General features: G+C 74.5%; 99 protein-coding genes and 2 pseudogenes (2 of these 101 running past the window's edge). 56 read left to right on the top strand and 45 right to left on the bottom strand.

Translation table 11 applies throughout. The annotated features are described in order from the left end of the window. The 4 genes from ACN268_RS16725 to ACN268_RS16710 all read left to right on the top strand — a co-directional run. Window positions 1-498, top strand: partial view of a hypothetical protein gene (locus ACN268_RS16725; protein WP_421483978.1) — the 3' portion only. 165 nt of this gene lie to the left of the window's left edge; only the last 498 of its 663 coding nucleotides appear in the window; its start codon lies beyond the left edge, outside the window; it ends in the stop codon at window positions 496-498. A 106-nt stretch (window positions 499-604) separates the two neighbouring features. Beyond that, window positions 605-835: a hypothetical protein gene (locus ACN268_RS16720; protein ID WP_357929746.1), complete on the top strand. Its 231-nt coding sequence runs from the start codon at window positions 605-607 to the stop codon at window positions 833-835. Continuing rightward, the gene (locus ACN268_RS16715; protein WP_421483977.1) at window positions 832-1392 is read left to right on the top strand and encodes a hypothetical protein; all 561 of its coding nucleotides are present in this window, start codon (window positions 832-834) and stop codon (window positions 1390-1392) included. The genes ACN268_RS16720 and ACN268_RS16715 overlap by 4 nt, the downstream gene beginning before the upstream one ends. Then, window positions 1389-1937, top strand: a complete 549-nt coding sequence (locus tag ACN268_RS16710; RefSeq protein ID WP_421483976.1) for a hypothetical protein — start codon at window positions 1389-1391, stop codon at window positions 1935-1937. Before ACN268_RS16715 ends, ACN268_RS16710 begins: the two co-directional genes overlap by 4 nt. An 18-nt stretch (window positions 1938-1955) precedes the next feature. On the opposite strand, the gene ACN268_RS16705 is transcribed toward ACN268_RS16710, so the two are convergent. Beyond that, window positions 1956-2426, bottom strand: coding sequence for a hypothetical protein (locus tag ACN268_RS16705; RefSeq protein WP_421483975.1), 471 nt, complete (start codon window positions 2424-2426; stop codon window positions 1956-1958). A 128-nt stretch (window positions 2427-2554) separates the two neighbouring features. Between ACN268_RS16705 and ACN268_RS16700 the strand changes: the two genes are divergently transcribed. From ACN268_RS16700 to ACN268_RS16690, 3 genes are read left to right on the top strand one after another with little or no spacing between them, the layout of a single operon-like run. Further along, a complete protein-coding gene (locus ACN268_RS16700) occupies window positions 2555-3574 on the top strand; it encodes an SseB family protein (RefSeq protein WP_421483974.1) in 1020 nt (339 codons plus the stop codon). Next, complete coding sequence (locus ACN268_RS16695) at window positions 3571-4551, top strand: SMI1/KNR4 family protein (protein WP_421483973.1); 981 nt, start codon at window positions 3571-3573, stop codon at window positions 4549-4551. Before ACN268_RS16700 ends, ACN268_RS16695 begins: the two co-directional genes overlap by 4 nt. Before the next feature lie 19 nt (window positions 4552-4570). After that, the gene (locus ACN268_RS16690) at window positions 4571-5950 is read left to right on the top strand and encodes a S8 family serine peptidase (RefSeq protein ID WP_421483972.1); all 1380 of its coding nucleotides are present in this window, start codon (window positions 4571-4573) and stop codon (window positions 5948-5950) included. A 22-nt stretch (window positions 5951-5972) separates the two neighbouring features. Here ACN268_RS16690 and eccB read toward each other — a convergent pair whose 3' ends face one another. Together eccB and eccD are read right to left on the bottom strand one after the other, a co-directional pair. After that, window positions 5973-7367 carry a type VII secretion protein EccB gene (gene eccB / locus ACN268_RS16685; protein WP_421483971.1) on the bottom strand — a complete coding sequence of 465 codons (1395 nt, stop codon included), beginning with the start codon at window positions 7365-7367 and terminating at the stop codon, window positions 5973-5975. A gap of 7 nt (window positions 7368-7374) precedes the next feature. Continuing rightward, window positions 7375-8784, bottom strand: a complete 1410-nt coding sequence (gene eccD / locus ACN268_RS16680) for a type VII secretion integral membrane protein EccD (protein WP_421483970.1) — start codon at window positions 8782-8784, stop codon at window positions 7375-7377. Between the two features lie 184 nt (window positions 8785-8968). On the opposite strand from eccD, the gene eccCa reads away from it, so the two are divergent. Next, window positions 8969-12922: a type VII secretion protein EccCa gene (gene eccCa, locus ACN268_RS16675; RefSeq protein WP_421483969.1), complete on the top strand. Its 3954-nt coding sequence runs from the start codon at window positions 8969-8971 to the stop codon at window positions 12920-12922. Window positions 12923-13085: 163 nt separating this feature from the next. Further along, the gene (locus ACN268_RS16670; RefSeq protein ID WP_421483968.1) at window positions 13086-13844 is read left to right on the top strand and encodes a hypothetical protein; all 759 of its coding nucleotides are present in this window, start codon (window positions 13086-13088) and stop codon (window positions 13842-13844) included. Here ACN268_RS16670 and ACN268_RS16665 read toward each other — a convergent pair. The 8 genes from ACN268_RS16665 to glpK all read right to left on the bottom strand — a co-directional run bounded on the left by ACN268_RS16665 (window position 13795) and on the right by glpK (window position 26057). Beyond that, window positions 13795-14970: a hypothetical protein gene (locus ACN268_RS16665; RefSeq protein ID WP_421483967.1), complete on the bottom strand. Its 1176-nt coding sequence runs from the start codon at window positions 14968-14970 to the stop codon at window positions 13795-13797. The two genes, ACN268_RS16670 and ACN268_RS16665, sit on opposite strands and share 50 nt — an antisense overlap. Next, window positions 14967-16202 carry a type VII secretion protein EccE gene (locus ACN268_RS16660; protein ID WP_421483966.1) on the bottom strand — a complete coding sequence of 412 codons (1236 nt, stop codon included), beginning with the start codon at window positions 16200-16202 and terminating at the stop codon, window positions 14967-14969. Before ACN268_RS16660 ends, ACN268_RS16665 begins: the two co-directional genes overlap by 4 nt. Before the next feature lie 109 nt (window positions 16203-16311). Next, window positions 16312-17310 (bottom strand): glycoside hydrolase family 26 protein, encoded by a 999-nt coding sequence (locus ACN268_RS16655; RefSeq protein ID WP_421483965.1) that lies wholly within the window; start codon window positions 17308-17310, stop codon window positions 16312-16314. Beyond that, the gene (locus ACN268_RS16650) at window positions 17307-18968 is read right to left on the bottom strand and encodes a glycosyltransferase family 2 protein (RefSeq protein WP_421483964.1); all 1662 of its coding nucleotides are present in this window, start codon (window positions 18966-18968) and stop codon (window positions 17307-17309) included. Before ACN268_RS16650 ends, ACN268_RS16655 begins: the two co-directional genes overlap by 4 nt. 374 nt (window positions 18969-19342) lie before the next feature. Next, window positions 19343-20908 (bottom strand): glycosyltransferase family 39 protein, encoded by a 1566-nt coding sequence (locus tag ACN268_RS16645; RefSeq protein ID WP_421483963.1) that lies wholly within the window; start codon window positions 20906-20908, stop codon window positions 19343-19345. Window positions 20909-20913: 5 nt separating this feature from the next. Beyond that, window positions 20914-22581 carry a right-handed parallel beta-helix repeat-containing protein gene (locus ACN268_RS16640; RefSeq protein ID WP_421483962.1) on the bottom strand — a complete coding sequence of 556 codons (1668 nt, stop codon included), beginning with the start codon at window positions 22579-22581 and terminating at the stop codon, window positions 20914-20916. Window positions 22582-22679: 98 nt separating this feature from the next. Continuing rightward, entirely contained in the window at window positions 22680-24500 is a 1821-nt protein-coding gene (locus ACN268_RS16635) for a hypothetical protein (protein WP_421483961.1), read from the bottom strand. A gap of 72 nt (window positions 24501-24572) precedes the next feature. Beyond that, window positions 24573-26057 carry a glycerol kinase GlpK gene (gene glpK, locus ACN268_RS16630; protein ID WP_421483960.1) on the bottom strand — a complete coding sequence of 495 codons (1485 nt, stop codon included), beginning with the start codon at window positions 26055-26057 and terminating at the stop codon, window positions 24573-24575. A 63-nt stretch (window positions 26058-26120) separates the two neighbouring features. Between glpK and ACN268_RS16625 the strand changes: the two genes are divergently transcribed. Continuing rightward, window positions 26121-27059 carry a ribose-phosphate diphosphokinase gene (locus ACN268_RS16625; RefSeq protein ID WP_421483959.1) on the top strand — a complete coding sequence of 313 codons (939 nt, stop codon included), beginning with the start codon at window positions 26121-26123 and terminating at the stop codon, window positions 27057-27059. A 68-nt stretch (window positions 27060-27127) separates the two neighbouring features. Here the strand turns inward: ACN268_RS16625 and ACN268_RS16620 are convergent, their stop codons facing one another. After that, window positions 27128-27562 (bottom strand): ATP-binding protein, encoded by a 435-nt coding sequence (locus tag ACN268_RS16620; RefSeq protein ID WP_421483958.1) that lies wholly within the window; start codon window positions 27560-27562, stop codon window positions 27128-27130. 121 nt (window positions 27563-27683) lie between these two features. Between ACN268_RS16620 and macS the strand changes: the two genes are divergently transcribed. After that, a complete protein-coding gene (gene macS, locus ACN268_RS16615; RefSeq protein WP_421483957.1) occupies window positions 27684-28814 on the top strand; it encodes a MacS family sensor histidine kinase in 1131 nt (376 codons plus the stop codon). After that, complete coding sequence (locus ACN268_RS16610; protein ID WP_421483956.1) at window positions 28811-29473, top strand: response regulator; 663 nt, start codon at window positions 28811-28813, stop codon at window positions 29471-29473. The genes macS and ACN268_RS16610 overlap by 4 nt, the downstream gene beginning before the upstream one ends. A 45-nt stretch (window positions 29474-29518) precedes the next feature. On the opposite strand, the gene ACN268_RS16605 is transcribed toward ACN268_RS16610, so the two are convergent. The 3 genes from ACN268_RS16605 to ACN268_RS16595 all read right to left on the bottom strand — a co-directional run bounded on the left by ACN268_RS16605 (window position 29519) and on the right by ACN268_RS16595 (window position 31087). Then, window positions 29519-30091: a DUF5709 domain-containing protein gene (locus tag ACN268_RS16605; RefSeq protein ID WP_357929788.1), complete on the bottom strand. Its 573-nt coding sequence runs from the start codon at window positions 30089-30091 to the stop codon at window positions 29519-29521. A gap of 73 nt (window positions 30092-30164) precedes the next feature. Further along, entirely contained in the window at window positions 30165-30944 is a 780-nt protein-coding gene (locus ACN268_RS16600; RefSeq protein WP_421483955.1) for an ATP-binding protein, read from the bottom strand. Continuing rightward, window positions 30941-31087, bottom strand: coding sequence for a hypothetical protein (locus ACN268_RS16595; protein WP_421483954.1), 147 nt, complete (start codon window positions 31085-31087; stop codon window positions 30941-30943). Before ACN268_RS16595 ends, ACN268_RS16600 begins: the two co-directional genes overlap by 4 nt. Window positions 31088-31341: 254 nt before the next feature. On the opposite strand from ACN268_RS16595, the gene ACN268_RS16590 reads away from it, so the two are divergent. Next, complete coding sequence (locus ACN268_RS16590; protein ID WP_421483953.1) at window positions 31342-32652, top strand: glycosyltransferase; 1311 nt, start codon at window positions 31342-31344, stop codon at window positions 32650-32652. Between the two features lie 24 nt (window positions 32653-32676). On the opposite strand, the gene ACN268_RS16585 is transcribed toward ACN268_RS16590, so the two are convergent. The 4 genes from ACN268_RS16585 to aroA form a co-directional block, all read right to left on the bottom strand. Then, complete coding sequence (locus ACN268_RS16585) at window positions 32677-33531, bottom strand: hypothetical protein (RefSeq protein WP_421486915.1); 855 nt, start codon at window positions 33529-33531, stop codon at window positions 32677-32679. Between the two features lie 59 nt (window positions 33532-33590). After that, window positions 33591-34409 carry a histidinol-phosphatase gene (hisN, locus tag ACN268_RS16580; protein ID WP_421483952.1) on the bottom strand — a complete coding sequence of 273 codons (819 nt, stop codon included), beginning with the start codon at window positions 34407-34409 and terminating at the stop codon, window positions 33591-33593. A 142-nt stretch (window positions 34410-34551) separates the two neighbouring features. Continuing rightward, window positions 34552-35484, bottom strand: a complete 933-nt coding sequence (gene rsgA / locus ACN268_RS16575) for a ribosome small subunit-dependent GTPase A (protein ID WP_421483951.1) — start codon at window positions 35482-35484, stop codon at window positions 34552-34554. Between the two features lie 165 nt (window positions 35485-35649). Beyond that, entirely contained in the window at window positions 35650-36951 is a 1302-nt protein-coding gene (gene aroA, locus ACN268_RS16570; protein WP_421483950.1) for a 3-phosphoshikimate 1-carboxyvinyltransferase, read from the bottom strand. A 102-nt stretch (window positions 36952-37053) separates the two neighbouring features. Between aroA and ACN268_RS16565 the strand changes: the two genes are divergently transcribed. The 5 genes from ACN268_RS16565 (at window position 37054) to rsrA (ending at window position 40356) form a co-directional block, all read left to right on the top strand. Next, window positions 37054-37752, top strand: a complete 699-nt coding sequence (locus tag ACN268_RS16565) for an SOS response-associated peptidase (protein WP_421483949.1) — start codon at window positions 37054-37056, stop codon at window positions 37750-37752. Between the two features lie 200 nt (window positions 37753-37952). Continuing rightward, window positions 37953-38345 (top strand): WhiB family transcriptional regulator, encoded by a 393-nt coding sequence (locus tag ACN268_RS16560; RefSeq protein ID WP_421483948.1) that lies wholly within the window; start codon window positions 37953-37955, stop codon window positions 38343-38345. Between the two features lie 32 nt (window positions 38346-38377). Beyond that, complete coding sequence (locus ACN268_RS16555) at window positions 38378-38989, top strand: alpha/beta family hydrolase (protein ID WP_421483947.1); 612 nt, start codon at window positions 38378-38380, stop codon at window positions 38987-38989. A 256-nt stretch (window positions 38990-39245) separates the two neighbouring features. Continuing rightward, entirely contained in the window at window positions 39246-40067 is an 822-nt protein-coding gene (locus tag ACN268_RS16550) for a sigma-70 family RNA polymerase sigma factor (RefSeq protein ID WP_421483946.1), read from the top strand. 1 nt (window position 40068) lies between these two features. Continuing rightward, window positions 40069-40356, top strand: a complete 288-nt coding sequence (gene rsrA, locus ACN268_RS16545; RefSeq protein WP_204926830.1) for a mycothiol system anti-sigma-R factor — start codon at window positions 40069-40071, stop codon at window positions 40354-40356. A 129-nt stretch (window positions 40357-40485) separates the two neighbouring features. On the opposite strand, the gene ACN268_RS16540 is transcribed toward rsrA, so the two are convergent. Further along, window positions 40486-40560 (bottom strand): 50S ribosomal protein bL37, encoded by a 75-nt coding sequence (locus tag ACN268_RS16540; protein WP_369700219.1) that lies wholly within the window; start codon window positions 40558-40560, stop codon window positions 40486-40488. Between the two features lie 233 nt (window positions 40561-40793). On the opposite strand from ACN268_RS16540, the gene ACN268_RS16535 reads away from it, so the two are divergent. Both ACN268_RS16535 and ACN268_RS16530 read left to right on the top strand, forming a co-directional pair. After that, a complete protein-coding gene (locus ACN268_RS16535) occupies window positions 40794-41009 on the top strand; it encodes a biotin/lipoyl-binding carrier protein (RefSeq protein WP_402896657.1) in 216 nt (71 codons plus the stop codon). Further along, on the top strand, window positions 41009-41554 hold the full coding sequence (locus tag ACN268_RS16530; RefSeq protein ID WP_421486914.1) for a GNAT family N-acetyltransferase: 546 nt from the start codon (window positions 41009-41011) through the stop codon (window positions 41552-41554). Before ACN268_RS16535 ends, ACN268_RS16530 begins: the two co-directional genes overlap by 1 nt. 6 nt (window positions 41555-41560) lie before the next feature. Here the strand turns inward: ACN268_RS16530 and ACN268_RS16525 are convergent, their stop codons facing one another. Continuing rightward, window positions 41561-42142 (bottom strand): TetR/AcrR family transcriptional regulator, encoded by a 582-nt coding sequence (locus ACN268_RS16525; protein WP_421483945.1) that lies wholly within the window; start codon window positions 42140-42142, stop codon window positions 41561-41563. Between the two features lie 116 nt (window positions 42143-42258). Between ACN268_RS16525 and ACN268_RS16520 the strand changes: the two genes are divergently transcribed. After that, window positions 42259-43848, top strand: coding sequence for an MDR family MFS transporter (locus tag ACN268_RS16520; protein WP_421483944.1), 1590 nt, complete (start codon window positions 42259-42261; stop codon window positions 43846-43848). Window positions 43849-43997: 149 nt separating this feature from the next. On the opposite strand, the gene ACN268_RS16515 is transcribed toward ACN268_RS16520, so the two are convergent. Then, window positions 43998-45845 carry a tetratricopeptide repeat protein gene (locus ACN268_RS16515; RefSeq protein ID WP_421483943.1) on the bottom strand — a complete coding sequence of 616 codons (1848 nt, stop codon included), beginning with the start codon at window positions 45843-45845 and terminating at the stop codon, window positions 43998-44000. Between the two features lie 188 nt (window positions 45846-46033). Here ACN268_RS16515 and ACN268_RS16510 point away from each other — a divergent pair, with 188 nt between their 5' ends. From ACN268_RS16510 to ACN268_RS16490, 5 genes are all read left to right on the top strand, one after another. Then, window positions 46034-47065, top strand: a complete 1032-nt coding sequence (locus ACN268_RS16510; RefSeq protein ID WP_363656306.1) for an SIS domain-containing protein — start codon at window positions 46034-46036, stop codon at window positions 47063-47065. A 52-nt stretch (window positions 47066-47117) separates the two neighbouring features. Next, the gene (locus tag ACN268_RS16505; protein ID WP_204926834.1) at window positions 47118-48641 is read left to right on the top strand and encodes a sensor histidine kinase; all 1524 of its coding nucleotides are present in this window, start codon (window positions 47118-47120) and stop codon (window positions 48639-48641) included. A 262-nt stretch (window positions 48642-48903) separates the two neighbouring features. Continuing rightward, complete coding sequence (locus ACN268_RS16500) at window positions 48904-50556, top strand: glycosyltransferase family 2 protein (protein WP_421483942.1); 1653 nt, start codon at window positions 48904-48906, stop codon at window positions 50554-50556. Then, on the top strand, window positions 50553-51551 hold the full coding sequence (locus ACN268_RS16495; RefSeq protein ID WP_421483941.1) for a glycoside hydrolase family 26 protein: 999 nt from the start codon (window positions 50553-50555) through the stop codon (window positions 51549-51551). Before ACN268_RS16500 ends, ACN268_RS16495 begins: the two co-directional genes overlap by 4 nt. Then, the gene (locus ACN268_RS16490; protein WP_421483940.1) at window positions 51548-53086 is read left to right on the top strand and encodes a glycosyltransferase family 39 protein; all 1539 of its coding nucleotides are present in this window, start codon (window positions 51548-51550) and stop codon (window positions 53084-53086) included. The genes ACN268_RS16495 and ACN268_RS16490 overlap by 4 nt, the downstream gene beginning before the upstream one ends. 50 nt (window positions 53087-53136) lie before the next feature. On the opposite strand, the gene ACN268_RS16485 is transcribed toward ACN268_RS16490, so the two are convergent. Beyond that, on the bottom strand, window positions 53137-54771 hold the full coding sequence (locus ACN268_RS16485) for a glycosyltransferase family 39 protein (RefSeq protein WP_421483939.1): 1635 nt from the start codon (window positions 54769-54771) through the stop codon (window positions 53137-53139). Between the two features lie 1151 nt (window positions 54772-55922). Between ACN268_RS16485 and ACN268_RS16480 the strand changes: the two genes are divergently transcribed. From ACN268_RS16480 to ACN268_RS16465, 4 genes are read left to right on the top strand one after another with little or no spacing between them, the layout of a single operon-like run. Then, window positions 55923-57644, top strand: a complete 1722-nt coding sequence (locus tag ACN268_RS16480; protein ID WP_204926839.1) for a nitrite/sulfite reductase — start codon at window positions 55923-55925, stop codon at window positions 57642-57644. Further along, on the top strand, window positions 57641-57799 hold the full coding sequence (locus ACN268_RS16475) for an IS1 family transposase (RefSeq protein ID WP_141723017.1): 159 nt from the start codon (window positions 57641-57643) through the stop codon (window positions 57797-57799). Before ACN268_RS16480 ends, ACN268_RS16475 begins: the two co-directional genes overlap by 4 nt. Next, the gene (locus tag ACN268_RS16470) at window positions 57796-58560 is read left to right on the top strand and encodes a phosphoadenylyl-sulfate reductase (RefSeq protein WP_421483938.1); all 765 of its coding nucleotides are present in this window, start codon (window positions 57796-57798) and stop codon (window positions 58558-58560) included. Before ACN268_RS16475 ends, ACN268_RS16470 begins: the two co-directional genes overlap by 4 nt. Then, the gene (locus tag ACN268_RS16465; RefSeq protein ID WP_421483937.1) at window positions 58542-59345 is read left to right on the top strand and encodes a sirohydrochlorin chelatase; all 804 of its coding nucleotides are present in this window, start codon (window positions 58542-58544) and stop codon (window positions 59343-59345) included. The genes ACN268_RS16470 and ACN268_RS16465 overlap by 19 nt, the downstream gene beginning before the upstream one ends. Window positions 59346-59487: 142 nt before the next feature. On the opposite strand, the gene ACN268_RS16460 is transcribed toward ACN268_RS16465, so the two are convergent. Further along, complete coding sequence (locus ACN268_RS16460) at window positions 59488-59745, bottom strand: WhiB family transcriptional regulator (protein WP_067311984.1); 258 nt, start codon at window positions 59743-59745, stop codon at window positions 59488-59490. A gap of 443 nt (window positions 59746-60188) precedes the next feature. Further along, a complete protein-coding gene (locus ACN268_RS16455) occupies window positions 60189-61139 on the bottom strand; it encodes a diacylglycerol/lipid kinase family protein (protein WP_204926841.1) in 951 nt (316 codons plus the stop codon). Window positions 61140-61181: 42 nt separating this feature from the next. Here ACN268_RS16455 and ACN268_RS16450 point away from each other — a divergent pair, with 42 nt between their 5' ends. Next, window positions 61182-61571, top strand: a complete 390-nt coding sequence (locus ACN268_RS16450; RefSeq protein WP_421483936.1) for a hypothetical protein — start codon at window positions 61182-61184, stop codon at window positions 61569-61571. Window positions 61572-61614: 43 nt separating this feature from the next. Here the strand turns inward: ACN268_RS16450 and ACN268_RS16445 are convergent, their stop codons facing one another. From ACN268_RS16445 to sodN, 3 genes and pseudogenes are all read right to left on the bottom strand, one after another. Then, window positions 61615-62022 carry an ATP-binding protein gene (locus ACN268_RS16445; protein ID WP_204926843.1) on the bottom strand — a complete coding sequence of 136 codons (408 nt, stop codon included), beginning with the start codon at window positions 62020-62022 and terminating at the stop codon, window positions 61615-61617. Next, window positions 62019-62511, bottom strand: a pseudogene (locus ACN268_RS16440) (GNAT family N-acetyltransferase). The gene ACN268_RS16445 and the pseudogene ACN268_RS16440 overlap by 4 nt, the downstream one beginning before the upstream one ends. Before the next feature lie 65 nt (window positions 62512-62576). Then, on the bottom strand, window positions 62577-62981 hold the full coding sequence (sodN, locus tag ACN268_RS16435; protein WP_088645999.1) for a superoxide dismutase, Ni: 405 nt from the start codon (window positions 62979-62981) through the stop codon (window positions 62577-62579). An 84-nt stretch (window positions 62982-63065) separates the two neighbouring features. On the opposite strand from sodN, the gene ACN268_RS16430 reads away from it, so the two are divergent. From ACN268_RS16430 to ACN268_RS16420, 3 genes are all read left to right on the top strand, one after another. Further along, window positions 63066-63416 (top strand): S24/S26 family peptidase, encoded by a 351-nt coding sequence (locus ACN268_RS16430; protein WP_421483935.1) that lies wholly within the window; start codon window positions 63066-63068, stop codon window positions 63414-63416. Window positions 63417-63556: 140 nt separating this feature from the next. Next, a complete protein-coding gene (locus ACN268_RS16425) occupies window positions 63557-64735 on the top strand; it encodes an NAD(P)-dependent malic enzyme (protein ID WP_421483934.1) in 1179 nt (392 codons plus the stop codon). A gap of 98 nt (window positions 64736-64833) precedes the next feature. Next, window positions 64834-65796: a zinc-binding dehydrogenase gene (locus ACN268_RS16420; protein ID WP_421483933.1), complete on the top strand. Its 963-nt coding sequence runs from the start codon at window positions 64834-64836 to the stop codon at window positions 65794-65796. 8 nt (window positions 65797-65804) lie between these two features. Here the strand turns inward: ACN268_RS16420 and ACN268_RS16415 are convergent, their stop codons facing one another. The 4 genes from ACN268_RS16415 to pta are packed head-to-tail and all read right to left on the bottom strand — an operon-like array spanning window position 65805 to window position 71005. Continuing rightward, window positions 65805-66782: an alpha/beta hydrolase family protein gene (locus ACN268_RS16415; RefSeq protein ID WP_421483932.1), complete on the bottom strand. Its 978-nt coding sequence runs from the start codon at window positions 66780-66782 to the stop codon at window positions 65805-65807. A gap of 39 nt (window positions 66783-66821) precedes the next feature. After that, window positions 66822-67724, bottom strand: a complete 903-nt coding sequence (locus ACN268_RS16410; protein ID WP_421483931.1) for an alpha/beta hydrolase family protein — start codon at window positions 67722-67724, stop codon at window positions 66822-66824. Between the two features lie 57 nt (window positions 67725-67781). Beyond that, window positions 67782-68933, bottom strand: coding sequence for an acetate/propionate family kinase (locus ACN268_RS16405; RefSeq protein ID WP_421483930.1), 1152 nt, complete (start codon window positions 68931-68933; stop codon window positions 67782-67784). Beyond that, window positions 68930-71005 carry a phosphate acetyltransferase gene (gene pta, locus ACN268_RS16400; protein WP_421483929.1) on the bottom strand — a complete coding sequence of 692 codons (2076 nt, stop codon included), beginning with the start codon at window positions 71003-71005 and terminating at the stop codon, window positions 68930-68932. The genes ACN268_RS16405 and pta overlap by 4 nt, the downstream gene beginning before the upstream one ends. Window positions 71006-71254: 249 nt before the next feature. Between pta and ACN268_RS16395 the strand changes: the two genes are divergently transcribed. Next, entirely contained in the window at window positions 71255-71860 is a 606-nt protein-coding gene (locus ACN268_RS16395; protein ID WP_421483928.1) for a hypothetical protein, read from the top strand. After that, a complete protein-coding gene (locus ACN268_RS16390) occupies window positions 71853-74063 on the top strand; it encodes a bifunctional polysaccharide deacetylase/glycosyltransferase family 2 protein (RefSeq protein ID WP_421483927.1) in 2211 nt (736 codons plus the stop codon). Before ACN268_RS16395 ends, ACN268_RS16390 begins: the two co-directional genes overlap by 8 nt. Before the next feature lie 72 nt (window positions 74064-74135). Here ACN268_RS16390 and ACN268_RS16385 read toward each other — a convergent pair whose 3' ends face one another. The 5 genes from ACN268_RS16385 to ACN268_RS16365 form a co-directional block, all read right to left on the bottom strand. Beyond that, window positions 74136-74315: a DUF6104 family protein gene (locus ACN268_RS16385; protein ID WP_088645992.1), complete on the bottom strand. Its 180-nt coding sequence runs from the start codon at window positions 74313-74315 to the stop codon at window positions 74136-74138. A 73-nt stretch (window positions 74316-74388) separates the two neighbouring features. After that, window positions 74389-78213, bottom strand: coding sequence for a multifunctional oxoglutarate decarboxylase/oxoglutarate dehydrogenase thiamine pyrophosphate-binding subunit/dihydrolipoyllysine-residue succinyltransferase subunit (locus tag ACN268_RS16380; RefSeq protein WP_421483926.1), 3825 nt, complete (start codon window positions 78211-78213; stop codon window positions 74389-74391). Window positions 78214-78514: 301 nt separating this feature from the next. Further along, window positions 78515-79339 (bottom strand): ABC transporter permease, encoded by an 825-nt coding sequence (locus tag ACN268_RS16375; RefSeq protein ID WP_204926853.1) that lies wholly within the window; start codon window positions 79337-79339, stop codon window positions 78515-78517. After that, the gene (locus ACN268_RS16370) at window positions 79336-80268 is read right to left on the bottom strand and encodes an ABC transporter ATP-binding protein (protein ID WP_421483925.1); all 933 of its coding nucleotides are present in this window, start codon (window positions 80266-80268) and stop codon (window positions 79336-79338) included. The genes ACN268_RS16375 and ACN268_RS16370 overlap by 4 nt, the downstream gene beginning before the upstream one ends. A gap of 151 nt (window positions 80269-80419) precedes the next feature. Continuing rightward, window positions 80420-81085: a hypothetical protein gene (locus ACN268_RS16365; protein ID WP_421483924.1), complete on the bottom strand. Its 666-nt coding sequence runs from the start codon at window positions 81083-81085 to the stop codon at window positions 80420-80422. 187 nt (window positions 81086-81272) lie between these two features. Between ACN268_RS16365 and ACN268_RS16360 the strand changes: the two genes are divergently transcribed. From ACN268_RS16360 to ACN268_RS16325, 8 genes and pseudogenes are all read left to right on the top strand, one after another. Then, a complete protein-coding gene (locus ACN268_RS16360) occupies window positions 81273-82052 on the top strand; it encodes a GNAT family N-acetyltransferase (protein ID WP_421483923.1) in 780 nt (259 codons plus the stop codon). Beyond that, window positions 82049-82935, top strand: a pseudogene (locus ACN268_RS16355) (lysophospholipid acyltransferase family protein); the annotation flags it as partial. The gene ACN268_RS16360 and the pseudogene ACN268_RS16355, both read left to right, overlap by 4 nt. Window positions 82936-83386: 451 nt before the next feature. Next, window positions 83387-84217 (top strand): DUF4097 family beta strand repeat-containing protein, encoded by an 831-nt coding sequence (locus ACN268_RS16350; RefSeq protein ID WP_421483922.1) that lies wholly within the window; start codon window positions 83387-83389, stop codon window positions 84215-84217. Next, window positions 84214-84831 carry a PadR family transcriptional regulator gene (locus tag ACN268_RS16345; RefSeq protein WP_421483921.1) on the top strand — a complete coding sequence of 206 codons (618 nt, stop codon included), beginning with the start codon at window positions 84214-84216 and terminating at the stop codon, window positions 84829-84831. Before ACN268_RS16350 ends, ACN268_RS16345 begins: the two co-directional genes overlap by 4 nt. A gap of 130 nt (window positions 84832-84961) precedes the next feature. Then, window positions 84962-85663, top strand: coding sequence for a response regulator transcription factor (locus ACN268_RS16340; RefSeq protein ID WP_088646020.1), 702 nt, complete (start codon window positions 84962-84964; stop codon window positions 85661-85663). Next, window positions 85660-87210 (top strand): sensor histidine kinase, encoded by a 1551-nt coding sequence (locus tag ACN268_RS16335; RefSeq protein ID WP_421483920.1) that lies wholly within the window; start codon window positions 85660-85662, stop codon window positions 87208-87210. Before ACN268_RS16340 ends, ACN268_RS16335 begins: the two co-directional genes overlap by 4 nt. Before the next feature lie 84 nt (window positions 87211-87294). Then, complete coding sequence (locus ACN268_RS16330) at window positions 87295-88911, top strand: trypsin-like peptidase domain-containing protein (protein WP_421483919.1); 1617 nt, start codon at window positions 87295-87297, stop codon at window positions 88909-88911. A 243-nt stretch (window positions 88912-89154) separates the two neighbouring features. Next, a complete protein-coding gene (locus ACN268_RS16325; RefSeq protein ID WP_421486913.1) occupies window positions 89155-90210 on the top strand; it encodes a glycosyltransferase family 4 protein in 1056 nt (351 codons plus the stop codon). Window positions 90211-90238: 28 nt separating this feature from the next. Here ACN268_RS16325 and ACN268_RS16320 read toward each other — a convergent pair whose 3' ends face one another. Further along, entirely contained in the window at window positions 90239-91912 is a 1674-nt protein-coding gene (locus tag ACN268_RS16320; RefSeq protein WP_421483918.1) for a serine/threonine-protein kinase, read from the bottom strand. 193 nt (window positions 91913-92105) lie between these two features. Between ACN268_RS16320 and ACN268_RS16315 the strand changes: the two genes are divergently transcribed. The 5 genes from ACN268_RS16315 to ACN268_RS16295 all read left to right on the top strand — a co-directional run bounded on the left by ACN268_RS16315 (window position 92106) and on the right by ACN268_RS16295 (window position 99545). After that, window positions 92106-92936 (top strand): patatin-like phospholipase family protein, encoded by an 831-nt coding sequence (locus ACN268_RS16315; RefSeq protein ID WP_421483917.1) that lies wholly within the window; start codon window positions 92106-92108, stop codon window positions 92934-92936. Further along, window positions 92936-93955: a 1-acyl-sn-glycerol-3-phosphate acyltransferase gene (locus tag ACN268_RS16310; protein WP_204926864.1), complete on the top strand. Its 1020-nt coding sequence runs from the start codon at window positions 92936-92938 to the stop codon at window positions 93953-93955. The genes ACN268_RS16315 and ACN268_RS16310 overlap by 1 nt, the downstream gene beginning before the upstream one ends. Window positions 93956-94007: 52 nt before the next feature. After that, window positions 94008-94328: a divalent-cation tolerance protein CutA gene (gene cutA / locus ACN268_RS16305; RefSeq protein WP_363656206.1), complete on the top strand. Its 321-nt coding sequence runs from the start codon at window positions 94008-94010 to the stop codon at window positions 94326-94328. Between the two features lie 48 nt (window positions 94329-94376). Further along, the gene (locus tag ACN268_RS16300; RefSeq protein ID WP_421483916.1) at window positions 94377-98279 is read left to right on the top strand and encodes an SCO7613 C-terminal domain-containing membrane protein; all 3903 of its coding nucleotides are present in this window, start codon (window positions 94377-94379) and stop codon (window positions 98277-98279) included. A gap of 114 nt (window positions 98280-98393) precedes the next feature. After that, the gene (locus tag ACN268_RS16295; RefSeq protein WP_420118815.1) at window positions 98394-99545 is read left to right on the top strand and encodes an FHA domain-containing protein; all 1152 of its coding nucleotides are present in this window, start codon (window positions 98394-98396) and stop codon (window positions 99543-99545) included. A 51-nt stretch (window positions 99546-99596) separates the two neighbouring features. Here the strand turns inward: ACN268_RS16295 and rocD are convergent, their stop codons facing one another. The 3 genes from rocD to ACN268_RS16280 all read right to left on the bottom strand — a co-directional run bounded on the left by rocD (window position 99597) and on the right by ACN268_RS16280 (window position 102795). Beyond that, entirely contained in the window at window positions 99597-100811 is a 1215-nt protein-coding gene (gene rocD / locus ACN268_RS16290) for an ornithine--oxo-acid transaminase (protein ID WP_421483915.1), read from the bottom strand. Next, window positions 100808-101623, bottom strand: coding sequence for a dimethylargininase (ddaH, locus tag ACN268_RS16285; protein WP_421486912.1), 816 nt, complete (start codon window positions 101621-101623; stop codon window positions 100808-100810). The genes rocD and ddaH overlap by 4 nt, the downstream gene beginning before the upstream one ends. Window positions 101624-101976: 353 nt before the next feature. Beyond that, entirely contained in the window at window positions 101977-102795 is an 819-nt protein-coding gene (locus ACN268_RS16280; RefSeq protein ID WP_421483914.1) for a thrombospondin, read from the bottom strand. Between the two features lie 160 nt (window positions 102796-102955). Between ACN268_RS16280 and ACN268_RS16275 the strand changes: the two genes are divergently transcribed. Next, window positions 102956-103762, top strand: a complete 807-nt coding sequence (locus tag ACN268_RS16275) for an Fpg/Nei family DNA glycosylase (protein WP_421483913.1) — start codon at window positions 102956-102958, stop codon at window positions 103760-103762. A 17-nt stretch (window positions 103763-103779) separates the two neighbouring features. On the opposite strand, the gene ACN268_RS16270 is transcribed toward ACN268_RS16275, so the two are convergent. The 4 genes from ACN268_RS16270 to ACN268_RS16255 all read right to left on the bottom strand — a co-directional run bounded on the left by ACN268_RS16270 (window position 103780) and on the right by ACN268_RS16255 (window position 108383). Continuing rightward, window positions 103780-104646 carry an aminoglycoside phosphotransferase family protein gene (locus ACN268_RS16270; protein WP_421483912.1) on the bottom strand — a complete coding sequence of 289 codons (867 nt, stop codon included), beginning with the start codon at window positions 104644-104646 and terminating at the stop codon, window positions 103780-103782. Between the two features lie 113 nt (window positions 104647-104759). After that, a complete protein-coding gene (locus ACN268_RS16265) occupies window positions 104760-105707 on the bottom strand; it encodes a hypothetical protein (RefSeq protein WP_421483911.1) in 948 nt (315 codons plus the stop codon). A gap of 126 nt (window positions 105708-105833) precedes the next feature. Then, on the bottom strand, window positions 105834-107204 hold the full coding sequence (locus tag ACN268_RS16260) for an FAD-dependent oxidoreductase (RefSeq protein ID WP_421483910.1): 1371 nt from the start codon (window positions 107202-107204) through the stop codon (window positions 105834-105836). Between the two features lie 39 nt (window positions 107205-107243). Beyond that, a complete protein-coding gene (locus ACN268_RS16255) occupies window positions 107244-108383 on the bottom strand; it encodes a carboxylate-amine ligase (protein WP_421483909.1) in 1140 nt (379 codons plus the stop codon). A gap of 204 nt (window positions 108384-108587) precedes the next feature. Here ACN268_RS16255 and lysX point away from each other — a divergent pair, with 204 nt between their 5' ends. The 6 genes from lysX to ACN268_RS16225 all read left to right on the top strand — a co-directional run. Next, complete coding sequence (gene lysX / locus ACN268_RS16250; RefSeq protein WP_421483908.1) at window positions 108588-111950, top strand: bifunctional lysylphosphatidylglycerol synthetase/lysine--tRNA ligase LysX; 3363 nt, start codon at window positions 108588-108590, stop codon at window positions 111948-111950. Then, on the top strand, window positions 111947-112651 hold the full coding sequence (locus ACN268_RS16245) for a DUF998 domain-containing protein (protein WP_421483907.1): 705 nt from the start codon (window positions 111947-111949) through the stop codon (window positions 112649-112651). Before lysX ends, ACN268_RS16245 begins: the two co-directional genes overlap by 4 nt. Further along, a complete protein-coding gene (locus ACN268_RS16240) occupies window positions 112648-113478 on the top strand; it encodes an alpha/beta hydrolase (RefSeq protein WP_421483906.1) in 831 nt (276 codons plus the stop codon). Before ACN268_RS16245 ends, ACN268_RS16240 begins: the two co-directional genes overlap by 4 nt. A 10-nt stretch (window positions 113479-113488) precedes the next feature. Continuing rightward, window positions 113489-113800 (top strand): DUF6412 domain-containing protein, encoded by a 312-nt coding sequence (locus tag ACN268_RS16235; RefSeq protein ID WP_421483905.1) that lies wholly within the window; start codon window positions 113489-113491, stop codon window positions 113798-113800. Window positions 113801-113926: 126 nt separating this feature from the next. Then, window positions 113927-114667 (top strand): YidC/Oxa1 family membrane protein insertase, encoded by a 741-nt coding sequence (locus ACN268_RS16230; RefSeq protein ID WP_421483904.1) that lies wholly within the window; start codon window positions 113927-113929, stop codon window positions 114665-114667. A 75-nt stretch (window positions 114668-114742) separates the two neighbouring features. Beyond that, window positions 114743-115343 carry the beginning of a carbohydrate-binding protein gene (locus ACN268_RS16225; RefSeq protein WP_421483903.1) on the top strand. 833 nt of this gene lie beyond the right edge of the window, so the window shows 601 of its 1434 coding nt (coding positions 1-601); its start codon is at window positions 114743-114745; the stop codon falls past the right edge of the window.

The raw sequence follows: 115343 nt of genomic DNA, 5'->3' as shown, positions 1-115343 counted from the left end.
GCCGACGCGGTCCGGGTGGTGGCCGCGCGGCAGCCGATATTCGTCACCCATGCCCTGCTCCTCACCGCGTCGGGCGGGACGCTGCATCTCAACCGGCCCGAGGTGATGGGTGAACTGGGTCGTCGGGTGGGAGCCGGGCTGGACCCGCTGGCCTACGCGGAGCTGTTCGGCGAGCTGTATTCGGCGTGGGAGATCGACGGCCCGGTGGTACGCCCCTTCTCGGTGACCGAGGGCACCCGCGCCGGTTGGCTGGTCCGCGACCCCGACCACTTCGCCCGGGTGCTGGCGGTGCCTGACGCTCCGGCGGTGACGCAACCGACGTTCGTGCCGGACCCGGACGGGGGCTGGACCTTGCGGTTCTTCTCGCACAACCATTACCTGTTGGAGATCCGCTCCGCGGTCGATGTGTACCGGTGGACGGTGACGGGCGGGCCGGACCGGGCGGCGACCTGGGCCCGGGAGACCGTCGCCGAGCGGGTGGAGCGTCCGCTGCCGTGACGGGTGGTGGTGCCGCGTGCGGCGTACCGGCCCGCAGAGACCAGCCACGGTCACTGGTCCGGGCGAGCGGTTCGCCCGCCGGCGGCCGGTGTCCGGAGGTGACCCGATGGCGATGAACGTCGATCCGGAGCGGCAACGCCGGCTGCGGGAGTTGGCCGAACTGCACGCCCGGTGGCAGGCCACACACCGGGTGGACGACGTCGACTTCACCCCCGAGGGTGCCGACTCGGCGCAGCGCCGGTCCCCGTCGGCGCAGGCGCAGCGCGAGTACATGCGCCAGGCCCGGGAGATCATGGGCCTCGACCCGGACACCGGTCACTACCGGGACGCCGAATGAGCCTGCTGCCCGCCGTCCGGAGCCGGGACGAGGCCGACCTCTACCTGGAGTTGCATCCGTGCACCCGGTGCGGGTCGATGGAGGCCGCCTGGACCGGGACGGCGACGACGCAGGGGAGCCGACCGGTCTACCGGTACTCCGGTCGGTGCGCCGAATGCCAGGAGCAGCGCGAGTTCCTCTTCGCCCTGCCCGAGGGGCGGACGACGCCCGCCGACGCCGGCCCGCACCCCACCACCCGGTTCGGCGGCCCGCAGCCGTCCGCCCTGCTCGACCCCGGTGAGTGGCTGCTCGTCGCCGACTGGTGCGGGGAGGCGGCGGCGGTGGCCGAGCGGCAGGGCGACGACGCCGAGGCGGCGGACCTGCGGTGGACCGCCGTGGCCGCCCTGGAGGAGGTCCACAAGTTCCTGCCCGACGGCGGCGATGCGGTGCCGGAGGCGGCGTTCTGGTCGGCCCGGGGACGGACGGTCTACGACCGGGAACCGGGACGGTTCCGTCGTCGCCGCATCGAGGTCGTCCGGGACTTCCACCTGGATCACATGCCGTGGAGCCCGTCGTGATCCCGTTGGCCGCGCGTTCCCTCCACGAGGCCCACCTCTACATGGACCTGCAACCGTGCGGCTGCGGGCAGGGGAGCTTCCCGCGCGCCTCCACCGTGCTCACCCTGCCCGACGGCGACCTGGCCCGCCGCTACACCGGCGGGTGCCAGGGGTGCGGCACGCCCCGGGAGTTCCTGTTCCGGCTGCCCGCCGGGCCCGTCGAGGTCGAGGAGGGCTTCCGGTACGGCGGCCCGGAGCCGTCCCGGCTGATCGACGCCGGGGAGTGGCTGTGGGTGGCCGAGAACCACGCCCGGGGGGTGCCGGCCGGGGCGCGGACCCTGCCGGAGGCGGACCGTCGGCGGTGCCGGGTCCGGCTCACCGCCGCCGTCGCCGCGCTCGACGAGGTGGTGAAGTTCGTGCCTCCCGGCGGGGCGCGGGTGCCGTTCACGGCGGTCTGGACGACGCTGGGCCGCACGGTCTACCAGCGGGAACCGGGCCGGTTCCGGGCAGGTCGGCTGGTCGCGGTGCGGTCGTCGTACGTGGGGGCGCTGCGCCGGCTGGGCTGAGCCGTCGGGGGTGGAGGATCAGTCGGCGGCACCGCCCGACCGCTGCGCGGGGGTGGGGGCCCTGCCGGCCGGTGCGGTGGCCGACAGGTTCGCCTCGCACGTGGGGGAGATGCTGCTCTGGTCCTGCACGAGCCGGTCGCCGAACAGGATCGTGCAGTGCAACGTCGGGGTCCCGCCGGCGTACGCCAACCGCTCGTCGACCCCCGGGCGGACCTGCGGCGTCGCCGACACCCACACCCGTTCGACATCCGGATAACGCAGCGTCACCGCGTGGGACCAGGCCCAGGTCAGGCTGGTGGCGGACTGTGTCTCCAACCTGCTGTGCCCCCAGGTGACCGCCATCCCGAACAGTCCACCCCCGCCGCCGACCACCTCGACGGTGAGCGTGACCACGTGCTCCACCGGGGCCGGTGCGGGGGCGGGCGACGGGGCGGCGGAACAACCGGCCACAGTGGCGGCCAGGGCGGCGACCGCGACGACACGTCGCATGGAACCTCCTGCGGAACGTGGGCGGACGGCGACCGGACCGTAGCCTAGCGTGCGCCCGCGGCGGGTCCCGCCCGACGGCGGGACATCGCTAGGCTCAGGTCGGCACCGGGCAGGGAGGGAGACCCGTCGTGGACGAGTCGTGGCAGCCGGCCAACGACACCGAACGGGCGTTGCTACGCGCGGCGCGCGACGACGACCGCTCCGGGTTCTTCCGGATCCTCACCCGGGCCGAGCTGTTCCTCCCGCAGGTGCGCGACGACGACCCGGCCGACGGCAGCCAACGGTTCGTCACGATGGACCTCTTCGGAGCGCCGTTCCTGCCCGTTTTCACCTCGCTGGAGGCGATGGTTCCGCAGGTCGCCGGGGTCGCCGACGCGTACACCGTGACCGGGTACGACGAGCTGTGCGAGCGGTGGCCGGTGGCCGGCTGGCGGCTGGCGGTCAACCCGGGCACCCCGCTGGACGCGTACCTGCCGGTGGAGGCGGTCCGGGCGGCGGCGGACGGGGAGCTGACCGTGCCCGCCGGGGCGGAGCTGCTCACCGAGCTGGCCGAGGCGGCGGCCGACGACGAGATCGCCGCCGCGACGGCCGACGGGCCGGACGATCCGGCGACCGCGCTCGCCCCACCGGTCCCCGCCCCCGGTCCGGCGGACGGGCCGGACACCGCCGCGCTGTTGCGGGACGCGGCCGAGCGGGGCGACTCCGTCGGCTACCTGGACGCGCTGCTCGACGCGCTGGTGGTGCTCCCCACCGCCGCCCCGGTGTCCGACCCGGCCCGGCTGGTCGACCCGGACTTCCCGTGGCGTGCGGTCGGCGCGGGGGAGACGCCGGTGATCGAGGTGTTCACCGCACCGGAACGTTTCGCGCGGGCCTACCCGGACGGCACGCCGAGCCTGCGGGCCACGATGGCGGCCCTGCTCACCGTCTGGCCGCCGGGGCACGCCCTGGCCGTCGACCCGGACTCCCCGGCCGGCGTCACCGTCCCCGCCGACCAGGTCCCGTTCCTCCTGCTCTGGCCCACCCCCGACGGGACGGACGCCCACGGGACGAACCGCGACGCGACAGCCCACGACGAGACAGCCCGCGACGAGGCGGACCCCGACGGGGCCGTCGCCGGGCGGTCGACCGACGCCGGGTGGGGCCGGTGAGCGGGGCCGGGCCGATCCCCGCAGCCCGGTACGCCTTCGGGGTGGCCCACCCGGTCGCGCCGATGCTGCGGGTCCGCTACCGGCAGGGGGTGCCGGTCGACCCGTACGGCTTTCCCGACTGGACGCCGTACGCGCGGGCGGTGGTCGAGCTGCCGCCGCTGCCGCCGGGCATCGGGGTGGACGAGGCCCGGGTGCTGGACGTGCTCACCGCCAACCTGGCGGTGCCGGACCCGGCCGATCCGCAGGCGTCGGGGCGTACCCCGGCGGGGTGGGTCTGGGCGCACCTGGCGCGTGGCCGGCGGCTCGCGCTGGTGCCGGCGGAACTGCACGCGGCACTGCGGCACTGCGGCGGGGTGAGCACCGGCGACGCCGACCACCGGCGGCGCGGCCTGCCGGTGGACGCCGCCACCCCGCCGCCGCTGCGGTTCGTGCAACGGCTCACCCCGCAGGCGGTGGCCCGCGTCGAGCAACGGCTCGGCGTCACCCTGCCGGCCGGCTACCGGGACTTCCTGGCCCGCACCAACGGCGGCTGGCCGGACTGGCCGGCCGTGCACCCCCGGTTCGGGTTCGTGGTCGACCAGCCGCTGTTCGGCGTGGTCCGGGCCGACTGGATGCAGGACCTGTGCCACGCCAACGCCTGGTTCACCGACCGGTTCACCGCCGACTTCCTGGCCGTCGGGCACGTGCAGGGCGGCCTGCTCGCCGTGCGGGTGGCCGGCGGCGACGAGGGGTCGGTCTGGTACTGGGACGACGACGACCCCCGGGCCCGTGACGACGACACCGCCGCCGACGTGGCCGACCGGCTGCTGCACCGCTGCGCCGACAACTTCGGCGTGTTCTGGCACACCCTGCGCGCGGTGCCCGGGTCGCTGCGTGGGCTGGCCGTCGACGCGGTGGCCGGGGGCCGGGTCGGCCGGGTCGACGACGCGCGCACCGGGCGGGCGCTGCCGCCCGCCCGCCGGCGGCCGGCGGCGTGAGGCCGGGACGGAGGAACACATGACGGGGTACCCGCCGGTCCGGCCGCAGCCGGACGACCAGGTCGGTGCGGGCGGTCGCCCGGACCACGCCGGCCCGGCCGCAGCGTCACCGACGACCGGGCCGGACCGGGGTCGGAGCACGGCTGGTGGCCCGGCCCGGGCGGGACGGCGTCCGGTGGCGGGTGCGCTCGTCGTCGGGCTGGTCGCCGCCGCCGCCCTGGTCGGCCCGGTGCGGCCCGCCACGGCGGCACCCGACTGCGCACCGGCCGGCGGGCAGGTCGGCACGCCGTCCTGGGCGCAGCAGGTGCTCGCCCCCGAGCAGGTGTGGCCGTTCAGCCAGGGGGCCGGGGTGACCGTCGCGGTGCTCGGCTCCGGGGTGGACGCCGAGCACCCGCAGTTGCGGGGGCGGGTCGGCAGCGGCTTCGACGCGGTCCGGGGCAGTGGCCCGGCCGACACCGACTGCACCGGGCAGGGCACCCGGGTGGCCGGGCTGATCGTCGCCCGGCAGGCCGGCGGCTCGCCGTTCGCGGGCCTCGCGCCGAGCGCCCGGGTGCTGCCGGTACGGGTGGTCGACGACCGGGCGTTCGGTGCCGCCCCGGTCGACCCGGCGGTGCTCGCCCGCGGCGTCGACTGGGCCGTCGACCGGGGTGCCCGGGTGGTCGCGGTGACCGTGGCCGCCGACCGGGACGCGGCGACCCTGCGGAACTCGGTGCGACGGGCCGTCGACCGGGGCGTCCTGGTGGTGGCCGCCAGCGGTGACCGGGGTGGGGACGGCAACCCGGTGTCCTATCCGGCCGGCTATCCGGAGGTGCTCGCCGTCGGGGCGATCGGCCCGGACGGGCGGCGCTGGCCGAAGTCGCAGTACGGGCCGTACCTGGACCTGGTCGCGCCGGGCGTGGCGGTGACCACCACCCAGCGCGGTGCCGGCCTGGTCGAGGCGGCCGACGGCACCGCACTGGCCTGCGGGTTCGTGGCCGGTACGGGGGCGCTGACCCTCGCCAAGCGGTCCGGAACGCCGCGCAGTGAACTGGTCCGGCTGCTGACCGTGACGGCGGTCCCCGGTGCCGACCACACCGAGTACGGCCACGGCACCGTCAACCCGTACGGGGCGGTCAACGACCAGTTGCTGCCGCAGGCCCGACCGGCCCCGCTGCCCCGGTTCCGGCCCGCCGACGACCGGCCCGACCCGGCGGTCCGGGAGAGCCGGCGGATCGCCCTGGCCGGCACGGCGCTCGCCCTCGCCACCGTCCTGGTGGTGTGCGCCGTCGCGCTGACGCTGCCCCGGGTCCGGCGTCGCCGGTGGCGGGCGGCCGTCGCGCCGGCACCCGCCCGGTCGACGCCGCCGGCCGAACCGGGCCCGCCGGTGCAGCTCTTCGACGATCCGACGCCAGGCCGCTGACCCACCACGGCCGACGGCCCGGTCAGCCGCCGGTGGTGATCGACGCGGGGCGGACCGCGGCCAGGGGGTCCAGGGTGGGGCCGGTCGGGACCAGCATGGTCAGGCTCGGCGGCACCGTCAGCGCCCCCTGGGCCGGGTAGCCGAGCAGGCGCAACGCCTCGGCGGACGGCACCGGGTACCGGATGCCCAGGTCGGTGACGATGCTGTACGCCCCGGGGCTGCCGAGTAGCCGCAGCACGGTGACCCGACCGGCGGGGGCGGCGATCCGGTCGGCCAGCGGGATGCCGTCGGGGGACACGGAACCGGTCGGCGCGGCCCGGTCCGCGTCGGGCAACGTGCCGCCCACGGTCAACTCCGGCGGGGTGCCGGCGTCGGTGGTGGCGGCGCAGATCTGCTGCCCCGGCTCGGGGCCGAGCAGCTTCGGCGGGGTGGCGGGCGGCTGGCCCCGGTCCGGCGGGCGGGGGACCTGCTGGCTCTTCGGCAGCGAGGTGACGTCGGAGACGGCGACCGGGACGGGTTGCCGCCCCGACTGTCCGGCCTGGATCGCCTGCTGCACCGGGGTGACCGGGGCGACCCCGTCGGCGAGCACCAGGTAGTGCTGCGGGCCGGAGGCGGTCTGGGTGACCAGCACGTCGCCGTTGCGTCGTCCGGACACCTCCCGGGAGGGTTTCCCCCGGTCGGCGACGGGCAGCGCGGCGAGATCGACCCCGGCGGGCAGCGCGTTCAACCAGGCGGTGCCGACGGGGGTCGGGGTGACCGCCCCGAACAGGGCGGGCACGACCACCCGGGAACCCTGCACCAGGTGCCGGCGGCCGTGCCAGACCAGGTAGTTCATGCCCAGCGTGGCGTCCTTGACGAGCAGCCCGTCGTCGCCGATGCCCCGCCCACCGGCCGGCCGGGCGGCCAACGCCAGGGTCACCGTGTCGGTGGTGCGGCCGGTGTCGTCGGTCGTCGGGGTGGAGCAGACCGTCCACGGCAGACCGGCCCGCCGGTTCGCGGCCGGCAGCGAGGCGGGGGCGTTCGGGATGCCCATCGTCACCCCGCGCGGGACCGTGCCGAGGGTGCTGGCGGAGACGCGTACCACCGGGGTGCCGGGGCGGCCGGCGGCCAGCAGCGCCGACGCGTAGTTGAGCGTCGGGTGCAGCCGTCCGTCCAGGTAGATGTAGGTCGCGCCGCTCTCCTTCTCGACCACCACCGCGCCGGGCTGCCGCCAACTGTTCCCACCGACCTTGGTGAGCAGCCCGTAGATGCCCACCCCGGCGGCGACCAGGACGGCGACCATCAGCCCACCGAAGAGCGCGCCGATGCCCCGACGCAGCGGCGACTGCTGCGGATCGGTCTCGCGCATCACGAACGCGGACATCACCCGCTGGGTCATGAACTGGTACGACTGGAGCTGGTCCCGTCGCGTCGTCATCGTCGTCTCACCCGCCGATCGAGGCGAACATCCCCCGGATCGCCCCGAACAGGCCGATGACCGCGCAGGCCAGCGGGATCAGCGCCATGATGGCGATCACGTCGGCGATGTCGGCGGCCCGGCCCAGGTAGGGCGACGGCCGGCGTCGACTGTAGACCAGACCGGCGACCAGCGTCAGCGCCGCCGCGGCGACCACACCGAGCCAGACGAGCACCCGGCCGCCACCCGGCGCGGTGCCCAGCAGCGCGGCGACGGCCAGCGACGACAGCCCCAGCAGGCCGCTGACCAGCAGCGGCACCCGCTGCGCGGCGGTGGGGAAGAGCCGCCCCCGCAACAGCAGCGCGCCGGCGCCGCAGAGCGCCAGCAGCGCGCCGGCCGGGGTACGGTCCCCGGTCAGCAGGAACGCGATGGCCAGCGCGCCGCAGACCGAGGCGGACAGCAGCATCCCGGTGAGTAGTTCGGTGGCCCGTGCCACGGTCACGAAGACCTTCGCCCGCTCGGGCACCGGCCGGTCCTTCAGGATCTCCTCCGGCCGGTCGGGCAGCTCCGGCACCGGCAGCCTGCCCAACCAGCCGGCGATCAGCGGATAACCGGGCAGCAGGCCGATCACCGTGGTCAGCGTCGCCGCCGCCGCACCGGCGGGGGAGACCCCGCCGTAGCAGAGCAGCGCGGCCAGCACGCCGGTGAGCCCGGCCGCCACCCCGGCCATGAACAGCCGCTGCACCCCGCCCACCGCCACGTAGCCGACGATGCCGAAGACCAGCAGCGCGGCGGAGCCGAGCAGCAGGCTCGGTGCCCCCAGGTCGACCAGCCGGGCACCGTCCGGTGCGCCGAGCAGCGCCCCGCCGAGCAGCGCGTACGGCAGGCCGGCGGCGGCCACCACGGCCCCGGCGGTGGCGTCGGGCACGGCCCGCGACAGCACCGGGCCGACGACCGCCAGCAGCGCCGCGACCCCCAGCGCCAGCAGCCCCGGGGTACGCCACGGCGCACCGACCGCGAGCAGCGCGACCAGCCCGAACCCGAGCAGGGCGGCGGTGACCGCCAGCCCGGCCCGCCGGGTGGCGTCGTCGCTCCACGATCGACCGGTGCGCCGCGCGCCGCTGGCGATCACCTCGACCACGTCGTCGTACGCCAGCTCGGGCCACTCGTCGCGGCCGGGCGTGAGGTGCAGCAGCTCGCCGTCGCGCACGCCCTGCACGGCGAGGTTGCGGGTGGCCTCCAGCAGGGTGCCGGTGGCCCGGCGCAACACCCACCCGCCCTGCTGTTCGCCGACGTCGCCGAGGCCCTCCCCGGCGTGCCGGAGCAGGTGCGGCAGGAGTTCTCCGACGAGCATGCCGTTGGGCAACGCCACGTCCATCCGCCGCTGGGGGGCGGCGATGGTCACCCTGGCCAGACTGAGACCGCCCGGGGCCGTCACGCTGGTCACCTCCCCGTGTGCCACGCGTTCGCGCGGCGTCTGCTGGGCCCGCCGCGGCGGTCAAAGTAGCACGGTCGCACCGCCCGCCGGGTGGCCGTCCGAGCGCGGACGGCGGTCCCTGCCAGGGGCGACCGGTCGATAGAGTGGGCCGCCGTAGACCTGAGTGGTGGGAGGTACGGGGGAGATGTCGTCGTTGGTGGTCGTCAAGCGTCCACCCCGCCGGCCGGCGCCCCCGCTGCCGACCGGTGAGGTGCTCCTCGACCCGCCGCCCGAGGTGCCGGCGGCCGGTGGCCGGGGCTGGACCCGGATGCTGATGATCCTGCCGATGGCAGCGGGTGCCGCGGCGATGGGCCTGATGATGGGCATGCAGCGCGGCGGGGTGATGACCTATGTGGTCGGCGGCATGTACGGGATCTCCATCCTCGGCATGATCGCCGTGATGGCGGTCAACCAGACCGGCCCCGGCAAACGCGAGATGATCGAGGCCCGCCGGCAGTACATGCGCCGCCTCGCCCAGCTGCGCGCCCAGGTCCGCGCGACCGTACGCCAGCAGCGGGAGGCCATCCACTACCGGCACCCCGACCCGGACTCGCTCTGGTCCACCGTGACCAGTGGCCGGCTCTGGGAACGTCGCCGGGGTGACGCCGACTTCAGCGTGGTCCGCATCGGCCTCGGCCCGCAGGAGGTCGCCACCCCGCTGATCCCGCCGCAGACCCGCCCGGTGGACGAGCTGGAGCCGCTGTGCGCGGTGGCGCTGCGCCGGTTCGTCGCCACCTACTCGGTGGTGCCCGACCTGCCGGTGGCGATCGCCCTGCGCGACTTCTCCCACGTCTACCTGCGCGGGGCCGACGACGCCGTCCGGGGGCTGGTCCGTGCGGTGGTGGCCCAGTTGACCACCTTCCACGCCCCCGACGACCTGCTGGTCGCGCTCTGCGTCGACCCGGACCGGCGGTCCGGGTGGGAGTGGGCGAAGTGGCTGCCGCACGCCCAGCACCCGACGAAGCTCGACGCGGTCGGCCCGATCCGGCTGTTCGCCCCGACCGTGGTGGCGCTGGAGGCGATGCTCGTCGACGTGCTGGCCAACCGGCCCCGCTTCGATCCGACGGCGACGGCGGCGGTCGCGCCGTACGTGCTGGTGGTGGTCGACGGCGGGCAGGTCGCCGGCTCCGACCACCTGATGACCGAGGGCGGCGTCGCCGGGGTGACCCTGCTGGACCTCACCGGCCGGCCGCCGCGCCTGCTCGACGAGACCTCGGTGGTGCTCGACGTCGCCGACGACGGCACCATCTCGGGCACCACGATGGACGGCACCACCCGGGTCGGCCGGGCCGACACGCTCGATCCGGCACGGGCCGAGGTGCTGGCCCGGGAGCTGTCGCCGCTGCGGCTGTCCGCCGCCTCGTACGCCGACCAGCCGGCCGTCGCCACCGACCTGGGCCTGGCGGACCTGCTCGGCCTCGGCGACCCCTACGAGCTGGACCTGACCGACGCCTGGGGCAGCCGCCCCAACCGCAGCCGGCTGCGGGTGCCGATCGGGGTCAACGAGAACGGCCGGCCGATCGAGCTGGATCTCAAGGAGTCCGCCCAGGAGGGGATGGGCCCGCACGGGCTGCTCGTCGGCGCGACCGGCTCCGGCAAGAGCGAGCTGCTGCGGACGCTGGTGCTGGCGCTGACCGTCACGCACAGCCCGGAGATCCTCAACCTGGTGCTCGTCGACTTCAAGGGCGGTGCGACGTTCGCCGCGCTGGACCGGCTGCCGCACACCAGCGCCGTGATCACCAACCTGGCCGACGAGCTGTTCCTGGTCGACCGGATGCTCGGCGCGATCCAGGGCGAGATCACCCGCCGCCAGGAGCTGCTGCGCCGGGCCGGCAACTACGCCTCGCAGCGCGACTACGAGCGGGCCCGCGCGGCCGGGGTGCCGCTCGCCCCGCTGCCCAGCCTGCTGATCGTGGTGGACGAGTTCAGCGAGCTGCTCAGCGCCCGACCGGACTTCATCGACATGTTCGTGCAGATCGGCCGGGTGGGCCGGTCGCTGGGCATGCACCTGCTGCTGGCCTCGCAGCGGCTGGAGGAGGGGCGGCTGCGCGGCCTGGAGACGCACCTGTCGTACCGGCTGGGGTTGCGCACGTTCTCCTCGATGGAGTCCCGGGCGGTGCTCGGGGTGGCCGACGCGTACGAGCTGCCCCGCTCACCGGGGCACGGCTACCTGAAGGCCGGCACCGAGGGGCTGATCCGGTTCAAGGCCGCGTACGTCTCGGGGGCGGTGCGGCAGCACGGCGGGGTGCCCACCGTCGGCGGCCGGCTGATCGACCCGGTCCGCGACTACACCACCGACTACGTCCCGCTCGCCACCGACGACGCGCCTGACGAGCCGACGCAGACCCCGGTCGACGAGCACGTCGGGGAGAGCCTGCTCGACGTGCTGGTGGCCCGGATGGAGGGGTACGGGCCGGCCGCCCACCAGGTCTGGTTGCCGCCGCTGGAGGAGCCCCCCACCCTCGACGCGCTGCTGCCACCGGTGCTGGTGTCCCCGGTGCGGGGCCTGACGATCGCCGCCGAGGACCGGCACGGCGCGCTGCACGGCGTGGCCGGCATCGTCGACAAGCCGCTGGAGCAGCGCCGCGACCCGCTCTGGCTGGACCTGGCCGGGGCGGCCGGCAACGTGATGGTGGTAGGTGCACCGCAGACCGGCAAGAGCAACCTGCTGCGTACCCTGGTCACCAGCCTGGCGTTGGGCAACACCCCGCGCGAGGCGCAGTTCTACTGCCTCGACTTCGGCGGCGGCACCCTGGCCGCGCTCGCCGGCCTGCCGCACGTCGGCGGGGTGGCGAGCCGGCGCGAGGTGGACAAGGTCCGCCGGACCATCGCCGAGCTGCACGGGCTGATGCAGGCCCGGGACGCGTTGTTCACCACGCACGCGGTGGAGGGCGCGGCGGCCTACCGGCGGGCCCGCCGCGAGGGCCGGTTCCCCGAGGACCCGTTCGGTGACGTGTTCCTGGTGGTGGACGGCTGGGCGGCGCTGCGGGCCGAGTTCGAGGACCTGGAGCCCCTGGTCACCGAGCTGGCGAACCGGGGTCTCGGCTACGGCATCCACCTCCTGGCCGCCACCAACCGGTGGATGGACGTCCGCCCGGCGGTGCGGGACATGTTCGGCGCGAAGGTCGAGCTGCGCCTCGGCGAGCCCGCCGACTCGGTGATCAACCGGCGGGCCGCGGTGAACGTGCCGGAGCAGCACGGCCACGGGCTGACCCCCGACGGCCTGCACTTCCTCGCCGGCCTGCCCCGCCTCGACGGCCGGCCGGTGGTCGACGACCTGCCGGACGCGCTGGCCGACCTGGTCAAGCGGGTGCAGCAGCACTGGACGTCGGCGGGTGCCCCGGCCGTCCGGCTGCTCCCCGCCGAGCTGCCCTACGAGGCGCTGCCCGCCGCACAGGGCGGGGTGATCCCGATCGGCATCGCCGAGACCGACCTCCAGCCGGTACGCCTCGACTTCACCGCCGAACCGCACCTGCTGCTCTTCGGCGACGTCGAGTGCGGCAAGAGCACGTTCCTGCGCGGGCTGGCCCGCAGCATCGTCGAGGGCAACGACCCGGCGGCGGCCCGGATCATCCTGGTCGACTTCCGGCGCAGCCTGCTCGGCGCGGTGGAGTCCGAGCACCTGATCGGCTACGGCACCTCCCCGCAGGTCACCGCCGACCTGGTCAAGCAGGTGGCCACGGTGATGGGGGAGCGGCTGCCGGGGCGGGACGTCACCGCCGAGCAGCTGCGCGACCGGAGCTGGTGGAAGGGCCCGGAACTCTACCTGCTGGTCGACGACTACGACCTGGTCGCCGGGGCGGCGCTCAACCCGCTCGCGCCGCTGCTGGAGTACCTGCCGCAGGCCCGCGACATCGGCCTGCACCTGGTGCTGACCCGGCGGATCGGCGGTGCCGGGCGGGCCATGTTCGACCCGGTGATCGGGCGGATCAGGGAACTGGCCTCCCCGGGCATCATGATGTCCGGTCCACGGGAGGAGGGCGCGCTGTTCGGCACGATCAAGCCGCAGCGGCTGCCCGCCGGCCGGGGCTGGTTGTTCACCCGCCGGCACGGTGCCCAACTCGTCCAGCTCCCCCTGGTGCCGCCCCAGGTCAGCTGACCCGTCCGGCCTACCCGTCCGGTGCGCGTCGGGTTCCATGATCGACTCAATGGGGCCGATATGGCGGTGTCTGCCCCGCTCCGATGCCGCTATATCGCCGCAATGGCCACCCGGCTCACCTGAGCGGGCGGTCCGCCCCGGTCGGGCGGGTTACGCTGCGCCGGTGAGCCGCCGTGACCAGTACCGGTCCGAGTTGCGGGCGGGCGGGCCCGCCGGGTGGCCGGCGTACCTGCGGGAGCGCTCGGGGCTGCCGGGGCCGCGCGCCAACCTCGAACTCGCCCAGGCCGTCGCCGACGAGGGTGACGCCGACACGTTCGACGGTCTGCTCGCCACCGACGACGAGTACCTGGTCTTCTGCGGTGTGCTGGGCCTCGGCCGGCTGCTGGCCGACGGCCCGCCGGCCCGGACCCGGAGGCGCATCGAGGCGCGCCTGCACGAGCACGCCACCGACCCCCGCTGGCGGGTACGCGAGGCGGTGGCCCTGGCGTTGCAGCGGCTCGGCGACGCCGACCTGCCACGCCTGCTCGACCTCGGCACGGCCTGGGCCGGGGACCCGCACCCGCTGGTCAGGCGGGCGGCCGTCGCGGCCGTGTGCGAACCGCGCCTGCTGACCGCTCCGGAGGCCGCCGCCCGCGCCGTCGCCCTGTGCGAACGGGCGACGGCGGCCCTGGCGGCGCTGCCGGCCGACCAGCGCCGCGACGAGGGCGTCCGGGCGTTGCGGCAGGCGTTGGGCTACTGCTGGAGCGTCGCGGTGGCCGCCGACCCGGCCGGTGGCCTGCCGCCGTTCCGGGCGCTGGCCGCCGTCGACGACGGCGACGTGGCCTGGATCGTCCGCGAGAACAGCCGGAAGAAGCGCCTCGCGCGGCTGCTCGTCAGCGACGCGGCGCGCCCAGCAGGTGCTGCTCCACCGGGGTCTGACTGATCCACAGGTGCCGGTCCGTGCCCCCACCGACCAGGGTGAGCATGTCGTCGGCCATCACTTGGAGGAACCGGCCGCTGTCCGGGGGCAGCCGCAGCGCCTGCTGCACCGCCGCGGACTCGTCGGCCCAGAGCCGTTGCAGCACGCAGAGGTCGCTGTCACGCAGGGCGGACACGCTGCCGGGATCGAGCCGCCGCACCACGGTCAGCTCGGCCTGCCACGCTCCGGGGGGTGCCGCCCCGGACGCGGCCGGGCCGTGGGACGCGGCAGCCCCGGGCCGGCCCCCGCCGGGCGGCAGCTCGCGCACGATCAGGGTGGGCTGCCCGGCGGTTCCGGTGGCGGGCACCATTCGGTCGTCGGCGCGTACCTCGACCCGGTCGGCGGCCCGGCCGAGCGCCGCCGTACCGAACCCGGCCCAGGCGGTCGGCTCGGTGGTGAGCACGACGACCCGGGCACCCAGGGCCAGCGCCCGGAACGCGACGAGCTGACCCGCCCACACCCCGCCGACCAGGGCGACCCGGGTCGGTTCCGGGCGGAACAGCCGGATGGTGACCGCCGCCCGGCGACGGTCGGCACCGAGCACCAGACCGGCCGGGAGCGGGCTCGGGCTGAGCCGGGCGAGAGCTGCCGGGGAGACCGCGTGGGAGCCGATCCGCAGCCGGGGCAGCCGGCCGGAGGGCCCGGCCCGACCGGGCGCGTCCCCGCCCCCGGGGCGGTGGGCCTGCGGTGGGCCGGGGGGAGCGGACGGGTGGCTCTCCGGGGCGGCCAGCGGGCTGGCCAGGGCCCGGGTCAGCGGGTCGGCGGTGGCGAGCGCGGTCGCGGCGGCGGTACCGGCCGCGTCGGCCCCGGCCTCCGCGTCGACCCAGGCGCGCGGCGCGCCCAGCACCGGCGCGTCCGCTCCGACCGGCGACGCGGTGACCGGTGGTGCGGCCACCGGCGGCGGAACGGCGACCGCCCCACCCGGGTGCGCCCCGGCCACCGCCGGCCCGCCCACCGGGTACGCCTCACCGGCCAGCACCTGCGGGTAAGGTCCGCCGGACGGGTCCCGGTACGGCCCGGCCGGCTGGTCGACCGAGGTGCCGAAGGTGGCCGGCACCGCCGTACGCCGTTCGTCAACAGGGCCGGTCATCCCGCGCCACCTCCCGTCGGTGCCGACGCGTACACCGCCGGGCCGTGTTCGCCGTCGAGCGGGAAGAGTTCCCCGCCGGCCTGCCGTACCCCGTCGACCGCCGGCCCGCACAACTGCGGCAGCAGCTCCGCCGGCCCGGTGACCCGGACCAGGCCCCGCAGGTCGAGATCCTCACCCGGCCCGTTCGTGGCCACCGTCAACGACACCGTCACCAGCGACGCCGGCAGGGTCTCCAGCCAGCCGAGCATGGCCGCCGCCCGGTCGACCGGCGGCCAGCGGCGGATCCAGAACGTGCGGTGCGCGTGCGGGCCGCAGTGCCACGCCGACCACTCCTCACGGACCGCGGCCGTGCCGGCCGGGACGCCGGGGGTGAAGCCGCAGGACCGGCCGACGGCGGCGAGCAGGCCGTGCGCGTCCAGCAGCCGGTGCCCGACCCCGTTGCGGCGCAGCGACCTGCCGGTCTGCCGGGCCAGCGCGGCCACCACCGAGGGGGCGACACCCAGGTCGACCGCGTAGTCGCCGACCGCCTCGGCCAGCGCGCGGGCGTCCAGCCGCACCGCCACCCAGGTCGACCGTCCGGCCGGGACCGGGGTGCCGCCGAGACCGGCCAGCAACTGCCGGTAGGACTCCCGCGCCGGGGCGGTCGGGTCGTCGGTCGGACCGCCGGCGGGCACGGTGCTGGTCACCACCTGGAGCACGGTGCCCGGCTGGCCGGACTCGGCGAGCGCGGTGGCCAGCACGTCCAGCGGCAGGCCGGCCGGCGCGTCACCGGTCGGCCCGGAGCCGTCGACGGCGGCCACCGCGAACCAGCCGGCGTCGTCGCGGGCCACCCCGATCCGGGCGCCGTCGGCCATCGTCACGGTGCCCACCGACAGGCCGGGGGCGAGTCGCTGCAGGGCGTCCAACCCCGGGTCGTCGGCGACCGGGACCGCTGCGGCGGCCCGTCGCCGCTGGTGCCGGGCCAACGCCCGCTTCTCCAGCCACCAGCGGCCCCGCGAGCGCAGGAACACCACGGTCAGCAGGAGTACGCCGCACAGCGCGGCGACGACCAGCACCGGCATGCCGAACAGTCCACTGGCGAGGACGCCGAGCAGCACCGCCTCCAGCAGAAGCAGTTGCAGCACGTGCAACTCGCCGATCCGGCCGGGCCGGCGGCGGGGTGCCAGGTGGACGCGGGCGTCGGGGCCGTCCGGCCGGAGTGCGGCACCTGCCGGCCGTGGTGCTCCGGTCATCTCCGGCTGCCCCCCAGACGCCTCGACCCGTACGGCCCGTCCACGGCGGACCGCCCTCATCATAGGAACCCGACGCAGCGCCCCGGGGCCCGTGGGTGGGCGGCCCGGGTCAGTTGACCCGGAAGCCGGTCCGGGGGTCGGCCGCCGCCCCGGAACGGTACGCGGCGAGCGCCGGCTTGTCCGAGTCGATCACCCAGTCGCCGGAGCCCTTCTGGTTGAAGTAGACGAAACCCAGCAGGTCGGGTCGTTTCCGCATGGCGGTGAAGAGTTCGCCGACCGCCCGACGACGCATCGCGCCCGGCTCGGACCCGGTCTCCACGATCAGCAGCGGCCGGGCGGTGAACTTCCGGACCTGGGTGATGGTGGGGCCGAACAGGTCGTCGAAGGTCTGCTCGCCGCGCCTGGTGAAGTAGCCGTCGATGCCGACCCAGTCCACGTACGCGTCGCCGGGGTAGAGCGGGGCGAGTTTCACCGACGGGACCGGGTTGACCACGTTCGGGGTCCAGGTCCATATCACGTTCGTGGCGTCGGCGCGGGCGAAGACGGCGTGGATGTGCCGCCAGGCGGCGACGAACTCCTTGGCGGTGTTGTCGTGCGCGCCCCAGGAGTACCAGTGGCCGTTCATCTCGTGCGCGATGGTGAGCGCCACCGGCAGGTTGAGCCGGCGTACCGCGACGGCGAACTCCAGCAGGTACGGGTCGTGCCGCCCGGCGGCGATGTCCTTCAGTTTCGCCTTGAACGGTTCCCAGCGGACGATCGGCAGTGCGCCGTACCGGTGGACCCGGCGGACCTCGGCGGCGGCGAACTCGTCGTCGAAGCTCTCGTAGATGGTGATGATGTTGGGTTTACTGCCGACCAGGTCGGCGAAGCGGTCGACCCGGCTCATGTCCTGCGGTGCGCCGCTGAGTGCCACCCCCAGGTAGCGACCCTGCGGCTGGACCAGCGGGCGGACGTCGTACGCCGGGGGCGGGCCGGTGGGGGTGGCCGACGCGCTGGGTTCGGTGGCGAACCGGGCCGGACGGCTGGCCGGGCTGGGCGCGAGCGCGGCGTAGCCGAACACCCCGATCACGAACAGCGTGACGATGGTGAACAGTTGGCGGGAGGTCACCGGGAACGCTCCGGCCGGATGTCCCGCGCCGGCTTCACCAGCAGCGCCTGCAACGCGACGGCCAGGTAGAACGCGCCACCGAGGAAGGCCGGCGCGAAGGTCCACAGGTCGTCGGTGATCATCCGGTGGGCCGCCAGGCCGGTCCACAGTGCTCCGCTGCCCGCCGTGCAGACGGCCATTCCCCACCACAGTCGACCCGTCCTGTTCTTCCGTCCCGTGCCGCCGGTGGGCTGCCAGCCCATGCTCTGCCCGCGCAGCAGGTCCCAGATGGCGAAGGCGTGCGACCAGCCGTAGATCATCTTCACGGTCCACGCCTCCACCCGGTACGCGCACCGGTGCCACAGTGGGAACACCACCAGGTTGTAGACCAGGCTCGGCACGATCCACAGGTAGTTCGCCGGGGCCACCGACTGCGGGAACCAGGCCAGCAGCACGATCGGCACCAGCGGCCCGACGAAGGTGAACAGCGCCGTGTGCAGGTAGTAGCAGAAGCCGGAGAGGTACGACAGCCGGGTGCGCAGCCGCATCCGGGTGTTCCAGAACTTCGTCGACCCCAGCAGGCTCATCGAGCCGGCGCACCAGCGGTACTGCTGGGTGAAGAACGAGTTGACGTCGGCCGGGCACAGCCCGGTGGCCAGCGGCACCGGAAGGTAGCGCAACCGCCAGCCGCGCCGCCGCATGTCGAACCCGGTGTGCACGTCCTCCGAGTGCTCGATCAGCGTGGAACCGCCGATCGCGTCGAGCGCCTCCCGGCGGTAGAGCGCGCAACTGCCGACGCAGATCGCCGCCTCGTGGTGCTGCCGGGACACCTGCACCATCCGGTAGAACAGCTCCTGCACCGCCCCGGCCCCGCGCTCCAGCCACCCCTGGCCGGCGTGCACCCGGAAGTACTGCGGGGACTGCACGATCCCGAGATCCGGCTCGGCGGCCAGGTAGGGCACCATCTCGTCGAGCATGTCGTGCCGGGGGGTGAAGTCGGCGTCCAGCACCAGGATGTGCTCGCCCAGCGTGCGCTGGTACGCGTACCGCATGTTGCCGGCCTTCTTGTACCAGCCCCGGTTGGGGCGACGCTGGTAGACGAAGCCGAAGGCGAGCGCCATCGCCTCCCGCTCGTCGGTGGCCGAGTCGTCGAGCACGTAGACGTGCACCCGGCCCGGGTAGTGGTCGACCATCCGGCTGACGTGCTCCCAGGTGTTGCGCAGCACCTCGGTCGCCTCGCCGCAGACCGGCAGGAACACGTCCACCGACGGGTGTACGGGCGGCCGGAAGTCGCGGACCAGCCGGCGGTGCCGCTCCAGGTCGAACCCGGGCGTGCCGATGTTCACCGTCGCCGAGATCAGGTAGTAGAGGACGGTGAAGCCGAACAGCGGCAGCAGCGCCAGCAGCCACGGCGCCATCCGGACGAAGAGCAACTGGCTGGTGAGCAGCCCGGTGAAGCTGACGAACGAGGCGATCATCAGCACCGGCAGCCGGCGGTTCCGGTAGGCGGACTTCTCGTCGTCGTCCGGCGGCAACGGCAGGGACGGGTCGACGCTCGCCGGTCGCCCCAGCGTCGCCGGTGCCACCGCCTCCCGCGCCGACGGCCCCACCGGGGCCGGTGCCGCAGGGGCCGGTGCGGCAGGGGCCGGCACCGCCGACGGCCCGCGCGGGATCGGCACCGGTGCCGGACCCCGACGCGTCGGCACCCTCACCGGGTTCCCCGCAGCGGGGGCCGGCAGTGGAGCGCGCGTGGCGGGGACCACCGCCGGGGGACGCGCGGGCGGAGCCGCCCTCGGCCCGCGCGGCGTCGGCACGGCCGGGTCCCGCAGACCAGGTCCGGTCATCCCACCCGGCGACGTCGGCGGTTCCACCGGGCGACCCCCTGTGGTCCGCCCCGGCCACGGCGGCGGCACCGCAGCGCGCCGCGGGGCCGGATCCCGCCCCGGCACCGGTCCGCGCTGCGTGGCCGGGCGCGGGGACGCCGGGTCGGGCGGCGGCACCGGACGGTGGAACTCCGTCGTCTCGTCGGTGCGGCCCCTGCCGGCCCGGGTGCTCACTTCGTCACCTCGGGCTTACGCACCAGCAGCCCGATGCTGAAACCCCGGACCCGCCAGGTGCGGTCGACGACGTACGGCTTGAGCGCGGCCTCCTTCGCCGGCCCGATCCGCTGCACCGGATCGTCGAGGGCTCCCTTGCGGACGACCCACACCCGCTCCGGCCGCCCCAGACACACCGGCACGTCCCGGTCGGCGCACTCCCGCGCGCCCAGGGTGCCCTGCCGGCGGGCCGGAACGGTCATCAGCACGTCCCGGGGTCGCCAGCTCTCGTCGACGTACCGGTTCACCGCGTCCCGGCTGGTGCGCTGGTCACCGGCGTCGAACGGGCCGTACACCAGGATGTCGCCGGGACGCGCGTGCGCCCGCAGCACGGCGGCGATGTCCTTGGTGCCCTGGCTGTGGCCGGTGACCCCCCGGATCTCGACCTGCACCGGGATACCGAGCAGGCCGACCGCCAGCATCGCGGCGGTGCCCCGCAGCAGCGAACTGCGCCGCAACGCCAGCGAGGCGACGAGCGCCCAGGCCGGCACCGTGAACAGCAGGTAGCGCGGCAGCCAGAGCGGGGTGAGCTGGGCGGCGAGCAGCAGGCCGACGGTGGGCAGCACCAGCCAGGCGGTGGCCACCGCCGACCGCTCCTTCATCGACATGCCGAGGAAGGCCAGGGCGAGTACCGCACCGGCGAGCAGCGGCCCGCCGAACAGCGCCTCCGGCGTGTCCACCAGCCGGTCCAGGGTGACCGGGGGAATCCAGTTGATCTGCGTACCGGTCTGCTGCCGACCCAGCCAGAGGACGGGCAGCACGGGCAGCGTGCCGGCCACGGCCGCGCCCAGCCAGCCGACGAAGCCGCGCCGGCGCTGCGCCCCCCGCCAGGCGACCAGCGCGTGCGCGACGAGCAGCAGCAGGCCCACCAGGTGCATCAGCCCCAGCAACGCCACCACGGCGGAATACCCCAGGTAGCGCAGGAACCGGGGCCGTTCCAGCAGCCGGAGCAGCAGCAGGGTGGCCAGCGCGGCGGCGCACACCGCGAACGCGTACGGCCGGGCCTCCTGCGCGTACCGGGAGGTCGTCGGCAGCACCGCGAACAGCAGTCCGGCGACCAGCCCGACCCGCAGCCCGCCGATCCGCAGGCCGATCGCGGCGACCAGGCCGGCGGCCGCCGCCATGGCCGACAGCGACGGCAGCCGCAACGCGATGTCGGAGCTGCCGGCCAGCGCCACCCAGCCGCGCATCAGCAGGTAGTACGGGCCGATGGAGGCGTCGACGTTGCGCAGCACCGCCACGAAGTCGTCGAACCCGACGGTGACCATGCCCCAGGTGGCCAGCTCGTCCTCCCACAGGCCGGGCCGGTTCAGCCCGACCCCGCCGAGGACGGCGACCACGGCCATCGGCAGCAGCCGGGCCAGGTGCCGCAGCCAGGGCGCGTCCAGCGGTTCCGGCGGGGCCGGCTGGTCGGCCTCGGTGGGCCGCCACGGGGCGGCCGGCTCGGGTGGCGCGTCCCGGACCCGGACGATCAGAGCGGTCGGCGCGTCGCTGCGGGCACCGGTGCCCCCGGTGGGCGGCATCCCGCTCACCGGGTGGCGGCGAGCAGGTCGTCCAGGACGAGGGTGCGCAGGTCGTCCCGGCTCGGCATCCGGCCCAGCGCGCGCAGCCGCCCGGACTGCGCCTTGCGCATGCCCTCCAGCAGCTTCCGGGCCTCGCGGGCGTTGCCGAAGTTCTGGTCCCGTTCGATCTGGCCGAACCATTCGAGCAGCCCGTCGGCCAGCCCGTCGGCGAGCAGGTACTCGTCGTTGCGGGCGATCCGCCCGACGATGTCGACCAACTGGACCGGGCTGTAGTTCTCGAACTCCAGCGTCTTGGCGAACCGGGACGCCAGGCCGGAGTTGGCGTCCAGGAAGGCGGCCATCTCGGTGGTGTACCCGGCGACGATCACCGCCACCTGGTCCCGGTGGTCCTCCATCAGCTTGACCAGGGTGTCGATCGCCTCCTGGCCGAAGTCGCCGCCGGCACCCCCGGCCCGGGACAGGGTGTACGCCTCGTCGATGAACAGCACCCCGCCCAGCGCCTCGGTGAACACCGACGAGGTCTTCTCGGCGGTGTGCCCGATGTACTGGCCGACCAGATCCCGCCGGGACACCTCCCGGAACTGGCCGTTCGGCAGCACCCCGAGGGCCTTGAGCAACTGCCCGTAGACCCGGGCCACCGTCGTCTTGCCGGTGCCCGGCGCGCCCGTGAAGATCAGGTGGTGGCTGACCGCGCCCACCGCCAGCCCGGCGTTGCGCCGCCACTCGTTGACCTGGATCTCGTCGATCAACGAGCGCACCTCGGCCTTCACCCCGGCCAGCCCGATCATCGAGTCGAGTTCGGCGAGCAGCTCCTCGACCTTCTGCTCGTCCTGGCCGACCGTGCCGCCGCCCGCGCTCACCCCGGCCATCGGCCGCCCGCCCGCCTCCGCCGCCCGGAACACGGTGCCGGCACCCTCCGCGATCCGGACGCCCGGGGCGGCGGTCTGCTCCGTACGGCAGCCCTCGACCGTGCCGCCGCAGCCCCGGCCGACGTCGATGCCGACGCCCCGGGTGTCGTGCACCCAGCAGTCCACGATGGTGGGGCTGCTCTGCAACGCGACCACGATGCCGGCGTCACCGGTGCCGGAGACGTCGCAGCGTTCGATGGTGGGGCGGGCCGCCTGGTAGACGTACACGCCCCGGAAGCCGGCGGCGGTGACCGTGCAGTTGCGGATGGTCGGGTCGGCCCCGAGCCGCACGATGATCCCGTCGTCGGTGACGTCGCGGATCTCGCACTGCTCGACCGTGCCGCCCGCGTCCGAGACGACCAGCCCGTGCTGGCCGCCGGTGACGGTGACCTCGACGGCCTCGACCCGGGCCCCGTCGCGTACCGAGACGGCTGCGGCGTATCCGGCGCTGGCCTGGCACTTCTCCATGCGGAGCCGGCCGCCGACCGCCTCCACCGCCGGATAGTCGCCGCCCTGCACGACCAGCCCCTGCAACAGCACCTCGCCGCCGGTGCAGGCCACCGTCGGCCGCCCGGCGGCCCGACCGTCCACGATGACCGAGCCCGGCTCGCCGGCGGCCACCAGCCGGACCCGCCGACCGTCGAGCCGGAGCGACTCGGCGTAGACGCCGGGGGCGATCGAGACGACCGTGTCGTCAGGCGCGATCTCCAACGCGTCGGTGATCGTCGGACAGGCCCCGGCTCGGTCAGGGGAGACAGTCAGCATGCGCACATGGCCCCGCTCGGTCGTGGAAGGACGGACCGGTTCGTCGTCGACGTCCGGTCGAAGGGTACCGGTCGAGCCGGGGCGGCCTCGCCCCCGCGTCAGATGGTGAAGGTGGCCTCCCGCACCGAGGCGGCCACCTTGCGCACCTCGTCCGCGCGGTCCAGCGGCGCGGTCATCCGCAGCACCAGTTGCCTGTCGATCGCGTCCTCCGGCACGCTGCGCCAGTAGGAGAGGTAGACCAGCCCGTAGCGCGGCGCACCGTCCACCCGGGCCGTCTCCGCCCAGGTGGTGAAATCGCCGCTGCGGATCCACTGCAACCCCCATGCCTCCTCCTGCCGGCGCAGCGCGGTGCGGCGCTCGTCGGTGCAGAGCCGGGGGCACTGCCGGACGACCAGGTCGCCACCGATGATCGACCCGTCGGCGGCCGGGACGCCGCACCGGTAGTGCGCCGAGCCGCTGGTGCGGCCGGCCTCGGTGCAGTTCCAGCCGGTGGGCACCCGGAAGCTGAAGTCGACCCCGGCCAGGCCGTTGATCTCCCGGGTCGGCTCGGTGCGGGCGAAGGTGGGCGCCCCGGCGGGCCAGCCGCCACCGACCGGCGGCTCCACCCCCGGCCGGCGTGGTGGCGTGGCCGGCAGCCCCAGGTCGGCGCTCGGTGTCGCGGAGGCCGGCGCGGCGACGGTGGCCGGTCCCTCGGCCGGCCGGTCGGCGGCGAGGTAGCCACCCGCCGCCCCGAGCGCCGCCGCGAGTAGGGCCACCAGCACCGACCACAGTACGGCCCGACCCCGCCCGCGCCTCGGCCCCGCGACCGGCGGGAACGGTGCCGGCGGGTACGGCGCGAGGGTCGTCGGCGGGTACGGCGGTCCCGCCCGCTGCGGCACCACCGGCGCGTGCACCGCCTGCTGCGGGCCGGCCTGCTGCGGGGCCGCCTGCTGCGGGCCGACCTGTTGCCGGCCGGCCTGGTGTGGTGTTGCCTGGCGCGGACCGAGCTGCTGCGGGGCTGCCTGGTGTGGGCTGGCCTGCGGCGCAATGGCCTGGTGCGGGCCGGCCTGGTGCCGGGCTGCTGGCTGGCCGGCCTGGTGTGGGGCCGCCTGGTGCGGGCTGGCCTGCGGCAGGGTGGCCTGGTGCGGGGCGGTCTGGTGCGGGGCCGCCGGGTGGGGCGGGGTGGCCGTGCGGGGTGGGGTCGTGCGGGGCGTGGCACCCGGCGGCACCGTGCCGCCCGTGGCCGACGCTCCGTGGCCGGCCGACGCGACAGGTCCGGTCGACGCGACAGGTCCGGCCGACGCTCCGTGGCCCGTCGACGCTCCGTGGCCCACCGACGCTCCGTGGTCCGTCGACGAAGCAGGCCCGGTGGATGCGGCGGCTCCGGTCGCCGGGGCGGGCATCGGCGGCGTGGTCTTCCCCGGCCGGGCCGCGCCCGCCGGCCCGGCGGTGCGCTGCCCGTCCGGTGCCGGTGTCCCGCCGGCCCCGGCGGCGACCGGTGCTCCAGCGACCGTTGCGCCGGTGGCCGTTGCGCCGGTGGCCGGTGTCCCGGCGACTGGCGCCCCGGTGGTCGGCCGGTGTGCCGGGTCTGACACGCCGGACGGCCCGGTCCCGGGGCCACCGGCCGGGGGCTCCCCGGCCGGGACGAGGCGCTGCCCCAACGCGAGGAAGACGTGCGCGGCCCCGGCCCCCTGCTCGGCGGCGCAGGCCACCCAGGGCATCGGGCCGGTGTGGTTGGCCCCGGTGATCGGCAGGCCGTCGGAGCGGGCCAGGGTGTTGGCCGCCGCGGCGAACGCCTCCCGCCAGCCGCCCTCGGCGGCGGCCGGCGCGAGCACGGCGACGGTGAACGGCCGCTCGGCGGCGTCCCGTGCGGCCCAGACCTCGCCCAGCTCGCACGAGCTGAGCCTGCGGTGCAGCGCGTACGGACCGACTGTCTGCATGTGGCATCCCCCCGGCCGATCGTATCGGTCCGGCACGACGCGGACCGATCGACGGACGGGCCGCCGCCGGAGTCAGTCGACCCAGTCGAGGGTGCGGGCGACCGCCTTGCGCCAGCGGCCCAGTTCCCGCTCCCGGTGCGCCGGGTCCATCCGGGACTCCCACTGCGCGTCGGAGCGCCACTGCGCGCGCAGGGTGGCCAGGTCCGGCCAGAAACCGACCGCCAGGCCGGCCGCGTACGCCGCGCCGAGGCAGGTGGTCTCGGTGATCCGGGAGCGGACCACCGGCACCGCCAGCACGTCGGCGAGGAACTGCATCAGCAGCCCGTTGGCGGTCATTCCACCGTCGACCCGCAGCCGGCGCAGCGCCACGTCGGAGTCGGCGTTCATCGCGTCGACCACCTCGCGGGTCTGCCAGGCCGACGCCTCCAGGGCCGCCCGCGCCAGGTGCCCCTTGGTGATGTAGCCGGTCAGCCCGGCGATCACCCCCCGGGCGTCGCTACGCCAGTGTGGCGCGAACAGCCCGGAGAAGGCGGGCACCACGTAGCAGCCCCCGTTGTCGTCCACGCTGGCGGCCAGCTCCTCGACCTCGGCGGCCGAGGAGATCAGCCCGAGGTTGTCCCGCAGCCACTGCACCAGCGACCCGGTCACCGCGATCGCCCCCTCCAGGGCGTATGCGGCCGGCTGGCCGTCGATCCGGTAGGCCACCGTGGTCAGCAGGCCGTGGCTGGACGGTACCGGGCTGGCTCCGGTGTTGAGCAGCAGGAAACTCCCGGTGCCGTAGGTGCACTTCGCCTCGCCGGGCTGGAAGCAGGTCTGCCCGAACAGGGCGGCCTGCTGGTCGCCGAGCGCGCTGGCCACCGGCACCCCGTCGAGCACCCCGTGGGCCGTTCCGTATACCTCCGCCGAGCTGCGGATCTGCGGCAGCATCGCGGCCGGGATGCGCAGCGCGTCGAGCAGCTCCGGGTCCCAGTCGAGGGTCTCCAGGCTCATCAGCATGGTCCGGCTGGCGTTGGTGACGTCGGTGACGTGCCGTCCGGTCAGTTTCCAGATCAGCCAACTGTCCATCGTGCCGAACAGCACCTCGCCCCGTTCGGCGCGTTCCCGTAGCCCGTCGACGTGGTCCAGCAGCCAGCGCAGCTTCGGCCCGGCGAAGTAGGTGGCCAGGGTGAGCCCGGTGCGGGCGCGCAGCCGCTCCTCGCCGTACGAGTCGGCCAGCTCGCGCAGCAGCGGGCCGGTGCGGGTGTCCTGCCAGACGACGGCGTTGGCGACCGGTCGACCGGTCGCCCGGTCCCAGACCACGGTGGTCTCCCGCTGGTTGGTGATGCCGACGGCGGCCAACCCGTCCGGGCCGGTGCCGGCGTCGGCCAGCGCGTCGCGGACCACCCGCTCGACGTTGGCCCAGATCTCCTCGGCGTCGTGCTCGACCCAACCGGGCCGGGGGAAGATCTGCCGGTGCTCGCGTTGCGCGACGGCGACGATCTCACCGGCCCGGTCGAAGACGATGCACCGCGACGAGGTGGTGCCCTGGTCGATGGCGGCGACGTACTCTCCGGTCATTTCGGCACCGTACCCGGCCCGGGTCGACGGGAGAACCGGCACGGTTCCGTACGATCTCCAGACGTGCGCGACATCGCCGTGTTCAGTGGAACCGCCCACCCCGACCTCGCCGCCGAGATCTGTTCCCACCTGGGGGTGCCGCTGCACCCGGTGCGGGTGTCCCGGTTCGCCAACGACTGCCTGGAGGTGCAGTTGCAGGCGAACTGCCGGGAGCGGGACGTCTTCCTGATCCAGCCGCTGGTGCCGCCGGTGCAGGAGAACCTCGTCGAGCTGCTGCTCATGATCGACGCCGCCCGGGGCGCGTCGGCCGGCCGGATCACCGTGGTGCTGCCGCACTACGCGTACGCCCGGTCGGACAAGAAGGACGCGCCACGCATCTCCATCGGCGCCCGGCTGGTGGCCGACCTGCTCACCTCGGCCGGCGCGCACCGGGTGCTGGCGATGACCCTGCACTCACCGCAGGTGCACGGCTTCTTCAGCGTCCCGGTCGACCACCTGCACGCGCTGCGGGAGCTGGCCGCCCACTTCCGGGGACGCGACCTGACCGACACGGTGGTGGTCTCGCCGGACCTGGGCAACGCCAAGGAGGCGGCGGCGTTCGCCCGGATGCTCGGCACCCCGGTCGCGGCCGGGGCGAAGCAGCGGTTCAGCGACGACCGGGTCACCATCAGCACGGTGATCGGCGAGGTGGCCGACCGGGACGTGATCGTGCTGGACGACGAGATCGCCAAGGGCAGCACGGTGGTCGAGCTGATCGGCCACCTGCACCAACGCAACGTCCGGTCGATCCGGCTGGCCTGTACCCACGGCCTGTTCTCCGACGGCGCGCTGACCAGGCTCGCCGCCGTCGACGGGGTACGCGAGATCGTCTGCACCAACACCGTGCCGATCCCCGCGGACAAGCGGGTGCCGGAGCTGACGGTGCTCTCGGTGGCTCCGGCGCTGGCCGAGGCGATGCGTCGCATCCACAACGGCGAGTCGGTCAGCGCCCTGTTCGGCTGACGGTCACCGGCGGGCCTGGTCGGCGGCCCGGGCCGGCGGAACCAGGGCGGTCGGACCGGGGCGGCGGGTCAGGCGAAGAGGGCGCTGATCCGCACGGTGGTGCCGGCCGTGCCGCTCTCGACCTCCATCGCGTCGCTGAGCTCCCGGGCCAGCCAGAGCCCCCAACCGCCGGCGGTGTCCGGGGCGGGCCGGCTGCGGTCGTCGAGCCGCTGCTCACTGATGCCGCTGCCGTGGTCGGAGACCTCGCAGACCAGCTCGCCGGTGCGTCGCCAGAGCCGCAGCCAGCCCCGTCCGCCACCGTGCCGCACGGCGTTGGTGATCAGTTCGTTGACCGCCAGCACGAAGTCGTCGAGCCGCTGCCCGGCCAGACCGGCCGCGTGCGCGCAGGAGCTGACCGAGTGTCTCAGCTCGGTCACCTGTGCCTGGTCGAACGCCTCGGCGATGAGAAGGGAAGGTTCGATGGGCACCACCGTACGCGGTGTGGGAAGCTCTGCGTTCGTCATGGGCCCTGTCCCGACAGCGATCTCGGAGTTTTTCACGCTATTTCTACCGTACGCCAGGCTTCTCGGGCCCGCACCGACCGGCCCGGCCGGCTGACCTGGGGACTGTGGCATCGTGGCGGCCATGCCGTCGTCCCCGCCGGGAGGTTTCGCCGACCCGCTGTGGCGTTCCGTCGCGGTCTTCCGGTTCGCCTCGCTGGCGTACGTCGGCCTGCTGGTCCTGCGCGACGCGGGTCGCTACGCCCACCCGGTCGCCGCGGGCGGCGTACTGCTGGTGATGCTGGCCTGGTCCGGGGTGACGGCGGTCGGGTACGCCCGGCCGGCCAACCGGCGCTGGCCGCTGCTCCTGGCCGACCTCGGCGTGGTCCTGGCGATCCTGGCGGTCACGCCGTGGGTGGTGGGACGCCCGGCGCTGGCCGCCGGGGTGCCCGCCCTCGCCGTGGCGTGGCTGGCCGGGCCGGTGCTGGCCTGGGCGGTCTCCGGCGGGCGGCGGCGCGGCACGGTGGCCGCGCTGCTGGTCGGCGGCACGGACCTCGTCACCCGGGGCCGGATCGGCCCGTCCTCGCTGACCGGGGCGATCCTGCTGCTGCTCGCCGGCGCGGTGGTGGGGCACGTGGCCCGGCTGGCGGTGAGCACCGAGGAACGGTTGCAGCGGGCGGTGGAGCTGGAGGCGGCGACCCGGGAACGGGAACGGCTGGCCCGGGACATCCACGACTCGGTGCTCCAGGTGCTGTCCCTGGTCCAGCGGCGCGGTGCACACCTCGACGGGGAGGCCGGTGAGCTGGCCCGGCTCGCCGGCCAGCAGGAGGTGGCGTTACGTGCGTTGATCTCCGGGGCCCCGCCGACGTCCCCCGCCGACCCGGGCGGCGAGGTCGACCTGCGGTCCCTGCTGTCCGGGTACGCCTCGGCGACGGTGCAGGTCTCCGCCCCGGCGACCCCGGTGCCGCTGCCCGCCTCGGTGGCCCGGGAGGTGGCCGCCGCGACGGCGGCGGCCCTGGACAACGTGCGGCGGCACGCCGACGGGCGGGGCTGGGTGCTCGTCGAGGACGAGGGCGACACGGTGACCGTGTCGGTGCGCGACGCCGGGCCGGGCATCCCGGAGGGTCGGCTGGTCGAGGCGGCCCGGCAGGGCCGGCTGGGGGTGGCGCAGGCCATCCGGGGACGGATGACCGACCTCGGCGGCGAGGTGCGGATCATCTCGACGCCGGGGGAGGGCACCGAGATCGAACTGATGGTGCCGAGGAGGAGCCGATGACCGGGGTACGGGTGATGGTGGTCGACGACCACCCGATGTGGCGGGAGGGGGTGGCCCGCGACCTCACCGAGGCCGGGCACCTGGTGGTGGCGACCAGCGGTGAGGGCCGCCAGGCGGTCCGGGTGGCCGCCGCCGCCCGACCCGACGTGGTGGTGCTCGACCTCCAACTGCCGGACATCTCCGGGGTGGAGGTGATCCAGGGACTGCGGGCCGCGTTGCCCCGGGTCCGGGTGCTGATGCTGTCGGCCAGCGGCGAACAGCAGGGGGTGCTGGACGCGGTGAAGGCCGGGGCCACCGGCTACCTGCTGAAGTCGGCGGCCCCGGCGGAGTTCCTGGACGCGGTGCGCCGCACCGCCGCCGGTGACCCGGTGTTCACCCCGGGCCTGGCCGGGCTGGTGCTGGGCGAGTACCGGCGGCTGGCCGCGGACCCGCCGGCCGCCGGGTCCGGCGACGACGGCGCGGCACCCCGGCTCACCGAACGGGAGACCGAGGTGCTGCGGCTGGTGGCGAAGGGGCTGTCCTACAAGCAGATCGCCGGGCGGCTCGGGCTGTCGCACCGCACCGTGCAGAACCACGTGCAGAACACGCTCGGCAAGCTCCAGCTGCACAACCGGGTGGAGCTGACCCGCTACGCGATCGAACGCGGCCTGGACGACTGAGCACGCGCCCGGACGGTTGAGGATGGCGGCCCGGACGACCCGGGGTCAGTGCGCCTCGGGCGGCCGGGTCTCGTGGATGGCCAGTTCCTCGGCGCTCGCGCCACCGCCGGCCGCGCCCGCGTCGTAGGCGATGCTGTCGGTCTCCTGGTCGGTGCGGGCCCCCTCGTCCGGTTCGACGAGCCGACCCACCTGCGCGTCGGCGACCGTGCCGAGTTGACCGTGGTCGTAGAGCGAGACCGGGGAGTTCGGGTCCGAGGTGGGGCCCGGGTCGAGCACGTCGGCGTCGAGCTGGGCCTGCGCGGCGGCCTCCTCGTTCTCCGCCTCGGCGGCGATGTCCGGGTCGACCGGCCCGGCCAGCGGGTCGTCGGCCCGCCGCTCGTACTGCTCACGGTCGAGCTTGTACTCCAACGACTCGCCGTCGAGCTGCTCGTCGGCGGTGGTGCCGAAGTGGTCGACGGCCACCGGGGTACGGTCGCCGGGCAGCTGGGCCGGGTCGGGGCCGTCGGCCTCCCGGCCGGTCAGCACGTCGTCGTGGGCGGTCGAGTCGTCGTCGGCGGTGTCGGGCAGGCCGAGCGCCTCGGGGTCGGACACGGGGGTCGGGAACTCGTCGTCGCGCATGGCTGAGCACTACCCACTGGCACGGCCCGGGTAACCGGGTCCCGCTCCCTGGATCGGGACGAAAGGGCGGTAATCAGTCGTGGTGCCAGTGTGACTCGTCCTCGGTGTGCAGCACGCACCAGATCACCTTGCCGTCCGGGAGCGGGGTGCTGCCCCAGCGCCGGGCCACCGTGTCGATCAGCAGCAACCCCCGGCCACCGGCCGAGGTGAGCGGGGCCGGCCCACCGTAGCGGGGCTGCCGCCGGGAGTGGTCCCGCACCGCCAGGTGCACCGTGTCGCCCTGCGCGGCCAACCGCAGCGTCATCGGGGTCGACGCGTGCGCCACCACGTTGTTGACCATCTCGGTGACCGCGATGCAGGCCGGTTCGGCCAGCTCCGGCACACCCCACCGGGCACAGCGCTCGGTCACCAGTTCCCGCGCCCACCGGGCCGCCCCGACCGCCGGCGTCAGCTCCTCGGTCAGCACCGCCGCCATCGGCGTACGGGCCAGGGCCGCCGTCGCGTCGGCCTCGGTCGGGTAGACCGCCAGTTCCGTCGCGTCCCCGTCGACGAGCCTTCCGGTCGGGTCGACCACCAACAGGTCGGCGGCGGGCCAGTCGCGTACCGCCCGGCGTACCCCGGCCAGCAACCGGCCGGCGGTCGCCCCGTCGGCGCGCAGCCCGGCCAGGTCGACCACGATCGGACCGGGCCGGTCGACGAGCCGGACGAGCAGCGCGTCGCGTACCCGGTCGACGTCGGTCGGCTCCAGCGTCCCGGCGAGCCGGACCAGCGCGGAGGAGTCGTCGGCCACCACCTGGCAGCCCGCCCGGGGGTGCCGGACCGTTCCCGGGGTCGGCAGGTCGGCGCGGCTCATCGTGGTGGCTTCCGGTCGGCGCGGGCCGGTCGGGTCGCCTTCCCGGCGGGGCCGGGCCGGGCCGGCCGTGTCCCCGGGGTGGCGTCGCACCCGCAGGTGACGCCGGCGACCACCACGGCGGTGACGGCGGGGGTACGGGTCATCGGCATCTCCGCTCGGTACCCCCGGACGGGCCGGGTCATGCCGCCGTGCGGCCACTGATCAGCGGTACCGCCCCGGTCAGTCGCGGCTCACCCCGGGCCGGGCCGGCACCGGCCCGGCCCGGTGTGGGGTGCCCCACAGCCTGCCCACCGGCCCGCTGACCGCTTCCGATCTGCGAGGTTTCGGCTCGTGGGGCCCCGGTTAATGGGACGCTCTGACCGGAGACCATCCCTCGCAGATCGCATGGAGGTGCACCATGCGCGTCGGCCTCGTCTGCGCGCACGCCGGGTCGTCCCGGTACGCGGAAGGACCACCCGTCGGCACCCACGAGCACGTCGCTCGGGTCGCCGGCGAGCTGGCCGGGCGCGGCCACGACGTGCGGGTGTACGAGCGTCGCGACGACCCGTCCCTGCCGGCGAGCGTCGAGATCGACGGGTACCGGGTGGAACGCGTGCCCGTCGGCCCGGCCCGCCCCACCGTCACCGCCGACCTGGTCCCGCACGTGCCCGAGTTCGGCCGCTGGTTGGCCGACCGGTGGGCGGGGGAGTGGACGCCGGAGGTGGTGCACGGGCACTACTGGATCGGCGGCCTGGCCGCCGCGCACGCCGTCCGGGAGACGGACATCCCGGTGGTGCAGACCTTCCACTCGCTCGGTGTCGAGCAGCGCCGCCACCTCGGCCGCGAGTACGACGGCCCCGGCGAGCGCATCCCGCTGGAGCGCGCGCTCACCCGGGCGGTGGACGTCGCCGTCGCCCAGTGCACCGACGAGGTCGACGAGCTGACCCGGATGGGGCTGCAACGCTCCTCGGTGGCGATGGTGCCGACCGGCGTGGACGTCGAACGGTTCCACCCCGACGGTGAGGCCGCCCCCCGCGACCAGCGGGCCCGCATCCTGTCCGTCGGCGGGCTGTCCCCGGGACACGGCCAGGACGACCTGATCCGGGCGATGCGGCTGGTCGGCGACGCGGAGCTGGTGATCGCCGGTGGGCCGCCGGCCGACCAGCTGGCCACCCACGCCGAGGCCCGGCGGCTGCGCGAGCTGGCCGAGCGGGCCGGGGTCGCCGACCAGGTCACCCTGGTCGGCGCGGTGCCGCACGACCAGCTCGCCACCTGGTACCGCTCGGCCGACGTGGTCGCCTGCACCCCGCACTACTCCGCCGCCGGCCGGGTGTCTCTGGAGGCGATGGCCTGCGGGGTGCCGGTGGTCGGCTACGCCGTGGGCGGCATCGCCGACGCGGTGGTCGACGAGGTCACCGGCCGGCTGGTGCCCCCCGGCGACGTCCGCACGCTGGGCATGACGCTGCGCCGGCTGCTCGCCGACAACGCGGGCCGGTTCGCCTACGGGCACGCCGCGGTGGACCGGGTGCGGTGCAGCTACACCTGGGAGCGGACGGCCGGCGCGCTGGAGCGGCTCTACGAGCGGGTGGTGGGCCGGCGTACCCCGGTCGAGGTGCCCGACACGGTGCCGGTCGACGTCGAGGCCGACCCGGACGCCGCCGTGACGGTGGAGGTCGAGACGCCGGTCACGGGGACGACCACCACGACCGCCGGCCCGGTCGGCGGCTGACCGCGCCCCACGACCGCTGACGGGTCAGGCGCGGGGGGCCGCGCCCACCATGGCGCGTTCCGGGGTGCGGGCCACCGCGTGGTGGTGCTGGGGTGCGGCGTACCGGGTGAGCCCGATGACCGAGGCGAGAGTGATCAGGAAGCCGACGGCGGCCAGCCACTCCCGGCCCGGCCAGATCTTGTCGTTGAGCAGCAGCAGGCCGACGATGGCGGCGGGTACCGCCCCGGCGGCGTCCATCGCGGCGACGGCCGCCGTCGTGGAGCCCCGCTGCATCGCCAGGCCGAGCAGCAGCTGACCCACCAGCGAGTGGGCGATCAGCAGGTAGAGCAGCGGGTCACGGACGAACGCCTCGGCCGACGGGGCGGAGGCCAGCGGCCGGGCGGCCACCGCGGCGGCGGAGAACGCCAACCCGGCCAGGGAGCCGAGCGCCACCGAGCCGGGTGCCCCGTGCAGGCGTACCGCGAAGAAACCGAGCAGTCCGATCCCGCCGAGCGCCAGCGCCAGGGCGACCAGGCCGGCGGTGCCGAGCCCTTTGGAGGGGGCCGGCTGGGCGGAGAGCACCAGCGCGGTGATCCCGGCGAAGAGCAGCACCAGCAGCGCCACCTCGGCGGCGGGCAGCCGCCACTTGAGCACCACCACCCCCAGCAGGGCGGTCACCCCCAGCCCCGCCGCCACGCTCGCCTGCACCAGGAACAACGGCAGGTCACGCCGGGCCAGGAAGGCCAGCACGAAGCCGGTCACCTGGCAGAGCAGCCCGATCAGGTACGTCCGGTGCCCGGCCAGCCGCAGCAGCAGCCCCGGGTCGAAGGTGTGGTGCACGGTCGTCCGGGCGGCGGCCACCGACTGGAGCATGTTGGCGAAGCCGTACGCGATGATCATCGCCGCGAGGAAGCACCAACCGGAGGACACCACCAGGCGAGAATAGAGGGCCGTTGCGTTCAGCGCGCGGTTGGCCGACCCAGCCGGGACAGCACGTCGGTGTGCAGCGGCCCGTTGGTGGCGATCGCGCTGATCTCGCCGGATGCCGTCCCACCAGGGGCGGGAGTGCCTTCCAGGGTGGTCATGGTGCCCCCGGCGGCGGTCACGATCGGCACCAGTGCGGCCACGTCCCACAGCGACAGTTCCGGCTCCACCATCACGTCCAGTGCCCCCTCGGCCAGCAGCATGTAGCCGTAGAAGTCGCCGTAGGCGCGGCTGCGCCAGGTGTCGCGCATCAACTGGAGCACCGCGTCCAGCCGGCCGGCCGCCTCCCACCCGGTCAGCGACGAGTAGCAGATGCTGGCGTCGGCGAGGTCGCGTACCCCGGAGACCCGGATCGGCTCGCCGGAGGCGGCGTCGCGCCCCGCGTACGCCCCCAGGCCGTTGGCCCCCCACCAGCGCCGGCCGAGCGCCGGGGCGGAGACCAGCCCGACCACCGGCCGGTCCCCCTCCAGCAGGGCGATCAGGGTGGCCCACACCGGCACTCCCCGGACGAAGTTCTTGGTGCCGTCGATCGGGTCGATCACCCACCGCCGGTCGTGCGGACCGGTGGCCGGCTGCTCGCCGTACTCCTCGCCGAGCAGTCCGTCGTCCGGCCGGTGGTCGGCCAGCAGCGCCCGGATCTCCCGCTCGACGGAGGTGTCCGCGTCGGAGACGGGAGTCAGGTCCGGCTTCGCCGTCACCCGCAGGTCAAGCGCCCGGAACCGGGCCATCGAGATGGCGTCGGCGGCATCCGCCAGCCGGTGGGCAAGTTCGACATCCCCCGCATACCCCGTCACCCCGAAACCCTATCCCCAACCCCACCCACCCCACCCCACCCACCCACCCGCCTCCCGCGCACGTGATCAAGAGGTTTGCGTCACGGCAGAGCTTCAGATTGACGCAAACCTCTTGATCACGTGACGCAAACGTCTTGGGTGGTCAGGAGCCGGCGAGGGGGTCGCCGGGGTTGCGTTCCGCTTCGCGGGGGTCACCCTCGCCGGCCCGGGAGGCCAGCAGCCGACGGTACGAGCCCAGCCGGCGCGGGTCGGCCTTGCCGGCGGCCACCCAGGCGTCCAGGGCGCAGTCCGCCTCGTCCGGGGTGTGTGGACAGTTGGGTGGGCAGTCCACCGTCCCCTCCACCAGGTCGGGGAACCCGTGCAGCAGGCTCTCGGCCGAGACGTGGGCCAGCCCGAAGCTGCGGATGCCCGGGGTGTCCACGATCCAGCCCGGGTCACCGTCCCCGTCCGGGGTACGCGGCAGCCGGAGCGCCACCGCGCTGGTGGAGGTGTGCCGGCCCCGACCGATCGCGCTGACCACGCCGACCGCCCGTAGCGCGTCCGGCACCAGCCGGTTGACAAGCGTGGATTTGCCCACCCCGGAGTGCCCGACCAGCACCGACACCCGGCCGGCGAGCAGGGCGCGCAGCGCGTCGAGGTCGGAGTCGGGCCGGATGAGCACGTACGGCAGCTCCAGCTCGGTGTAGTAGCCGACGACCTGCGCCGGGCCGGCCAGGTCGGCCTTGGTCAGGCAGAGCAGCGGCTCGATGTCGGCGTCGTACGCGGCGACGAGGCAACGGTCGATGAAGCCGGTCCGGGGCGGCGGGTCGGCCAGCGCGCTGACGATCACCAGTTGGTCGGCGTTGGCGACCACCACCCGTTCCAGCCGCCCTTCGGCGGTGTTCTCGTCGTCGTCGGCGGTGCGCCGCAGCACCGAGCGCCGTTCGGCGATCCGGACGATCCGGGCCAGCGCCCCGTCCACACCGGAGACGTCGCCGACCAGGCTCACCCGGTCGCCGACCACCACCGACTTGCGGCCGAGTTCGCGGGCCCGCATGGCGGTGACTGCCGCACCGTCCGGGGCGTCGGGGAGCACGCAGGTGTAGCGGCCCCGGTCGACGGCGATGACGAACCCGTCGACCGCGTCGTCGTGCCGGGGGCGGGTCCGGGTACGCGGACGTGAGGACCGGCCGGGCCGTACTCGTACGTCGTCCTCGTCGTACTCCCGTCGCTTGGTCGCCAGGACCTGCCCCCTCCGCCGTCAGTTCTTGCCGGTCACCATCGCCGACCATAGTGCCGGGAACTCCGGCATGGTCTTCGAGGTGCACGACACGTCGTCCACCTCGATGCCGCCGACGGCGAGCCCGGCCACCGCGGCGGCGTGCGCCATCCGGTGGTCGGCGTAGGTGCGGAAGGCGCCCCCGCGCAGCGGTCGGGGCCGGATCTCCAGCCCGTCGGCGGTTTCGGTCAGGTCGGCGCCGAGCCCGGTGAACTCCCGGGCCAGCGCGGCGAGCCGGTCGGTCTCGTGCCCCCGGATGTGCCCGATGCCGGTGAACGTCGACGGCGAGTCGGCAAGCATGGCGAGCGCGGTCAGTGCTGGGGTCAACTCGCTGACGTCGGACAGGTCGGCGGTCAGGCCGTGCACGGTGCCGGTGCCCCGTACGGTCAGCCCGGCGGTGGTCAGGGTGACCTCGCCACCCATCCGGTCCAGCAGCGAGCGGAGCTGCTCGACCGGCTGGACGCTGTTGTGCGGCCAGCCCTGCAGGGTCACCTCGCCGCCGGTGACCAGGGCGGCGGCGAAGAACGGGACCGCGCCGGAGAGGTCGGGTTCGATCTCCCAGCCCCGGCCGGCGAGCGGCCCCGGCTCGACCACCCAGACGTCGTCGACGGTGTCGTCGACGGCCGCCCCGGCGGCCCGCAGCATCTGCACCGTCATCCGCAGGTGCGGCGCGGAGGGCACCGGTGGGCCCTGGTGCCGGACCACCACGCCCCGGTCGAAGCGCGCCCCGGCGAGCAGCAGGCCGGAGACGAGCTGGCTGGAGGCGGAGGCGTCGATCACCACCTCGCCGCCGGTGACCCGGCCGACGCCCTGCACCACCAGGGGCAGGCTGCCGGTCTCCGGCGCGTCGATCCGGACGCCGAGTGAGCGCAGCGCGCCGATCAGCGGGCCCAGCGGCCGGACCCGGGCCTGCGGGTCGCCGTCGAAGGTGACCCGCCCGTCGGTGAGGCCGGCGACCGGCGGGACGAACCGCATCACCGTGCCGGCGAGCCCGACGTCGACGTGGGCCGGGCCGACCAGCCGGTGCGGCCGGACCAGCCAGCGGTCGTCGTCGGAGACCGAGACGTGGGCACCCATCGCCCGCAGCCCGCCCGCCATGAGTTCGGTGTCGCGGGCGCGCAGCGGCCCGTGCAGTGTCGACGGGCCACCGGCCAGTGCGCTGAGCACCAGGGCCCGTGCGGTCATCGACTTGGAGCCGGGTAGGCGCAGGGCGGCGGTGACCGGGGCGGTGGCGGTCGGTGCGGCCCAGGGCTGTTGCGGACGGGTGGCGGTCAGGTTTCCCACGGTCACATTCTGCCAACCCGACGACGATTTCGAGACTACCGTCGGGCCGACTCCCGGTGGGCGGGACAGCCGATGGCGGCGCGGGGGGTTAGCGTTGGCGTCATGTGCGGCAGGTACGCGACGACCCGGAGTTCCGGGGACCTGAGCGCCGTCTTCGAGTCGTACGACGACACCGACGGCGGGGTCCGGCCGGACCACAACGTCGCGCCGACCGACCGGGTGCCGGTGGTGCGGGTCGATCCGGAGCGGGGGCGGGCGCTCTCGGTGGGTCGCTGGGGGCTGGTGCCGCACTGGGCGAAGTCGGCCGCCGGGGCGGCCCGGATGATCAACGCGCGGGCCGAGACGGTCGCCACCAGCCGGGCGTACGCCCTGCCGTTCGCCCGTCGCCGCTGCCTCGTCCCGGCCGACGGCTGGTACGAGTGGGTGCGCCGGGCCGACGGCGGCAAGCAGCCGTACTTCATGACCCCGCGGGACGGCTCGGTGCTGGCGTTGGCGGGGATCTGGTCCCGCTGGGCGGAGACGCTCACGTTCAGCGTGCTCACCACGGCTGCGGTGGGCGAGTTGGCCGAGGTGCACGACCGGATGCCGCTGCTGCTGCCGCCCGACCGGTGGGCGGACTGGCTGGCCCCGGCCGACGATCCGGCGGCGTTGCTGGTCCCGCCGTCGGCGGACTGGCTCGCCGGGCTGGAGATCCGCCCGGTCGGTACGGCGGTGGGCGACGTGCGCAACGACGGCCCGGAGTTGACCGCCCGGGTGTCGCTGGACCGGGAACGCTCCCACGGGAACGACGCACTGTTCTGATCGCGATAGGTGACATTGGCGCGTACGAATTGCCGGGTTTATCAGTGAAATGTCGCTCGGATTTTCTGCCATCTTTCCGGCACACCCCTTGTCTCCGTAGCCGACGGTGCGATACAACACAGCGCTGGCACTGGGAGCGTCCTCGCGCAGTGCGAACGACGCCCGTCGATCTTGCCGGTCCCACGGGGGAGGTGGGTGTGATGACCCGGGCACGTATGCCCCGACCGCACGAGGTGGCCGCCGCACGACGGGATCCGCGACTGCTCCGCGCGTTGCGGGACCGCCGTTCCGACGATGCCTGGCGGACCAGAGGTACCTGCCAGAGCGTGGACCCGGAGACGTTCTTTCCGGCGCCCAACGAACCGGCCGACGCGGCGGTCGCGCTCTGCCGCAGCTGCGACGTGCAGGGTTCCTGCCTGGCCTGGGCGCTGGAGGTGGGCGACACCCACGGCGTGTGGGGCGGCACCACGCCCCGCGAGCGTCGGGCCATGCTGGTCGCCTGGCGGGGCGAGGTCGGCTCCGACAGCGGCGCGGCCGGCGACGCCGGTCCACCGGTGCGCGACCAGTTGCTCACCCTGGTGCCGTTGAGCTGATCATCCCGCCGGCCACGGCGCAGAATGACCGGATGTCCCGCTCCACACAGCTCGACACCCCGCGCGGCCCGGCCCGGGTCGACACCGACCGGCCGGCCGGCCCGCCGACGTCCCTGCTCGTGCTCGGCCACGGGGCCGGCGGCGCGGTGGACGCGCCGGACCTGCTGGCCGTCCGTGACGCCGCCTGCGACGCCGGGGTGCTGGTGGCCCGGGTGACCCAGCCCTACCGGGTGGCCGGCCGTCGGGCACCGGCCCCGGCGGGTCACCTGGACGAGGCGTGGACGGCGGTGCTGGCCGTGCTGCGCCGCCGGCATCCCGACCTGCCGCTGCTGGTCGGTGGCCGGTCCAGCGGCGCCCGGGTGGCCTGCCGGACGGCCGGCCCGGTGGGGGCGGTCGGGGTCGTCGCGCTGGCCTTTCCACTGCACCCGCCCGGCCGCCCGGAGCGCTCCCGGGCCGACGAGCTGGCAACCGGCCTGCCCACGCTGGTGGTCAACGGCGACCGGGACCCGTTCGGGCTGCCCGTCGCCGCCGCAGCGGTGCAGGTGGTGGTGCGCCGTGGCGAACGTCACGACCTGCGCCAGGACCCGGCCGGGGTGGCCGCCGCGGTGCTCGGCTGGCTACGCACGCACGGGTGGGCCCGCTGAGGGTCGCGGCGACCCGCGGGCGGTCGGTTCGCCGTGCTGACGACCCGTTTCCGCCCCGCCGGACCCCTCGTTGCATCCGGTGGTGCCGACCTTCCGGTTCGGGTGGTCGGGACCGTCCCTCCCAGGCCCTTCCTGGTCCCAGTCCTCCGGTAGCCGACCGGGCGGGCCGGGACCAGGAGCGGGGGCCGGCGGAATGTGCGGCCGGCGGTCGGGTGTTACGACTCCCGGACGAGGAATCTGGCGAGGGGGGTGACCGGTGCCGACCGAGACACGGAGCCGGGAGCGGGACGATCGGGACGCGCGGCAGCTCAGACGGCTGCTCGACGGTCCGGACTGGCCGGCGGTGGGGACCGGCCCCCGGGTGGTGAGCACGGGCACACCCGGCAGAACGCAAGCTGCGGACCGGTCCGTCCGCGTATCCTCGGCGGGACAGCATCCGACGCGAGGGGATGTGCGGTTGACCACCGAGAAGACGGACGAGCGCAGGGCCCGCTTCGAGCGGGACGCGATGCCCTTCGTCGATCAGCTCTACGCCGCCGGGCTGCGGATGACGCGTAACCCGGCCGACGCCGAGGACCTGGTCCAGGAGACGTACCTGAAGGCGTACGCGGCCTTCCACCAGTTCGAGCAGGGCACCAACCTGAAGGCCTGGCTCTACCGGATCCTGACCAACACCTACATCAACTCCTACCGCAAGCGGCAGCGCCAGCCCATCCAGGCGCCCACCGAGGAGATCACCGACTGGCAGCTCGCCGAGGCCGAGTCGCACACCTCCAGCGGGTTGCGGTCGGCCGAGACCGAGGCGCTGGACCGGCTGCCGGACACCGACGTCAAGGAGGCCCTCCAACAGTTGCCGGAGGAGTTCCGCCTGGCCGTCTACCTGACCGATGTCGAGGGCTTCTCGTACAAGGAGGTCGCCGACATCATGGGCACGCCGATCGGCACCGTGATGTCCCGGTTGCACCGCGGGCGTCGTAACCTGCGCAAGCTGCTGGAGCGGTACGCCGCGGAGCGCGGCTTCAGCGCCGCGCAGCCCGCGAAGGGGTCGACCACCGCCACTGCCGGTCGGGAGGTGTGACGTGAGCTGTGGAGAGCCGCACGAGACGGACTGCCGGGAAGTGCTCGCGGAGGTCTACCTCTACCTCGACCTGGAGTGCGCCGAGGAGCGTCGTTCGCTGATCCGCTACCACCTGGACGAGTGCGGGCCCTGCCTGCGCGAGTACGGCATCGAGCAGGAGGTGCGGGCGCTGGTGGCGCGGTGCTGCGGCAACGAGACCGCCCCCGACGAGCTGCGCGAGCGGCTGCGGGTACGCCTCACCGAGCTGGTGGTGTTCGAGGCCAGCGAGTCCCGCGAACTCGCCGAGTGACACCGCACGGCGGACCGGCCGTGGACGAGACGAACGCATGACGGTGGCCCGGGTCGACTCGACCCGGGCCACCGGTGCGTCCGGCGCGGGGCCGGACCTGACGTCGCGGCGGTGGCCCGCCGGAACGGCTCAGGAGTTGGGGCGCTTGCCGTGGTTCGCGCCGCTCTTCTTACGGGCCTTCTTCTTACGGGCCTTCTTCGCCATGCTGACCTCCTCGTGATGGGTCCGACCCTGCTGCGGTCGACCCGCGACTGCGTGCACGCCGCCGGCCTCCCGGCGTCGGGTCCGACCTGATGATGCTAGTGCGGCCGGCGGGCACCGTCGTGCGCCGGGGCGGCAGCGGTACGCCGGGCGCGCGTGGCGCTCTCCCGCCCACGCGGGGCCGGTCCGTGATTGGATACCGACGCAGACACACCCGGTGGAGAGGGAGGGCCGAGATGGCCGAGGAGATCCGCGCCGAGATGGTGGCCAACGTGTGGAAGGTCGTCGCGTCGAGGGGGGACACCGTCTCCGAGGGGGACACGCTGGTGATCCTGGAGTCGATGAAGATGGAGATCCCGGTCGTCGCCGAGTCCGACGGGGTGGTCGAGCAGCTCGCGGTCAACGAGGGCGACGTGGTGCAGGACGGTGACCTGATCGCGGTGATCGGTTGATCCCCGACGAGCCGACGACCGGCCTGCTGGTCCGGCGGGCCGTACCGGCCGAGTTCCCGGCGGTGGCCCGGTTGACCGTCGCCGCCTACGAGGCCGACGGTCAGCTCAAGGGCGAGAACGGCTACGGCGTGGTGCTGGCCGACGTGGCCGGTCGGGCGGAGCACGGCGAGATCCTGGTCGCCGTCGACGGGGCGACCGGCACGGTGCTCGGCTCGGTCACCTACGTGCTGCCCGGCAGCCCCTACGCGGAGCTGTCCGGGCCGGGCGAGGCGGAGTTCCGGATGCTGGCGGTGGACCCGGCCGCCCAGAGGCGGGGCGTGGGGGTGGCGCTGGTACGGGCCTGCCTGTCCCGGGCCGTGGCGCAGGGCTGCACGGCGATGGTCATCTGCGTGCGCAGCGGGCTCGCCGACGCCGCCCACCGGCTGTACGCGGGGCTCGGTTTCGTGCGTACCCCGCAGCGGGACTGGTCGCCGCTGCCCGGTGTCGACCTGCTCGCCCTGCGGCTGGCGCTGCCCGCCGGCCCGGACCGGCCCGCCGTCGGCTGACCGCCGTCAGCGGTCCGCCGGGCCGCCCTCCTCGATGCCGGCCAGCAGTTCGTCGGCCACCTCAAGGGCGATCTTCTTGCGTTCGTCGTCGGTGATGTCCGGGGTCCGGACGGCGAACCAGCTGCTGTGTACCGCGAACAGCACCAGTGTCGCCCGGAGTTGGGCCCGGGGGGAGTCGTCGCCGAGGCAGACCGCGTCGGCGAGCTGGTACATCCGTTCGCGCATCTGTTGACCGGCGGCGAGGCTCTTGAGCACTGTCTGGTTCTGCTCGAAGAACCGCATCACCAGGGACTGCCCGGTGCCGAACATCATGTCGGCGTACTGGCTGACCAGTTCCCGCCGGGTGGCCCGGCTGGCCGGTTGGTCGCGGGCCCAGTCGATCAGCTCGTCCATCCGGTGCAACCGGTCCTCGACGTAGCTGTTGACGATCTCGTCCTTGCTCTTGAAGTGGTAGTACAGGGCGGCCTTGGTGACGCCGAGCCGCTCGGCGATCTCCCGGAGCGAGGTCTTCTCGTACCCCTGCTCGGTGAAGAGCTCCAGGGCGACGGCCTGGATGCGCCCGCGCGTGCCGCCTGTGCTCTGAGTCACCTGTACCTACCACCCAACTCGCTTGACGGGGTCCCGCTCTCCAACTTACCGTGCGGCTAGTAAGGTGACTAGCCGGGCGGCAAGTAAGTGCGACAGATCTCCGGGGGAGCTTACCCATGACTCAGGAAACCCAGGCGAGGGCGAAACCCAACATCCGGGTGGTGCTGTTCGGCCTCATGATCGCGATGATGCTCGCGATGCTCGACAACATGATCGTCAGCACCGCGCTGCCGCGGATCGTCAGCGAGTTCGGCGGCGTCAACCACTTCACCTGGGTGGTCACCGCGTACGTGCTGGGCACCACGGTCTCCACCCCGATCTGGGGCAAGCTCGGCGACCTCTACGGCCGTAAGGCGGTCTTCCTGACCTCGGTGGTCGTCTTCCTGATCGGGTCGGCGCTGTGCGGGATGTCCGGTTCGGCGCTGCTCGGCGGCACCGGCAACGGGATGGTCGAACTGATCGCCTTCCGGGCCGTGCAGGGGCTCGGCGCCGGTGGCCTGATGGTCGGCGTGATGGCGATCATCGGCGACCTGGTCCCGCCGCGTGAGCGGGGCCGCTACCAGGGCATGATCGCCGGCATCATGGCGATCGCCATGGTGGCCGGTCCGCTGGTCGGCGGGTTCATCACCGACAACCTCTCCTGGCGCTGGGCGTTCTACGTCAACCTGCCGCTCGGTGGCCTCGCGCTGCTGATCCTGGCCACCACCATGCACCTGCCCAAGTACCGCACCGAGCACCGGATCGACTGGCTGGGCGCGGGCCTGCTCTCCGTCGGCATCACCGCGATCGTCCTGATCACCACCTGGGGCGGCAACGAGTACGACTGGGCCTCCGCGCAGATCGTCGGCCTCGCCGCGCTGGCCCTGGTCAGCCTGGTGGCCTTCGGCATCGTCGAACGGCGGGTCGTCGAGCCGATCCTGCCGCTCGGCCTCTTCGCCAACCGTAACTTCGCGCTGATCTCGGTGATCGGCTTCCTGCTCGGCTTCGCCATGTTCGGCGCGATGAACTTCCTGCCGCTCTACCAGCAGACCGTGCAGGGCGCCTCGGCCACCAACAGCGGCCTGCTCCTGCTCCCGCTGATGTTCGGCATGCTGGTGGTGTCGCTGGTGGTCGGCCGGGCCATCACCAGGACCGGTCGCTACCGGATGTTCCCGATCGTCGGGGGCGTGGTGATGGCCGTCGGTATGGCGCTGCTGTCCCTGCTGGAGGTCGACACCGGCAAGGTCGAGTCGTCGCTCTACATGCTGGTCCTCGGTGCCGGCATGGGCTTCCTGATGCAGACCTCGATGCTGATCGCGCAGAACAGCGTGGAGCAGAAGGACCTCGGCGCGGCCAGCGGCGCGGCCACCTTCTTCCGCTCCATCGGTGGTTCGTTCGGCATCTCGCTGTTCGGGGCGATCTTCGCCAACCGGCTCGCCGACTCGCCGGCCGGCAGCGCCTTCGCCGGTGGCACCGGCGAGGGGCGGGGGATGGACCTGACGAAGCTCAAGGAGTTGCCGACGCAGGCGCGTGAGGTGGTGCTCGGCGGGCTCTCCGACGCCATCTCGCACGTCTTCTTCTGGGCGATGATCATCACGATCGCGGTGCCGGTGCTCGCCTGGTTCATCCGGGAGATCCCGCTGCGTACGGCGAACGCCGTCCCGCCGCCGGACGCCAGCGGCGAGGAGCAGGCCGAGGTCGCCCTCGGCAAGGCCCCGGTCTCCTGACCCGGTCCCGTCCGTAACGGCCGGCCCGTCCCCGCCAGGGGTACGGGCCGGCCGTGTCCGTGGTGCCCGTGCCCGGTGATCGACTCGCCTGGGCCGATGTTGCGGTATGAACCCGCTCGGACACCGCTACCTCGGCCCCGAGGAGTCGATCAAGCCGGGCGGGGGCGGGAGCCGGGGCGGCGGCGGACGAGGGCGGTGAGGCGACGCCAGGCACGGGCCAGGGGACCGGACCGACGGGTCCCGGCCGGGGTGGCGAGCAGCCGGTGGGCCAGTGCGGTGGTGTCCGGGTCGACGGCCGGGGTGGCCAGCGCCAGGTGGGCCAGGGAGATCGCGATCGGCACCGGCCGGCCCTGCGCTACGGCCGCCACGTCGGCGAGCCGCTCGGCCACCAGCCCGGCCACGTCGGGGCGTACCGTCGGGTCGATCCAGGCGGCGGTGACCAGGGCGAACAGTGCCGCTTCGGTGATCCAGTCCTCGACGCCCCAGATCAGCTCCACCAGTACCCGGCGGCGGGTCGAGGTCGCCCACGGCTCGTCCGTGCGGTGGTGCAGCAGGCCGAGGCAGGCCCAGACCTGTACGCACCGCACCCACAGCGACGGGTCCTGACCGCTGAGCACCCGGCCCAGCGCGGTCGGCGGCGCGTCGGGCGGGTGCACCAGCAGACCGAGCAGGTCGGCCAGGTCCAGGGTGGCCAGGGCGACCGCCGCGTCGTACGCGGCCGGGGGGTGCGGCCAGGCGGGGTGGGCCAGGTGGCGTACCCGCTCGGCGGCGGCCGGGGACGGGGCTGGCAGGGTCGGCGCGGCGGTGGTGCCGTCGTAGCGCCAGAGCCGGTAGCCGGTGTCCCGGCGGGGCTCGCGCGGGTCCGGTTCGGCCACCCCGGTCACCTCGACGTGCAGGGCGGGCACGGCGGCGGTGACGGTACGCATCGCGCTCGGCGGTTCGACGGTGTCGAGGCGTACCGCCGCGTCGGGGAAGCCGTCGGCGGCGAGCGCGCGGCGCAGCGCGTCGACCATCGCGCCGGTCGCCGGGGTGACCTGCCCCAGCCAGGGGCGTCCCCGGCAGGACTCGGCGAGGTCGGTGTGCTCGTGGCTGTCGTCCGGGTGGTCCCGGGTGAAGTCGGCGAGGTCGACCAGGTGCGCCACGTCGCCGTCGCGCAGGAACCGCAGCCGGTGCGCGGTGTGCACCGCGCAGTCGAAGGTCGGGTCGCGGGCCAGCGCCCGGTCGATCCAGCCGAGGGCGTCGTCGAGTCGGCCGTGGTCGGCCAGGGTGCCGGCGATGTCGGCGTAGACGGCGAGGTCGTCGGGGTCGTGCCCGACGGCCCGTTCCAGCGCGGCCAGGGCGTCGCGGGTCCGCCCGGCGCTGCGGTAGGCGTACCCGAGCCAGACCTCGCCGAGTTTGGACGGCGCCTCGCGTACCCCCCGGCTTGCCCAGGTGACCGCGAGGGTGACCTCGCCGAGCCGCCGGGCCAGCGCGGACGCCGCCCCGAGCAGCAGGGCGTGCCGGGGGTGCGCGGCGACCGCGTTCCGGGCCAGGGTGAGGTACGGCGTCAGGGGTGCCCGCCCGGCGCGGGGGACCGGGTCGGGCACTGCGGCGCAGACCTGCATGAGGATCCGGGCGCAGCGGTCCGGGTCGAGCCGTCCGGCCAGCTCGGGGGCGGTGACCCAGGGCACCCCGGCCCAGTCGACGCCGGGGGCGTGGCCGGTGGCGGCGACCAGCAGGTCGAGCCCTTCGGCCGGGCGGCCGGCGGCGGCGAGCAGGTGGGCGCGGGCGACCACGGCCCCGACGTGGGCCCGCTGGCCGAGCGGGAAGAGGTCGAGGTCGCCGCCCGAGGCGGCGGCGATCCGGGTGAGCGTCTCGTGCGTGTCGGGCAGGGTCGGTGCCAGCACCAGCGCGGCGGCGAGGTGGTCGGCGGCGTGGGCCAGGTCGCCCTCGTCGAGCGCGAGCCGGGCGAGGGCGAGTTCCTCGGCCGCGGTCAGCGCGGGTGGCTCCTCCGACACGTCGGCCTCTCACTAGCAGGGGGTTGCCAGGGCTGGGCAAGCGTAGGGGATGCCGGCAACCGGTGCCGATCTTCTGCGCATTAGTGCGCGATGGATTGTCGATCAGGACTCAACCGTGCAAGACTGAACATGAAACGCGCGGCGATCGCGCAGCGAGGGGAGTTTCCGTGACGCAGCCAGGGGCCGGGATGGCCGCCGACATCGCCGAGCAGCCGGCCGGTTACGCGCGGCTGCTCTCCACCGGGCACACCGCGGCGATCGCCCGGGTCGCGGCGGCCGTCGCGGAGCGTCGCCCCCGGCACGTGGTCTTCACCGCCCGGGGCACCTCCGACCACGCCGCCCTCTACGGGGCGTACCTGACCGAGATCCGGCTCGGGCTGCCCGCCGGGCTCGCCTCGCCGAGCGCGGTCACCGTCTACGGGGCCCGCCCCGACCTCTCCGACGCGCTCGTCGTCGGGGTCAGCCAGAGCGGCGGCTCACCCGACCTGACCGAGGTGCTGCGCACCGCCCGCGAGGCCGGCGCGCTCACCCTGGCGGTCACCAACGATCCCGGCTCGCCGCTGGCCCGGACCGCCGAGCTGGGCGTCGACATCGCCGCCGGGCACGAGCGGGCCGTCGCCGCCACCAAGACCTACACCGCCGAACTGCTCGCCCTGCTGCTGCTGGTGGAGGGCATCCGGGCCGGGGACGGCGTGCTGCCGGCCGACCAGCGGGCCGCCCTGGAACGCCTCCCCGAGCTGGCCGAGCGCACCCTCGCCGACCCCACCCCGACCCAGCTCGCCCCGCGCTACCGGTTCGCCGGCCAGCTCGTCACCACCGGCCGGGGGTACGCGTACCCGACCGCCCGGGAGGCGGCGCTGAAGCTGATGGAGACGTCCTACCTGCCGGCGCTGGCGTTCTCCGGCGCCGACCTGCTGCACGGGCCGCTGGCGATGACCGACCCGGACGTCCCGGTGCTGGCCGTGGTCGGCTCCGGCCCCGGCGGCCGGTCCATGGGCGAGGTGCTGCCCCGCCTCGGCGAGCGGCGGGCCGACGTCGTGGTGGTCGGCTCGGCCGAGGTCGAGGGGGCCACCCGGATGGCGGTGCCCGAGGTCGACGAGCGGTACGCCCCGCTGCTGGACATCCTGCCGTTGCAGCGCCTGGCCCTCGCCCTGGCGCTGGCCCGGGGTGAGGACCCGGACGCCCCGCGCGGGCTGAAGAAGGTCACCGCGACGATGTGACCCGGGCCGGCCAGCGGGACGGCGTCCGGGTGGGCGTGGCACGCTGTGTCTCGTGTCCACGCTGCGCGACCTCGCCGAGGAGCACACCCAGCTCCGCCCGGCCGACATCGACCACCTGCACCGGATCGCCGGCGACTGGCAGCTGCTGTCCGACCTGTCCTTCGCCGACCTGCTGCTGTGGGTGCCGGTGGACGCCGACGGCACGTTCCTCTGCGTCGCCCAGGTCCGCCCGACGACCGCCCCGACCGCCTACCTGGACGACCAGGTGGGGCGGATCGTGGGCGGGCCGGAGGTGGCGCACCTGGAGGTCGCCTACCGGCAGGGCCGGATCTGGCGGGAGGGCGACCCGGTCTGGTACGGCGACGTGCCGGCCCGGCACGAGGCGATCCCGGTGCGGCTGCGGACCGCCGACGGGGAGGCCGGCGAGGTGATCGCGGTGGTCGGCCGGGACACCAACCTGTCCACCGCCCGCACCCCCAGCCAGCTGGAGCTGAACTACCTCACCACCGCCGACGACCTGGCCCAGATGATCGCCGACGGCACCTTCCCGCCGCCCCGGCACCCGGGCGAGACGACCTCCGCGCCCCGGGTCGGCGACGGGCTGGTCCGGCTCGACGCGGGCGGCAAGGTCACCTACGCCAGCCCGAACGCGCAGTCGGCGTACCGCCGGTTGGGGTACGCCTCCCACCTGGTCGGTGAGGACCTGGCCAAGCTGCACCGCCGGCTGGCCAGCGACCCGCTCGACGGCACCGAGGCGGCCAACGGCATCCTCGCCGCGCTGCGCGGGGAGGGCCCGCCGCGCCGGGAGATCGACGCCCGGGGGGCGACGATGCTCACCCGGGCCCTGCCGCTGATGCCCGCCGGGGTGCCGATCGGCGCGCTGGTCCTGGTCCGCGACATCACCGAGGTACGCCGCCGCGACCGGGCCCTGATCACCAAGGACGCCACCATCCGGGAGATCCACCACCGGGTGAAGAACAACCTGCAGACCGTCGCTGCGCTGCTGCGCCTGCAGGCCCGCCGGGTGTCGATGCCGGAGGCCCGGGTCGCCCTGGAGGAGTCGGTACGCCGGGTCGCCTCCATCGCCCTGGTGCACGAGACGCTCTCCATGTCCAGCGACGAGGCGGTCGAGTTCGACGGGATCGTCGACCGGGTGGCGAGCGCGGCGACCGAGGTGGCCGCGACCGAGGTGAGCGTCGGGATGCGCCGTACCGGCAGCTTCGGGGTGCTGCCCGCCGAGATCGCCACCTCGCTGGTGATGGTGCTCAACGAGTTGCTGCTCAACGCCGTCGAGCACGGCTTCCCGCCGGCCGAGGAGGGCGACGAGGTGGTGGAGCCGGCGACCCGGCCCGAGGTGGTCGTCGCGGCGCACCGGCAGCGTAAGCAGTTGCACGTCTCGGTGACCGACAACGGGCGCGGGCTGCCGGCCGAGTTCGACGCCGACCGGGGCGGGCGGCTCGGGTTGCAGATCGTCCGGGCCCTGGTGACCGGGGAGTTGCGGGGCAGCATCGAGCTGCGTCCCGGCCCGACCGGTGGCACCGAGGCGGTGCTGGTGCTCCCGCTGGCCAAGGGCTGACGACGGTCGGGGCCGGGACGGGTGTCCGGCCGGTGACGCCCGGATGAATGTGAGTAGGGCGACGCGCGATCTGCGGTCTGGTGAGGCTTTCGATCGATTCGCGGGCATTGACACCTTGCGGCCGACTGAATAGTTTTCTAGCTTCACCACCAAGCAGCCACGGCCAGTTCACCGTGCCCGGCTTTCCTGGACGCGTCCGGCGACATCCCGCTCGCACTGTCGGGGAGGGCGTGCGGACCGGCGAGCGGGGGAGACGAAAGCGATGACCTCACCGCCTGCGGTCGACCCGGCCGCGGTGCTGTCGCCGACCGCCGAGTTCCGGGTGCCGCGGCAGGTGTCGAAGTGGACCCCGCGCCGGACCGACGACGCGTCGCACCGGCCCGCGTACGCCCCGGTGCCGTTGCCGCCGACGGACGCCGAGATGGTCTCCTACCGCAAGCGGCGACTGGCCGCCCTGATGGTGCCGTCGCTGGTCAGCTTCGGCTGCCTGATCACCAGCCAACTGCTCTTCGTCCGGCTCGCCCCGTGGCTGTGGCTGCTCGCCCCGCTGCTGTTCTTCACCGTCGTCTACTACCTGATCTCGCTCGCGGTCAACCTGTTCACCCCGGGCTTCGACCTGGCCCGGCACCAGGAACTGGTGCGCACCTGGCGGCCGGTGAGGTACCCGAGCGTCGACGTCTTCCTGCCGGTCTGCGGCGAGCCCGCGCACGTGCTGCGCAACACCTGGGAGCACGTGCGGGCGATGGGCCGCCACTACCGGGGCGAGGTCACCGTCTACGTGCTCGACGACTCGCCCAACGAGGCGATGAAACGGATGGCGCTCGCCTTCGGCTTCGTCTACCAGCGGCGACCCAACCGGGGCTGGTTCAAGAAGGCCGGCAACATGCGGTACGCCTTCGAACGCACGATGAGCGACTTCATCCTGGTGCTGGACGCCGACTTCGTCCCGCGTAAGGACATGCTCGACCAGATGCTGCCCTGGTTCGACGCCGAGCCGAAGGCGGGCATCGTGCAGTCGCCGCAGTACTTCCGGGTGCACCTGGGCCAGACCTGGGTGGAGCGCGGGGCCGGGGCGGTGCAGGAGCTGTTCTACCGGTCGGTGCAGGTGTCCCGGCAGGCCCACGACTCGGCGATCTGCGTGGGCAGTTGCGCCGTCTACCGGCGTGACGCGCTGTTCTCCATCGGCGGGTCCACCCTCATCGAGCACTCCGAGGACGTGCACACCGGCTTCGACCTGCGGATGAAGGGGTGGAGCCTGCGCTACATCCCGGTCGTGCTGGCCGCCGGGCTGTGCCCGTCGGACGTGGACTCGTTCTTCACCCAGCAGTACCGCTGGTGCGCCGGCTCGATGAGCCTGCTCGGGTCGCGGAAGTTCTGGTCGACGAAACTGCGGCTGCGGGCCCGGCTCAGCTACATCTCCGGCTTCTGCTACTACCTGCACACCGGGTTGTTCACCTTCGTCGCGCCGGTCATCCCGGTGCTGATGCTGACCGTGTTCGCGCACCAGATCGCGATCGCGAACTACCTGCTGATCCTGCCCAGCGTGGTCTACAACCTGGTCATCTTCCCGTTCTGGCACCGTAACCGGTACGGCCTGGAGAGCTGGACCGTCAAGATGATCTACGGCTGGGCGCACGCCTTCGCCATCATCGACATCGTCCGGGGCCGGCGGATGGGCTGGCAACCCACCGGCGGCACCGCCAAGAAGAGCAAGACCCGGCGGCTGTGGACCGGGATGCGGGTCTGGACCGCCGGCACCGGCCTGGTCTGGGCCGGCGTCGCCGGGTGGCGGATGCTCGTCGAACCCGAACCGTGGATCTTCGCGCCGGCCCTGCTCAGTGCGGTCTTCTACCTGGCCGTCGTCGGGCAGGCGCTGCTTGTCGATCCGGAGCGCGACGTCGAGGTCGTCAGGTGAGGACGAAGTACCTGGTCACCTTCCTGCTGGTGGTCGCGCTGGCGTTCACCGAGTTCGCCGTGCTGCGCCGAGTCGACATCACGGTCGCCGGGTCCGCCGCCGGGCCGGGCGGGGTCGCCGCCACCGAGGACCAGATTCCGGCGTACGACGTCAGCGCACTGAAGTCGCCGAAGGGCAAGTACCTCGGCGTCACCGTGACCGGCGGTGCCGAGATGGAGCGGGTCCGCAAGTTCGCCGGAGAGACCGGCAAGACGCCCAACCTGGTGGCGATCTTCGAGAGCTTCGACGACAGGTTCGCCGCCAGCGAGGTCCGCGAGCTGCACAACTACGGCGCGTTGGCGGTGATCCGCTGGGAGCCGTACGACGTGCCGCTGCGGGACATCGCCGCCGGCAGGCACGACGCGTACGTCAAGGAGTTCGCCACCGCCGTGCGCACCCTGAACCTGCCGATCGCGCTCACCTTCGCCCACGAGATGAACGGCCACTGGTACTCCTGGGGGACGAAGCAGACCAAGGCCACCGAGTACGTCGCCGCCTGGCGGCACCTGCACGACATCTTCACCCAGCAGGGTGCCACCAACGTGATCTGGACGTGGACCCCGAACGTCGTCAACTACCTGCGCAAGGTCAGCATCAGGGCGCTGTACCCCGGGGACGCCTACGTCGACTGGGTCGGCATGGACGGCTACTACACCAACCGGGGCCCCAAGACGTTCCAGGACCTCTTCGTCCCCACCATCACCCAGATCCGCACCTTCACCAGGCGTCCGCTGCTGATCGTGGAGACCGGGGCGGAACCGGGCAGCCGGCGACCGGCCCAGATCACCGACCTGCTCACCAACGTGGCCAAGCGCAGGGACCTCCTCGGGGTGGCGTACTTCAACATCAACGGCTCCGGGAAGTGGAACATCGACCGGGACGACGCCGCGCTGCGCGCGTTCCGCCGGGCCGCCGCCAAGGACACCTTCGGCTTCGACATCAGGACCGTGAAGTGACCGCGCCGACGGTGCAGTGGACCGGGCAGGCCGACCCGGCGGAGGTCACCGGCCACGCCGTACCCCGGCGGGCGGTGGGCCGGGGCGGCGGCTGGTGGGCGCTGCTGCCGACCGTCGTCGCGCTCGGCCTCGGCTGGTGGCGGCTGGACGCCCGGGACCTGTGGAACGACGAACTGGTCACCTGGCACGTCACGTCGCTGTCGGTCGAGCAGTTCCGGATGCTGGTCGGCAACATCGACCTCGTGCACGCAGGCTACTACGTGATCATGTCGGTGCTGACCACGCTGACCGGGGACTCGACGACCGCCCTGCGGCTGCCGTCGGTGCTCGCGATCGCGCTCACCGCCGGCCTGGTCACCCTGATCGGGCGGCGACTCTTCGACACCCCGGTCGGGGTGCTGGCCGGCCTGGTCTTCGCCCTGCTGCCCACCGTCTCCCGGTACGCCCAGGAGGCACGCTCGTACGCCCTGGTCACCCTGGCGGCGGTGGCGGCCACCTGGCTCTTCCTGCGCGCGGTGGACCGACCGACCCGGGGCCGCTGGTGGGCGTACGGCGTGCTGCTGGTGCTGGTCGGCTGGCTGCACTTCGTCGCGCTGCTGGTGGTGGTCGCGCACCTGTTCCACCTGTGGCGGTCGGTACCCGGCGAGGAACCCCGGTGGCGGTGGGCGGTGTCCACCGGCATCGCCGGGCTGTTCGTCCTGCCGGTGCTGATCCTCGGTAGCCGGCAGTCCGGGCAGATCTCCTGGGTGGAGAACGACGGCGACGCGGTGCTCCGGTTCCTGGCGAACCTGACCGGCACCACGGCCGCGTTGGCGCTGGTCGCGGCGCTCGCCGTCCTCGCGGTGGCGGTCGCCGGCCCACGCTGGCGGGCCACGGTGCTGATGCTGCTGGTCTGGGCCGTGCTGCCCCCGGTCGCCGGCTACCTGACGTTCAGCGTGGTGCACCTGTTCCTGGCCCGGTACTTCCTGTTCACCGTCCCCGCGTGGGCGCTGCTCGCCGCGTTCGCGGTCTGCCGCACCGCCCGGCTGGCCACCCGGGAGCGGTTGCCGGCGGCCTGGCTGGCCGGGGCGCTGGTGCTGCTGCCGGTGCTGGCCTGGCAGACCCTGCCGGCCCAGGAGCGGGTGCGCTCCAACGAGGCCGACGGGCAGCCCCGCTACCTCGACGCGGTCCGTTACCTGGGCAAGCAGGTCAAGCCGGGCGACGGGGTCGCGTACAACGACGGGTTCGGTGGCTCCAGCGACGTGGCCCGCAAGGCCACCGACTACGGCCTGCGCGACCAGGCACACCCCCGGGACGTCTTCGTGGCCGTCCCGGCCCGGCAGACCGGCTGGCTGACCGCCCGCGAGTGCCGGGAGCCGCTGCCCTGCCTCGGGGACACCAGGCGGATCTGGCTGGTGGAGACCGGCCACCTCGACGACCCGCTGGCCGGGTTGCCGCCGGCCCGGGAGGCGCTGCTGCGGCAGCGTTTCCTGATCCGGCACGTCGAACGGTTCGACCGGGTCCGGGTGGTCCTGCTGGAACGCAAGCCGGCCTGACCGGGCGACGACACCGGCCCGGCCGGGCACCGGTGGGGGGAGGTCGCGGGTTACCGCCGGCGCGCGAGCAGCGCCACCGTCACCCCCGGCCGGGGGTGGACCTGCTCGACGGTGAACCCGGCCCGCAGCGCGTCGCCCTTGCCGCCCGGGACCGTGGCGAGCGGGTCGTCGTGCCGCCCGGCGACCACCAGCCAGACCCGGTCCACGCCGGCCAGGCAGCCGGCTGGCCGGTCGCACTCGCGGACCCACAGGTCGGCCCGGTCCCGCCGCCCCTGGGCGACCAGCACGTCCCGGGGCCGGGGCCCGTCGGTGGCCCGGTCACCGGCGATCCGGGGCAGGTGGTAATCGATGCCGAGGTCGAGGAAGAGCCAGCCGTCGCGGGGCGCGTAGACCACCGCGTCGCCGGGCCGCTGGCCGGCGGCGATCACGGCCGCCGCCCCCCGGTAGTCGACCGTCGTGCTGCGCGGCCAGCCGTGACTGTGCCGTACCGCCGCCTGGTCGGGCAGCCCGAGCAGCGCGGCGAGCGCCACCACCGCCAACCCCGCCCCCACCGGCCGGCCCAGCGGGCGCGCCGGTCGGGGCCACTCCGGTCCGGTCGGCTCCCGGGCCGCCCGCGGTGCGGGGCCGGCCAGGGCGGCACCGGCGAGCAGGCAGGCGAAGGGGACCGTGAAGAACAGGTACCGCGGCACCCAGAGGGGCACCGCCAGCGCGGCGACGAAGACCAGGAGCACCGGCAGCAGCACACAGAGGCCGGGCAGCAGGGCCCGCCGCCCCGAGCGGGCCGCCCCGAGCGCGGCGAGCCCGACGAGCACGCCACCCACCACGCCGCTGTGCGCCAGCGCGCCCGGCAGGGCCGCCAGGTCCGCCAGTCGGGCCGGAGCCACCCAGTCGAGCTGGTGGGACCGCTGCCGCTGCGCCGTGGCCAGCAGCGGCACCAGCACCACCATGGCGACCGACACGGCCGGTACCCACCCCCGCAGCGGCCGGTCCCCCCACCTCCCACCCGTCCCTCCGGCAACGGTCGCACCGTCGTCGACGCGGTCGTCCCGGGGCCGGGCGTCGCGACCGCGGGAGTCCGGGGCTGGCGCGTCCTGCGGACGGGCGTCACGCGGGCGGGCGTCCTGGTGGCGGGCGTAGCCCTGGACGGTCAGCACCGCCACGGCGTGCGCGGCGAGCAGAGTCAGGGCGAGCAGATGGGCCAGGCCGAGCCCGGTGACGGCCGCCGCGTAGCCGGCCCAGCGCAGCCGGCCGGGACGGTCCAGGGCGCCGACCAGCAGCACGGTGGCCAGCACGGCGAGCAGGGTCACCAGCGCGTACGGCCGGGCCTCCTGCGCGTACCGGGAGGTGCCGGGCAGGACCGCGAAGAGCAGGCCGGCGAGCAGGCCGGCAGGTGCCCCGAACAGCCGCCGTCCGAGGACGGCCGTGAGGCCGGCCGCCCCCGCCATTGCCAGCACCGAGGGCAGTCGCAGTGCCGCCACCGAGTCGCCGAACACACCGGTCCAGCCGTGCACCACCAGGTAGTACGCCCCGGTCGCCGCGTCGACGGTGCCGGTGAGCCGGGCCAGGTCCCCGACCGGTCGGGTGGCCGCGCTCCAGGTGGCCAGCTCGTCCCGCCAGGGTTGGGCCCGGTTGATCCCCCAGCAACCGGCGGCCAGGGTGACCAGCAGCGGAACCGCCCAGACCACCGACCCCGCCGTCAGCGCCGGCAGCCGCCCCCCGCGCGACCCTGCCGCTGCCGCTGCCGCTGCCGCTGCCGCTGCTGGTGCCGGTGCCGGTACTGGTGCCGCCGGCCCGGCGTGTGGGTCCGTCGGTGCTGGTTCACGGGAACGCGGGTGCGCATCAGAATGCCCACCCGAATGCCCCTTTCCGGACATCGCGCCCACGAGTCGAGGGTCCCACACCGGCTCCGGCGATACGGCCGGAGCCGAAGGTCACCAGAAGGCCCGCCGGTCGTGCGGGTGAGTTCGCGTCCTTTCGAGCTGATGGCGCAGACGATTCACCCGGTCCGGTGCGGTCCGTCCCCTCCCCGGCCGCAACCCCGGGTCCCGCCCCCAGGACTCGTCCCGGCCGGCGGGATGGCCGCCGTCGGCCCGGATGAACCCCCGGCCCGGATGGACCCCCGGCTCGGATGGACCCCGACCCACGGCACATGCGGGCCGCTGAGCGGGCCGGGGGCCCTTGATCGACTCATGTGGGCCGATGTTGCGGTGTCTGTCCAGCCGGATACCCCTTCTGGCGCCCATTGGCGACCGCCCAGCCTGGCGGCCCAGCCTGGCGGCCCAGCCCGGCGGCCCAGCCCTCGGCCGTCCAGCCCGGCCGCCGAGCCCGGTCGCCCCGCCCGTCCAGCCCGCCCGCCGAGCCCGCCCGCCGAACCCGCCCGCCGAGCCCGGCCGCCCCGCCCGTCCAGCCCGGCCGTCGAGCCCTCGGCGGCCCAGACCGCCCGCCTTGTCAACTCAGGTGGGTCGATGTTGCAGTCGTTGTCTGGCCGGATGCCGCAACATCGGCTCACTGGTCGCGGCACGGCCTCGGTGACGTAGGGGATGCGGCCCGTGATGTGGGATGCGGCACGCGGTTCTTGGCCGGTTTCCGCAGGGTGTGGGAGCATGGCTGCATGACCGCCGCTGTCGTCCGCCGCTTCGTGGCACGTCGCCACGTCGACTACGGCCGTGTGCGCAGCGCGATCTGTCCGGCCCACTGACGACGCCCGACCCATCCGTCTCGGGCGCGTATTCTGCGCCGGCCGTTCCGACACCGTTGTCCTCGGCCCTTCCAGGGCCGGCCGCCGCCGCGTCCGCGCTCCCCCCGAGGCACCGCAGAGACAACGGAGGACGCCGCGATGGCGGTCAGCAGCACCCCGGCCCGTCCCGGGACCCCGACGGCCACCGCCGTTCCCGCCACCCGCGCTCCCCGTCGTCCCCGTGGCGAAGGACAGTGGGCCCTCGGCCACCGCGAGCCGCTCAACCCCAACGAGCGGATCAAGAAGGACGACGACCCGCTGAACGTCCGGGCCCGGATCGAGAACATCTACGCCCACGGCGGGTTCGCCTCGATCGACCCGCAGGATCTGCGCGGCCGGTTCCGCTGGTGGGGCCTCTACACCCAGCGTAAGGCCGGCATCGACGGCGGGCGCACCGCCGTGCTGGAGCCGCACGAGCTGGAGGACGAGTTCTTCATGCTCCGGGTCCGGGTCGACGGCGGCCAGCTCTCCCTGGCCCAGCTCCGGGTGATCGCCGACATCTCCCGGGAGTTCGCCCGGGACACCGCCGACATCACCGACCGGCAGAACATCCAGTACCACTGGATCCGGGTCGAGGACATGCCGGAGATCTGGCGTCGGCTGGAGTCGGTCGGCCTGCAGACCACGGAGGCGTGCGGCGACTGCCCCCGGATCGTGCTGGGCAGCCCGGTCGCCGGGGTGGCCGAGGACGAGGTGCTCGACCCGACCCCCGCGCTCGACGAGATCGTCAGCCGCTACGTCGGCGACAAGGCGTACTCGAACCTGCCCCGCAAGTTCAAGACCACCATCTCGTGGCTGGTCGACACCCCGTACGAGGCGAACGACATCGCGTTCCTCGGGGTCGAGCACCCGGAGCACGGCCCCGGCTTCGACGTCTGGGTCGGCGGTGGCCTGTCCACCAACCCGATGCTGGCCAAGCGGCTCGGCGTCTGGGTGCCGCTGGCCGAGGTGCCGGACGTCTGGGCGGGCGTGGTCGGCATCTTCCGCGACTACGGCTACCGCCGGCTGCGTAACCGGGCCCGGTTGAAGTTCCTGGTCGCCGACTGGGGCGTGGAGAAGTTCCGCGAGGTGCTGGAGAAGGAGTACCTGGGGCGTACCCTGCTCGACGGCCCGGCCCCGCAGCTGCCCGACAAGCCCGTCGACCACATCGGCGTGCACCGGCAGCGCGACGGGCGCAACTACGTCGGGGCCGCCCCGGTGGTCGGGCGGGTCTCCGGTGGGCAGCTGGCCAAGCTCGCCGACGTGGTCGAGGCGCACGGCAGCGACCGGGTGCGGCTCACGCCGTACCAGAAGCTGCTGGTGCTGGACGTGCCGCCGGCGCGGACGGAGTCCCTGGTCGACGAGCTGCGCGGGATCGGCCTGGAGGCCCGGCCGTCGGCGTGGCGGCGCGGCACCATGGCCTGCACCGGCATCGAGTTCTGCAAGCTGGCCATCGTCGAGACCAAGGCGCGTGGCGAGGAACTGGTGGCCCGGCTGGAGGAGCGGCTGCGCGACTTCGACGCGGACATCTCCATCCACCTCAACGGCTGCCCGAACGCCTGCGCCCGCACCCAGGTCGCCGACATCGGCCTCAAGGGGCAGCTGGTGGTCGGCCCGGACGGCCGTCAGGTGGAGGGCTTCCAGGTGCACCTCGGCGGCGGGTTGGGCATGGCCCAGGGGCAGACCGCCGGGTTCGGCCGCAAGCTGCGCGGCCTGAAGACCACCGCCGACGAGCTTCCCGAGTACGTGGAACGACTGGCCCGCCGCTACCTGGCCGGCCGGACCGAGGGCGAGACGTTCGCCAACTGGGTGATCAGGGTCGACGAGGAGGAACTCCGATGAGCGAAACCCGATCCGCGCCGCTGCACTGCCCGTACTGCGGCGAAGAGGACCTGCGGCCGAACGAGGCCGGACACGGCGCCTGGGAGTGCCACGCCTGCGCCCGGGTCTTCACCGTCAAGTTCAACGGCCTGCTGAGCCGGGCGGTGACCCGGTGACCGGGCTGCTCTCCGCCACCGGCCTGGGCCTGGTCGGCCCCGGTGGCCCGAGGACGACCGATCCGGCCCGTCGTGACCCGGCCGAGCTGCGGGCGCTGGCCGAGCGGGCCGGCCGCGAGCTGGAGGGCGCCCCGGCGCTGGAGATCGCCAGGTGGGCGGCCGACACCTTCGGCGACCGGTTCTGCGTGACCAGCTCGATGGCCGACGCCGTGCTGGCCCACCTGGTGTCCCGGGTCGCCCCCGGGGTGGACGTGATCTTCCTGGACACCGGGCTGCACTTCCCGGAGACGCTGCGGGTCCGCGACGAGGTGGCCCGCCGCCTGCCGGTGAACGTGCGCTCGATCCGGCCCCGGCAGACCGTCGGCCAGCAGGACGGCGAGTACGGTCCCCGGCTGTTCAACCGCTCCCCGGACGACTGCTGCCAGCTGCGCAAGGTCGAGCCGTTGGAGCGGGCCCTGTCCGGGTACGACGCCTGGGCCGCCGGGCTGCGCCGGGACGAGTCGCCGACCCGGGCGAACACGCCTGTGGTGACGTTCGACCCCCGGCGCGGCAAGGTGAAGGTGAACCCGATCGCCGCCTGGTCCCAGGCCGACGTGGACTCCTACATCTCCCGCTACGACATCCCGGTCAACGAGCTGCTCAGCCGGGGCTACGGCTCGGTCGGCTGCTGGCCGTGCACCCGCCGGACCAGGGCGGGGGAGGACCCCCGGGCCGGCCGCTGGGCCATGTTCGAGAAGACCGAGTGCGGTCTGCACGTCTGACCGGGCCGGCGCACGCCCCGACTCCCGGCGCGGCGCGGCCGGGACGGACCGGTGCGGGTGTGCCGGTGGTGCTGGTGGCGCACGGCAGCCGGGACCCCCGGGCGGCGGCGGCGACCCGGGCGCTGGCCCGTGCCGTCGAGACCGCCCGTCCCGGTACGCCGGTGCTGCCCAGTTGGCTCGACCACACCGCGCCGGGGCCGACGGAGGTGCTGCGGGGGTTGGCGGCCGACGGGCACCGTACGGCGGTCGTGGTGCCCCTGCTGCTCACCGCCGCCTACCACCGGCGGGTGGACGTCCCGGCGGCGGTGGCGGCGGCCCGGGAGGCCGCTCCCGGGCTGACGGTACGGGTCACCGACGTGCTCGGGCCGGCCGACGGGACGGTGGACGCGGGGTTGCTGGCCGGGTTGGGCCACCGCCTGGCGCAGGCGTGGCCGGGGCCGGTGGACGCGTTGGTGCTGGCGGCGGCGGGCACCCGGGACGCGCGGGCCCGGGGGTCGGTGGGGCGGGTCGCCGCCGCCCTCTCCGCCGGGTACGGGGTGCCCTGCACGGTGGCGTACGCCTCGGCGGCCCCGCCGACCACCGACGTGACGGTGGCCCGGCTACGGGCGACCGGTGCACGTCGGGTGGCGGTGGTGGCGTACTTCCTCGCGCCGGGGCTGTTCCACGATGCGGTGGCGGCGGCGGCGGAGCGGGCCGGGGCGGTGGCCGTCAGCGCCCCGCTGAACGACTCCCCGGATCTGGTGGATCTGGTGCTGCGCCGGGTCGACACGTCGGGTGACGGGTGACCGGAGTCACTCGCATGTTCATTACCGTCGGTAATTGTCTCGCGACAATGCATTGACGAATTCTGATCACGGGGAGTGCGGGCAGCAGAACGCCCCGGCGGGCGGACCCGGCCGGGGCGGACAGCGTGTGTGATCGGTTTTTTCAGGCGGAGTGAGCGCGCAGCACCCGGAGACCGCCACGGCGCTTGACCGCGCGGCGCTCCTCCTCGCTCATCCCGCCCCAGACGCCGGCGTCCTGACCGGACTCCAGTGCCCACTGGAGGCACTGATCGGTCACGGAGCAGCGCCGGCAGACGGCCTTGGCCTGCTCGACCTGCAGGACAGCAGGGCCGGACGTCCCGATCGGGAAGAACAGCTCCGGGTCCTCGTCGCGGCAGACGGCATTGTGACGCCAGTCCATGGCGGCAACACTCCTCATTCTGGATGGATGGCAGTAACGCTGGTGCTTTTCTTATATCCGTCCGCAGTGCCGGTCGTCACGGTTCGCATACGACTATTCGGCAATGCGTGAGCAGACTCGTTTTCAGCGCCTGGGCCTGCTGGAACTGCTCAACCGGCCGAGCATATCCAGGCAATGTCCCGGTAACTCAAGTTCGCTTGTGAATACTTTCACGAACGAACGCGATGTCAAGGGGTGACGCTCGGAAAAACTCCGCTCGGTGAGCAAGCTCACGACCCTTTTGTCCGGTTCACGGGCTTCCCCGTCACCCGGCGTACCACAGTCGAGGATCAATATAGTACAGTCCGCGTGACATTGCTGACATTTCCGGCACTCCTCCTCGGTGTGGCGGCCACCGCGCCGCGCGGTGTCCCGACCGCTCGACCTAGGGCGTTACCCGAGACCTAGCAGATTACTCTCAGTGCGCCGGAAACGGAGGTGAATCTGACTTTGTGTCGCTCGCCGAGGTAGTCCCCGTCCAGCTGGAAGGCCTGTGGGCGGGCCGAGACCAGCGTGAACTCCTCCAGATCGTGCAACCGGAGCACCTGCTTGCCGCGCGGATCGGGGTGTCGGGAGAGGAACTGCGTCACCGTCCGTGTCGTGCTGGCGACGCGGAGCTGACGGAGCGCCATCACGTCCAGCCCGAGATCGAACGACGCCGCCGGGTTCGGGTTGACCTCCCGGTCGCCGAGGTACGTCCACGGCGCGGTGTTCTGGATGATCACCGTCGCCAGCTCGGCCTCGGCCGGCTCGCCCGGCCGCTCCAGGCTGATCGCCGGATGCCGCCGGTCCGAGCCGAGGAAGTAGTGACTCAGGGTGGAACGGAAGTAGAGCGCGGGGGAGGAGACCCGCCCCCGCCGCCGGGCCTGCTCCACCCGGTGGATCACGGCCGCGTCCAGGCCGAAGCCGGCGCAGAAGGTGAAGTAGCGGTCGTCGGCCCGGCCCAGCCCGATCGTGCGGGACCGGCCCAGCCGCAACCCCTCCAGGATCATGCTCGTGCCGTCCGCCCACTCCCGGGGCAGCCCGAGGGCGCGGGCGAAGACGTTGGTCGAGCCGCCCGGCACGGTGGCCAGCGCCGGCAACCGCTCCGCCGGAGAGCCGCCGGTGCGGATCGTCGGGGGATCGGCGGTCATCAGGCCGTTGACCACCTCGTTGACCGTGCCGTCACCACCCAGGGTGACCACCAGGTCGACGCCCTCCTGGGCGGCCTCCCGGGCCAGGTCGGTGGCGTGGCCCCGGCGTCGGGTGTACCGCACCGACAGGTCTACTTGGCTGCGCAGTGCCCGGACCAGCACGTCCCGGCTGCGTTCGCTGGTGGTGGTGGCCTTCGGATTGACCACCAGGACGGCCCGCATGGCCGGCACTTTACGTGATGGGGCAGGGGTATCGTGGCCCGCGTGACGATCGACTCCGCGCCGGTTCCCGACACCCTGCGCTGGGCGGTACGCCTGCTGCGGGCCGAGGCCGTCGCCCTGGCGCTGCTCGCCGGCTGGCTGGTCTGGGCCGACCTCACCGCCACCACGACCGACCTGGTCTCGGCACTCTTCGTGACCGGGTTCGCCATCGCCGGTGCGGTCGCGCTCTGGGCGTTGGGCGGGGCGCTGGCCCGCCGCCGGGCCGGTGCCCGCGCCCCGGCGATGGTGCTGGAGCTGATGCTGCTGCCGGTCGGCTGGTTCATGATCTCCGGCGGGCTGGGCTGGCTCGGCGTACCCCTGATCGTGCTCGGGGTGGGCGTCTGCGCGCTGCTGGTCAGCCCACCGACCACCCGGGCCCTGGGCTTCGGCTGACCCGCGCCGCCGGACGCGGCGCGAAGCCGCCGGCCGGGGCCGGTCAGTAGCCGGCGGAGCGGCGGGTCAGCAACGAGATGGTGGCCCGGCCCTGGGTGGACTCGGCCGCCGCCGCCGTGGTCAGCGCGGTGAGCACCTTCCAGGCGAACGAGGACTCCCCGGGCAGGGTTGCGCCGCGCACGGTCGGCACCGTCACCTCGACGGTCAGCGCGTCCTCGGTGACCGAGAACCGGCACTCCAGCTCGGCGTCGCGGGTGGCGATGGCGAGCAGCATCGCGCACGCCTCGTCGACCGCGATCCGCAGATCCTCGATCTCGTCGAGCGCGAACTGGAGGCGGGCCGCGAGCCCCGCCGTGGCGGTGCGCAGCACGCCCAGGTAGCCGCCGTCGGCGGGCACGGTGAGGTGCACGACGTCGTCGTCGGTCGCTGGCTGGCCGGTCAGTTGAGTCACGCCTCATCCCCCCGGTCCGGGACTCTACCCGGCCGGGCCGACAGACGCGTGGCCGACGTCACCCCTTCGGCGGCGAGGCCGTGCAGGGCCGTCCCGTCGAGCCGGTAGGGCACCCACTCGGTCATCGGCTCGGCCCCGATCGAGGCGTAGAACCGGGCGGCCGGGTTCCAGTCGAGCATCCACCACTCCAGCCGCCGGTAGCCGCGCTCCACGCAGATCCCGGCGAGGGCGGCCAGCAGCGCCCGGCCGGCCCCGGTGCCCCGCCACGCCGGGCGGACGTACAGGTCCTCCAGGTAGATGCCGTGCACGCCGGCCCAGGTGGAGAAGTTGAGGAACCACAGCGCGAAGCCGACCGGCTGGTCGTCGTCGTCCACCGCGACGTGCCCGAACAGCGCCGGAGCCGGCCCGAACAGGGCGGTGTCGAGCTGTGCCGGGGTCCATCCCGCAGCGGTCGGCGGCCTTCTCGTAGTCGGCCAACTCGTGCACCATCGCGACGATGGCCGGCACGTCCCCAGGACGCGCCGGCCGGATCGTCGGTGCCGTGGTGGGCAGGCTCACGCCTGCTTGGTCTCCCAGAAGATCTTGGAGATCTCGTCGATCTTCTGGAGCAGCTCGTCGGCCTTGGCCGGGTCGGTCGCACCCTTGGCGCCGGCCGCGCCCGCCGCCTTGGTGGCCTCGTTGAACAGCTGGTGCAGGTGCGGGTACTTCTCGAAGTGCGGCGGCTTGAAGTAGTCGGTCCAGAGCACCCACAGGTGGTGCTTGACCAGGTCGGCGCGCTGCTCCTTGATCAGGATCGCCCGGGTGCGGAACTCGGGGTCCGTGTTCGCCTGGTACTTCTCGCAGATCATTTTGACCGACTCGGCCTCGATCCGGGCCTGCGCCGGGTCGTAGACGCCGCAGGGCAGGTCACAGTGTGCGCTGGCGGTCACACGGGGCGAAAGGATGCGGGGAAGTCGCATCAGGTTCCTCCATGGGATGTTTGCGATGATCCGAGCCGACACTACTCCTGAGGACGTCCCCGGCAGGGGCGGAGGGGAAACCTCGTGACGGTCGGCGGCCCCGGTCCCACCCTTCGGTCGCGCGCCCCGTTCACCGCCGTCGGCGTGACCGGGCCGTCCATGTCGCCCACCCTGCGCCACGGCGACGCGCTGCTGGTCCGCCGGGGTGGCCGGCCCGTCCGCCCCGGCGACGTGGTGGTGGCCGTGTTCCGCAGCCGCCCGGACCTGTTGGTGGTCAAGCGCGCCGTCCGTCCACAGGACGGCGGATGGTGGCTGCACGGTGACAACGCGCTGGTCACCGACGACTCCCGGGCGTACGGGGTGGCCGACGTGCTGGGCCGGGTGGTGTTCCGCTACTGGCCCCACCCCGGTCGGCCGGCCGGGGCACCGATATGACCCTCCTCACAACCCGGTACCGGTGGCCTGACTATGCTCGGGAGGTGCCCGGGTGACCCCCGTACCGCGTGTCGCCGCTCCGCCTCACCTCGCGCCCTCGCGCCGGCCGCTCCGTCTGTTCGACAGATCCTGGAGTCACCATGTCTGCGTCCACCGTGGATCCCGCTGATCCCGTCTTCCGACTGCACCTCGGCGGCAAGCTCGCCGTCGCCTCGACCGTCCCGCTGACCAGCCGCGAGGACCTCTCGCTCGCGTACACCCCGGGGGTGGCCCGGGTGTGCGAGGCGATCGCCGCCGACCCCGCGCTGGTCGACGACTACACCTGGGTGTCGCACACCGTCGCCGTCGTCACCGACGGCTCCGCCGTGCTCGGCCTCGGCAACATCGGCCCCCGCGCGGCGCTGCCGGTGATGGAGGGCAAGGCGGTGCTGTTCAAGCAGTTCGCCGGCGTCGACGCGGTGCCGGTCTGCCTGGACACCCAGGACGTCGACGAGATCGTGGCGACGGTCCGGGCCCTCGCCCCCTCGTTCGGCGGGATCAACCTGGAGGACATCAGCGCCCCGCGCTGCTTCGAGGTGGAACGGCGGCTCGACGAGGCGCTGCCCATCCCGGTCTTCCACGACGACCAGCACGGCACCGCGATCGTGGTGCTGGCCGCGTTGCGCAACGCGGCGTCCCTGCTCAACCGCAAGCTCGGCGACCTGCGGGTGACGGTCAGCGGGGCCGGCGCGGCCGGCGTCGCGGTCACCCACATGCTCGTCGCCGGGGGAGTGGACCCCGAACAGGTGGTGGTCTGCGACTCCCGGGGCGTGATCGGCCGGCACCGCGACGACCTGACCGAGACCAAGGCGTACCTCGCCGAGACCACCAACGCGCAGGGGCGGCGCGGTGACGTCACCGAGGCGCTGCGCGGCGCGGACGTGCTGATCGGCGTCTCCGGCGGGCGGATCCCCGAGGCGGCGGTCGCCGGGATGGCCCCCGGTGGCATCGTCTTCGCGCTGGCCAACCCCACCCCCGAGGTGGACCCGGAGGTCGCCGCCCGGCACGTGGCGGTGGTCGCCACCGGACGCAGCGACTACCCCAACCAGATCAACAACGTGCTCGCCTTCCCCGGGGTGTTCCGGGGCGCGCTGGACGCCCGGGCCACCCGGATCACCGACGGGATGAAGGTGGCCGCCGCCGACGCGATCGCCGGGGTGGTCGACGGGGCGCTCAGCGCGGACGCCATCGTGCCGTCCCCGCTCGACCCCCGGGTCGCCCCGGCGGTGGCGGCGGCGGTGGCACAGGCGGCCCGCCACGAGGGCGTCGCCCGCGCCTGAGCGACAGGCGGCGGGCACCCCACGCGCCCGGCGAACAGGTGCGCAGGGTCCGGGTCGGTCGGCCCGGACCCTGCGGGAACGATCGTCGCGCTGTTACGGTGCGGATCATGCGTGCCGCCTATGCCTCCCGGTTCGACGCCGACAACCCGCTCGCCGCGCTCACCGTCGGCGACCGTCCCGAGCCCGCCCACCTCGACGACGACTGGGTGACGGTGCAGGTGCGGGCCAGTTCGCTCAACCACCACGACCTGTGGTCGCTGCGCGGGGTCGGGCTCGCCGACGGTCAACTGCCGATGATCCTGGGCTGCGACGCGGTCGGCACCGACCCGGACGGCAACGAGGTGGTGATCTACCCGGTGCTGCCTACCCCCGGCGATCCGCGGGGCGTCTCCATCCTCTCCGAGCACTACCAGGGCACCCTGGCCGAGCGGGTGGCCGTACCCCGGATGAACCTGCTGCCGCTGCCGACCGGCCTGTCGGCGACCGACGCGGCCTGCCTGCCGACCGCCTGGCTCACCGCGTGGCGGATGCTCACCACCCGGGGCCGGATCGCCGACGGCGAGGCGGTGCTGGTGCAGGGGGCCGGCGGCGGGGTCGCCACCGCCGCCGTCGCGCTCGGCCTGGCGCTGGGCAAGCGGGTGTACGCCACCAGCGGCGACGCCGCCAAGCGGGACCGCGTCGCCGCGCTGGGGGCGACCGCGCTGGAACCCGGCGCCCGGCTGCCGGAGCGGGTCGACGTGGTGATCGAGACGGTCGGCGCGGCCACCTTCGACCACTCGTTGAAGTCGGCCGCCCCGATGGCCCGGATCGTGGTCGCCGGGGCGACCTCGGGTCACCTGCCGCCGGTGAACCTGCGCCGGGTCTTCGCCATGCAGCTGGAGATCCTCGGCACCTCGATGGGCACCCCGGACGAGCTGACCGAGCTGCTCGCCTTCTGCGCCGAGCACGAGGTACGCCCGGTGGTCGACAGCGTGGTCCCGTTCAGCCGGGTGGCCGACGCCTTCGCCCGGCTGCACTCCGGTGCGGTCTTCGGCAAGGTCGTGGTCGACCACACCGCCTGACCCGTCGCTCAGAGGCGGTCGTCGAGGGTGGCGATGTCCCCCCGGGTGGCCGAGGCGGGCAGCCGGTCCCGGGCGGCCGCGTCGCCGTAGAGCGTCCAGCGGAGGAACTCGACGATGGTGTCGGAGACCACCCGCAGGGCCGTGTCGTCACCGAGCAGTACCCGGCCGTGGTCGCCCCGGGTCAGGCTGAGCATCGCCTTGGGCCACGGCACCGCGTCGTAGACGGCCTTGCCGGCGGCGTAGTCGACCACCTCGTCGGCCCGGCCGTGCACGAAGAGCTGCGGGGCGGCGGCCCCCGCGAAGGCGGTGCCCACGCCCAGCCCGGTCCCGGCGAGGACCACCCCGGCGCGCAGCCGCTCGTCCCGGCCGGTGGTGAACAGGCCGATGGTGGTCACGCCGCCGGCCGAGTGCCCGGCGGCGGCCACCCGGTCGGTGGCCAGCCGGCCGCGCAGCGGGTCACCGGCCTTCGCGTCCAGTGCCAGGACCTTGTCCAGCACGTACGACACGTCGGCGGGCTGGTTGAGCACGTCCAGGACGCTGCCGTCGGTGCCCTTGCCGGTGTGCGGGAAGGTCGGCGCGGCCACCACGAAACCGGCCGCCGTCCAGCGGGTGGTCAACGCCCGGTAGTCGGTCGGCCGCCCGTCGAGGCCGTGGCTGAACGCCACCACCGGGAACCGGCCGGCCGCCACCGGGGCGTCGCGCTGCGCCGCTCCACCGGCGGTGCCCCGGGCCGGATACCAGAGGGTCACCGGCAGCGGGCGGTCGCCGCCCCGGTTCAGCCGCAGCTCCCGTACGCCGACCGCGAACGCCCGCGTCGGCGCGGTCCCGGCGGGAACGCGCGACGCCTGCGGGGTGGCCTGCGGCGCGGTCGCCTCCGGCGTCGGCGACGGGGCGGCGGGGGGCGCGGACGGCGACGCCGAGCAGCCGACGAGGCCGGCGGCGAACAGCGCGGCGGTCAGCAGGACCGGGATACGACGACGGGACATGAGAACGATTGTGCCTGCCCGTCGCGGCTGCCCGGCGGGCTACGGCCCGGCGTCGGCCAACCGGTCGTCGAGGGTGGTGACGCCCGGGCGGGTGGCGTCGGCGCGCAGCCGCCGGCCGGCGTCCCGGTCGTCGTAGAGGGTCCAGCGCAGGAAGTCGGTGACGGTGGCGAGCACCTGCTCGAAGCCCGGCCGACCCGGGGTGAGGTATTCGCCGTGACCCTGCCCGAGCACGCTGAGGAACGCCTTCGGGCCGCCCGCCCGCCGGTAGCCGGCCCGCCCGACGGCCAGCGGCACCACCGGGTCGGCGGTGCCGTGCACGAACAGCAGCGGGGCGCTCGGCCCGGCGAAGGCACCGGCCAGTCCACCCCCGGCGATGATCACGCCGGAGCGCAGCCGGGTCGGGTGGCCGGAGGTGAACATGCCGGCCGTGGTGAAACCGCCCGCCGAGTGCCCGGTCGCCGCGAACCGGCCCACGTCCAGGTGCCCGGCGAGCGGGTCACCGGCGCGGGCGTCCAACCGGACCAGGTGCCGGATCACCCGCCAGCCGTCGGCGGGCTGGTTACGGACGTCGGCGCGGCTGAACCGGGCCGCCCGTCGGTTGGTGTAGGGGTAGGTCGGCGCGGCCACCACGAAACCGGCGGCGGCCCACCTGACGGCCAACGCGGCGTGCAGCGCGGGGAGGCTGTGCAGGCCGTGGCTGTGCACCACCACCGGGAACCGGCCCGGGGCGACCCGGCCACCCACGCCCGGATACCAGAGCGTCACCGGCAGCGGGCGCGGCCCGGCCGGATCGACGGTGAGGGTGCGCACCGCGACCGGCAGGGCGTGGTCCGGGGCGTGCCGGGCCGGCGTCGGCGGTGGCGGGTCGGTGGCGGCGGCGGCCGGGCCGCAGCCGGCGAGCAGCGCGGCCAGCACCACGGCGCACAGCCGCCTCACCCCCATGCCTGCACGGTAGGTGGTCGACGGACCGGTCCGGCCCGGCCGTCCGGACGATGGTGGTCACCGCCCCGGTCGGTCCGGCTCCACCGCTCGGTCCGCCCCGGCCAGCACCGCCCGGGTCTGCCGGGCGATCTCCCGCTCCTCGTCGGTGCCGACCACGCAGACGCTGACCGGCGCGCCGGCCGGGGAGATCACCCGGTCGCCGGTGCCGGCGTTGCGGTCGGGGTCGACGGCGATGCCGAGCCGGTCCAGTCCGGCCAGGGCGGCGGCCCGTACCTCGGGGGAGTGCTCGCCCACCCCGGCGGTGAAGGTGATCGCGTCCGTCCCGCCCAGCAGCGCGTGGTAGGCCCCGACGTAGCCGGTGATCCGCCGGCAGTAGACGTCGAAGGCGAGGACCGCGCCGGGATCTCCGGCGGCCCGACGGGACTGCACCTCCCGCATGTCGTTGGCCCCGGCCAGCCCGAGCAGCCCGCTGCGGTGGTTGAGCAGGTCGTCGATCTCGTCGACGCCCATCCCGCCCGCGCGGCGCAGGTGGAAGATCACCGTCGGGTCGAGGTCCCCGCTGCGGGTGCCCATCACCAGCCCTTCCAGCGGCGACATCCCCATCGAGGTGGCCACGCTGCGTCCGCCGTCCACCGCGCAGGCGCTCGCCCCGTTGCCCAGGTGCAGGCTGATGGTGCGCAGCCGGTCGTACGGCCGGTCGAGCAGCTCGGCGGTGCGCCGTGACACGTACGCGTGCGAGGTGCCGTGGAAGCCGTACCGGCGGATGTCGTGGCGGCGGGCGGTGTCCAGGTCGATGGCGTACGTGGCGGCGGACTCGGGCAGGGTGTGGTGGAACGCGGTGTCGAAGACCGCCGCCTGGGCGACGTCCGGCAGCAGTTCCCGGGTGACCTCGATGCCGGCCAGGTTCGCCGGGTTGTGCAGGGGTGCCAGCGGCACCAGCTCCCCGATCGCGGCGACGACCGCGTCGTCGATCCGGACCGGCGCGCTGAACCGCCGGCCGCCGTGCACCACCCGGTGCCCCACGGCGGTCAGCCCGGTCAGGTCGAGCCGGCCGAGGACGTCCCGGACGGCGGTGGCGTGGTCGGGCGGGCCGCCACCCGGCTCGCCGACCCGCTCCACGGTGCCGGAGTCGACGGTCGACCCCCCGGCGTAGAGCCGGTACTTCACCGACGACGACCCGCAGTTGAGCACCAGCACCCGGTCGGTCACGACCCCTCCTTTGACGATCCGGCCGCCTGGATGGCGGTGATCGCCACGGTGTTGACGATGTCGGCGACCTTCGCGCCCCGGGACAGGTCGTTGACCGGTCGGCGCAGGCCCTGCATCACCGGCCCGACGGCCACCGCCCCCGCCGACCGCTGTACCGCCTTGTACGTGTTGTTGCCGGTGTTGAGGTCCGGGAAGATGAACACGGTGGCCCGGCCGGCGACCGTGCTGCTCGGCAGCTTCGTCGCCGCGACCTGCGGGTCGATCGCCGCGTCGTACTGGATCGGCCCCTCGACCAGCAGGTCGGGCCGGCGCTCGCGGACGAGCCTGGTGGCGGCGGCGACCTTCTCCACGTCGGCTCCCGCGCCGGAGTCCCCGGTCGAGTACGACAGCATCGCCACCCTCGGCTCGATGCCGAACCGGGCCGCCGTGTCGGCCGAGGAGATGGCGATGTCGGCGAGCTGGGCGGCGTCCGGGTCGGGGTTGACCGCGCAGTCGCCGTAGACCAGCACCCGGTCGGCGAGCAGCATGAAGAACACGCTCGACGCCACCGAGACACCGGGCACGGTACGGATGATCTCGAAGGCGGGGCGGATGGTGGCGGCGGTGGTGTGGGTGGCCCCGGAGACCATCCCGTCGGCGTGCCCGGTGGCCACCATCATGGTGCCGAAGTAGTTGGGTTGGGCCACGATGTCGTGCGCGATCTCGGCGGTGACGCCCCGGTGGGCGCGCAGCGCCGCGTACCGGGTGGCGAACTCGTCCCGCCAGGCGCTGCCGGCCGGGTCGACCACCTGCGCGCCGGTCAGGTCGATGCCCAGCTCACGGGTGCGACGGGCCACCTCGTCCGGGCGGCCGAGCAGGGTCAGCTCGGCGACCCCCCGGCGGAGCAGGATCTCGGTGGCCCGCAGGATGCGCTCGTCGGTGCCCTCGGGCAGCACCAGCCGGCGGCGGTCGGCGCGGGCCCGGTCGATCAGGTCGTACTCGAACATCAGCGGGGTGACCCGCTCGGAGCGGCTGACCCGCAGCCGGCGGGCCAGGTCGACGGTGTCGACGTGACCCTCGAACGCGCCGAGCGCGGCCTCCACCTTGCGCGGGTTGGCCGGGCCGGGCCGGCCCTCGATGTGGCTGGACGCCTCGACCGTGTCGTAGCTGTCGCTGGTCACCGAGAGCACGGCGAAGCCGGTGTTGAGCCGTTCGACCAGGCGCATCGCCCGGGGGTCGGGCTGTTCGCCGAGGGTGAGCACCACGCCGGCGAGCGAGACCTGCCCGGCGACGTGCGCGGTGGCCGCCGCGACCAGCAGGTCGGCCCGGTCGCCCGGGGTGATCACCAGGGCCCCCTCGGTGAGGTGGTCGAGCAGGGTCGGCACGTGCGCCGCGCCGACCACGTAGTCGAGCACGTCCCGGCCGAGGGCGGCGTCGTCGCCGGCCAGCAGGGTCGCGTCGAGCGCCGCCGCCACCTCGGCCACCGTCGGCGCCGACACGCTCGGCACCTCCGGGATGGCGTACGCGGGGACGGGCAGCTCCGGCAGGGTCAGCGCCCCGGTCACCCGGTTGGCGATCACCGCCAGCACCGTCGCGCCCAGGTCGGCCAGATCGTGGTACGCCCCGCGCGCCGCCGCCGTGACCGCCTCCGGTTGCTGCCCGAAGCCGTCGACCACGGGCACCACGACGCTGCCGAACTCGGTGGCCAGCCGGGCGTTGAAGGCCAGCTCCCGGGGGCCGGCGGTGTCCCCGCCGTCGGTGAAGTCGCTGCCCACCACGATCACCGCCGGGCAGCGCCGCTCCACCGCCCGGTACCGCTCGACGATCCGGGAGATCAGCTCCTCCCGCCGGCCGTCGGCGACCAGGGCCGCCGCCTCGGCGTACGTGGTGCCGGTCAGGTCGGCCTGGGGCAGGTCGATCCGGTAGCGGTCGTGCAGCAGGGCGAGGATCGGGTCGTCGCCGGTGTCGGAGACCAGCGGCCGGAACACGCCGATCCGTTCGACCTGCCGGGAGAGGAGTTCCGCGAGGCCGAGGGCGATGGTCGACTTACCCCCGCCGGACCCCACGCTGGTCAGGTAGACGCTGCGGGCCACGGCACCACCCTAGGAGATCACGTCGGCTCCCGCCCGGGACCTTCGCCCTGAACCGTCGCCGGCAGGTGCCCGCAGGTGCGACCCGAGTCTCATTAGTGGGACGGGCTGGAAGCTGAGTGATCCTCGTGCCTAAACTCGCATCCCATGACTGCCGACCGCCTGAGCAGGAAAAATGCGCCATCCAAAGGATCGAAGCCCATGGGCGCGCTCGGTGTTCGGTCGGCCGCCGATCCACATCGTACCGATGACGTGACGGTAGTCGATGGGCCGACCGTGGTGCTCGACCGCACCGTCGGCCCGACCGACGGCCCCACCGCGTTGATCGCCGCCGTGCCCCCGCCGGTCCCGGTCTTCGTCGACCCCAGCGGCCGCCGCCACTCCCGGCTGCGCTGGCTCGCGTACGCCCTGGGGCTGGTGGTCCTGATCTACTCCGGGCTGGTCGGGATCAGCTTCGCTGGGGGCATCGCCCCGCACGCGGTGCTCCCCTTCGTCGACGAGGTCGCGCAGCCCGAGCGGTCGTCGCCGCCGGCCCGGACGGCCACCACCACCCCGGCCACCCCCGCCACGACCACCGGCGCCGTGGCACCGAGCGTCGCCCCCCGGGCACCCCGGGGCAGCGGACCGGCCGTCGCCCCGGTCACCCCGTCCGCCACCGGCGGCACCGTCAGTCCCTCGCCGTCGCCGAGCGCCAGCCGGTCGCCGGGCCGCAGCCCGGCCACCTCCACGGCGTCGCCCCGACCGACCCGGTCGACGCCGCCGGCCACCACGCCGAACCCGCCGACGCCCACCGACGAGCCGCCCGCCCTGCCCGACCCGCTGCCCGGCGGTGCCGACGGCGTCCGCGTCGATGGTTGAGCCGGCCGGCCCGAGCACCCGCCGTCGCACACCCGGGCCGACCCGCCGTCGCACCCCCGGCCCGGCCCGACGACGTCGGCCGGTGCCGCAGCCGAGCGGAATCCTGCTGGGCACGGTGCTCGCGCTGCTGGCCGGTGTGCTGCTGGTCGGCGCGTACGCCAACGCGTCCTTCGCCCCGGACCGCCGCAACGACGTCGCCGGGCAGCGGGACGTACCGACCTCGGTGGTGACCGGCGGGCCGATCATCAGCGCCAGCAGCGAGCTGGTCCGCTCCTACCGGCTGCCGCCGCGCACCATCGCGTTGACCTTCGACGACGGCCCCCACCCGGTCTGGACCCGCGAGGTGCTCAAGGTCCTGGCCGCCCACGAGGTCAAGGGCACGTTCTTCGTGCTGGGCTCGCAGGTCGCCCGGCACCCCGAGGTGGCCCGCGAGCTGACCGACGGCGGGCACCAGCTCGGCGTGCACACCTTCACCCACCCCGACCTCGCCGAACTGCCGGCGTGGCGGCAACGCCTGGAGTACGCCCAGACCCAGCTCGCCGTGGCCGGGGCCACCGGCATGCGGACCTCGCTGGTGCGCTTCCCGTACTCGTCGCATCCGGGCGCGATCGACAACCGGGACTGGCCGGTGGTCACCGCCGCCGGTGACCTGGGCTACCTGACCTTCCTCAACGACACCGACAGCCAGGACTGGTCGCTGCCCGGAGTGGACCGGATCGTCGAGAACGCGGCCCCCGACGGGGACTCCGGTGCGGTGACCCTCTGGCACGACGCCGGCGGGGACCGGTCGCAGACCGTCGCCGCCCTCGACCGGTTCATCCCGATGATGAAGGAACGGGGGTACCGGTTCGTCACCGCGACCGAGGGGCTGAACCTCGCCTTCGCCGCCGCCGGGGTCGACCACCGGATGGACGCCGCCACCCCCGCCGGCACCGGGGAACGGTGGCGTGGCCGGACGCTGATCTGGGCGGTGCAGGGCGCCGACCGGATGCTGACCGTGTTCGGTGTGCTCTTCGTCGTCGTCGGCGTGCTCACCGTGGGCCGTACCCTCGTGTTGTTCGTGCTGGCCGGGCGGCACGCCCGACGGCGGCGGGCCCGGGACTGGAGCTGGGGGCCGCCGGTCACCGCGCCGGTCTCGGTGATCGTCCCGGCGTACAACGAGAAGGAGGGGATCGCGGCGGCGGTCCGCTCCCTGGCCGGCGGCGACCATCCGGGCGGGATCGAGGTGATCGTCGTCGACGACGGCTCCACCGACGGCACCGCCGACATCGTCGACGCGCTCGGCCTGCCCAACGTCCGGGTGGTCCGCAAGCCCAACGGCGGCAAGCCCAGCGCCCTGAACACCGGCCTGGCGCTGGCCCGGCACGACCTGATCGTGATGGTCGACGGGGACACGGTCTTCGAGCCCGACGCGGTCCGCCGGCTGGTGCAGCCCTTCGCCGACCCGCAGGTCGGCGCGGTGGCCGGCAACGTCAAGGTCGGCAACCGGCGCAGCCTGATCGCCAAGTGGCAGCACATCGAGTACGTCATCGGGTTCAACCTCGACCGGCGGCTCTACGAGACGCTGCGCTGCATGTCCACCGTGCCGGGCGCGATCGGCGGGTTCCGGCGGGAGGCGCTGCGCTACGCCGGGGGGATGACCGACGACACCCTCGCCGAGGACACCGACATCACCATCGCCCTGGGCCGGGCCGGCTGGAAGGTGGTCTACGAGGAGACCGCCCGCGCCTGGACGGAGGCCCCGGCGACCATGGGCCAGCTCTGGAAGCAGCGCTACCGGTGGAGCTACGGCACCATGCAGGCGATGTGGAAGCACCGGCGCTCGGTGCTCGACCGGGGCGCGTCCGGCCGGTTCACCAGGCGCTGCCTGTTCTTCCTCAGCCTCTTCGGGGTGCTGCTGCCGCTGCTCGCGCCGGTGATCGACCTGCTGGCCCTGTACGGCCTGTTCTTCCTCGACCGCCGGGCCACGGCGGTGGCCTGGCTGGTCATGCTCGGCGTGCAGACCCTCACCGCCGTGGTGGCGTTCCGGCTGGACCGGGAGAAGCTCGGGGTGCTGTGGGTGCTGCCCCTGCAACAGTTCGTCTACCGGCAGCTGATGTACCTGGTGATGGTGCAGGCGGTGGTCACCGCGCTGACCGGCGGGCGGCTGGGCTGGCAGAAGCTGCGGCGTACCGGCCTGGAGCCGGCGGTGCGCAACGGCTGACCGCCCCCGGGTCCGGTGCGGGGCCCGGGGTGCGCGCCCGCCTTCCGCCCGTCCCGGGGGCCGCCGTCGGAATCAGTCCTCGTCGAGGTCGTCGAGGCGGGCCAGCCAGGTGGCGAACCGCTCGACAGGCGTCTCGAACTCGGGGTTGAGGTCGACGAAGTCGCGCAGCCGCTCGCCCAGCCACTCCAGGGTGACCTGCTCGTCGCCCCGGCGCTGCACCAGCTCCTCGATCCCACGATCGGTGAAGTACACCGTGTTCCTCGTTCCTCGCTGACGGGCCCGGCCCGCCCCCTGACAGGGGGCGGGCCGGGTGGGTCGGAATGGATCAGGGGCGGGGCAGCGCGGCGTCGATCAGCGCGGTCTGCTCCACCTCGTGCATCTTGGCCGAGCCGACCGCCGGGGCGGCGGCGGCGGGCCGGGAGATGCGGCGCAGCCGGACGTCGGCCAGGTGCTCCAGCAGGTTGAGCGCGACGAAGCTCCACGCCCCCTGGTTGGCCGGCTCCTCCTGCACCCAGGCGAAGTCCTCCGCGTTCGGGTACGCCGCCAGCGCGTCCCGGATCTCCTGCACCGGCAGCGGGTAGAGCTGCTCGATCCGGACGATCGCGGTGTCGGTGACGCCCCGCTCCTGCCGAGCGGAGAACAGGTCGTAGTAGACCTTGCCCGAGCAGAGCAGCACCCGCTTGACCTGTTCCGGCGCGGGGGCGGCGGTGTCGGCCAGCACCGGGGCGAAGGTGCCGGTGGTGAAGTCCTCCACCGGGCTGACGCAGAGCTTGTGCCGCAGCAGCGACTTCGGCGTGAACACCACAAGCGGCTTGCGCTTGGGCGACAGGGCCTGCCGGCGCAGCAGGTGGAAGTAGTTCGCCGGGGTGGTCGGGATGGCCACCCGCATGTTGTCCTCGGCGCACATCTGCAGGAACCGCTCGGGACGGCCGGAGGTGTGGTCCGGGCCCTGCCCCTCGTGGCCGTGCGGCAGCAGCAGGGTCACCGCGGAACGCTGGCCCCACTTCACCTCGCCGGAGGAGATGAACTCGTCGATCACCGACTGGGCGCCGTTGACGAAGTCACCGAACTGCGCCTCCCAGCAGACCAGCGCGTTGACGTTCTCCACCGAGTAGCCGTACTCGAAGCCCATCGCCGCGTACTCGCTCAGCAGCGAGTCGTGCACGAAGAACCGGGACCGCTCGCCGTCGGCGGTGAGCGACTTCAGCGGTAGGTGGTCCTCGCCGGTCTTGGCGTCGACGATCGAGGCGTGCCGCTGGACGAAGGTGCCCCGACGGGAGTCCTGCCCGGCGAGCCGGACGGTGACCCCGTCGTGCAGCAGCGCGCCGAAGGCGATGATCTCGCCGTACCCCCAGTCGATGTTGCCCTCGGCGGACATCCTGGCCCGCCGGTCGAGCAACTGCTGGATGCGCTTGTGCGGGGTGAAGCCCTCGGGCAGGTTGACGTGCGCCTCGCCGATGGCCTTGACCACGGCGGCGTCGGTGGCGGTCGCCACCTGCGGCTCCGGCTCGTCGGCGCGGCTGGACCGGCTGACCTGGCGCGGGGTGGTGGCGGCGTCCCGGGTGGCCTTGAAGACCCGCTCCAGCTGCGCCTGGTAGTCGCGCAGCAGCTCCTCGGCGTCCTCGACGGTGATGTCGCCCCGGCCGATCAGCTCCTCGGTGTAGAGCTTGCGGACCGAACGCTTCGAGTCGATGATCTTGTACATCTGGGGGTTGGACATCGACGGGTCGTCACCCTCGTTGTGCCCGCGCCGCCGGTAGCAGACCATGTCGATCACGACGTCCTTGTTGAACGCCTGCCGGTACTCGAAGGCCAGCCGGGCCACCCGGACCACGGTCTCCGGGTCGTCGCCGTTGACGTGGAAGATCGGTGCCTGGATCATCCGGGCCACGTCGGTGCTGTAGAGGCTGGACCGGCTGTACTCCGGGGCGGTGGTGAAGCCGACCTGGTTGTTGACCACCACGTGCACGGTGCCGCCGGTGCGGTAGCCACGCAGCTGGGACAGGTTGAGCGTCTCGGCGACGACCCCCTGGCCGGCGAACGCGGCGTCACCGTGCACCGCCAGCGGCAGCACGGTGTAACCCTCGAGCTTGAGGTCGATGCGGTCCTGCTTGGCCCGGACGATGCCCTCCAGTACCGGGTCCACCGCCTCCAGGTGCGACGGGTTCGCCACCACCGACACCTTGACCGAGTGGTCGCCGTCCGGGGTGGTGAACTTGCCGTTCTGGCCCAGGTGGTACTTCACGTCGCCGGAGCCCTGGGTGGAGCGCGGGTCGAGGTGCCCCTCGAACTCCGAGAAGATCTTCTCGTACGGCTTGCCGACGATGTTGGCCAGCACGTTGAGCCGGCCCCGGTGCGCCATGCCGATGACGACCTCGTCCAGCCCGTCCTCGGCGGACGCCTCCAGCACCTCGCCGAGCAGCGGGATCAACGACTCGCCGCCCTCCAGCGAGAACCGCTTCTGGCCGACGTACTTGGTCTGCAGGAAGGTCTCGAACGCCTCGGCGGCGTTGAGCCGGTTGAGCACGTGCTTCTGCTCGTCGGCGGCCGGCTTCTCGTAGCGGCGCTCGATCCGCTCCTGGATCCAGCGGCGCTCCTCCGGGTCCTGGATGTGCATGTACTCGATGCCGAGTCGACGGCAGTACGAGTCGCGCAGCACGCCGAGGATCTCGCGCAGCTTCATCCGCTGCTTGCCGGCGAAGCCGTTGACCGGGAAGGTGCGGTCGAGGTCCCACAGGGTCAGCCCGTGCTGGAGGACGTCCAGGTCGGGGTGCTTGCGGATGGTGAACTCCAGCGGGTCGGTGTCGGCCATCAGGTGGCCCCGGACCCGGTAGGCGTGGATCAGCTCGTGCACCCGCGCGGTCTTGTTGATCTGACCCTCGGAGTCGACGGCCACGTCCCGCATCCAGCGCACCGGCTCGTACGGGATGCGCAGCGAGGTGAAGACCTCGTCGTAGAAGCCGTGCTCACCGAGCAGCAGCTCGTGCATGACCTTGAGGAACTCGCCGGACTGCGCGCCCTGGATGATCCGGTGGTCGTACGTGCTGGTCAGCGTGATGATCTTGCTGACCGCCAGTTCGGCCAGGGTCGCCTCGCTCATCCCCTGGTACGGCGCGGGGTACTCCATCGCGCCGACCCCGATGATCGCGCTCTGCCCCTGCATCAGCCGGGGGATCGAGTGCACCGTGCCGATGCCGCCCGGGTTGGTCAGCGAGATCGTCGTGCCCGAGTGGTCCTCCATGGTCAGCTCGTTGCGGCGGGCGCGCCGGACCACGTCCTCGTACGCCTGCCAGAACTGCCGGAAGTCCATCTGCTCGCAGCCCTTGATGGACGGCACCACCAGGTTGCGGGAGCCGTCGGGCTTGGTCAGGTCGATGGCGATGCCCAGGTTGACGTGCTCCGGGCGGACCATCGCCGGCTTGCCGTCCACCTCGGCGAAGGAGTTGTTCAGCTCCGGGTGCGCGACCACGGCCCGGACCAGCGCGTACCCGATCAGGTGGGTGAAGCTGACCTTGCCGCCGCGCCCCCGGGCGAGGTGGTTGTTGATCACGATGCGGTTGTCGACCAGCAACTTGGCCGGGACCGCGCGCACGCTGGTGGCGGTCGGCACGGACAGCGAGGCGTCCATGTTCTGCACGATCCGGGCGGCCACCCCGCGCAGCGGTGTGGTGCCGGCGGCGCTGGCCGTCGGCGCCTTCGCCGCCGGCTTTGCCGGGGCGGCCTTCTCCGTGGCCGCCGGCTTCGCGGCGGGGGCGCTCTTCGCGGTGGCGCTCTTCGCGGTGGCCGGCTTCGCGGCGGCGGCCGACTTGGTCGCGGCGGTCGGCTTGGCGGCGGCCGACGCGGTGCCGGTCGCCGGCCCGGCGTCGGTCGTCGCCGGCTTGGCGGCGGGCCCGGTCGCGACGGTGGCGGCCGGCTCCTGCTGCCCGGCCGGCTCCTGTTGCCCGGCCGGCTGCGGTGTCGCCGCACCACCGTCAGCCGGGCGCGGGGTCGCCGCGCCGGGGGCCGGTCGGTAGTCGGCGAAGAAGTCGTGCCAGGCCGAGTCGACGCTCGACGGGTCGGCGAGGTAGCGCTGGTACATCTCCTCGACGATCCACTCGTTCGGGCCGAAACCCGCCAGTGGGTTCTCCTGCGAAGTCTGCTGGGTCGACACGGCCGGTAATCGCCTCTTTCACGCGGGTCTGTGTGTCACGCGGTGTCCGCCGTCGTCCTTACTTGCACGTGGACGGGCGTCGGCTCCCAGGCTACGCCGCGGAAACACCATAGGCATTTCCGCCTCCACGGGGTGTGCGGTTTCACAGAAGAAACCGAAAGTCAATCAGCTCTTCGTGTTCCGCCGACTCCTTAGCGCAGTGGTGCTGACCGCGTCACACGGTCACCCCGCCGGGCCGCCCGCACAGGCGCCGGCCCGGCGCGACGGGTCGTCGCACCGGGCCGGCGAGGAACGGGTCGGGTCAGGAGATGTCCCGCCGCCGCATGGTGAGCGTGCCGATCGCGCCAGCCACCACCGCGTACCCGATGAGGACCACCGCACCCGCCCAGCGCGGCGGGTTGCCCGGGATCTCGGTCCCGCTGACCATCAGCGACGACGCCAGCGACGGCACCAGCACCTGGAGGTCGTTGATCCAGTCGCCCCAGCGGGCGGCCAGGATGCTGATCGCGATGGCCGCGCCGACCGCGCCACCCAGGTAGAGCAGGATGCCGGTGACCGTGGCGCCGATCTGGCTGCGGATCAGCACCCCGATCCCCACGCCGAGCACCGACCAGAGCAGGTACGCCAGGCCGTTGAGCGCGGTGGCCCGCCAGACCGCGCCGCTGCCGAGCTGCGAGCCCAGGTCGACGCTGTTCATCACCAGTGCCCCGAAGGCCAGGTTGAACACGGTGGTGACCAGCCAGAACAGCACGGCCAGGATGGCCGCGGCGGCCAGCTTGGCCAGCATCACCGCCGTCCGGTGCGGCACGGTGAGGAAGGTGGTGGTGACCGTCTGGTGGAAGAACTCGCTGGTCACCACGATGATGCCGAGCAGCATCACGATCATCAGGCCGAAGAACTGCCCGTTGGTGTAGACGTTGGCGGCCAGGCTGTCCACCGACTGCGCCGCCTGGATCTGGTCGGCCTGGTCGGCCGGCACGTCGCCGAAGTTGTTGTTGGCCAGCGCGTCGGTCTGCAACCAGTTGATCAGGGCGGTGAGCGCCCACAGCGGCACCGTGATCAGCCCGAAGATCCACCAGGTGCTGGTGGTACGGATCTTCAACAGCTCGGATCGGACGAGGTTCATCGGATGCCCGCCTTCCCGGCCGTCAGCTCCAGGAACACCCGCTCCAGGTCGGGTCGTTCCGGGGTCAGTTCGTGCAGCTCGACCTTGGCGGCCAGCGCGGCCCGACCGATCGCCGGCGCGTCCACGCCGCTGACCAGCAGCACGCCGTGCTCGTCGGTCTCCACCGTCGCGGACTGCTCACGCAGTGCCACGGTCAACTCCTCGGCCTGCGGGGTGCGCACCCGCACCCGGCCGCCCTGCGACATCGAGCCGAGCACCTGCTCCACCGGACCCTGCCGGATCAGCTTGCCGGCTGCGATGATCACCACGTCGTCGGCGAGGAGCTGCATCTCGGACAGCAGGTGGCTGGAGACCAGCACGGTCCGCCCCTCGTGGGCCAGCCCCTTGAGGAAGCCACGCATCCAGCGGATGCCCTCCGGGTCGAGACCGTTGGCCGGCTCGTCGAGGATCAGCACCTGGGGGTTGCCGAGCATCGCGGCGGCGATGCCGAGCCGCTGCTTCATGCCCAGCGAGTAGCCCTTGAACTTGCGCTTCGCCGCCGGGGTGAGCCCGACCAGGGCCAGCGCCTCGTCGGCCCGGCTCTTCGGCAGGCCGGCCGCCGCGCAGATCACCCGCAGGTGGTTGATGCCGGTACGGCCCTTGTGCGCGCTGGACGCCTCCAGCACCGCGCCCACGTGCCGCAGCGGATCGGTCAGGTCGGCGTACCGCCGGCCCCCGATCGTCGCCGTGCCACCGGTCGGGGTGACCAGGTTCAGCAGCATCCGCAGGGTGGTCGTCTTACCCGCCCCGTTCGGGCCGAGGAAGCCGGTCACCCGACCGGACTCGACCGTGAAGGACAGGTTGTCGACCGCCCGGACGTTCTTGTACTGCTTGGTCAAACCGGACACGACGATCTGGCCGGTGCTGGGGCTCCACTGCCCGTCGGACATCGTTCTCCTCCCGTGCGGCGGTGCACGGGGCACCGCGTTCTGCGACGCCGTTGCGGAATGCGCCGCTGCCAGCCTTGCTGGTCAGGTCAAGTTACGCCATCAGCCCCGGTCGGTAGGCCCTGCTCCGACTCAGGCAGGAGCGGAGTCGTCCTCAGGGACGAGGGGCGGCGGGCAGCGCCACCCAGGTGGCGCGGGCCCGGCCCAGCAGTCCACCGGCACCGTCGTAGAGGCTGGTACGCACCACCGCCAGGCGTCCCTCGACGGTGTCCACCGCCCCGGTGACCACGTACTCCCCGCCGGGCGTGGGCAGCGCGTCCACCGTCACGGCGAGCCGGCCCAGCACGTACGGCCGGCCCGGGGCGATCACCGCCCAGCCCCCGGGGCAGTCCAGCGCCGCCCACACCGTCGGCGCGCCCACCTGGGTAGGCGTCCGCCACGGCGCGGCGGTCCGGCCGTCGGGCAGCCGTCCGGGGTGTATCCGCAGGCCGTCCGGGTGCTCCGGGCCGCAGACGTAGCAGCCGGGGAAGGGGTGGTCCACCAGCCCCGGGTACGTCGCCGAGGCGGCCCGCGCGGTCGCCGGGTCCACCGGGGGGACCGGGACGGGCGGATCACCGGCGGGGCGTACCTCGGCTACCAGGCGCCCCTCGGGGTCGCGCACGTCACCGTCGGTGAGGGTGAGCGGGGTGTCCAGCGGCGGCGGGCGGCGCAACGTCACCTCGACCGGCCCGTCCGCGCCGTACGCCCCGGCGAAGATCCCCGCGCTCCAGCCGCCGTTGCCCGTGCCGGGCGGCCCCTGGTACCGCGCCTCGATGATCATCGACCCTCCACCGTGTCGTCGGCCCGGCCGGCCGGGCCCCCGCAGCAGCCTCGCACGCGCCGGCCACGCCCCCCGACCGCCCCACCGGGCCCCTGGTCACGCCCGGGACCGGGCCCGCCGGCAGGCGTTCACCGGATCGACACCCGTCCCCGGCCGGCCGGCAACCCGGGGCACCTACACAGGTCCCATGGCTGTTCTGCATGCCGCTGGCGCACCCCTGACGACCAGTGGATACACCCTGCTGATCGCCGACGACCCGACCCAGGTCGCGGCCGCGCAACGCCTGCGCCACGAGGTGTTCGGCACCGAACTCGGCGCGACCCTGCGCCCGGGTGCCGCCGGGCTGGACACCGACGACCTCGACGTCCACTGCGACCATCTGATCGTCCGCGAGGAGCGCACCGGCGCGGTGGTCGGCACCTACCGGCTGCTGCCCCCCGGCCGCACCGACCGCCGGTACGCCGCCGGCGAGTTCGACCTGACCCCGCTCGAACCGCTGCGCGACCTGCTGGTCGAGACCGGGCGCTCCTGTGTCCACCCGGACCACCGCTCCGGCGCGGTGCTCAACCTGATGTGGGCGGGCCTGACCCGCTACCTGCACCTGCGCGGGGTGAACTGGCTGGGCGGCTGCGCCTCGGTGCCGGTCGACGACGGCGGCCGGGCCGCCGCCGAGACGTGGGCGCTGGGCCGGACGGGACACCTCGCGCCCCCGCTGATGCGGGTCCGTCCACTGCGGCCGTGGTTCGCCGAGCCGGGTGCGGCGGCACCGGCGTCGGCCACCGGGGACCCCGCCGGGCGGGCGCTGATCCCCCCGCTGGTCCGCGGTTACCTGCGGCTCGGCGCGTGGGTCGCCGGGGAACCGGCGTACGACCCGGACTTCCGCTGCGCCGACTTCTACCTGCTGTTCTCGTTGGACCGGATGAACCCGCGCTACCGCCGGCACTTCCTGGGCGGGGTGACCCGGTGAGCGCCGAGTTGTGGCGCCCGACCGCCGGCTGCGGGCCGGACTGCCTGCCGGGGGAGGATCGGGCCGGGGTGTCGCCCGCCCGGCAGGTGGCGCGGCTGCTGGGCGTACTCGGGATGCTGCTGGCCGGGGGCGGCCTGACCGTACTGCTGCCGGTGTTGCCGGCGGCCGGGCGGGCGGCGGTGCTGCGGGCCTGGGCCCGGCGGACCGCCGGGGTGCTCGGGGTACGGCTGGTGGTGCGCGGGCGGCTGCCCCGACGACGGGCGCTGCTGGTCGCCAACCACGTCTCCTGGCTGGACGTGTTCGCGGTGCTGGCGGTCGCGCCGGCCCGGCTGCTGGCCAAGCGGGAGGTGCGGAGCTGGCCGGTGCTGGGACTGCTGGCCCGCGCCGGTGGCACGGTCTTCGTCGACCGGTCCCGGCCCCGGGACCTGCCGCGCACGGTGGCCCGGCTCGCGGCCGTGCTGCGCGCCGGTCACCCGGTCACGGTCTTTCCCGAGGGTACGACCTGGTGCGGCGTCGTCCCCCCGGCCGGCTGCCGACCGCGTCGGGGCTTCCGGCCGGCGGTCTTCCAGGCGGCGGTCGACGCCGGCGCCCCCGTGGTGCCGCTGCGGATCAGCTACCGCTGTGCTGCCACCGGCGCGACGACCACCACCGCGGCCTTCCTCGGCGACGACACGCTGTGGCGCTCGGTACGCCGGGTGCTGGCCGCCCGGGACCTGGTGGTCGACGTCGCGGTGACCGCCGCTCTGCACCCGGCCCCCGGGGCGGACCGCCGGGTGCTGGCCCGGGCCGCCGAGTCGGCCGTGCACCTGCTGCCGCCCCGCCCGGCCGCCGGCCACCCCACCCGGGCCGTCCCCGGCCCGGTGACCCCGCCGGGTCCGGTGGCCGGGTCCGGTGCGGTGGCCGTGTCCGTTCCGGCGACCCCGTCGGGTCTGGTGGCCGTGCCCGTTCCGGTGGCCGTGTCCGTTCCGGTGACCCCGTCGGGTCTGGTGGCCGGGTCCGGTGCGGTGGCCGCGCCGGGTGCGGTGGCCGGGTCCGGTGCGGTGGCCGCGCCGGCCCTCGGGACCGGCCTCGGCCTGGCCGCCTGACCCGAGGGCCGCGATCGTCAGTCGTGATCGACTCGTGGGGGCCGATGTTGCGGTGATCCGGTCGCGAGATACCGCTGGATCGGCCCAGATGAGTTGATCTTGCCGGCGGGCGGCGGGCGGCGGGGCGCGGGTCGGGGCGGCGGGTGGGGGCGGGTGACTCGCGACAGTCTTGTTCTATCGCGATGTATCGCGTTATGCTTCCTCCGTGCAGTGGCGCGGCCGTCGGCCGTGACCCCGGAGGGAGACGTCATGACCAACTGGAAGGTCGACAGACCACAACGGATCACCATCGACGAGCCGGTCACCCGGCTCGACGTCCGCCTGATCACCGGGCGGCTCAACGTGGTCGGCACCGACGGGCCGGCGCGGATCGACGTCACCCGGGTCAGCAGTCGGCCGGTCCTCGTCGAGCACCGCGACGGCGTCCTGCGGATCGAACACGAACGCCCACCCCGCTGGCCCGGGTTCCTCTGGTGGCTCGGTCAGCTCGGTCGCCGGTTCCGGGCCGAGGTGTCCGTCGCCGTCCCGGCCGGCACCCTGGCCGACCTGCACCTGGTCGACGGCACGCTGGTCGCCTCCGGGTTGTCCCACGACACCACCGTGGACGTCACCTCCGGGCAGATCACCCTGATGGGGCTGGCCGGGCGCACCAACGCGCGGATCGTCTCCGGCCCGGTCGAGGCGCTCGGTGTCACCGGCGACCTCGTCCTGAACACGGTCTCCGGTGAGGTGACCCTCGCCGACAGTGCCGCCGGCCGGGTGCACGCCAACACCGTCTCCGGGGCGATCACCTGCGACCTGGACAACCCCCGGCGCAGCGACATCCGGCTCACCACCATCTCCGGGCCGATCACCGTCCGGGTCCGCGAGGACAGCGACCTCGCCGTCCACCTGCACACCACCTCGGGCCGGATCACCAGCGGGTTCCCCCAGGTCGGCGGCGAACCCGGCGTCGGCTCGGTCAAGGACAGCCACGGGGTGCTCGGCGCGGGCGCGGGTAAGCTCTGGGCGTCCGCGACGTCCGGCAGCATCGCGTTGCTCGCCCGGCCGGTGGACGCCGACCAGGAGGAGCTGCCGTGACCGCCGTGTTCAGCCACGGGCGGCTGCGGCTCTACCTGCTGCGGCTGCTCGACGACGGTCCCAAGCACGGCTACGAGCTGATCCGGCTGCTGGAGGAGCGTTTCCTCGGCCTGTACGCCCCGAGCGCCGGCACCATCTATCCCCGGCTGCAGCGGCTGGAGGCCGACGGTCTGGTCACCCACACCGCCGCCGGTGGCCGCAAGGTCTACGAGATCACCGAGGACGGCCGGGCCGAGCTGCGCCAGCGCGCCGACGAGCTGACCACCCTGGAGTCCGACATCTCCGCCTCGGTGGAGGACCTGTCCGCACTGGCCGGCGAGATCCAGACCGAGGTACGCGGCTCGGTGCGTGATCTCAAGCGGGAGCTGCGCGAGGCCACCCGGCAGACCCGGCAGACCCGCTGGGACCGGCCTGCTCCCGGTCCCACCCCCCGCCCGGCGACCCCCGCCGCCGACGGCTCCCCCCTGCTGGTCGACTTCGACAGGCGGCTGGCCGAGTTCACCGTCGAGGTGGGTGCGCTGGTACGGGCCGGGCGGCTCAGCGACACCCAGTTGCAGACCGCGATCCGGGTGCTCGACGGTGCGTTGGACGGGCTGCGCCGGCTGCTGCGGTGACCGCCCGTACGCAGGGTGCGGGCCGGGACCGGGCGTGCTGCCGGTCGGGAGCCCGCGCCCGCGCGGCTTCACAGGCTTTTTGCAGGAAGCGTCCAGCACCGACGCAGCGACGTCACGGATGATGGCCAGCATGGCCGCTACCCAGACCGAGGCGCGACTGCTCGTCGTCGAGGACGACCCCAACATCCTCGAACTGCTCTCCGCCAGTCTCCGCTTCGCGGGGTTCGACGTGGCGACCGCCACCAGTGGCAGCGCGGCCCTGCATGCGGCCAAGGACCATCGTCCCGACCTGGTGGTGCTCGACGTGATGCTGCCCGACCTGGACGGCTTCGAGGTCATCCGGATGCTCCGCGAGGGCGGCACGCGTACCCCGGTGGTGTTCCTGACCGCCCGGGACGCCACCGACGACAAGATCCGTGGGCTCACCCTGGGCGGGGACGACTACGTCACCAAGCCGTTCAGCCTGGAGGAGCTGACCGCCCGGATCCGGGCGGTGCTGCGGCGTACGGCCACCGGCGAGCACGCCCCCTCCCGGCTCACCTTCGCCGACCTGGAGCTGGACGAGGAGACCCACGAGGTGCACCGGGCCGGTCAGCGGGTGCAGCTCTCGCCGACCGAGTTCAAGCTGCTGCGGTACCTGATGCTCAACGCCAACCGGGTGCTGTCCAAGGCGCAGATCCTCGACCACGTGTGGAACTACGACTTCCGGGGTGACGACAACATCGTCGAGTCGTACATCTCGTACCTGCGCCGCAAGGTCGACAACACCCAGCCCCGCCTGATCCACACCCTGCGCGGCGTGGGCTACGTCCTGCGCAAGCCGGCGGCGTGAACCCGCTCGACGAGGCGAAGGGGCGGCTCCGGAGCATCCCGCTGCGGGTCAAGCTGGTCGCGGCGGTCCTCACCCTCGTCGCCATCGCCCTCGTGGTGATCAGCTCGCTGACCACGTACTTCCTGCGGGAGTACCTGATCGGCCAGGTCGACGACCAGTTGCGCGGTGACACCAACGGGGTGGCGCGGGCGCTCGGCCAGGGACGTGGCCCGCTCCTGGTGGGCATCCCCACCGACTACGTGGCCGCGCAGGCCAGCCGGACCGAGGTGGAGGGGCCGTCGCGCTACTCCGGCCTGCGTCCCGAGGAACTACCGGAGTTCCCGACCGACTTCGCCGGTTTCTCGGCCCTGGTCGGCGACCCGTTCACCGTGCAGTCCATGGACGGCCGCACCCGGTGGCGGATGCTCTACACCGACCTCGGCGACGGCCGGGTCCTCGCCTTCGGCCAGCACATGACCGACGTCGACCTGGCGGTCAAGCGGCTGATCTGGATAGACATGCTGGTCGGCGGGGCGGTGCTGATCCTGCTCGCCTCGATCGGCGCGGCCATCGTGCGGACCAGCCTGAAACCGCTGGTGGAGATCGAACGGACGGCCGCGGCGATCGCCGGTGGTGACCTGACCCGCCGGGTGCCCGACCCGGAGGAGGGGCAGGAGTGCGCCACCTCCGAGCTGGGCCGGCTCTCCCGGGCGCTGAACGCGATGCTGGCGCAGATCGAGGCCGCCTTCACCGCCCGCGCCGCCTCGGAGATGGCGGCCCGTACGGCGGAGGCCGGCGCCCGGGACGCGGCGCACGCCGCGCTGGCGTCGGAGGCCCGCGCCCGGCGTTCGGAGGAGCGGATGCGGCAGTTCGTCGCGGACGCCTCGCACGAGCTGCGGACCCCGCTGACCACCATCCGGGGCTTCGCCGAGCTGTACCGGCAGGGGGCGGCCCGCGCCCCCGAGCAGACTGCCGACCTGCTGCGCCGCATCGAGGACGAGGCGGCCCGGATGGGGCTGCTGGTGGAGGACCTGCTGCTGCTCGCCCGGCTGGACCGGGAACGCCCGCTGTCGCTCGCCCCGGTGGAGTTGCCGGTGCTCGCCTCCGAGGCGGTCGAGGCGGCCCGGGTGGTCGCCCCCGAACGGCACATCGAGCTGGAGATCGCCCCGAACTCGGGCCCGCTGGTGGTGCACGCCGACGACGCCCGGCTGCGGCAGGTGATCGGCAACCTGATGACCAACGCGTTGACGCACACCCCGCCGGAGGCGTCGGTGACCCTGCGGTTGTGTTCCGAGGACGGGAACACGGCCGTGGTGGAGGTGGCGGACACCGGGCCGGGGCTCGCCCCGGAGCAGGCCGAGCGGGTCTTCGAGCGGTTCTACCGCGCCGACGCGGCGCGGACCCGCCGGGCCAGCGGGATCACCAGCACGGGACTGGGCCTGGCTATCGTCGCGGCGCTGGTCAGCGCCCACCAGGGCACCGTCGAGGTGGACGAGACGCCGGGCGGTGGGGCGACGTTCCGGGTCCGGCTGCCCCTGCTGCCCGAGGCGGACGGCGACGCGGAGTGACGCCCCACCGGCCCGGCTGTGACTTTCAGAAAACTTCCAGGCGGGTTCCAGGTGGGTGACAGTGCGACGGGGAAAACTAGGGGCATGACCGAGTTCGAGACCGACCCGCAGCGTCGGCCGGCTGCCCCCGACGCCGAGCCGTCGCACCCCTCCGCCGAGCCGTCCCGCGCCATGCGCGGCGAGTCCGACACCCCCAACATCCCCGGTCAGGCCGCCGGCACCGCGGGGGAGCCGGCCGGCACGGCCAACCCCGGATCGGCGTACGCGCCGCCCGCGTCGCCGTACGCGCCGCCCGCCGCCACGCCGTACCCGCAGTCGTCGTACCCGTCCGGCGGCGGCGACCAGCAGTACCGGCCCGGCTATCCCGCGTCCACCGGCTACCCGGGTCACTCCCCGGCGGGGCAGTACCCGTCGGCGGGCTACCAGCCCGGCCAGCACCAGTCCGGGTGGGCCGGTGGCTACCCCGGCCAGCACCGTCCCGGTCAGCCGGGTGCGGGCACCGGGTCGGCCGGCTACCCCGGTCAGTCCGGCGTCGGCTACGGCCAGCCCGGTGTGGGCCAGCCGTCCGCCGGCTACCCGGGGCAGGGCGGCCCGCAGCACCCCGGCCAGCCGACCCCGCCGTGGGCGCCGGCCCCGGCACCGCAGGCCGGCAAGGTGGCCAAGTTCGTCGGCGCCGGGGTGGCGGTCTTCGCCCTGATGCTCGGCTCCGGCGTGGCCGGTGGCGCGCTCGCCCTGGCGGTCGACGGCGACCGGGGCGGGATCACCCGCAACTACTCGGCCGCGCCCGTGATCAACAGCGCCGACCTGCCGAAGATCGCCGCCTCGGTGCAGGACAGCGTGGTCTCGATCATGACTGACAGCGGTGAGGGGTCGGGCGTGGTCCTCAGCTCCGACGGCTTCGTGCTGACCAACAACCACGTGGTCGCCTCCGCCTCCGGCAACGCCGTCCGGGTGGTCTTCGCCAACGGCAAGACCGCCCCCGCCAAGATCGTCGGTACCGACCCGAAGACCGACCTCGCGGTGGTCCAGACCAGCGGCATCGACAACCTCAAGGCGGCGAAGTTCGGCGACAGCGACGCCATGCAGGTGGGCGACCAGGTGCTCGCCCTGGGCAGCCCGCTCGGCCTGCAGGGTTCGGTGACCGCCGGCATCCTCAGCGCCCGCGACCGCACCATCCAGGCCGGCAGCGGCAACGGCCCGCAGCAGTCCCCGCAGGGCGGTGCCAGCTCGATCTCCGGCCTGCTCCAGACCGACGCCCCGATCAACCCGGGCAACTCCGGTGGTGCGCTGGTCAACACCCGGGGCGAGGTGATCGGCATCAACACCGCCATCGCCACCGCCGGGCAGGGCAGCACCGGCAACATCGGGGTCGGCTTCGCCATCCCGAGCAACAAGGCCAAGGACGTCGCCGAGAAGCTCCAGCGGGGCGAGAAGATCAGCCACCCGTCCCTGGGGGTCAGCGTCAACGCGGCCGAGGACGGCGGGGCGCTGGTCGCCTCCGTCGCCGGGGGCAGCGCCGCCGAGAAGGCCGGCATCCAGCGCGGCGACGTGATCACCAAGTTCGGGGACAAGGTGATCAACGACTCCAACGACCTGGTCGGCGCGGTGCAGGCCGGCAAGGTCGGCGACCGGGTCCAGGTGACCTACAAGCGAAATGGTTCCGAGGCGACCGCAACCGTGACGCTCGCCGAGACGTCGTAACCACAGACCTGCCTCCTCCGGGCGGCGGGCGGCGGAGCCAAGGGGGTTGGCTCCACCGCCCGCCGCCGCACGCGCCCCGGACGGGCCCCACCCGGCCGGGGCGCGTTTGCCTGTCCGGGCAGGGGGAAATCGCCGCCGATCCCGCCGGCCACACCTGCCGGAACGGGACAACGGGGAGGATTCGTGGCAGTGACCCACCGTCCGTCGGAACGTCCGCCGTCCGGGCCGCCACTGCGGGTCGCGATGCTCGTGCCACCGTGGCTGTCGGTGCCACCACCGGGGTACGGCGGGCTGGAGCAGGTGGTGCACGGGCTGGTGGACGCGCTGGTCGGGCACGGGCACCGGGTGACCCTCTTCGGGGCCGGCCGGCAGCACGGCACCACCGCCGACTTCGTCTCCACGATCGACGAGCTGCAGTACGACCGGTTGGGCGAGTCGCTGCCGGAACTGGCCCACCTGGCCCGGATCAACCGGCTGGTCTGCGCCGCCGACTTCGACGTGATCCACGACCACACCACGATCGGGCCGCTGGTGGCCGCCCGGCGTGCGGTGCCCACCGTGGCCACCGTGCACGGCAACCCGGTCGGCGAGTACGGGGCGGTGCTCAGCGACACCGACCACGGGGTGGGCCTGGTGGCCATCTCGCACGCCCAGCGCCGGTCCAACCCCACCCTGCCCTGGGTGGGTACGGTGCACAACGCGCTCGACGCCCGGGACGTGCCGGTCAAGCGGCAACCCGGCCGGGGCCCGGTGCTCTGGCTGGCCCGGTTCAGCCCGGACAAGGGCCCCGACACGGCGATCCGGGCCTGCCGGGCGGCCGGCCTCCCGCTCACCCTGGCCGGCAAGTGCAACGAGCCCGCCGAGCGCCGGTACTTCGCCGAGGTCGTCCAGCCGATGCTGGGCCACGACGTCGACGTGGTCATGAACGCCGACCGGGAGGCGACCCTGCGGTTGCTGGTCGACGCCCGCTGCCTGATCATGCCGATCCAGTGGGAGGAACCGTTCGGCATGGTGATGGTGGAGGCCATGGCGACCGGCACGCCGGTGGTGGCGCTGCGCCGGGGCGCGGTGCCCGAGGTGGTGGTCGACGGCGTGACCGGGCTGGTCCGCGACGACGCCCGGGAGCTGCCGGCCGCCCTGCGGGAGGTGGTCCGGCTCGACCCGGCGGCCTGCACCGCGCACGTGGCCGAGCACTTCTCCACCGAACGGATGGCCCACGGCTACGAGGCGGTCTACCGGGCCGTCGCGTTCGGCACGGCCCCACCGCTGCGCCGGCCCGTCGGGCTGCGTACCCGGTGACAGGTACGCGGCGGGACGGCGCGGACGCTCAGACGGTGGTCGCGGCCAGCTCCTGGACGGCGGCGTCGAGCTGCCGGCCGTACGCCGGGGTGATGCCCCCCTCGTCGATGCGGCGGGTGACCTTCTCGCGCAGCGCGGTCACCTGAGCGGGCACGTCGGAGCGGCCCTCGGCGGCGGACCGGGTCAGGTTGGCCAGCACGTTGCGCAGGTCCAGGCCGACGTCCTCGCGGACCTCGCCGGTGCGGACCCCGTCGTCGATCAGTCGGCGCACCCGGTCGGCGGCCTCGGCCAGCCCGCCGCCGCCCTGCCCCCCGTCCGGGGTGGTGGCCGGTGGGCGCGACGGCGCGGGCGCGGTGGTGGCCCGCCGGGGGGCCGGCGGCGGGGTGGGGCCCGCCGCCGGTTGGGTGCGTGACGGCGACGGTTCGGTCACCGGGGTCTCGCTGCGCCCGGCCACGGGCGGGGTGTGGGTGCCGGGTTCCAGCAGCGGGGCGAGCAGGAGGACCGCCGCCGCGGTCAGCACCACCAGCACCCCCACCGCCACCAGCGGGCGGCGCGACGGCGGCAGCAGCTCCGGTTCGGCGGCCGCGTCACCCGGGCCGGCGTGCCGGGCGTCCGGGGTACCGGTGCCCGTCGTCGCCCCGGCCCCGGCCGCACCACCGAGCGCGGCCCGGCCGGCCGGCGCGCTGCCGTCACCGGGGCCCGCTGATCCGGCACCGCCCGCCGCTGCCGCACCGATGCCCGTTGCCGCGCCCACGGCGGCCGGGCCGGTCCCGGCGACCGGCGCGGTGGGCCGGTCGCCCGGGGCGTCGCTCCCGGGGACGGCGGGCAGGGTGACCGTCGGGGAGAGCATCGTGGCCGCCTGCGGATCACCCGGCAGCAACTGGTCGCGCAGGGCGGTGGCGACCTGGTGCGCGGTCGGCCGTTCGTGCGGGTCCCGGGCCAGGCAGCGCAGGCAGACGTCGACCACCACCGGAGGCAGCCCCGGTACGCCGTCCAGCGACGGCGGTCGTTCGTCGGCGATCGCCGTGGCGAGCTGTTCCCAGGTCTCGGCCGGGTACGGCGGCTGGCCGGTCAGCGTCTCGTAGAGCAGCACGCCGAGGGAGTAGACGTCGGTCGACGGCTGGGCCGGCGCACCGTCCAACCGCTCCGGCGCGACGTACGCCGGGGTGCCGAAGGTGCCGCCGTCCTCGTCGTCGTCGGGGGTGCCGGCCTGGGTGGCGATGCCGAAGTCGAGCACCTTCGCGCCGACCCGGGTCATCATCACGTTCGCCGGGGTGATGTCCCGGTGCACGATGCCGAGCCGGTGCGCCGCCGCCAGCGCCTCGGCCACCTGGGCGCCCACCTCGACCGCCTCCGGCCACGGCAGCGGACCCTCGCTCAGCCGGTGCTCCAGCTCCTCTCCGGTGAGCAGCTCCATCACCACGAACGAGGTGATCTCGCCGTCCGGGGCGAGCGCCTCGCCGTAGTCGTGCACGGCGGTCACGTGCGGGTGGACCAGCTGGGCGGCCGAGCGGGCCTCCTCGCGCACCATGTCGCGGAACCGGGCGTCGGCGGCCAGCGACGGCGCGAGCACCTTGACCGCGACGACCCGGTCGAGCACCTCGTCGCGGGCCCGCCAGATCACCGACATCCCGCCGGCCCCGATCCTGTCGAGAAGCCGGTACCTGCGGGCCAGCAACCTACCGGCGTTCAGGGCTGCCATCAGTGTTCGCACCTGCCTGGGGTTCGGGGTGGTGTCAGGTTGCGCGAATGTGTCCCCCCTGTCAACGGTTGTCCACTTGCCCGATGACCCTCCGCAGTGGCGGTTTCGCCGACCGCCACCGGTTCCGGCCCCACGCGGCGGTGACCAGCGGCTGCACCACGGTCACGGGCGGTGGCGTGCCAGGATGAACGGCATGAGTGGCGGTCCGGTGGCGTTCGTGCTCGGCGGCGGGGGAGTGCTCGGCGCGGTCGAGGTGGGCATGCTGCGCGCCCTGTTCCGGGCCCGGATCCGTCCCGACGTCGTGCTCGGCACCTCGATCGGCGCGGTCAACGGCGCGCTGGTCGCCGCCGACCCGTCCGAGGCGGTCACCGACCGGCTGGTCCGGCTGTGGGCGTCCCCGGAGGCCAGCGAGGTGTACGGCGACTCGGTCGCCCGGCAACTGCGCCGCTTCGCCGCCCGTACCCACCTGCACTCGCCCCGGCCGCTGCGCAAGCTGCTGGAGGGGGAGTTGGGCGCGGACACCACCTTCGCCGACCTGAAGGTGCCGTTCCGCTGCTGCGCGGCCAACATCGAGCGGGCCGCCGAACACTGGTTCCACACCGGACCACTGGTGTCGGCGGTGCTCGCCTCCGCCTCCGTACCGGGGCTGCTGCCACCGGCGCAGATCGACGGCCAGCACTACATAGACGGCGGGATCGTCAACTCGATCCCGATCGGCGAGGCGGTCGCCGTCGGCGCGACGCAGATCTTCGTCCTCCAGGTGGGGCGGATCGAACGGGAGCTGACGCCGCCCCGCCGGCCGTGGGAGATCGCCCAGGTCGCGTTCGAGATCGCCCGCCGGCACCGGTTCGCCCGGGAGATGGCCGCCCTGCCCGAGGGGGTACGGGTGCACGTCCTGCCGACCGGCGGGCTGGAGCCGCGCGACGACAGCCCGTGGGCGTACCGGGACATGGCGGCGGTGGGACGGCGGATCAGCCGCGCGTACACCGCGTCCCGGCACTACCTGGCGGGCCTGGACCGCTGATGCCGCTGCCCCCTCGGTGGGTACGCCGGCTGCTGTTCGCGCCCGGGGTGATCCTGCTCGCGGTCACGGTGCTGACCACGGTGCCGGTCTGGGCGCTGCTCGCGCTGGCCGCGTCGCCGTTCGTGCCGGGCCGGTTGCGCCCGCTGCGGCTGCTCTGGATCGGCTGCGTCTACCTGGTCTGGGACGCCGCCGCGCTGGTCGCCCTCTTCGTGCTCTGGCTGGCCTGCGGGTTCGGCAGGTGGAAGCGCACGCCGGCCTTCCAGCGGGCGCACTACGTGCTCGCCGGCTGGTTCCTGCGGGCGCTGTTCTGGCAGGCCCGGTGGACGCTGCGGCTGAGCATCGACGTGGTCGGCACCGACCCGGACACCGCCCTGCCCGGCCGGCCGGAACTGGTGCTGTGCCGGCACGCCGGCCCGGGTGACTCGTTCATCCTGATCCACTCCCTGGTCAACTGGTTCCAGCGGGAGCCCCGGATCGTGCTCAAGGAGACGCTCCAGTGGGACCCGGCGATCGACGTGCTGCTCAACCGGCTGCCCAACCGGTTCATCGCCGCCGGTGACGGCCGGAACGAGGCGGTCCGGCAGATCGGCCACCTGGCCACCGGGCTGGACGACGACGACGCCTTCGTGATCTTCCCGGAGGGGGGCAACTTCACCCCCGGCCGACGCGTACGGGCCATCTCCAAGCTGCGCGCGCTCGGGCTGGAGCGGATGGCGGTGCGTGCCGAGCGGATGCAGCACGTGCTCGCCCCGCAGCCCGGCGGGGTGCTCGCCGCCCTGGACGCCGCCCCGGAGGCCGGCGTGATCTTCGTGGCGCACACCGGCCTGGACCGGATGCTCACCGTCGCCGACGTGTGGCGCGAACTGCCGATGGACAAACGGATCGTGATGCGGTTCTGGTCCGTGCCACCCGAGGACGTCCCGACCGGCCGGCAGGAGCGGATCGACTGGCTCTTCGACTGGTGGGACCGGATCGACAGGTGGATCGCCGACAACCGGGACAGCGTGACGGCGCGGTGAACGCACCGTGACGGTCGACCGGTTCGCCGCCGTTCCCACGTAAGGTGCGCAGGTGGACCAGATCTGCGTGGTGACGACGGTGGTGGACTCGCGCTCCGTCGCGGACCTGATGGCGGCTGCCGCGGTGGCCGGGCGACTGGCCGCCTGCGCCCAGGTCGGCGGCCAGGTCGACAGTACGTACTGGTGGCGGGCCGGGGTGGAGACCAGCACCGAGTGGTCGGTGCAGTTCAAGACCGCCCCCGACCGGGCCACGGCGCTGGTCGCCCAGATCCGGTCCAACCATCCCTACGAGGTGCCCGAGATCCTGGTCACGTACGCCGAGAGCGGCGACCGGGCATACGCCACCTGGGTGCACGAGAATACCCGTACCTAGGTACGGGCACTCTGGCCGCCGGTTGCGACCCACCGTCAGGATGGCCGGGTGCAGAACACCGGTTACCCCTGCCCCCGCTGCGGAGCACCCGCCGAGCTGACCCGTGGGTGCGCCGGCTGCGGGCTCGGGCCGTACCCGCCCGCCGCCGAGGTGGTCCGGTTGGACCAGGAGATCGTCGCCCTCGGCCGGGAGGTCGAGCGGGCCCGGCAGGCGTACCAGGGGCTCGGTGGCCGACTGCTCGCGGCGCAGCGCCGGCGGGCGGAGCTGGCGGCCAGCATCCGCCGGGAGATCCCCGCCCCGGTCCCGGCCGGCGCGGCGGTCCGCCCGCCCGCGCCGGCAGCCCGCCCCGCCGCGCCGGCCGGCACCCCGGTCGCCGCGCCGGCCGCACCCCCGACCGCTCCGGTCGCGCCCCCGACCGCTCCGGTCGCGCCCCCGACCGCTCCGGTCGCGCCCCCGACCGCTCCGGTCGCGCCGCCGGTGCGCCCGGGGACGCCGGCACGGCCGGAGGTGCCCGCCCGTGCCGTGCCACCGACCGGGCCGGTGCCCCCGCAGGTATTGCCGGACACTCCGGGTCGCCCGGAGACGTCCACCCGGACGATCCAGTGGCTGCTGTTCGTCCTCGGCGGCCTGCTGCTGGGCACGGCGGCGGTGGTCTTCACTGCCGTCGCCTGGGCCACCGTCGGGGTGGCCGGACGCGCGCTGATCCTGGCCGCGTTCACCGCGCTCGCCCTGGCGCTGCCGCTGGTGGCGAAGTGGCGTGGCCTGCGCGGCACCGCCGAGACGTTCGCCGCCGTCGGCCTGCTGCTGGTGGTCCTCGACGGGTACGCCGCCTGGTCGGTGAACCTGCTCGGCACCGCCGGCTGGCCGGGCACCCGCTACGCCGCCGTGGTCGCCGGGGTCAGTGCGGCCGTCGCCGCCGGGTACGCCCTGCTCAGCCGGCTCACCGTGCCGTGGTTCGCGGCGCTGTTCGTGGTCCAGCCGGTGCTGCCGCTCGCGGTGGCGCAGTCCCGTCCGGGAGCCACCGGCTGGACGCTGACCTTCCTCGGCGTGGCGCTGCTCGACCTCGCGGTGGTGGTCGTGCTGCGCCGCCGCTTCCCGGCTCCGGCCGGGTCCGATCCCGCCGCTGCGGTGCCGGCCGCAGCGGTGCCACCCGTGGCGGCCACGGCCGTCGCGGGTGCGGGGGGAGGGGTGGTGGTGCCCGCCGGGGGGTCGGGCACCACCACCGCCCCGGCGGACGGGGGTCCGGCGGCCGGCGGGGGGCCGGTCGCCGGGCCGTCCGGTTCCGTGCTCGCTGGCCGGGTGCTCGGCTGGCTCGGCTTCGGTACCGCGCTGACCGTCGCCGCGAGCTGTGCCCTGGTGCCGCTGGCGCTGGGTCGCGCCGGCGGTCAGCCGCTGCTCGCCGGCCTGCCGTTGCTCCTCGTCGGCCTGGTCCTGGCCGGTGCGGCCCGGGTCGCCGGAGCGCCGGTGTTCCGGCAGATCACCGCCGGGCTGCTGGTGCCGCTGCTGGCCGTGGCGGTGCTGCGGCCGGTGGCGGAACTGCGGGCCGGGTTCCTGCTGCTCGCCGTCGGCCTGGTGGCCGCCGCCCTGGCTGCTGCCGTCCGCCTGGTGCCGCAGCGGCACCGCACCGGCCCCCGGGTCGGCGCACTGCTGGTCGCGGGCGGTGCCGCCCAGGTCGTCGTGCTCGCCACCGGGGCCGTGGCGACGCTCGCGGTGGACCGGTCCCTGCCCGCCTGGCAGGGCGCCGCCGCCGGGCCCGACCTTGCCTGGGGCTGGCAGCTGCCGCTCGTCGTCCTGCTCACCGCCGGTGCCGGTCTCCTGCTGCTGCCGAGGGCGGCCCGCCCGGTGACCGTACTGCCGGCGGTGGTGCTCACGGCTGCGGCGCTGCCGGCGGTGACGGTCACCCCGTGGCCGGCCACCCTCGCGGTCGACCTGGTCGTCGGCGCGGCGCTGCTGCCGGTCGCGGTGCTGCGCGGCCGGCGCGCCCCGACCGTGCTGGTCGGCGCGGCGGGGGCTGCGGTGCTGCTCGGGCACGGCCTGCTGGTGGCCTCGGCCGCCCCGGTCGGGATGCTGGTGGCGCTCGGGGTGGTGCTGGCCGCCGGGCTGGCGGTGGCGCTGCCCGGCCGGCCGGCGAGCGCCGTCGCGGGCCGGGTCGCCGGGGTCGCGCTGACGGTCGCGCTGCTCACCGTGCCGGCCGCCGCGTCGGTCGCGTCGCGGGCCGTCGGGGTGCCGGCCTGGTGGCAGCTGCGGGCCGGGTTCGTCGCCGCCGTGCTGCTGCTGGTCCCGCTGCTCGCGCTGCGTCGCCGCCGCCCCGACCTCGCCGGGTACGCCGGCACCGCGCTCGCCCTGGCGCTCGCCGCCGTGGTCGTGCCGAGCGTCGTACCCGGTGGGGAGCCGTTCGCGCTCTACGCGGCGCTGGCGGTCGTCGCGCTGGTAGCGGCCGACCGGCGGACCGCGCCGGTGACCCCGGGCCGGGTGGTCGGCACGGTGCTGGCCGGCCTGGCGCTGGCCGCCGTCGCGCCGGTGGCCCTGGCCGCGCTCGTCGCCCCCTACGGTGGGCCGGTGCGGCCCTGGTCGGGGGTGCCGACGGGGGACGGTCCGCCCGGTGCCCCCACGGCCGGGGCGGCGCTGCTGGTCCTGGCCGGCACGGCCGCGCTGGTCGTCCACCGGCACACCGGTGGGCGGTCCGGGGCGGCCGTCGCCGCGCTGCCGTTCGGGGCGGCGGCGTTGCCCGTGCTGCTGCTCGGCGCGGACGCCCCCTGGCCGGTGGTGCCGGCGGCGGTGCTGCTCGTCGGGATCGCCGCCCTGCTCACCGCCACGCTCACCGGCCCGGCCCGGCCCGCCGCCCCGGGCACGGCCGTTCCCCCCGGGACCGCGCCGGCCGTTCCCCCCGGGACCGCGCCGGGAGTCCCCCACGGGGCCGCGCCGGGCGTTCCCGGAGCCGCCGTGCCGGCCCCGGCCCCCGGACGTGGCCGGGCGCTGCTGGTGCCGGTGACCACCCCGATCGGTCTGCTGTGGACGGTCGCCGGCCTGGTCGGGCTGCTCGCCACCCGGGCCGGCACGCTGGCCGGGCTCGCCCTGCTGGTGGTCGCGGCGGCGGTCATCGGCGCGATCGGCCGGCGGGCCGAGGTACGGCTGCTCGGCTTCCTGACCGCCGTCGCGGCGGCCACCGGGTTCGCGCTCACCGCGCCGCTGGCCGCCGACCTGCCGCTGCGCACCGCCGGTTTCCCGGTGCTCGGGGTGGCGGTGGCGGTGCTCCTCGGCGCACCCGCGCTGGCCCGACGCGGCTCGTTCACCGTACGGGCGCTGGAGGTCGCCGCGCAGGCGGTGGCCGTGCTCGCCCTGCTGCTCACCGTCGGCGCGATCCAGTACGCGGCGGTGATCTGCGTGCTCTGGGGAGCCGCCGCGGCACTGCGGGTGCTGTACCCGGGCCGGTCGGCCGGCCGGCGGTGGGCCTTCGGGGCGGTGGCCGGCGGCAGCGAGCTGCTCGGCGCGTGGCTGCTGCTGATCAGCGGCGAGGTGGTGCTGCTGGAGGCGTACACCCTGCCGGCGGCCGGGTTGACCCTGGTGGCCGGGCTGCTCGCGCTACGCGCCCGACCCGGGTTGACCAGCTGGCTCGCCCTCGGCCCCGGGCTGGCCGCCGGGCTGCTGCCCAGCCTGGTGTCGGTGCTGGTGGCCGCCGACCCGCAGCCGTGGCGGCGGCTGCTGCTGGGCGGTGCCGCCCTGGCCGTGGTGCTGGTCGGGGCGGTGCGGCGCTGGCAGGCCCCGGTGGTGCTCGGCGGGGGTGCCCTCGTCCTGCTCGCGCTGCACGAACTGGTCCGGGGGTGGGACCTGCTGCCCCGCTGGATCTACCTGGCCGTCGGCGGGCTGGCGTTGATCACCCTCGCCGCCACCTACGAGCGGCGTCGGCGTGACGTGGCCCGGCTGCGCGCGGCGGTGGGCCGGATGGGTTGACCCGGGCACCGGTAGGGTCGTGCCAGGGCAGCGCCTGTTCACCCCGGCGGGCAGGTGCCGACCGGGCCCGGCGGTGGCGGCCCGGCCGATCGACGACATCCTCCGGAGCGCGCGATGAGATTCGAGATCAGCAAGGTGCTGGACGCCATCGAGGGGCGGGTCTGCACCGATCCGTCCCTGGCCCGAGCGGTACTCGACCTGGCCGAGGTGATCCGCTACCAGGATCTCGACGGTGGCCGCCCGGCGAGCCTGCTGCGGCTCGGCATGGTAATCGACGCGCTCTCCCGCGAGCTGGCCGAGGACAGCGTCCCGGTCTACGCGATCGTGCACCGGGCGCTGCTCTCCGACGCCGACCTCACCTCCAACGAGCGGATGGTGGTCCGCCGCTGGGCCGACGACGGCCTGGTCGAGGTGCTCGACAACCCGGGTGACCGGATGCTGGAGGTGGCCGACCTGCTCGGCCTGCCGGTGGTCAGCCGGGTCCGGTTCGACGGCCTGCGCGGCCGGTTCCCGTGGCTGGTGGAGCAGCCGGGGCGGGTCGTCGCCCCGGTGCCCGGCGCGGGCGGCCCGGCCTTCGTCGCGCACGTCGGGGGCGGGCACACCCCGGTCGAGGGTGACCGGTCCCCGGTCGGCGGGCAGTTGCTGGCCCGCACGTGGCGCTGCCCGGAGCCCGGCTGCGCGCTGTTCGGCGGCGGCGGGGGCGGTGGGGCGTTCGCCGACCTGGCCCGGGTGGACCGGGCCCCGGCGGGCCAGCCGCCGCCCGCCCTGCGCAACGGCGTGCCGACCTGCCCCCGGCACGGTGCCCGGCTCTCCGACGCCGGGCCGCGCCCGCGCAGCGAGGTGCTGGCGATCCGGATCGGTGGCCTGATCCGCCGCCGGTTCGTGCTCACCGAGGACGAACCGGTGACTGTCGGTCGGGCCCCCGAGGAGACCGGAGGCGTGATGCTCGGGCAGTGGCTCAACGACGAGGCACGGCGCTGGATCAGCCGGGCGCACGTCCGCTTCGAGCTGCGCGTCGGCGAGGTCATCGTCACCGACGTCAGCACCAACGGCTCCGGCATCCGGCCGAACGGTTCGATGGCCGAGGCCGACCGCGTCCCGCTGACCCCGAAGCAGTCCCGGGTGCTCGGCGGCGCGGACATGGTGGAGCTGTACCCCGGGGTGCAGGTCGGCCGGGCCCGGGAGCTGCCCACCGGTGCGGCGTTCACCCCGACGTCGGTGATGGCCGAGGCGCCCACCATGGCGATGCGGCTGCCCCGCAACTGACCCGGCGGCGGGGCGGGCGTCGGGACCGGACGCCCGCCCCGCCGCGGGAGGTCAGCCGGCCAGTACGGCGGCGAGCTGCGCCACCGCGTGGTCGATCTCGTCGGAGGTGATGACCAGCGGCGGTGCCAACCGGATGGTCGAGCCGTGGGTGTCCTTGGCCAGCACGCCCCGGTCCATCAGCCGCTCGCACGCCTGCCGGCCGGTCATCAGCGCCGGATCGATGTCCACCCCGGCCCACAGCCCGCGCACCCGCACCGCCACCAGCCCGCTGCCGAGCAGCCCCTCCAGCCCGGCGCGCAGCCGCTCGCCCAGCTCGGCGGAGCGGCGCTGGAACTCCCCGGTGGCCAGCAGCCGGACCACCTCGGTGGCGACCGCGCAGGCGAGCGGGTTGCCACCGAACGTGGAGCCGTGCTGGCCCGGCCGGAGCACGCCGAGCACGTCGGCGTCCGCGGCGACCGCGGAGACCGGCACGATGCCGCCGCCGAGCGCCTTGCCCAGCAGGTACATGTCCGGTACGACGCCCTCGTGGTCGCAGGCGAAGGTGCGCCCGGTCCGGCCCAGCCCGGACTGGATCTCGTCGGCGATGAACAGCACGTTGCGGTCGGTGCAGACCCGGCGTACGCCCGGCAGGTAACCCTCCGGCGGCAGCACCACGCCCTGCTCGCCCTGGATCGGCTCCAGCAGCACGGCGACGGTGTTCTCGTCGATCGCCGCCTCCAGCGCCGCCAGGTCGCCGTAGGGCACGACGGTGAACCCGGGGGTGTACGGCCCGAAGTCGGCGCGGGCGTCGGCGTCGGTGGAGAAGCTGACGATGGTGGTCGTCCGGCCGTGGAAGTTGCCGTCGGCGACGATGATGTTCGCCTGCCCCGGGGCGACCTTCTTGACCTGGTAGCCCCACTTGCGGGCCACCTTGATGCCGGTCTCGACCGCCTCCGCGCCGGTGTTCATCGGCAGCACCAGGTCCTTGCCGCAGAGCGCGGCCAACTCCCGGCAGAAGTCGGCGAACTGGTCGTGGATGAACGCCCGGCTGGTCAGGGTGAGCCGGTCGAGCTGTTCGTGGGCGGCCCGGATCAGGGCCGGGTGCCGGTGGCCGAAGTTCAGCGCCGAGTAGCCGGCGAGGCAGTCCAGGTAGCGCCGACCGTCCACGTCGGTGAGCCAGGCGCCCTCGGCGGAGGAGATCACCACCGGCAGCGGGTGGTAGTTGTGCGCGGTGTACCGCTCCGCGTCCCGCACGGCGGACGGGGTCCGCAGCATGTCCTCGATCACTGGCTCGCCTTTCCCTGACGGAGTCGCAACGTGCAGCACTTCGGTCCGCCGCCGGCCTTGCGCAGCTCGGACAGGTCGACACCGATGGTCTGGTAGCCCCGGTCGCGTAGCTGCGCGGCCAGCCCGGTGGCCTGCGCGGGCAGCACCACGTGCCGGCCGTCGCCGACCGCGTTGAGGCCGAGCACCTCCGCGTCGGCCATGGTGGCGTGGACGGCGTCCGGGTAGAGCCGGCGCAGCACCGCCCGGCTGCCGGGGGAGAACGCCTCAGGCAGGTACGCCACGGTCCGCTCGTCGAGCACGGTCAGCGCGGTGTCCAGGTGGTAGAAGCGCGGGTCGACCAGCTGCAGGGTGACGACCGGGTAGCCGAAGACCTCCTGCAGTTGGGCGTGCGAGGCGTGCGCGGTGCGGAACCCGGTGCCGGCGAGCAGGTGGTCGCCGACCAGCAGCACGTCCCCCTCGCCCTCGTTGACGTGCTTCGGGTCGTACACCTCGAAGCCGGCGGCCTCGAACCAGGCCCGGTAGGCGGGGGCCTCGTCGGCGCGCTGCGGGTCGCGGAACTGCACCGCCATCGCCCGGTCGCCGATGACCGTGCCGCCGTTGGCGGCGAAGACCATGTCCGGCAGGCCGGGGACCGGGTCGATCAGCTCGACGGTGTGGCCGAGGTCGAGGTAGGTGCGGCGGAGCTGCTCCCACTGCCGGACCGCCAGGGCGGCGTCGACCGGCGCGGTCGGGTCCATCCACGGGTTGATGGCGTAGTCGACGGCGAAGTACGTCGGCCGGCACATCAGGAAGCGCTGGCTGGTGGCGTCCATCGTCATTGTCCTGCTCCCGGGGTCGGGCGCGCCCGGCCTCCGTGGCCCACGGGCTGGCGCCGTGGCTCAACGGTATGCGCCCCGGCCGTACGACAACCACCGCCGAACCGTGCGTCCGGCGGTGGTTCGTTGCGTGTGACCCGACCGAGACGGCGATCCGTTGCGTGAGGCGAACCGCGAAGGGGCCGCCACCCCGGCGGAGGTGACGGCCCCTGTGCGCATCGGTGGCGGCGAACCGCTGCCCCCGAACGGGTGGGTGCCCGGCTGGTGAACCACCAGAGCTGGTCGGGCGGTGCCGGCGAGCCGGCTGGTCCAACGTCGCCGGCGAACCGCCGGCGAGATCAAATGTGCCCTCAGAACCGGTCCACAAACTGTGAGTCAAGCCACTCCCGGAACCGGGCCACCCAGTCGCCGTCGGTGGTCGGCCAGTCGAACTGGCCGGTGAAGGCGAGCACGCCCAGCACCACCGCGGTCAGGCTGACCAGGACGCCGACCAGCGCGTCCGTGGTGCCGGCCACGTGCCGCCGGCGGGTCGCGATCAGGCCCAGCACCGAGCAGACCGCGCCGAGCGCGCCGAGGGCGATGCCGTACCCGGCCAGGGTGCCGGTGAGCACGAACGCCGCGCCCACCACCGAGACGATCAGACCGAGGGTGGCGAGCAGGCTGGTCCTCGGCTTCGGGCCGGCCACCACCGGCGGCTGCGGGTCGGCCCCGTCGGTGTCCACCCGGTCCCGGTCGGCGGGGCGGGGGGCGGCGGGCGGGGGCGGCGCGACGGGCGTCCGGTCCCGGTCGACCGGCCGGTCCGACACCGGACGCGGCGCGGGGTCGGTGACCCGGATCGGGTCGGTCGGCGTACGCGGCTCGTCGTCGACGGTCGTGGAGCGGGCGGCGGCGGCGCTCCGGGTGCCGTCCACGGCGCTGCGGGCGGTCGCCGCCCGCGCCAGCGCGCCGCGCTCGGCCGCCCGCCGCTCGTCGTCGGCCCCACGTTCGGCGGCGCGGCGCGCCGCGTCGGCGTCGCGCTCGCCGTCCGTGGCCAGCGACCCGCTGCGGTACGTCGCCCGGTCGGCGTCCCGGTCGGTCACCACCGGCTGCCCGTCACGCGCGTCGACCACCCCGTCGCCGTTGCTGTCCTGCGTCGCCGTCCGGCGGCGCAGGAGGGAAGAAACGTTCACCACCACACCTCCTCGTCGATGCGTGCAGCCCTCGGAAGGGTCGGTGGCCGCCACGCGGGAACACCCTCGATGTACCCCGTCCGTCGATCGACCACACTCCGGGCGACCCGGACGGCACCGTCGCCGGTGGGGTCGGGTCGTCGGGCTACCCTTGGCACCCGTGCCAGAGGGACACACCATCCACCGCCTCGCGACCCGCCACGCCGAGCTGTTCGCCGGCGACAAGGTCACCGTCAGCAGCCCGCAGGGCCGCTTCACCGAGGGTGCCGCGCTGCTCTCCGGCACCGTCCTGCACGGCACCGAGGCGTACGGCAAGCACCTGCTGCACCACTACGCCGACGAGCGCACCCTGCACGTCCACCTGGGCCTGTACGGCAGGTTCACCGACGGGGACGGCGAGCCGCCCGTACCGGTGGGGCAGGTCCGGCTGCGGCTGGCCAGCGACCGGCACTGGCTGGAGCTGCGCGGACCCACCGCCTGCGAACTGCTCACCCCGCCCGAGGTGGCGGCGCTGCGCGACCGGCTCGGCCCGGACCCGCTGCGCGCCGACGCCGACCTCGACCGCGCGTACGCCCGGATCGGGCGCAGCCCCACCCCGCTCGCCGCGTTGCTGCTCGACCAGTCGGTGGTGGCCGGCACCGGGCTGATCTTCGTGACCGAGGTGCTGTTCCGGGCCGGCCTGCGGCCGACGCTGCCCGGCCGGCAACTCACCCCGGCGGGCTGGACGGCGCTCTGGGCCGACCTGGTGGCGCTGATGACCCTGGCGGTGGCGCGCGGCCGGATCGACACCGTCCGCGACGCCCACCTGCCCGAGGCGATGGGTCGCCCAGCCCGGGTCGACCGGCACGGTGGCGAGGTGTACGTCTACCGCCGGGCCGCCGCGCCCTGCCACGTCTGCGGCAGCCCGGTCAGCCGGGGCGAGCTGGCCGGCCGCAACCTCTACTGGTGCCCCACCTGCCAACGCTGACCCCGTCCGGGGGGCGGCTACGTGCCGTCGACGAGCCAGCGGGCCACCTCGACCTGGTTGGTGAAGACCGTGTCGCCGTCCAGGCTCCAGGCCAGGCAGTGCGCGATCGTCCAGCCGACCACCCGGTCCCGGTCGAGGCCGAGCGCAGCGGTGACCCGGTCCAGCCGACGCCGTACCGCCTCGGGGGAGTGCCCCAGCTCGACCCCGCGCACGATCGGCACCACCGCGAACTCCCGTTCGCCCAGCAGCGGCTTCGGGTCGATCACCAGCCACGGCTCCCGGGTGGCCCGCAGCACGTTGCCGGCGTGCAGGTCCTGATTGACCAGCACCTGCTCGCCCTGGGTGTCGACCAGCCGGTCGAGCTGGTCCAGCGCCGCGTCGACCAGCCGCCGCCCGTACGGCCGGCCGGCCCGGTCCCACTGCTCGGGCAACCGGTGCCGCCAGCCCGTCGCCTCCTCGGCGAGCGGGATGAACGGCCCGGCCGGCCGCCGCCACAGCCGGGGCAGCAGGCCGGCCACCACGTCCACCGCCTCGTCGGCGGGCAACTCGTGCAGCGGGGAGCCGGGCCGGCACCGCTCCACCAGCAGCGCCCGCCGCTGCGGGTCGTGGGCGATCAGCCGGACCGCCCCCTCGCCGTCCCAGTGCGCCAACGCGTCGGCCTCGTGCCGGCTGTCCGGGGCCGGGTACTGCAACTTCAGCACCGCCGGGGTGCCGTCGGGCAGGTCGGCGGGCATCGCCAGCGAGGCGAACGCGTACGGGAAGGGCGGCCCGAGCCGCAGCGACCACTGCTGTGCGCACTCGTCCCGCCACCGGGCCAGCGTGGCCAGCCACTCCCGCCCCTCCGGCGTCTGCCGCACCCACGACAACCCCGCCGGAATCTCCACCCACCCATTGTGCGGATCGGGGAGAGTCGTTGCTGCCCCGGCGACGACGACTCTCCACGGAGAACGCGACGACCGGGTGCGCCGGGCGGCAGGCGGTGAGGCGGGTGGGCTGGTCAGGGACGCCAGCCGGCGGCGGTCAGTGCGGCGCGCAGTTGGGCCGCCACCTCGTCGGGACGGTGGCGGACGTCGAAGGCGGTGAACCGCAGGATCCGGTCCCCGGAGATCCACACCCCGTTCTGCCGGCGCAGGTCGGCCGCCCAGTGCCGGACGTCCATGTGGTGTGCCCCGTCGACCTCGACGTGCAGGCCCCACTGCCGCCAGTAGGCGTCCAGGTAACGCATCCGTCCGTCCGCGTCACGCCGGCGTTCCTGCAACTCGGGGCGCGGCAGGTGGTAACGGCGGCAGAGGCGGACCAGGTCGATCTCGGACAGTGCCTCCGCCCCGCCGGCCAGGTCGGCGATGGTGGTGCCGATCAGCACCGACCGGCGGAGCCGGGGCAACCGGCGGGCCACCGCGTCGAGTTCCCCGGGGGTGACTCTCCGCTGCTGGCAGCCGGCCGCCAGCACCGCCTGCGCGTCGTCGTCGCTGCGCATCCACTGAGCTGCGTCGATCAGCGAGCGGGCCATCGTGGTGCGGTCCGGCCGCCCCCGTTGCCGGTCCTCGTCGCCCAGGTGTCGGGTGCGTCGTACCCGCACCGCCGGCATCCCGAGGGGCAGCCGGCGCAGCAGGTCAGGGGCCTGCCGTTGGTACGGGATCAGCACGTCCACCGCCTCGTGCCGCCACCGGCCGCGCAGCCCGCCCGCCTGGGCCGCCGCGAGACCGGCCAGGACGGCGTCGGCACCGGCGGCCAGCACCGCCACCCAGCGTGCCTGGTCGACGGTCACCGGGCCGCCGCCGACCCGCAGGATGCCCCGGCACACCCGCTCCCACCGGCCGGTGGCCAGCAGGTGCCGTACCCGGGCCGGGGTGAGTTCGGTGGTGGCCTGTGCCCAGCTCACCACCCCCGCCTGGGTGAAGAGCAGCCAGTCGAGGGCGGCATCGTCGTCTCCGGGCATCCGCATCCGCCGAGCAGACCATGCATTGTGGAGAGTTGTTGTCGCTGGGGCGACAACAACTCTCCACAATCCGCGCCGCGCCGTGTGGCGGGGGCGGGGTGGTCGGCGTGGGTGCGGGAGGTGGGGGACGGGTCAGCGGTCGAGGGCGTCGACGGCCTTGCGGGCGGCGATCAGCACCGGGTCCCAGACCGGCGCGTACGGCGGGGCGTAACCGAGGTCGAGGGCGGTCATCTCGTCCACCGTCATCTCGTTCCACAGCGCCACGGCCAGCGCGTCGATCCGCTTCGCCGCCTCGGAACGGCCGACGATCTGCGCGCCGAGCAGCCGACCGGTGGGCCGTTCGGCGATCAGCTTGACCGTCATCGACTGCGCCCCCGGGTAGTAGCCGGCCCGGTTCGTCGACTCGGCGATCACCGAGACGAACTCGAACCCGGCCGCCGTGGCGTCCCGCTCCCGCAGCCCGGTACGCCCCACCTCCAGGTCGCACACCTTCGTCACGGCGGTGCCGATCACCCCGGGGAAGGTGGCGTACCCGCCACCGATGTTGATCCCGGCGACCCGGCCCTGCTTGTTGGCGTGGGTGCCGAGCGGGATGTGCACCGACGTGCCGGTGACCCGGTGCAGGGTCTCCACGCAGTCGCCGGCCGCCCAGACGCCGGGCACCCCGGACACCCGCATCCGGCGGTCGACGCGGACCCCGCCGGTCTGGCCGAGCGGGAGACCGGCGGCGGCGGCGAGCGCGGTGTTGGGGCGTACGCCCAGGCCGAGGACCACGACGTCGGCCGGCACCGGGCCGGCGGAGGTGACCACCGCGGACACCCGGCCGTCGCGCTGCTCGACCCCGCTGACCGTGACACCGGTACGGATCTCGACGCCCAGCCCGCGCATCGCCTCGGCGACCAGGCCGGCCATGTCCTCGTCGACGGTGGCCATCGGCTGCTCGGCCCGCTCGACCAGGGTGACGGCGAGCCCGCGTTGGATCAGCGCCTCGGCCATCTCCACCCCGATGTAGCCCCCGCCGACCACCACCGCCCGGGTCGGCGTCGGGTCGGCGTCCAGCCAGGCCCGCAGCGCCGCCGCGTCGTCCAGGGTCTGGATGCCGAAGATGCCGTCGACGTCGCCGTCGGCCCAGTCGGGCTGGTTGGGCACCGAACCGGTGGCGTACACCAGGGTGTCGAAGCGTTCGCGGACCTCGCCGCCGTCGTCGAGCCGGCGGGCGGTGACCTCGCGGCGGTCGAGGTCGATGCCGGTGACCTCGGTGCGCAGCCGTACGTCGATGGCGAAGTCGTCCCGGAAGGTGGCCGGGTCGCGGGCGATCAACGCGTCCCGCTCCTGCACCAGACCGCTGATCCAGTACGGGATGCCGCACGCCGAGTACGACGTGAAGTGCCCCCGCTCGAACGCCACGATCTCCAGGTCGTCGACGCCCCGGCGGCGACGGGCCTGGGACGCCGCCGCCATGCCGGCGGCGTCCCCACCGACCACGACCAGCCGCTCCGTCACGACGCCCAGTCTTCCACGCGCCGGCCGCCCCCGGGCCGGTCAGCCACGGGTCTGCCGGGCGACCTCGGCGACCACGTCCTCCAGCCGGCCCGAGCGGGCGAACACGGCCCGCTGCCGGGCCGCCCCGGTGCCGTGCCGGCGCAGCGTGGCCAGCAGTTCGGTCACCTCGGCCAGGTCGCCGTGCGCCTCAAGCGCCGGGCGGACCTGCTCGACCAGCCGGTCGACCAGTTCCCAGGCCGGGCGCAGCTCACCGTTGGTCAGGTCGACGCCGTCGCCCTCCAACCCGTCGTGGGCGGCCCGCCAGTGCGCGGCCACCAGCAGGTGGTGGTCGGTGTTCACCGGCGGGCGGCCCGCCGCCACGTCGTCCATGGCGGTGGCGACCAGCGCCCGCACCAGACCCGCCACCAGCACCGCGTCGTCCACCGACGGGCAGACGTCACCGATGCGGACCTCCACCGTCGGGTACTTCGCCGACAGCCTGGCGTACCAGTAGAGCATCCCCTCGTCGAGCATCACCCCGCTGGCGATCAACTGCCTGATCAGCCGTTCGTAGTGCTCGTAGGACTCCAGGTAGGGGGTGGGCGCCACCGACGGCCAGCGTTCCCACTCGACGGAACGCCAGCTCGCGTACCCGGTGTCGACCCCCTCGGAGAAGGGCGAGTTGGTGGTCATCGCGTGCAGCACCGGCAGCCACGGCCGGATGTGGTTGAGCACCTGCACCCCGGTGTCCGGGTCCGGTACGCCCACGTGCACGTGCATGCCGTTGTTGCCGGGGCCGGGCACCAGCAGCCGGAACCGTTCGATCATCCGGTCGAAGCGCGGCTTGTCCACCACCGGCGGCACCGGTCCCGCCACCGGTCCGGTGCCGATGGCCAGCACCCGGACGCCGGCCCGCTCGGCGGCGTCGGCCAGCGCGCCGCGCAGCACGCCCAGCGAGTGCCGGATCGAGCCCAGCTCCAACCCCGGCGGGCTGCCGATCTCGATCTGGCTGGTCTGGAACTCCCGCTCCACCTGCCCGCGCAGCTCCGCCGGCACCTGCGCCATGACCAGGTCGACGGCGGGCACCGCGGCACCGGTGTGCGGATCGACCAGGAGGAACTCCTCCTCCACGCCCACCGTGAGCCGGTCGGCCCCGGTCCGCTCCGGGGCCACCGCCCCGGCCGCCACCCCACTGGTCATCGCCATCACCGTCCGTCCCGTCCCGCCGCGGCGGGACCGCCGCGGTGCTGCCCGCCCATTACCCGCGGTGTCCGGCGGAGAAAACGCGACACGGCGCGTCGTCGCGCCTGATGCTTACCATGACCCGGTCCCGCCGACCGGTGCCGTGCCGCACCCCCCGCCCCGACCTGGGGCGGGCCGGGGCGGGGACGTGAGGGAGGCCAGGTGACCCCGACGACGGTGCCCCAGTCGGCGCCCCCGACCCCGGCGCGGCGGCCCGGCCACCCGCCCCGGCCGGCGGGGCGGGACTGGCGGCGGCAGGTGCCCCGGACGTTCGCGGCGCTGCTGTGGTTCATCGCGGCGATCTGCGCGCTGGCGGCGGTCAGCAGCGCGGCCAACGCCGAGTTCCAGCCGATCCGGACCACCATCGACACGCTGCTGGTGCCGGCCCCGGCCAACCTGGCGTACGCGGTGTTCCTCGGCACCCTCGCCGCGGCGGTGCTGCGTCACAAGCGGCTGGCGTACTGGGTGCTTGTCGTCTACTTCATCCTCAGCCTGGTCGTCGGCGTGCTGACCGGCCTGCTGCTGGTGACCGTCGGCGCGGACCAGCTCACCGACGACGCCGGCCGACGGCTGTTCACCCTGGTCGAGACCGTCGGCGTCTGGGTGGGCACCGGCTTCGCCGCCGCCGCGCTCGCCCTGCTGCGAGCCGCCCGGCGGGAGTTCTACGCCCGGGTCCGCAGCGGCAGCACCCGGCGTGCCCTCGGGGTGTTCCTCGGCCTCGCCGCGGCGGCCGTCGGGCTGGGCTACCTGCTGCTCACCGCCGTGCCCGGCAGCCTGCACAGCTGGCTGGACCGCATCGGGTACGCCATCGAGAAGGTCTTCGGCGGCGCGATCACCCTGGACGTCACCAGGCAGGGCCAGGCCCCCGGCTGGGTCAACCTGCTGCTCGGCGGGATGGGCGCGGTCGCCTTCCTGGCCGGCCTGTTCACCCTGCTGCGCTCCCAGCGCGCCGCCGCCGTGCTGCACCCCGACGAGGAGCAGCGGATCCGGGAACTGCTGGCCCGCTACGGCGACCGGGACTCGCTCGGCTACTTCGCCACCCGGCGGGACAAGGCGGCGATCTTCTCGGCCAGCGGGAAGGCCGCGCTCACCTACCGGGTGGTCAACGGGGTCAGCCTGGCCAGCGGCGACCCGGTCGGCGACCCGGAGGCGTGGGGCCCGGCGATCACCGCCTGGCTGGACCAGGCCCGGGAGTACGCCTGGACCCCGGCGGTGATGGGGGCCAGCGAGGCCGGCGCGCGGGCCTACCACCGGCACGGGCTGAAGGTGCTGCAACTGGGTGACGAGGCGATCCTGCTGGCCCGGGAGTTCGACCTGGGCGGGCGGGACATGCGCCCGGTCCGGCAGGCGGTGCACCGGGTCGAGCGGGCCGGCTACACCGCCGCCGTACGCCGGCACGCCGACATCCCACCGGCCGAGTTGGCCGACCTCGCCGCCCTGGCCACCCGCTGGCGGGACACCGAGCACGAGCGTGGCTTCTCGATGGCGCTGGGCCGCCTCGGCGACCCGGCCGACGGTGACTGCGTGCTGGTCGAGGCCCGCGACGGCGACGGCCGGGTACGGGCGCTGCTGTCGTTGAGCCCGTGGGGCGGCAGCGGGCTGTCGCTGGACCTGATGCGTCGGGACCGCACCGCCGAGAACGGGGTCACCGAGTTCATGGTGGCCGCGCTGCTCGGTGCCGCCCTGCGGCTGGGCGTCGAGCGGGTGTCGCTGAACTTCGCCGTGTTCCGGTCGGTGTTCGAGCAGGGGGCCCGGATCGGCGCCGGCCCGGTGATCCGGCTGTGGCGGCGTACGCTGCTGTTCTTCTCCCGCTGGTGGCAGTTGGAGTCGCTGTACCTGTCCAACGCCAAGTACCAGCCGCACTGGACACCCCGGTACCTGTGCTTCGGCGAGCGGCGGGAACTGGCCCGGGTCGGGTTGGCCGCCGCCGTCGCGGAGGGCTTCGTCGCGTTGCCCGGCGGCCGGCCGTCCCCGCTGTACGGCGCGCCGCCGGCCGGTGGCGCGGTGGGGTTCGTGCCGCCGGACGCGGCCACCGTGCACGCGGTCAGCCCCGAGCCGGCGCACGGGCAGCAGCCCGAGCAGGTGCGGGTCCGGCGGGCGAAGCTGGACCGGCTGCGGGCACAGGGCGTCGATCCGTACCCGGTGGGGTGGCCGCGTACCGACGAGTGCGCGGCGGTGCGGGCCCGGCACGCCGGGCTGGCCCCGGACACCGGCACCGGGGAGACCGTCTCGGTGGCCGGGCGGGTGCTGCTGGTCCGCGACCACGGCCGGGTCTGCTTCGTCACCGTCCGTGACGGCAGTGGCGATCTGCAACTGGTGCTGGAGAAGGAGCTGGACCGGTGGCGGGCCACCGTCGACATCGGCGACCACGTCGGCGCGACGGGCGAGGTGTACGCCACCCGGCGCGGCGAGGTGTCGGTCCGGGTGGCCGACTGGCGGCTCACCGCCAAGTGCCTGCGTCCACTGCCGGACAAGCACCACGGCCTGGCCGACCCGGAGGCGCGGGTCCGCCGCCGTTACCTGGACCTGGCGACCAGCACCGAGGCGCGGGAGCTGCTGCGGGCCCGCAGCGCCACCCTGACCAGCCTGCGGCGGACCCTGGTGGAGCGGGACTTCCTGGAGGTGGAGACGCCGATCCTGCAACGCGTGCACGGGGGTGCCAACGCCCGCCCGTTCGTCACCCACAGCAACGCCTACGACCTGCGGTTGACCCTGCGGATCGCCCCCGAGCTGTATCTCAAGCGGCTCGCCGTGGGCGGCGTCGAGCGGGTGTACGAGCTGGGCCGGGTGTTCCGCAACGAGGGCGTCGACTTCAGCCACAACCCGGAGTTCACCGTGCTGGAGGCGTACCAGGCGTACGCCGACTACCACGACATGCGGGAGTTGGCCCGGGAGTTGATCGTCGCGGCGGCGGTGGCGGTGCACGGGGCACCACTGGCCCGCCGACCGGGCACCGGTGAGCTGGTGGACATCGGCGGTCCGTGGCCGGTGCGCACGGTGCACGAGGCGGTCTCCGCCGCGCTCGGCGAGGAGGTGACCGTCGACACCGACGCCGCCGCCCTGCGCCGCCTCGCCGACGCGGCCAAGGTGCCGTACGACCCGGGGTGGCAGCGCGCCGAGCTGCTGCTGGAGCTGTACGAGCGGCTGGTCGAGGCGCGCACCGACGTGCCCACGTTCTACCTGGACTTCCCCACCGACGTCTCCCCGTTGACCCGGCAGCACCGGTCCGATCCCCGGTTGGCCGAGCGGTGGGACCTGGTGGCGTTCGGGATGGAGCTGGGCACCGCGTACTCGGAGCTGGTCGACCCCACCGAGCAGCGGCGACGGTTGACCGCCCAGTCACTGAAGGCGGCCGGCGGTGACCCGGAGGCGATGGAGCTGGACGAGGACTTCCTCACCGCGCTGGAGTACGCGATGCCGCCGACCGGTGGCCTGGGGCTGGGGGTCGACCGGTTGGTGATGCTGCTGACCGGCCGGTCCATCCGGGAGACCCTGCCGTTCCCGATGGTCCGCGAGTCGTCGTGAACCGTCCGCACCGTGACCCGGAGCCGGCGGCCCGCCGTGGGGGTGACGGGCACCGGGCCGCCCGGACCGGGGCGGCGGTGGCGCTGGCGCTGGCGGCGGTCTGTTACGCCTCCTGGCTGCTCGCCCCGGTGCTCAACCCGGGGCTGCGGCCGGTGGCGAGCTACCTGAGTGAGCTGGCCGCCCGGGACCAGCCGTACCACCTGGTCTTCCAGCTCGGCGACGTGACGACCGGGCTGTGCGCGACGGCGGCCGGGCTGCTGCTGGCCCGGGTGGCCCGGGAGGTGCCCCGGCCGGCCTGGTGGGGGCTGCTGGTGTTCGGCGTGGCCACCGCCGTCGACGGCGGGTACACCTCGATGGACTGCGCCCCCTCGATCGATGCCCGCTGTGCCCGGCTGGAGGAGCTGGGCGAGCTGTCCTGGCGGCACCAGGCACACACGGTCACCTCGTCGCTGGCGGTGGCCGGTGCGCTGCTCAGCGTGGTGGCGGTCCTCGCCGTGCTGCGCGGCCCGGCCCGCCGCCGGGCGGGGCTCGCGGTGGCGGTGGTGCTGGCGCTCGGCACGGTCGGCACGCTGGTCGCCACCCTGCACCCCGCGTGGGGGCTGGGCCTGTGGCAGCGGGTCCAGCTCACCGGCCTGTCCGGCTGGCTGCTGCTCACCGCCGCCGTCGCCCGGTGGGGCCCCGGCCCGGAGCGCCCCCGGTGACGGGCCCGACCACCGACGGTCCGGCGGCGCGGGCCGGCGGGCCGGGGGTGCTGCTCTGCCCGGGGATGGGGGAGGGGGCGGCGACCTGGGACCGGCTGGTGCCGCCGCTGACCGCCGCCGGGTACCTGGTGCGCCGGCTGGACCGGCCGGACGACACCCGGGTGCCGACCCTCACCGCCGAACTGGCCCGCATCGAGACGGCGGTGACCGGGCTGGACCGGCCGGTGCTGGTGGCGCACTCGGCGGCGGCGCTGCCCGCCGAGGCGTACGCCCGGCGGCATCCGGGGCGGCTCGCCGGGCTGGTGCTGGTGGACCCGAGCGTCGTGGACCCGGCCGGGGCGGCCCGGTGGCGGTGGTGGTCGGCGTGGACGGCCGGCACGGTGGCGGCCGGGGCGCCGGTGCTGGCCGGGGCGCTCGACCGGTCCGGTCTGGCCCGCCGCTACGGCCCGGGGGCGTGGCGTCGGGCGGCCCGCCGGATGAGCGTCCGCCCGCCCGACCCGGCGGCTGCGGCGGCGTACGGCCGCCCGGCGGTGCTGGTCGGGGCGCTGGTGCAGTGGCTGGCGCACCCGGCGGTGGCGGCGGAACTGGTGGCGTTGCGGGCGGCGACGGCGGCACCGACGCTGCCGGTGCGGGTGTTGACCGCGCTCGGCGACGTGCCCACCCCGGCCGGTCGGGCGGCGTGGCGGGCCGGACACGCCGCGCTGGCGGCGAGCTTCCCCGCCGGCCGGCAGGAGGTGTTCCGGGACGCCCGGCACCTGCTGCACGTGGACCTGCCGGAGGCGGTGGTCGAGGCCGTAGCGGCCCTCCGACGTGACAGCGGGTCCTAGGCTGGCGGGCGTGTCGGGGCTGCGGGTGGTGACGGGTCTGTGGGCGTACGCGCTCATCGGGCTGACCCTGCTCGCGGACCGGCCGGGTGACCTGCTGGCCGGTGCGGCGGTGGCGGCCGCGCTGCTGCTCGTCGTCCTGCTGGCGGCCCGTCCCCGGGCGGCGTCCGGCCCCGGCAGCGGGCGGCGGCGGGCGGTCGGGTTGCGTGACCGGGCCCGGCGTCGACGCGTGCCCCGGCAGGTCGATCCGGACGCGGCGGGCCGGCCCCGCCCCCGGGCACCCGGGGGTCCCCTCCCGGTCGGCTGGTCCCCGGCCGCGGGCTGATCCCGCGCGCCGTCGACCCCGACCGGTTCCGTCGTCATCCGTCCCACGGTGGACCGCCGACCGCCCTGACGGGCGGCCGGTCGCCGTCCCGTGCGGACCTCCGGAATCGGACCGAGGGGTTCCCCCATGCTCGCCTTCTCACCTGTGCACGACGCGGCCACCGCCGCGGGTTCCGTCGTCGGCTGGCTCGCCGGGCTGCTGACGCCGCTGGCCGGCGGGGTCGCCACCGCCGCCGCGATCGTGTTGTTCACCATCGCCGTCAGGCTGTCGATCTCACCGCTCACCGTCGCCCAGGTCCGTGCGGAGCGGCGTCGCGCGGCGCTCGCCCCGCAGTTGCGCCAGCTCCAGCAGCGGTACGCGGACGATCCCGCGACGTTGCAGTCGGAGATGTTGGCGCTCTACCGCCGGGCGGGGGCGTCGCCGGTGGCGGGCTGCCTGCCGGCGCTGCTCCAGGCCCCGTTCTTCCTGGTCATGTACCGCCTGTTCGGCACCGGGGACGGTGCCGGCGGGCTGCTCGACGCGCGGCTGGCCGGGGTGCCGCTGGGCTGGCACCTGGGTGACGGGCTGACCCCGTCGGTGCTGTCGGTGTTCGGGGTGCTGCTGGCGGCCCTGGCCGGTCTGGCCACGGTGCTGTCCCGGCGGGCCCGGCGGACGGCGGCCCCGGCCGACGCACCGGCCGACCAACCGGTGGCGGCGCTGCTGGCCCGGGTGCTGCCGCTGCTGCCGTACGGCACGGTGCTGCTGGCGTTGGTGGTGCCGCTGGCGGCGGTGCTCTACCTGGTCACCACCACCGCGTGGACGGTGGCCGAGCACGTGCTGCTGCGGCGGCCGCGACCGGTGCCGGTCGAAGCCATCGACGAGCGTTGACAAGTGGTGGGGCGGGAGCGTAGAAAACCGCTCAGAGAGCGCTCTCTTGCTCCCGTCCCCCAGAGAGGCATCCCGATGAACGCTGTCCCGGCGGCTCCGGTCGCCCCCACCGCCCCGCGCCGGTCCCGCCGGCTCGCCCTGGCGGTCACGCTCGCCGCCGCCACCGCGCTGACCGGCGTCTCGGTCGCCGCGCAGGCCGCCGTCCCGACGCCGCCGTCGGGGTGGAGCCTGATGTGGAGCGACGACTTCACCGGCGCGGCCGGCACCCTGCCGTCCTCGGCCAACTGGATCGTGGACACCGGCACCAGCTACCCGGGCGGCCCGGCCAACTGGGGCACCGGCGAGATCCAGACGTACACCGGCAGCACCGCCAACCTGGCCCACGACGGGTCCGGCAACCTGCGGATCACCCCGCTGCGCGACTCCGGCGGCCGGTGGACCTCGGCCCGGATCGAGACCGTGCGCACCGACTTCAAGCCCCCGTCGGGCGGGGTGCTGGCGATCGAGGGGCGGATCCAGATGCCCAACGTCACCGGCGCCCAGGCGGCCGGCTACTGGCCGGCGTTCTGGGCGCTCGGCGCCCCCTACCGGGGCAACTACCAGAACTGGCCGGGCATCGGCGAGATCGACGTGATGGAGAACGTCAACGGGCTCAACCAGGTCTGGGGCGCGCTGC

The sequence above is a fragment of the Micromonospora sp. WMMD735 genome, assembly GCF_049178995.1.
Taxonomy (GTDB): domain Bacteria; phylum Actinomycetota; class Actinomycetes; order Mycobacteriales; family Micromonosporaceae; genus Micromonospora; species Micromonospora wenchangensis.
The sequence above is the reverse complement of the archived record's forward strand: the minus strand, read 5'-3'. Positions and strand labels throughout refer to the sequence as shown.

What these genes read in the sequence shown, in the direction of transcription:
- ACN268_RS16365 (WP_421483924.1), bottom strand. Translation starts at nt 81,085, where the DNA reads ATGATCATCGAGGCGCGGTACCAGGGGCCGCCCGGCACGGGCAACGGC.
- ACN268_RS16325 (WP_421486913.1), top strand. Translation starts at nt 89,155, where the DNA reads ATGCTCGTGCCACCGTGGCTGTCGGTGCCACCACCGGGGTACGGCGGG.
- ACN268_RS16565 (WP_421483949.1), top strand. Translation starts at nt 37,054, where the DNA reads ATGTGCGGCAGGTACGCGACGACCCGGAGTTCCGGGGACCTGAGCGCC.
- ACN268_RS16595 (WP_421483954.1), bottom strand. Translation starts at nt 31,087, where the DNA reads ATGACCCGTACCCCCGCCGTCACCGCCGTGGTGGTCGCCGGCGTCACC.
- ACN268_RS16610 (WP_421483956.1), top strand. Translation starts at nt 28,811, where the DNA reads ATGACCGGGGTACGGGTGATGGTGGTCGACGACCACCCGATGTGGCGG.
- ACN268_RS16475 (WP_141723017.1), top strand. Translation starts at nt 57,641, where the DNA reads ATGAGCGAAACCCGATCCGCGCCGCTGCACTGCCCGTACTGCGGCGAA.
- ACN268_RS16500 (WP_421483942.1), top strand. Translation starts at nt 48,904, where the DNA reads ATGACCTCACCGCCTGCGGTCGACCCGGCCGCGGTGCTGTCGCCGACC.
- ACN268_RS16720 (WP_357929746.1), top strand. Translation starts at nt 605, where the DNA reads ATGGCGATGAACGTCGATCCGGAGCGGCAACGCCGGCTGCGGGAGTTG.
- ACN268_RS16230 (WP_421483904.1), top strand. Translation starts at nt 113,927, where the DNA reads ATGCTCGCCTTCTCACCTGTGCACGACGCGGCCACCGCCGCGGGTTCC.
- ACN268_RS16320 (WP_421483918.1), bottom strand. Translation starts at nt 91,912, where the DNA reads ATGGCAGCCCTGAACGCCGGTAGGTTGCTGGCCCGCAGGTACCGGCTT.
- ACN268_RS16460 (WP_067311984.1), bottom strand. Translation starts at nt 59,745, where the DNA reads ATGGACTGGCGTCACAATGCCGTCTGCCGCGACGAGGACCCGGAGCTG.
- ACN268_RS16520 (WP_421483944.1), top strand. Translation starts at nt 42,259, where the DNA reads ATGACTCAGGAAACCCAGGCGAGGGCGAAACCCAACATCCGGGTGGTG.
- ACN268_RS16415 (WP_421483932.1), bottom strand. Translation starts at nt 66,782, where the DNA reads ATGTCCCGTCGTCGTATCCCGGTCCTGCTGACCGCCGCGCTGTTCGCC.
- ACN268_RS16690 (WP_421483972.1), top strand. Translation starts at nt 4,571, where the DNA reads ATGACGGGGTACCCGCCGGTCCGGCCGCAGCCGGACGACCAGGTCGGT.
- eccB (WP_421483971.1), bottom strand. Translation starts at nt 7,367, where the DNA reads ATGACGACGCGACGGGACCAGCTCCAGTCGTACCAGTTCATGACCCAG.
- ACN268_RS16640 (WP_421483962.1), bottom strand. Translation starts at nt 22,581, where the DNA reads ATGCTGACTGTCTCCCCTGACCGAGCCGGGGCCTGTCCGACGATCACC.
- ACN268_RS16665 (WP_421483967.1), bottom strand. Translation starts at nt 14,970, where the DNA reads ATGACCGGCCCTGTTGACGAACGGCGTACGGCGGTGCCGGCCACCTTC.
- ACN268_RS16590 (WP_421483953.1), top strand. Translation starts at nt 31,342, where the DNA reads ATGCGCGTCGGCCTCGTCTGCGCGCACGCCGGGTCGTCCCGGTACGCG.
- ACN268_RS16555 (WP_421483947.1), top strand. Translation starts at nt 38,378, where the DNA reads ATGTCCCGCTCCACACAGCTCGACACCCCGCGCGGCCCGGCCCGGGTC.
- ACN268_RS16330 (WP_421483919.1), top strand. Translation starts at nt 87,295, where the DNA reads ATGACCGAGTTCGAGACCGACCCGCAGCGTCGGCCGGCTGCCCCCGAC.
- ACN268_RS16645 (WP_421483963.1), bottom strand. Translation starts at nt 20,908, where the DNA reads ATGCCGCCCACCGGGGGCACCGGTGCCCGCAGCGACGCGCCGACCGCT.
- ACN268_RS16310 (WP_204926864.1), top strand. Translation starts at nt 92,936, where the DNA reads ATGCCGCTGCCCCCTCGGTGGGTACGCCGGCTGCTGTTCGCGCCCGGG.
- ACN268_RS16255 (WP_421483909.1), bottom strand. Translation starts at nt 108,383, where the DNA reads ATGACCAGTGGGGTGGCGGCCGGGGCGGTGGCCCCGGAGCGGACCGGG.
- ACN268_RS16600 (WP_421483955.1), bottom strand. Translation starts at nt 30,944, where the DNA reads ATGAGCCGCGCCGACCTGCCGACCCCGGGAACGGTCCGGCACCCCCGG.
- ACN268_RS16295 (WP_420118815.1), top strand. Translation starts at nt 98,394, where the DNA reads ATGAGATTCGAGATCAGCAAGGTGCTGGACGCCATCGAGGGGCGGGTC.
- sodN (WP_088645999.1), bottom strand. Translation starts at nt 62,981, where the DNA reads ATGCGACTTCCCCGCATCCTTTCGCCCCGTGTGACCGCCAGCGCACAC.
- ddaH (WP_421486912.1), bottom strand. Translation starts at nt 101,623, where the DNA reads ATGGACGCCACCAGCCAGCGCTTCCTGATGTGCCGGCCGACGTACTTC.
- ACN268_RS16585 (WP_421486915.1), bottom strand. Translation starts at nt 33,531, where the DNA reads ATGATCATCGCGTACGGCTTCGCCAACATGCTCCAGTCGGTGGCCGCC.
- ACN268_RS16315 (WP_421483917.1), top strand. Translation starts at nt 92,106, where the DNA reads ATGAGTGGCGGTCCGGTGGCGTTCGTGCTCGGCGGCGGGGGAGTGCTC.
- ACN268_RS16715 (WP_421483977.1), top strand. Translation starts at nt 832, where the DNA reads ATGAGCCTGCTGCCCGCCGTCCGGAGCCGGGACGAGGCCGACCTCTAC.
- ACN268_RS16605 (WP_357929788.1), bottom strand. Translation starts at nt 30,091, where the DNA reads ATGCGCGACGACGAGTTCCCGACCCCCGTGTCCGACCCCGAGGCGCTC.
- ACN268_RS16480 (WP_204926839.1), top strand. Translation starts at nt 55,923, where the DNA reads ATGGCGGTCAGCAGCACCCCGGCCCGTCCCGGGACCCCGACGGCCACC.
- ACN268_RS16660 (WP_421483966.1), bottom strand. Translation starts at nt 16,202, where the DNA reads ATGACCGGAGCACCACGGCCGGCAGGTGCCGCACTCCGGCCGGACGGC.
- ACN268_RS16265 (WP_421483911.1), bottom strand. Translation starts at nt 105,707, where the DNA reads ATGCGGATGCCCGGAGACGACGATGCCGCCCTCGACTGGCTGCTCTTC.
- ACN268_RS16510 (WP_363656306.1), top strand. Translation starts at nt 46,034, where the DNA reads ATGGCCGCCGACATCGCCGAGCAGCCGGCCGGTTACGCGCGGCTGCTC.
- ACN268_RS16425 (WP_421483934.1), top strand. Translation starts at nt 63,557, where the DNA reads ATGTCTGCGTCCACCGTGGATCCCGCTGATCCCGTCTTCCGACTGCAC.
- ACN268_RS16340 (WP_088646020.1), top strand. Translation starts at nt 84,962, where the DNA reads ATGGCCGCTACCCAGACCGAGGCGCGACTGCTCGTCGTCGAGGACGAC.
- ACN268_RS16410 (WP_421483931.1), bottom strand. Translation starts at nt 67,724, where the DNA reads ATGGGGGTGAGGCGGCTGTGCGCCGTGGTGCTGGCCGCGCTGCTCGCC.
- ACN268_RS16375 (WP_204926853.1), bottom strand. Translation starts at nt 79,339, where the DNA reads ATGAACCTCGTCCGATCCGAGCTGTTGAAGATCCGTACCACCAGCACC.
- ACN268_RS16635 (WP_421483961.1), bottom strand. Translation starts at nt 24,500, where the DNA reads ATGCAGACAGTCGGTCCGTACGCGCTGCACCGCAGGCTCAGCTCGTGC.
- ACN268_RS16360 (WP_421483923.1), top strand. Translation starts at nt 81,273, where the DNA reads ATGGCTGTTCTGCATGCCGCTGGCGCACCCCTGACGACCAGTGGATAC.
- ACN268_RS16535 (WP_402896657.1), top strand. Translation starts at nt 40,794, where the DNA reads ATGGCCGAGGAGATCCGCGCCGAGATGGTGGCCAACGTGTGGAAGGTC.
- ACN268_RS16370 (WP_421483925.1), bottom strand. Translation starts at nt 80,268, where the DNA reads ATGTCCGACGGGCAGTGGAGCCCCAGCACCGGCCAGATCGTCGTGTCC.
- ACN268_RS16705 (WP_421483975.1), bottom strand. Translation starts at nt 2,426, where the DNA reads ATGCGACGTGTCGTCGCGGTCGCCGCCCTGGCCGCCACTGTGGCCGGT.
- ACN268_RS16620 (WP_421483958.1), bottom strand. Translation starts at nt 27,562, where the DNA reads ATGACGAACGCAGAGCTTCCCACACCGCGTACGGTGGTGCCCATCGAA.
- ACN268_RS16390 (WP_421483927.1), top strand. Translation starts at nt 71,853, where the DNA reads ATGGTTGAGCCGGCCGGCCCGAGCACCCGCCGTCGCACACCCGGGCCG.
- eccCa (WP_421483969.1), top strand. Translation starts at nt 8,969, where the DNA reads ATGTCGTCGTTGGTGGTCGTCAAGCGTCCACCCCGCCGGCCGGCGCCC.
- ACN268_RS16455 (WP_204926841.1), bottom strand. Translation starts at nt 61,139, where the DNA reads ATGCGGGCCGTCCTGGTGGTCAATCCGAAGGCCACCACCACCAGCGAA.
- glpK (WP_421483960.1), bottom strand. Translation starts at nt 26,057, where the DNA reads ATGACCGGAGAGTACGTCGCCGCCATCGACCAGGGCACCACCTCGTCG.
- ACN268_RS16350 (WP_421483922.1), top strand. Translation starts at nt 83,387, where the DNA reads ATGACCAACTGGAAGGTCGACAGACCACAACGGATCACCATCGACGAG.
- ACN268_RS16560 (WP_421483948.1), top strand. Translation starts at nt 37,953, where the DNA reads ATGACCCGGGCACGTATGCCCCGACCGCACGAGGTGGCCGCCGCACGA.
- macS (WP_421483957.1), top strand. Translation starts at nt 27,684, where the DNA reads ATGCCGTCGTCCCCGCCGGGAGGTTTCGCCGACCCGCTGTGGCGTTCC.